Source organism: Chromobacterium sp. Panama, from assembly GCF_003052555.1.
In the GTDB taxonomy this organism is placed as follows: domain Bacteria; phylum Pseudomonadota; class Gammaproteobacteria; order Burkholderiales; family Chromobacteriaceae; genus Chromobacterium.
In genome coordinates this window covers 2,544,319-2,656,223 of the sequence record NZ_QARX01000001.1, presented here as the reverse complement: position 1 = coordinate 2,656,223, position 111,905 = coordinate 2,544,319, and the positions used below count along the sequence as shown (strand labels likewise).

The 111,905-nt window shown below is 64.5% G+C and carries 107 protein-coding genes (1 of these 107 running past the window's edge); 80 read left to right on the top strand and 27 right to left on the bottom strand.

Annotated elements, in window-relative coordinates:
* Nucleotides 1–568: 568 nt before the first annotated feature.
* The 6 genes from DB032_RS11890 to DB032_RS11865 all read left to right on the top strand — a co-directional run bounded on the left by DB032_RS11890 (nt 569) and on the right by DB032_RS11865 (nt 6,924).
* Nucleotides 569–919, top strand: coding sequence for a hypothetical protein (locus tag DB032_RS11890; protein ID WP_146176655.1), 351 nt, complete (start codon nt 569–571; stop codon nt 917–919).
* A 356-nt stretch (nt 920–1,275) separates the two neighbouring features.
* Nucleotides 1,276–1,803 carry a fimbrial protein gene (locus tag DB032_RS11885; protein ID WP_107799677.1) on the top strand — a complete coding sequence of 176 codons (528 nt, stop codon included), beginning with the start codon at nt 1,276–1,278 and terminating at the stop codon, nt 1,801–1,803.
* 311 nt (nt 1,804–2,114) lie between these two features.
* On the top strand, nt 2,115–4,538 hold the full coding sequence (locus tag DB032_RS11880) for a fimbria/pilus outer membrane usher protein (RefSeq protein ID WP_107799676.1): 2,424 nt from the start codon (nt 2,115–2,117) through the stop codon (nt 4,536–4,538).
* Nucleotides 4,539–4,554: 16 nt separating this feature from the next.
* A complete protein-coding gene (locus DB032_RS11875; RefSeq protein WP_107799675.1) occupies nt 4,555–5,289 on the top strand; it encodes a molecular chaperone in 735 nt (244 codons plus the stop codon).
* A 30-nt stretch (nt 5,290–5,319) separates the two neighbouring features.
* Nucleotides 5,320–6,333: a fimbrial protein gene (locus tag DB032_RS11870; protein ID WP_082158901.1), complete on the top strand. Its 1,014-nt coding sequence runs from the start codon at nt 5,320–5,322 to the stop codon at nt 6,331–6,333.
* Between the two features lie 63 nt (nt 6,334–6,396).
* The gene (locus DB032_RS11865; protein WP_081550751.1) at nt 6,397–6,924 is read left to right on the top strand and encodes a fimbrial protein; all 528 of its coding nucleotides are present in this window, start codon (nt 6,397–6,399) and stop codon (nt 6,922–6,924) included.
* 67 nt (nt 6,925–6,991) lie between these two features.
* Here the strand turns inward: DB032_RS11865 and DB032_RS11860 are convergent, their stop codons facing one another.
* Nucleotides 6,992–7,861 carry a serine hydrolase gene (locus DB032_RS11860; protein ID WP_107799674.1) on the bottom strand — a complete coding sequence of 290 codons (870 nt, stop codon included), beginning with the start codon at nt 7,859–7,861 and terminating at the stop codon, nt 6,992–6,994.
* Nucleotides 7,862–8,084: 223 nt separating this feature from the next.
* Between DB032_RS11860 and uvrB the strand changes: the two genes are divergently transcribed.
* Nucleotides 8,085–10,097, top strand: a complete 2,013-nt coding sequence (uvrB, locus tag DB032_RS11855) for an excinuclease ABC subunit UvrB (protein WP_107799673.1) — start codon at nt 8,085–8,087, stop codon at nt 10,095–10,097.
* A 133-nt stretch (nt 10,098–10,230) separates the two neighbouring features.
* On the opposite strand, the gene DB032_RS11850 is transcribed toward uvrB, so the two are convergent.
* Nucleotides 10,231–11,199: a bile acid:sodium symporter family protein gene (locus DB032_RS11850; RefSeq protein ID WP_107799672.1), complete on the bottom strand. Its 969-nt coding sequence runs from the start codon at nt 11,197–11,199 to the stop codon at nt 10,231–10,233.
* A gap of 95 nt (nt 11,200–11,294) precedes the next feature.
* Between DB032_RS11850 and DB032_RS11845 the strand changes: the two genes are divergently transcribed.
* The 30 genes from DB032_RS11845 (at nt 11,295) to gltX (ending at nt 39,138) form a co-directional block, all read left to right on the top strand.
* Nucleotides 11,295–12,218, top strand: a complete 924-nt coding sequence (locus DB032_RS11845; protein ID WP_107799671.1) for a LysR family transcriptional regulator — start codon at nt 11,295–11,297, stop codon at nt 12,216–12,218.
* Nucleotides 12,219–12,402: 184 nt separating this feature from the next.
* On the top strand, nt 12,403–13,620 hold the full coding sequence (locus tag DB032_RS11840; RefSeq protein ID WP_158274295.1) for an EAL domain-containing protein: 1,218 nt from the start codon (nt 12,403–12,405) through the stop codon (nt 13,618–13,620).
* Between the two features lie 11 nt (nt 13,621–13,631).
* The gene (locus DB032_RS11835) at nt 13,632–14,141 is read left to right on the top strand and encodes a molybdopterin-dependent oxidoreductase (protein ID WP_107799669.1); all 510 of its coding nucleotides are present in this window, start codon (nt 13,632–13,634) and stop codon (nt 14,139–14,141) included.
* Nucleotides 14,142–14,146: 5 nt separating this feature from the next.
* Nucleotides 14,147–16,372: an ATP-binding protein gene (locus DB032_RS11830; RefSeq protein WP_107799668.1), complete on the top strand. Its 2,226-nt coding sequence runs from the start codon at nt 14,147–14,149 to the stop codon at nt 16,370–16,372.
* Between the two features lie 129 nt (nt 16,373–16,501).
* On the top strand, nt 16,502–16,999 hold the full coding sequence (locus tag DB032_RS11825) for a low molecular weight protein-tyrosine-phosphatase (RefSeq protein ID WP_255411647.1): 498 nt from the start codon (nt 16,502–16,504) through the stop codon (nt 16,997–16,999).
* A 70-nt stretch (nt 17,000–17,069) separates the two neighbouring features.
* The gene (locus DB032_RS11820; RefSeq protein WP_107799667.1) at nt 17,070–17,777 is read left to right on the top strand and encodes a chemotaxis protein CheB; all 708 of its coding nucleotides are present in this window, start codon (nt 17,070–17,072) and stop codon (nt 17,775–17,777) included.
* 22 nt (nt 17,778–17,799) lie between these two features.
* On the top strand, nt 17,800–19,176 hold the full coding sequence (locus tag DB032_RS11815) for a sigma-54 dependent transcriptional regulator (RefSeq protein ID WP_107799666.1): 1,377 nt from the start codon (nt 17,800–17,802) through the stop codon (nt 19,174–19,176).
* A gap of 2 nt (nt 19,177–19,178) precedes the next feature.
* Nucleotides 19,179–19,499 carry a flagellar hook-basal body complex protein FliE gene (gene fliE / locus DB032_RS11810; protein ID WP_019099998.1) on the top strand — a complete coding sequence of 107 codons (321 nt, stop codon included), beginning with the start codon at nt 19,179–19,181 and terminating at the stop codon, nt 19,497–19,499.
* A gap of 101 nt (nt 19,500–19,600) precedes the next feature.
* Nucleotides 19,601–21,295, top strand: a complete 1,695-nt coding sequence (gene fliF / locus DB032_RS11805; RefSeq protein WP_227107856.1) for a flagellar basal-body MS-ring/collar protein FliF — start codon at nt 19,601–19,603, stop codon at nt 21,293–21,295.
* Entirely contained in the window at nt 21,288–22,286 is a 999-nt protein-coding gene (gene fliG, locus DB032_RS11800; RefSeq protein ID WP_048413990.1) for a flagellar motor switch protein FliG, read from the top strand. Before fliF ends, fliG begins: the two co-directional genes overlap by 8 nt.
* Nucleotides 22,267–23,094 (top strand): flagellar assembly protein FliH, encoded by an 828-nt coding sequence (locus DB032_RS11795; RefSeq protein WP_107799664.1) that lies wholly within the window; start codon nt 22,267–22,269, stop codon nt 23,092–23,094. Before fliG ends, DB032_RS11795 begins: the two co-directional genes overlap by 20 nt.
* Nucleotides 23,075–24,469 carry a flagellar protein export ATPase FliI gene (fliI, locus tag DB032_RS11790; RefSeq protein WP_107799663.1) on the top strand — a complete coding sequence of 465 codons (1,395 nt, stop codon included), beginning with the start codon at nt 23,075–23,077 and terminating at the stop codon, nt 24,467–24,469. Before DB032_RS11795 ends, fliI begins: the two co-directional genes overlap by 20 nt.
* A gap of 30 nt (nt 24,470–24,499) precedes the next feature.
* Complete coding sequence (fliJ, locus tag DB032_RS11785; RefSeq protein ID WP_227107862.1) at nt 24,500–24,928, top strand: flagellar export protein FliJ; 429 nt, start codon at nt 24,500–24,502, stop codon at nt 24,926–24,928.
* 73 nt (nt 24,929–25,001) lie between these two features.
* A complete protein-coding gene (locus DB032_RS11780) occupies nt 25,002–25,943 on the top strand; it encodes a flagellar hook-length control protein FliK (RefSeq protein WP_146176653.1) in 942 nt (313 codons plus the stop codon).
* 166 nt (nt 25,944–26,109) lie between these two features.
* The gene (locus DB032_RS11775; RefSeq protein WP_227107866.1) at nt 26,110–26,571 is read left to right on the top strand and encodes a flagellar basal body-associated FliL family protein; all 462 of its coding nucleotides are present in this window, start codon (nt 26,110–26,112) and stop codon (nt 26,569–26,571) included.
* 5 nt (nt 26,572–26,576) lie between these two features.
* Nucleotides 26,577–27,578, top strand: coding sequence for a flagellar motor switch protein FliM (gene fliM, locus DB032_RS11770; protein WP_048413985.1), 1,002 nt, complete (start codon nt 26,577–26,579; stop codon nt 27,576–27,578).
* A gap of 29 nt (nt 27,579–27,607) precedes the next feature.
* Entirely contained in the window at nt 27,608–28,057 is a 450-nt protein-coding gene (fliN, locus tag DB032_RS11765; protein ID WP_048414031.1) for a flagellar motor switch protein FliN, read from the top strand.
* A gap of 11 nt (nt 28,058–28,068) precedes the next feature.
* Nucleotides 28,069–28,518 (top strand): flagellar biosynthetic protein FliO, encoded by a 450-nt coding sequence (gene fliO / locus DB032_RS11760; RefSeq protein ID WP_233246691.1) that lies wholly within the window; start codon nt 28,069–28,071, stop codon nt 28,516–28,518.
* Complete coding sequence (gene fliP / locus DB032_RS11755; RefSeq protein ID WP_107799658.1) at nt 28,515–29,261, top strand: flagellar type III secretion system pore protein FliP; 747 nt, start codon at nt 28,515–28,517, stop codon at nt 29,259–29,261. Before fliO ends, fliP begins: the two co-directional genes overlap by 4 nt.
* Before the next feature lie 71 nt (nt 29,262–29,332).
* Complete coding sequence (gene fliQ, locus DB032_RS11750) at nt 29,333–29,602, top strand: flagellar biosynthesis protein FliQ (protein WP_019099986.1); 270 nt, start codon at nt 29,333–29,335, stop codon at nt 29,600–29,602.
* Nucleotides 29,602–30,378 carry a flagellar biosynthetic protein FliR gene (gene fliR / locus DB032_RS11745; RefSeq protein ID WP_107799657.1) on the top strand — a complete coding sequence of 259 codons (777 nt, stop codon included), beginning with the start codon at nt 29,602–29,604 and terminating at the stop codon, nt 30,376–30,378. Before fliQ ends, fliR begins: the two co-directional genes overlap by 1 nt.
* 97 nt (nt 30,379–30,475) lie before the next feature.
* Entirely contained in the window at nt 30,476–31,201 is a 726-nt protein-coding gene (locus DB032_RS11740; RefSeq protein WP_107799656.1) for a YebC/PmpR family DNA-binding transcriptional regulator, read from the top strand.
* 297 nt (nt 31,202–31,498) lie between these two features.
* The gene (locus DB032_RS11735; RefSeq protein WP_107799655.1) at nt 31,499–32,386 is read left to right on the top strand and encodes a ribokinase; all 888 of its coding nucleotides are present in this window, start codon (nt 31,499–31,501) and stop codon (nt 32,384–32,386) included.
* Nucleotides 32,383–32,781, top strand: coding sequence for a D-ribose pyranase (rbsD, locus tag DB032_RS11730; RefSeq protein WP_107799654.1), 399 nt, complete (start codon nt 32,383–32,385; stop codon nt 32,779–32,781). Before DB032_RS11735 ends, rbsD begins: the two co-directional genes overlap by 4 nt.
* An 11-nt stretch (nt 32,782–32,792) precedes the next feature.
* A complete protein-coding gene (locus DB032_RS11725; RefSeq protein WP_304529381.1) occupies nt 32,793–33,911 on the top strand; it encodes a sugar ABC transporter ATP-binding protein in 1,119 nt (372 codons plus the stop codon).
* Between the two features lie 25 nt (nt 33,912–33,936).
* Complete coding sequence (locus DB032_RS24800) at nt 33,937–34,287, top strand: ATP-binding cassette domain-containing protein (protein WP_304529380.1); 351 nt, start codon at nt 33,937–33,939, stop codon at nt 34,285–34,287.
* 66 nt (nt 34,288–34,353) lie between these two features.
* The gene (locus DB032_RS11720) at nt 34,354–35,292 is read left to right on the top strand and encodes an ABC transporter permease (RefSeq protein ID WP_019099980.1); all 939 of its coding nucleotides are present in this window, start codon (nt 34,354–34,356) and stop codon (nt 35,290–35,292) included.
* 235 nt (nt 35,293–35,527) lie between these two features.
* Complete coding sequence (gene rbsB, locus DB032_RS11715) at nt 35,528–36,466, top strand: ribose ABC transporter substrate-binding protein RbsB (protein WP_107799653.1); 939 nt, start codon at nt 35,528–35,530, stop codon at nt 36,464–36,466.
* Between the two features lie 134 nt (nt 36,467–36,600).
* Complete coding sequence (locus tag DB032_RS11710) at nt 36,601–37,632, top strand: LacI family DNA-binding transcriptional regulator (protein WP_227107874.1); 1,032 nt, start codon at nt 36,601–36,603, stop codon at nt 37,630–37,632.
* Between the two features lie 120 nt (nt 37,633–37,752).
* Nucleotides 37,753–39,138 (top strand): glutamate--tRNA ligase, encoded by a 1,386-nt coding sequence (gene gltX / locus DB032_RS11705; protein WP_107799651.1) that lies wholly within the window; start codon nt 37,753–37,755, stop codon nt 39,136–39,138.
* Nucleotides 39,139–39,255: 117 nt separating this feature from the next.
* Here gltX and DB032_RS11700 read toward each other — a convergent pair whose 3' ends face one another.
* From DB032_RS11700 to DB032_RS11690, 3 genes are all read right to left on the bottom strand, one after another.
* Nucleotides 39,256–40,050, bottom strand: a complete 795-nt coding sequence (locus DB032_RS11700; protein WP_107799650.1) for a TenA family transcriptional regulator — start codon at nt 40,048–40,050, stop codon at nt 39,256–39,258.
* Nucleotides 40,051–40,146: 96 nt separating this feature from the next.
* Nucleotides 40,147–42,570, bottom strand: a complete 2,424-nt coding sequence (locus DB032_RS11695) for a bifunctional diguanylate cyclase/phosphodiesterase (protein WP_107799649.1) — start codon at nt 42,568–42,570, stop codon at nt 40,147–40,149.
* Nucleotides 42,571–43,047: 477 nt separating this feature from the next.
* Nucleotides 43,048–43,557 carry a winged helix DNA-binding protein gene (locus DB032_RS11690; protein WP_081546777.1) on the bottom strand — a complete coding sequence of 170 codons (510 nt, stop codon included), beginning with the start codon at nt 43,555–43,557 and terminating at the stop codon, nt 43,048–43,050.
* Nucleotides 43,558–43,712: 155 nt separating this feature from the next.
* Here DB032_RS11690 and pxpB point away from each other — a divergent pair, with 155 nt between their 5' ends.
* The 7 genes from pxpB to pcp all read left to right on the top strand — a co-directional run bounded on the left by pxpB (nt 43,713) and on the right by pcp (nt 49,443).
* Nucleotides 43,713–44,375 carry a 5-oxoprolinase subunit PxpB gene (gene pxpB, locus DB032_RS11685; protein ID WP_227107880.1) on the top strand — a complete coding sequence of 221 codons (663 nt, stop codon included), beginning with the start codon at nt 43,713–43,715 and terminating at the stop codon, nt 44,373–44,375.
* The gene (locus tag DB032_RS11680) at nt 44,368–45,300 is read left to right on the top strand and encodes a biotin-dependent carboxyltransferase family protein (protein WP_107799647.1); all 933 of its coding nucleotides are present in this window, start codon (nt 44,368–44,370) and stop codon (nt 45,298–45,300) included. Before pxpB ends, DB032_RS11680 begins: the two co-directional genes overlap by 8 nt.
* The gene (pxpA, locus tag DB032_RS11675; protein WP_107799646.1) at nt 45,285–46,022 is read left to right on the top strand and encodes a 5-oxoprolinase subunit PxpA; all 738 of its coding nucleotides are present in this window, start codon (nt 45,285–45,287) and stop codon (nt 46,020–46,022) included. Before DB032_RS11680 ends, pxpA begins: the two co-directional genes overlap by 16 nt.
* 63 nt (nt 46,023–46,085) lie before the next feature.
* Complete coding sequence (locus tag DB032_RS11670; RefSeq protein WP_107799645.1) at nt 46,086–46,799, top strand: DUF969 domain-containing protein; 714 nt, start codon at nt 46,086–46,088, stop codon at nt 46,797–46,799.
* A complete protein-coding gene (locus tag DB032_RS11665) occupies nt 46,796–47,782 on the top strand; it encodes a DUF979 domain-containing protein (protein WP_107799644.1) in 987 nt (328 codons plus the stop codon). Before DB032_RS11670 ends, DB032_RS11665 begins: the two co-directional genes overlap by 4 nt.
* Nucleotides 47,783–47,791: 9 nt before the next feature.
* Nucleotides 47,792–48,802: a DUF2891 domain-containing protein gene (locus DB032_RS11660; protein WP_107799643.1), complete on the top strand. Its 1,011-nt coding sequence runs from the start codon at nt 47,792–47,794 to the stop codon at nt 48,800–48,802.
* Nucleotides 48,799–49,443: a pyroglutamyl-peptidase I gene (gene pcp / locus DB032_RS11655; RefSeq protein WP_107799642.1), complete on the top strand. Its 645-nt coding sequence runs from the start codon at nt 48,799–48,801 to the stop codon at nt 49,441–49,443. The genes DB032_RS11660 and pcp overlap by 4 nt, the downstream gene beginning before the upstream one ends.
* Nucleotides 49,444–49,569: 126 nt before the next feature.
* Here pcp and crcB read toward each other — a convergent pair whose 3' ends face one another.
* The 7 genes from crcB to DB032_RS11620 all read right to left on the bottom strand — a co-directional run bounded on the left by crcB (nt 49,570) and on the right by DB032_RS11620 (nt 55,026).
* On the bottom strand, nt 49,570–49,959 hold the full coding sequence (gene crcB / locus DB032_RS11650) for a fluoride efflux transporter CrcB (RefSeq protein ID WP_107799641.1): 390 nt from the start codon (nt 49,957–49,959) through the stop codon (nt 49,570–49,572).
* A gap of 223 nt (nt 49,960–50,182) precedes the next feature.
* Nucleotides 50,183–50,545: a roadblock/LC7 domain-containing protein gene (locus DB032_RS11645; RefSeq protein WP_048410238.1), complete on the bottom strand. Its 363-nt coding sequence runs from the start codon at nt 50,543–50,545 to the stop codon at nt 50,183–50,185.
* A 48-nt stretch (nt 50,546–50,593) separates the two neighbouring features.
* Nucleotides 50,594–51,226, bottom strand: coding sequence for a hypothetical protein (locus tag DB032_RS11640; RefSeq protein ID WP_107799640.1), 633 nt, complete (start codon nt 51,224–51,226; stop codon nt 50,594–50,596).
* The gene (locus tag DB032_RS11635) at nt 51,223–51,771 is read right to left on the bottom strand and encodes an ATP/GTP-binding protein (protein WP_107799639.1); all 549 of its coding nucleotides are present in this window, start codon (nt 51,769–51,771) and stop codon (nt 51,223–51,225) included. Before DB032_RS11635 ends, DB032_RS11640 begins: the two co-directional genes overlap by 4 nt.
* An 18-nt stretch (nt 51,772–51,789) precedes the next feature.
* Complete coding sequence (locus DB032_RS11630) at nt 51,790–52,842, bottom strand: hypothetical protein (RefSeq protein ID WP_107799638.1); 1,053 nt, start codon at nt 52,840–52,842, stop codon at nt 51,790–51,792.
* 8 nt (nt 52,843–52,850) lie between these two features.
* Nucleotides 52,851–54,242, bottom strand: coding sequence for a FimV family protein (locus tag DB032_RS11625; protein WP_107799637.1), 1,392 nt, complete (start codon nt 54,240–54,242; stop codon nt 52,851–52,853).
* Nucleotides 54,235–55,026 carry an MBL fold metallo-hydrolase gene (locus DB032_RS11620; RefSeq protein ID WP_107799636.1) on the bottom strand — a complete coding sequence of 264 codons (792 nt, stop codon included), beginning with the start codon at nt 55,024–55,026 and terminating at the stop codon, nt 54,235–54,237. Before DB032_RS11620 ends, DB032_RS11625 begins: the two co-directional genes overlap by 8 nt.
* 249 nt (nt 55,027–55,275) lie before the next feature.
* On the opposite strand from DB032_RS11620, the gene hmpA reads away from it, so the two are divergent.
* From hmpA to DB032_RS11605, 3 genes are all read left to right on the top strand, one after another.
* The gene (hmpA, locus tag DB032_RS11615) at nt 55,276–56,493 is read left to right on the top strand and encodes an NO-inducible flavohemoprotein (RefSeq protein ID WP_107799635.1); all 1,218 of its coding nucleotides are present in this window, start codon (nt 55,276–55,278) and stop codon (nt 56,491–56,493) included.
* Between the two features lie 198 nt (nt 56,494–56,691).
* Nucleotides 56,692–57,141: an Rrf2 family transcriptional regulator gene (locus DB032_RS11610; RefSeq protein WP_107799634.1), complete on the top strand. Its 450-nt coding sequence runs from the start codon at nt 56,692–56,694 to the stop codon at nt 57,139–57,141.
* A gap of 96 nt (nt 57,142–57,237) precedes the next feature.
* Entirely contained in the window at nt 57,238–58,095 is an 858-nt protein-coding gene (locus tag DB032_RS11605; protein WP_107799633.1) for an endonuclease, read from the top strand.
* Between the two features lie 19 nt (nt 58,096–58,114).
* On the opposite strand, the gene DB032_RS11600 is transcribed toward DB032_RS11605, so the two are convergent.
* Genes DB032_RS11600 through DB032_RS11585 form a run of 4 tightly spaced genes read right to left on the bottom strand, consistent with a single transcriptional unit; the run spans nt 58,115 to nt 62,004 of the window.
* On the bottom strand, nt 58,115–58,972 hold the full coding sequence (locus tag DB032_RS11600; protein ID WP_107799632.1) for a carbohydrate ABC transporter permease: 858 nt from the start codon (nt 58,970–58,972) through the stop codon (nt 58,115–58,117).
* Nucleotides 58,973–58,988: 16 nt separating this feature from the next.
* On the bottom strand, nt 58,989–59,855 hold the full coding sequence (locus DB032_RS11595) for a carbohydrate ABC transporter permease (RefSeq protein ID WP_107799631.1): 867 nt from the start codon (nt 59,853–59,855) through the stop codon (nt 58,989–58,991).
* A gap of 10 nt (nt 59,856–59,865) precedes the next feature.
* Nucleotides 59,866–61,110: an ABC transporter substrate-binding protein gene (locus DB032_RS11590; RefSeq protein ID WP_107799630.1), complete on the bottom strand. Its 1,245-nt coding sequence runs from the start codon at nt 61,108–61,110 to the stop codon at nt 59,866–59,868.
* A gap of 27 nt (nt 61,111–61,137) precedes the next feature.
* Nucleotides 61,138–62,004: a BadF/BadG/BcrA/BcrD ATPase family protein gene (locus DB032_RS11585; RefSeq protein ID WP_233246690.1), complete on the bottom strand. Its 867-nt coding sequence runs from the start codon at nt 62,002–62,004 to the stop codon at nt 61,138–61,140.
* A 232-nt stretch (nt 62,005–62,236) separates the two neighbouring features.
* Here DB032_RS11585 and DB032_RS11580 point away from each other — a divergent pair, with 232 nt between their 5' ends.
* Nucleotides 62,237–63,448, top strand: a complete 1,212-nt coding sequence (locus DB032_RS11580; RefSeq protein ID WP_107799628.1) for an ROK family transcriptional regulator — start codon at nt 62,237–62,239, stop codon at nt 63,446–63,448.
* Between the two features lie 137 nt (nt 63,449–63,585).
* Nucleotides 63,586–65,268, top strand: coding sequence for a glycoside hydrolase family 9 protein (locus DB032_RS11575; protein WP_107799627.1), 1,683 nt, complete (start codon nt 63,586–63,588; stop codon nt 65,266–65,268).
* Between the two features lie 71 nt (nt 65,269–65,339).
* Here the strand turns inward: DB032_RS11575 and DB032_RS11570 are convergent, their stop codons facing one another.
* On the bottom strand, nt 65,340–66,659 hold the full coding sequence (locus DB032_RS11570) for a DEAD/DEAH box helicase (RefSeq protein WP_107799626.1): 1,320 nt from the start codon (nt 66,657–66,659) through the stop codon (nt 65,340–65,342).
* Between the two features lie 519 nt (nt 66,660–67,178).
* On the opposite strand from DB032_RS11570, the gene DB032_RS24415 reads away from it, so the two are divergent.
* Together DB032_RS24415 and DB032_RS11560 are read left to right on the top strand one after the other, a co-directional pair.
* Nucleotides 67,179–68,708, top strand: coding sequence for an EAL domain-containing protein (locus tag DB032_RS24415; RefSeq protein WP_107799625.1), 1,530 nt, complete (start codon nt 67,179–67,181; stop codon nt 68,706–68,708).
* 76 nt (nt 68,709–68,784) lie between these two features.
* Nucleotides 68,785–69,612 carry a hypothetical protein gene (locus DB032_RS11560; RefSeq protein ID WP_107799624.1) on the top strand — a complete coding sequence of 276 codons (828 nt, stop codon included), beginning with the start codon at nt 68,785–68,787 and terminating at the stop codon, nt 69,610–69,612.
* A gap of 23 nt (nt 69,613–69,635) precedes the next feature.
* On the opposite strand, the gene DB032_RS11555 is transcribed toward DB032_RS11560, so the two are convergent.
* Complete coding sequence (locus DB032_RS11555) at nt 69,636–70,433, bottom strand: response regulator (protein ID WP_107799623.1); 798 nt, start codon at nt 70,431–70,433, stop codon at nt 69,636–69,638.
* A gap of 301 nt (nt 70,434–70,734) precedes the next feature.
* On the opposite strand from DB032_RS11555, the gene flgB reads away from it, so the two are divergent.
* The 11 genes from flgB to flgL all read left to right on the top strand — a co-directional run bounded on the left by flgB (nt 70,735) and on the right by flgL (nt 80,951).
* A complete protein-coding gene (flgB, locus tag DB032_RS11550; RefSeq protein WP_019102825.1) occupies nt 70,735–71,148 on the top strand; it encodes a flagellar basal body rod protein FlgB in 414 nt (137 codons plus the stop codon).
* Nucleotides 71,148–71,558: a flagellar basal body rod protein FlgC gene (flgC, locus tag DB032_RS11545; protein WP_019102824.1), complete on the top strand. Its 411-nt coding sequence runs from the start codon at nt 71,148–71,150 to the stop codon at nt 71,556–71,558. Before flgB ends, flgC begins: the two co-directional genes overlap by 1 nt.
* 11 nt (nt 71,559–71,569) lie before the next feature.
* Nucleotides 71,570–72,280, top strand: coding sequence for a flagellar hook assembly protein FlgD (locus tag DB032_RS11540; RefSeq protein ID WP_107799622.1), 711 nt, complete (start codon nt 71,570–71,572; stop codon nt 72,278–72,280).
* Nucleotides 72,281–72,316: 36 nt separating this feature from the next.
* Nucleotides 72,317–73,561 (top strand): flagellar hook protein FlgE, encoded by a 1,245-nt coding sequence (gene flgE, locus DB032_RS11535; RefSeq protein WP_081546719.1) that lies wholly within the window; start codon nt 72,317–72,319, stop codon nt 73,559–73,561.
* 17 nt (nt 73,562–73,578) lie between these two features.
* Entirely contained in the window at nt 73,579–74,322 is a 744-nt protein-coding gene (locus DB032_RS11530) for a flagellar basal body rod protein FlgF (protein ID WP_107799621.1), read from the top strand.
* Nucleotides 74,323–74,394: 72 nt separating this feature from the next.
* A complete protein-coding gene (gene flgG / locus DB032_RS11525) occupies nt 74,395–75,177 on the top strand; it encodes a flagellar basal-body rod protein FlgG (RefSeq protein WP_107799620.1) in 783 nt (260 codons plus the stop codon).
* Nucleotides 75,178–75,235: 58 nt separating this feature from the next.
* Nucleotides 75,236–75,916: a flagellar basal body L-ring protein FlgH gene (locus DB032_RS11520; protein ID WP_107799619.1), complete on the top strand. Its 681-nt coding sequence runs from the start codon at nt 75,236–75,238 to the stop codon at nt 75,914–75,916.
* An 80-nt stretch (nt 75,917–75,996) separates the two neighbouring features.
* Entirely contained in the window at nt 75,997–77,073 is a 1,077-nt protein-coding gene (locus tag DB032_RS11515) for a flagellar basal body P-ring protein FlgI (protein WP_370445216.1), read from the top strand.
* A 94-nt stretch (nt 77,074–77,167) separates the two neighbouring features.
* Nucleotides 77,168–78,154: a flagellar assembly peptidoglycan hydrolase FlgJ gene (flgJ, locus tag DB032_RS11510; RefSeq protein WP_107799617.1), complete on the top strand. Its 987-nt coding sequence runs from the start codon at nt 77,168–77,170 to the stop codon at nt 78,152–78,154.
* Nucleotides 78,155–78,235: 81 nt separating this feature from the next.
* Nucleotides 78,236–80,017: a flagellar hook-associated protein FlgK gene (gene flgK / locus DB032_RS11505; RefSeq protein WP_107799616.1), complete on the top strand. Its 1,782-nt coding sequence runs from the start codon at nt 78,236–78,238 to the stop codon at nt 80,015–80,017.
* A 10-nt stretch (nt 80,018–80,027) separates the two neighbouring features.
* Complete coding sequence (gene flgL / locus DB032_RS11500; RefSeq protein ID WP_107799615.1) at nt 80,028–80,951, top strand: flagellar hook-associated protein FlgL; 924 nt, start codon at nt 80,028–80,030, stop codon at nt 80,949–80,951.
* 64 nt (nt 80,952–81,015) lie between these two features.
* Here the strand turns inward: flgL and DB032_RS11495 are convergent, their stop codons facing one another.
* Together DB032_RS11495 and DB032_RS11490 are read right to left on the bottom strand one after the other, a co-directional pair.
* Nucleotides 81,016–82,041, bottom strand: coding sequence for a hypothetical protein (locus DB032_RS11495; protein WP_146176652.1), 1,026 nt, complete (start codon nt 82,039–82,041; stop codon nt 81,016–81,018).
* A 105-nt stretch (nt 82,042–82,146) separates the two neighbouring features.
* A complete protein-coding gene (locus tag DB032_RS11490) occupies nt 82,147–82,896 on the bottom strand; it encodes an MgtC/SapB family protein (protein WP_107799613.1) in 750 nt (249 codons plus the stop codon).
* A gap of 229 nt (nt 82,897–83,125) precedes the next feature.
* Between DB032_RS11490 and DB032_RS11485 the strand changes: the two genes are divergently transcribed.
* From DB032_RS11485 to DB032_RS11465, 5 genes are all read left to right on the top strand, one after another.
* Nucleotides 83,126–84,157 (top strand): flagellin, encoded by a 1,032-nt coding sequence (locus DB032_RS11485; protein WP_107799612.1) that lies wholly within the window; start codon nt 83,126–83,128, stop codon nt 84,155–84,157.
* A 207-nt stretch (nt 84,158–84,364) separates the two neighbouring features.
* Nucleotides 84,365–85,219, top strand: a complete 855-nt coding sequence (locus tag DB032_RS11480; RefSeq protein WP_107799611.1) for a hypothetical protein — start codon at nt 84,365–84,367, stop codon at nt 85,217–85,219.
* A 25-nt stretch (nt 85,220–85,244) separates the two neighbouring features.
* The gene (locus DB032_RS11475) at nt 85,245–86,327 is read left to right on the top strand and encodes a hypothetical protein (protein ID WP_107799610.1); all 1,083 of its coding nucleotides are present in this window, start codon (nt 85,245–85,247) and stop codon (nt 86,325–86,327) included.
* Nucleotides 86,328–86,380: 53 nt separating this feature from the next.
* The gene (locus tag DB032_RS11470) at nt 86,381–87,145 is read left to right on the top strand and encodes a YdcF family protein (protein WP_107799609.1); all 765 of its coding nucleotides are present in this window, start codon (nt 86,381–86,383) and stop codon (nt 87,143–87,145) included.
* Nucleotides 87,146–87,148: 3 nt separating this feature from the next.
* Entirely contained in the window at nt 87,149–88,012 is an 864-nt protein-coding gene (locus DB032_RS11465; protein WP_107799608.1) for an AraC family transcriptional regulator, read from the top strand.
* Here DB032_RS11465 and DB032_RS11460 read toward each other — a convergent pair.
* Complete coding sequence (locus DB032_RS11460; protein WP_107799607.1) at nt 87,986–88,570, bottom strand: LysE family translocator; 585 nt, start codon at nt 88,568–88,570, stop codon at nt 87,986–87,988. The genes DB032_RS11465 and DB032_RS11460 overlap by 27 nt on opposite strands.
* Nucleotides 88,571–88,792: 222 nt before the next feature.
* Between DB032_RS11460 and DB032_RS11455 the strand changes: the two genes are divergently transcribed.
* Nucleotides 88,793–90,034 carry a chitinase gene (locus DB032_RS11455; protein ID WP_107799606.1) on the top strand — a complete coding sequence of 414 codons (1,242 nt, stop codon included), beginning with the start codon at nt 88,793–88,795 and terminating at the stop codon, nt 90,032–90,034.
* Between the two features lie 60 nt (nt 90,035–90,094).
* Here DB032_RS11455 and DB032_RS11450 read toward each other — a convergent pair whose 3' ends face one another.
* Nucleotides 90,095–90,823 (bottom strand): peptidylprolyl isomerase, encoded by a 729-nt coding sequence (locus DB032_RS11450; protein WP_107799605.1) that lies wholly within the window; start codon nt 90,821–90,823, stop codon nt 90,095–90,097.
* Nucleotides 90,824–91,860: 1,037 nt separating this feature from the next.
* Between DB032_RS11450 and DB032_RS11445 the strand changes: the two genes are divergently transcribed.
* Nucleotides 91,861–92,289: a thioesterase family protein gene (locus DB032_RS11445; RefSeq protein WP_107801826.1), complete on the top strand. Its 429-nt coding sequence runs from the start codon at nt 91,861–91,863 to the stop codon at nt 92,287–92,289.
* A 71-nt stretch (nt 92,290–92,360) separates the two neighbouring features.
* Here DB032_RS11445 and mnmC read toward each other — a convergent pair whose 3' ends face one another.
* Both mnmC and mnmH read right to left on the bottom strand, forming a co-directional pair.
* Nucleotides 92,361–94,346 (bottom strand): bifunctional tRNA (5-methylaminomethyl-2-thiouridine)(34)-methyltransferase MnmD/FAD-dependent 5-carboxymethylaminomethyl-2-thiouridine(34) oxidoreductase MnmC, encoded by a 1,986-nt coding sequence (mnmC, locus tag DB032_RS11440; protein WP_107799604.1) that lies wholly within the window; start codon nt 94,344–94,346, stop codon nt 92,361–92,363.
* Nucleotides 94,347–94,446: 100 nt separating this feature from the next.
* On the bottom strand, nt 94,447–95,484 hold the full coding sequence (gene mnmH, locus DB032_RS11435) for a tRNA 2-selenouridine(34) synthase MnmH (RefSeq protein WP_107799603.1): 1,038 nt from the start codon (nt 95,482–95,484) through the stop codon (nt 94,447–94,449).
* A gap of 20 nt (nt 95,485–95,504) precedes the next feature.
* Here mnmH and selD point away from each other — a divergent pair, with 20 nt between their 5' ends.
* Together selD and DB032_RS11425 are read left to right on the top strand one after the other, a co-directional pair.
* Complete coding sequence (gene selD, locus DB032_RS11430; RefSeq protein ID WP_107799602.1) at nt 95,505–96,545, top strand: selenide, water dikinase SelD; 1,041 nt, start codon at nt 95,505–95,507, stop codon at nt 96,543–96,545.
* A gap of 10 nt (nt 96,546–96,555) precedes the next feature.
* Complete coding sequence (locus DB032_RS11425; RefSeq protein ID WP_233246689.1) at nt 96,556–97,053, top strand: LexA family transcriptional regulator; 498 nt, start codon at nt 96,556–96,558, stop codon at nt 97,051–97,053.
* A gap of 159 nt (nt 97,054–97,212) precedes the next feature.
* On the opposite strand, the gene DB032_RS11420 is transcribed toward DB032_RS11425, so the two are convergent.
* Entirely contained in the window at nt 97,213–97,695 is a 483-nt protein-coding gene (locus tag DB032_RS11420) for a hypothetical protein (RefSeq protein WP_107799600.1), read from the bottom strand.
* A gap of 244 nt (nt 97,696–97,939) precedes the next feature.
* Here DB032_RS11420 and clpB point away from each other — a divergent pair, with 244 nt between their 5' ends.
* A complete protein-coding gene (clpB, locus tag DB032_RS11415) occupies nt 97,940–100,519 on the top strand; it encodes an ATP-dependent chaperone ClpB (RefSeq protein WP_107799599.1) in 2,580 nt (859 codons plus the stop codon).
* 59 nt (nt 100,520–100,578) lie between these two features.
* On the opposite strand, the gene DB032_RS11410 is transcribed toward clpB, so the two are convergent.
* A complete protein-coding gene (locus tag DB032_RS11410) occupies nt 100,579–101,145 on the bottom strand; it encodes a DNA-3-methyladenine glycosylase I (RefSeq protein WP_107799598.1) in 567 nt (188 codons plus the stop codon).
* Complete coding sequence (fliW, locus tag DB032_RS11405; RefSeq protein WP_107799597.1) at nt 101,145–101,579, bottom strand: flagellar assembly protein FliW; 435 nt, start codon at nt 101,577–101,579, stop codon at nt 101,145–101,147. Before fliW ends, DB032_RS11410 begins: the two co-directional genes overlap by 1 nt.
* A gap of 206 nt (nt 101,580–101,785) precedes the next feature.
* On the opposite strand from fliW, the gene DB032_RS11400 reads away from it, so the two are divergent.
* From DB032_RS11400 to DB032_RS11365, 8 genes are all read left to right on the top strand, one after another.
* Nucleotides 101,786–103,000: an EAL domain-containing protein gene (locus DB032_RS11400; protein WP_158274294.1), complete on the top strand. Its 1,215-nt coding sequence runs from the start codon at nt 101,786–101,788 to the stop codon at nt 102,998–103,000.
* Complete coding sequence (locus DB032_RS11395; protein ID WP_107799595.1) at nt 102,997–103,728, top strand: response regulator; 732 nt, start codon at nt 102,997–102,999, stop codon at nt 103,726–103,728. Before DB032_RS11400 ends, DB032_RS11395 begins: the two co-directional genes overlap by 4 nt.
* A gap of 10 nt (nt 103,729–103,738) precedes the next feature.
* A complete protein-coding gene (locus DB032_RS11390) occupies nt 103,739–107,602 on the top strand; it encodes a PAS domain-containing hybrid sensor histidine kinase/response regulator (RefSeq protein WP_107799594.1) in 3,864 nt (1,287 codons plus the stop codon).
* Between the two features lie 157 nt (nt 107,603–107,759).
* Entirely contained in the window at nt 107,760–108,593 is an 834-nt protein-coding gene (locus tag DB032_RS11385) for a ferritin-like domain-containing protein (protein ID WP_107799593.1), read from the top strand.
* A gap of 32 nt (nt 108,594–108,625) precedes the next feature.
* Nucleotides 108,626–108,841: a hypothetical protein gene (locus DB032_RS11380; RefSeq protein ID WP_146176651.1), complete on the top strand. Its 216-nt coding sequence runs from the start codon at nt 108,626–108,628 to the stop codon at nt 108,839–108,841.
* A 166-nt stretch (nt 108,842–109,007) separates the two neighbouring features.
* Nucleotides 109,008–109,427, top strand: a complete 420-nt coding sequence (locus DB032_RS11375) for a hypothetical protein (RefSeq protein WP_107799591.1) — start codon at nt 109,008–109,010, stop codon at nt 109,425–109,427.
* 32 nt (nt 109,428–109,459) lie between these two features.
* Nucleotides 109,460–110,803, top strand: a complete 1,344-nt coding sequence (yegQ, locus tag DB032_RS11370) for a tRNA 5-hydroxyuridine modification protein YegQ (protein WP_107799590.1) — start codon at nt 109,460–109,462, stop codon at nt 110,801–110,803.
* Between the two features lie 732 nt (nt 110,804–111,535).
* Nucleotides 111,536–111,905: the 5' end (the start) of a polyamine ABC transporter substrate-binding protein gene (locus DB032_RS11365; RefSeq protein ID WP_107799589.1), read on the top strand. It continues 725 nt past the right edge of the window; only the first 370 of its 1,095 coding nucleotides appear in the window; the start codon lies at nt 111,536–111,538; its stop codon lies beyond the right edge, outside the window.

Sequence of the window (111,905 nt, the reverse complement as noted above, 5' to 3'; positions counted from 1 at the left end):
TTTCGCCTTGTCTCGCCCTTGCTCGCGAGACATTGAACAGGCTCTTAGAACCTGTTCAATGTCTGCTGCGCTTCGTGAGGCGTGGCGCAGTGAGTACCGCTTCAGCCTGCTCATACGCCACGCCAACATTCCTCTTTCTCAGCCGTTTTCGTCTTGATCTCGCCCTTGTTCGCGGGGCATAGAACAGATGCTTATCAGGTTTCATCCTCGCCGGCGCTCAGGCCGGCGGAGCCAAGGGACGGCTAGCCGTCCCTTTTTTTGTCGCCGTCCGTCGGGCGGCCGGCCATGCCGGCCAAGGAGGGTGGGCGGCCGCGCTTAGTTTGTGCCATAACGATAATCAGACGGCGTCATTTAGAGTTATTAAGCACTTTCTGCATAAACAAGCATTTATTAGTAAGAAACACTTATTTCTAAAACAAAATAATTTGTAATAAAAACTATCAAATAGCCCTTTCAATTTAAATGCCACTTGTACTAGAATGCAATTGAACTGGTTGAGCTTACAAAAAAAGCCGAAACCTAAAAGTTATTGCTTACTAATTGCGGGATTTGGAAAGGAAGGTCGAAAATGAAACGTCTGCACGCACTTGGACTGGCAGCCCTGCTTTCCGCTCTTTCTACCGCAGCAATGGCTCAAGGCGGCCAAGTCCATTTCTACGGCGCCATCGTTGAAGGCGGCTGCAGCGCCCAAACTCACGAAGTGGCCAGCGCCGACGCGGCCCGCGCCAAGCCGGCTCTCGAACTCAATCAATGCGCCAGCCCGGCCAAGCTGACGCTGGATAGCGAAGCCGCGGCCCAGCAAGGCAAGATCGCCAGCCTGAACGTGCGCAAAGGCGAGAACCAGTTCAGCAGCCGTGATTTGCTGCGGAGCGCCACCGCCCGGGCCGGCGCGGTGAATCTGGTGGTCAATTACTTCTGATCGCAGTCCAAATCTGCTCAATAAATCAGCAAAAAACCCATTCAGCATTGACTGAGTGGGTTTTCTTTATTTGAAGTGTTGTTTTATTGCAAATATCGCTCAATCCTTAACAAACCCCTGAAATAAAACAAATATTCAAGATTGATTCATCAAATCGTTTAAAGTCGGCGAGGCGGGTTTTTGCATAGATTTTAAAGAAAAAATTTAATATGAAACAAAAAAATCTACGCAATGGTTCCGCTTGCTACTATGCGTCTGCGTTCCAGTACTGCAGGTCAGCACTGGCGGATGGTCCGCGACGCGGCATGCGAGGCTGCTGTGCGGTTTGAGAATGATTACCCTAGTCGGAGTCAAGAATGAAAAAATTTGTATTTGCTGGTTCCCTGATGGCTGTTGCCGCTTCCTCCATTTTCGCCGCCGCCGGCACCCTGGATGTTAAGGGCGAAATCGTTACCGCAGCTTGCGGCCTGGATTCCAAGAGCGTGAACCTGGAAGTGGGTCTGGGCAAAGTGCCGACCCATGTATTCAAGAAAGTGGGCGACCGTTCGGCTCCGACCCCGTTCCAAATGACCCTGACCGACTGCACCACCACCACGCTGAAGACCGTGGCTGTGATGTTCTCCGGCACCGCTGGCTCCAACAACGAACTGATGGCTCTGAAGAGCGGCGGCGCCAAAGGCGTGGGCGTTCGTCTGGTGAACACCAACAACGGCGACCAGATCAAGCTGAACCAGTACGGCACCGCCCTGAACCTGGTTGACGGCAACAACACCCTGAACTTCAGCGCTGCATACGAAGCCGACGGCGCCAAAGCCGGCGACGCCGTAACCGTGACCCCGGGTCAAGCGGATGCCTTCGCCGTATTCGATCTGCAGTACAAGTAATCCGCAGTTCGATTCAATAACGGAACCAAGCAAGGTTCCGGCTCCTGTTTCCTTGTGCCCTGAAGGTCTCATCGCTTAGGCGATGGTCTGGCCTGGTTTGTCCGCTGTCAGCAATGAGTAGTCTGCAAACCAGGGCATGAGGATAGTCATCTGCAAGCATTCCCCCAAGGCATACCCCTGCGCCTGACAAGCGGCGCGGCTTCGTTATTGCCTGACGGGACAGATTCAAGGCCGGCGCGCTTCGACGCGACGGCGTGTTTTGGGCCAGGCTGCCGCAGGCGGCGCGCACTTAAATCGGGATATCGGCAGGCATGAACAAGCATCGCATTTACATTGTGGCAGTGGCGCTGACGCTGGGCCCTTGCATTGCGCATGCGGTGGAGTTCAACGACGCCTTTTTGCAGCTGGACCCGAGCAGCAGCGTGAGCCTGGAGCAGTTCGAGCAGGCCGGTTATATCGTGCCGGGCCGCTATATCGCCGATGTGTATCTGAACCAGCGCTTTTTGCAGCAGCTGGAACTGGATTTCCGCCCGGAAGGCGCGGATCAGACCGTGCGCCCGTGTTTGCCGCCGGATTTGATCCGCCAGCTGGGCCTGCGCTCCGGCATCGTCTGGCCGCAGAACGAGCAGTGCGTCGATTTGTCGGCGGTCAGCGCCGCAAAAGTACGCTACAGCAAGAGCAGCGCGCGCCTGGACATCTCGGTGCCGCAGGCGGAACTGGCGTATCGCGATGAAGACTACGCGCCGCCGGAGACCTGGAACGACGGCGTGCCGGCCGCGATGCTGGATTACCGCGTATTCTATCAGCGCACCGACAACGGTCTTGGCGCCAGCAGCAGCAAGACCACCAGTTACGGCGTGGCCGGCGCCAACGCCGGCCCCTGGAGGCTGCGCTCCAATTACCAGTACGACGACAGCGCGACTAACCGCAGCCGTCTGAGCTGGAACAATACCCAGGTGTATCGCGATCTGCGCGGCATGCAGGCGCGTCTGACCCTGGGCGAAGTCTTCAAGACTTCCGAGATTTTCGACGCCTTCTCCATGCGCGGCGCCACGCTGAACAGCGACGACCGCATGATCCCGCAAAGCCTGCGCGGCTACGCGCCGCAGGTCAACGGCGTGGCCAAGACCAACGCCAAGGTGACCATCCGCAATCAAGGGCGGGTGCTGTACACCACCAATGTGCCGCCGGGCCCGTTTTCCATCCGCGATCTGAACAGCAGCACGCAAGGGCAGCTGGATGTGACCGTGGAGGAGGCGGACGGCAGCCAGCAGACCTTCACCGTCAATACCGCCTCGGTGCCCTTCCTGACGCGCAACGGCATGTGGCGTTACAAGGCGGCCATCGGCCAGGCGGATCAGAACGGCAGCGCGTCGCACCCGAACGTGGCCAGCGCCGAGGCGTCTTACGGCCTGACGCAGACCTTGTCGCTGTACAGCGGCTTCATCGCGTCCGCCGACTACCGTTCGCTGGCGATGGGCTTCGCCAAGGATCTCGGCAACTGGGGCGCTTTGTCCGCCGACGTGACCCAGGCCAACGCCCAATTGCGCGGCGGCCTGAACATGGCCGGCCGTTCTTACCGTTTCAACTACGCCAAGAAGTTTGAAAGCCTGGACGCGGACATCCGTCTGTTCGGCTACCGCTTCTCGGACCGCAACTTCCGTTCCTTCGGCCAATTCCTCAGCGATCTGGACGGCCAGAACTATATCAGCGACAAACAGCGGGTGGGCATGACCGCCAGCAAGACTTTCGGCCAGACTAATGTGTTTCTGTCGGCTGAAAAGTCCACTTATTGGAACGCCACCGCCACCCAGCGCGTGGATCTGTCGCTGAGCCGCGACGTCAATATCGGTTCCTTGCGCAACGTCAGCCTCAATCTGTCGGTGCAGAACCTGCGCGACCAGACCGGCAGCAGCAACCGCGTCTACCTGGGTTTGAGCATGCCGCTGGAGAACAACCGCCGCATCGGCTATGACGTGCAGGGCAGCGCCGGCAACACCAATCACACCGTCCGTTACTCGGACAGCAGCAACCCCAACCACAGCTACAACGTGGCGATGAGCGCGGACACCCGTTCCGGCAAGCCCTTGGTGTCCGGCGACTATCATTACACCGGCCGCGTCATGCAGGCCGACGTCTCGGCCAGCAAGCAGCAGGGCGGTTACAGCAGCCTGTCCGCGGGCTTGGGCAGCTCGCTGGTGCTGCACGCCGGGGGCCTGACCATGGGCAATAGCTACGGCGGCGAAACCCGCATGCTGGTGGACACCGACGGCGTGGCCGGCGTGCCGGTCTACGGCGTGTCGGCGCAGACCGACCGCAACGGCTACGCGATGCTGAGCAGCGTGGCGCCGTATTACAGCCAGGACGTGCGCCTGGACGACGACAATATGCCGGATTCGGTGGAGGCCAGTTCCGCGGTGCGCCGTGTGGTGTTGACCGAAGGCGCGGTGGGGCGCACCGAGTTCCCGGTCAAGGTCGGACGCAAGGCCTTGCTGACGGTGCGGCTGCCGGATGGCAAAATGCCGCCTTTGGGCGCCACCGTCAGCGACGTGGCCGGCAAGCGCGACGTCGGCATGGTGGGCGACGGCGGTCTGACCTTCGTCACCGGCTTGAGCCCGACGCCCAAGCTGGAAATCTCCTGGGGCAAGACGCGTTGCCGCGTGGACCCGCTGCCGGCCGATTACGAGCTGAGCCAGGGCAGTCGCGACATGGTGTGCGCGCCTCTCGCAGAATAAAGAATAAGGAATCGATATGAAAACGTTTCATCGCGCACTGGGGTTGGCGGGCGTGCTGGCCGCGCTGACCGCGCCGCTGGCGGCGCAGGCCAACATCCTGCTGGACCGCACCCGGATGATTTATCTGGAGCAGGACAAGAACGTCAGCATGGTGCTGAGCAACAAGAACCCGGAGCAACCTTATCTGGTTCAATCCTGGCTCAGCGACGGCGAGGGCAAGCGCCTGGCTTCCCCCTTCCTGGTGTTGCCGCCGCTGCAACGCATCGAGGCCGGCGAGAAGGGCGTGGTGCGCTTGAGCCGCATTCCCGACCCCAGCCTGCCGTCCGATCGGGAGTCGCTGTTTTATCTGAACGTGCAGGAAGTCCCGCCCAAGAGCGATAAGGACAATGTGCTGCAACTGGCGATCAAGTCGCGCATCAAGGTGTTCTACCGTCCCAAGGAAGCGCAATTGCCGCGCGGCGAAAACCCGGCCAACAAGCTGCAGCTGAGCTTCGACGCCGCCGCCGGCAAGCTGGTGTTCAAGAACCCCAGCCCCTATCACCTGACCCTGGTGGGCTTGGAACTGCCGGGCGACAAGAAGCCGCGCGATATGGATGGCCTGATGGTGCCGCCCAAGGGCGAGGCCCGTTTTGCGCTGAAGGCGCTGCCGGTCAGTCTGAAGCTGAGCAATATCAATGATTTCGGCGCTCAGGACACCTTTACCTTCGTTTGCGCGGACGGCCAGTGCCAGTACCGCGAAGACAAGAAATAATTCCGCAGGCGCACAGCGCAGGGAGAGCCCATGTTGAATCGTCGTTTGCCGCGTTTGCTATTGATGGCCGCGCTGGCCATGCTGCCGGCCTTGAGCCACGCTTTGGCGTGCAAGGAAGGGGGGCGCAATGGCAGCGTGATGATTACCGAGGACATAGGCTCCACGGTGGCGGTGCCCATCACCCTGCCAAGCGGCGAGATCATCTGGCACTCCTCGGTGCGCACGGTCAATGTCTCTTGCTACAAAGACCATAATGGCTTGCGGGAGGCGGAGGAGGTGTTCTTCTATCCTAACCCGCGCAAGGACAGTTCTCCGCAGGGGGTGCAGTTTGGCGTGATGTATAACGGGCGCCCCAATTTCGACCCCAATCTGCGGATTGCGACGGGTCAGGTCATTCCGAAGTGCCCGTCCAATATCGCATTGAATCAGTGCCCGACAACGGATTTTTCCTTGAGCTTCCAGGTGGTGATCGCCACCAAGACGCCGTATCCCGGCAATGGGAGCGTCGGCAAGTCGCAGTTTGAAGTCTTGCAGTTCGACGGGGTCGGCGGGATCAACGACATCAAGGGCAGCAATCTGGTTTACAAGGTGACCGGGCTGGACAAGATCCGTTTCATCCAGTGCGCGGTGAAGGTCAGCCTGAATCCGGCCAGCAATGCTTTGGACTTCGGCAAAATCGCCAAAACCGTCAAGGGGCTCAACCCGGCGGTGCCGCGCAGGGACTTTGCCCTGAAGCTTGAGAAAACCTGCGACGATCCGGTCAAGGTCAACGGCTATTTCCGCGGCATCAACGGCAAGGCGGATACCTATACCGCCACTTTGGTGAAAAAGAAGGACAACTCGGATAGCGGGCTTGGCTTGCAACTGTTTTACGGCGACGGACGCCAGCTGCGGCTGGAGCAGTCGGAGTTCCTGGCGGAGTTTTTCAAGGGCGACCGTCAGAAAACCGTGCCGATGTTCGCCACCATCGTCCCCACCAATATGGGCAAGGTGGAAGAAGGCCCGTTCCAGGGCACGGTCAATATCGATCTGGATTATATCTGAGCGGCTCGAGCCCTCTGGTAGGGTGGCGAGACGGCGAACTGAATTGGCGTAAGGAGTGGAGCAATGAAATTCAAGGCGATGGTGCTGGCTTTGGCGCTGGCGGCGCCGTTGGCGCAGGCGGCGGACGGCACCTTGAACGTTTTCGGCGAACTGGTGTTGAGCGCCTGCGGTCTGGATCCCAACTCGCAGAGCCTGGAAGTGGGCATGGGTCTGGTGTCCTCGCAGATGTTCCGCAAGATCGGCGACCGTTCCCGCCCGGTGTCCTTCGATATCCGGCTGACCGAGTGCTCCATCGACACCATGACCACGGTGGCGGTGCGTTTCAACGGAGAGGCCGACCGCGACAACGGCGAACTGATGGCGATCAACGGCAGCGCCGCCGGTGTGGGCATCCGCCTGATGGGACCGGGCGGCGGCGACATCGTGCTGGGTCAGTATTCGCCGCTGGTGGGCTTGACCAACGGCAGCAACACCCTGCGTTTCAACGCGATGTACGAATCCACCCGCGCGCCGGTGCCGCAAGGGCAGGAGGGCGGCATCAAGCCGGGTTCGGCCAACGGCCTGGCTCAGTTCGACTTGCGCTATATGTAAGCGTATGCATGAAAACGGCCCTTCCGCCATATGACGGAAGGGCCGTTTTCGTTTGGAGGCGGCGGACTCAGCCGGCCAGCCAGCTGCCGGGATGCGCCTCCAGCCAGGTTTTGATGCTCCTGGCGTCGTTGACGCGGGCGGCGCTGCCGCCGGCGGCCAGCAACACGATGATCAAGGGCTGGGAGCCCACGGTGGCCTGCAACACCATGCAGCGGCCGGCCTCCTGGATGTAGCCGGTTTTTTGCAGGGAAATCTCCCAGTCGCCTTCGCGCACCAGCGCGTTGCTGTTCTTGTATTGCAGCACGCGGCGGCTCACCGATTGAATCTGGTGCTTCTCCGTGGTGGTGAAGGCGCGGATCAGCGGATAGCCGTGCGCGGCGCGGACCATGCGGGCCAGGTCGGCGGCGGTGGAGGTGTTGCGCATGTCCAGACCGGTGGCGTCGTAAAAGATGGTCTCGCTCATGCCCAGGCTGCGGGCCTTGCGGTTCATGCGTTCCACGAAGGTGGCGCTGCCGCCCGGCAAAGCGGTGCGGGCCAGCGTGGCGGCGGCGCGGTTTTCCGACGACATCAGCGCCAGCAGCAGCATTTCCTTGCGGCTGAGGGTGGTGCCCACCGCCAGGCGCGAGGAGGTGTTTTTCACCCGGTCTATCTCGGCGTCGGATACCGTCACCTCCTGATCCAGCGAGGCGCCGGAATCCAGCAGCACCATGGCCGTCATCAATTTGGTGATGGAGGCGATGGGCATGCGTTGGTGGATGTTCTTTTGGTACAAGGGTTCGCCGGTGATGCCGTTGAGCACCAATACCGAATGCGAATTCAGCCGCGGAACGGATAGGTCGGCCATCTGCGAGGCCACCATCACGCTGGACGGCGCACCTGCCAGCACCGGCATGGCTAACGCCGCGGATACCAGCAGGCTTGCAATTTTCTTGATCATGCTTCACTCCAGGGAGAGCGGATATTAACGAATCTCGGACCGAAAAATAGGCTCGCGGCGTTTGCGCCGCAAGCCGTGTTTTATGCTCGGTCTAACTGTATTTTAAACAATGTTTTGACTGTGTATAGCCTGAATCGCAGCTTTTTTATATGCAGGCGCATCGGGGGTGTGAAGCGGGGGCGAACCGCGTAGAATCAGGCTATCTCCTCCGATGTCTCGACCCATGCTGCGCACCTATCCCAACAGTCCGTTCAAACTGCATCAACCATTCGAACCGGCCGGCGATCAGCCCGGCGCCATTGTCCAATTGCTGGAAGGGCTGGGCGACGGCCTGTCCTACCAGACCTTGCTGGGGGTCACGGGTTCCGGCAAAACCTACACCATGGCCAACGTCATCGCCCAAAGCGGACGCCCGGCCATCATCATGGCGCACAACAAAACGCTGGCGGCGCAGCTCTACAGCGAGATGCGCGAGTTCTTTCCGGAAAACGCCGTCGAGTATTTCGTGTCCTACTACGACTACTATCAGCCGGAAGCCTATGTGCCCAGCCGCGATCTTTTCATCGAGAAAGATTCCAGCATCAACGAGCACATCGAGCAGATGCGCTTGTCGGCGACCAAGTCCATTCTGGAACGGCCGGACTGCATCATCGTCGCCACCGTCTCCGCCATTTACGGCATTGGCGACCCCTCCGACTACCATCAGATGATTCTGCATCTGAAGGAAGGGGAGACGCTGGCGCAGCGCGACATCATCAGCCGGCTGGCCACCATGCAGTACGATCGCAACGATATGGATTTCGGCCGCGGCACCTTCCGCGTGCGCGGCGATGTGATCGACATCTATCCGGCGGAAAGCAGCGACACCGCGCTGCGCGTCAGCATGTTCGACGACGAAGTGGAAACGCTGACCCTGTTCGATCCCCTGACCGGCACGACCAAGCAGCGGGTGGGGCGCTTCACGGTGTTTCCCTCCAGCCACTACGTGACGCCGCGCGACACCGTGCTGCGCGCCTGCGAGCACATCAAGGAAGAACTGCGCACGCGCCTGGAGTGGTATCAGAAAGAGGGCAAGCTGGTGGAGGCCCAGCGCCTGGAGCAGCGCACCCGCTTTGACCTGGAAATGCTGTACGAGATGGGCTTTTGCAAAGGCATCGAAAACTATTCCCGGCACTTCTCCGGCCGGGGCCCCGGCGATCCGCCGCCGACGCTGATCGATTACTTGCCCAAGAACGCCTTGATGTTCATCGACGAATCCCATGTCACCGTGCCCCAGGTGGGCGCCATGTACAAGGGCGACGCCGCGCGCAAGGCCAATCTGGTGGAGTACGGCTTCCGCCTGCCGTCGGCCACCGACAACCGGCCGTTGAAATTCCACGAATTCGAATTGCTGATGCCGCAAACCGTGTTCGTGTCCGCCACCCCGGCCAACTACGAGAAAGAACACGCCGGCCAGGTGGTGGAGCAGGTGGTGCGTCCCACCGGCCTGGTGGACCCGGAGATGGAGGTGCGGCCGGTAGCCACCCAGGTGGACGATCTCTTGTCCGAAATCCGTCTGCGCATGGAACGCGGCGAACGGGTGCTGGTGACCACACTGACCAAGCGCATGGCCGAGCAACTGGCCGACTACTATACCGAGCACGGCATCAAGGTGCGCTATCTGCACAGCGACATCGATACCGTGGAGCGGGTGGAAATCCTCCGAGATCTGCGCTTGGGCGTGTTCGACGTGCTGATCGGCATCAATCTGCTGCGCGAAGGCCTGGATATTCCGGAAGTCAGCCTGGTGGCCATCCTGGACGCGGACAAGGAAGGCTTCCTGCGTTCGGACCGTTCGCTGATCCAGACCATAGGCCGCGCCGCGCGCAACCTCAACGGCAGGGCCTTGCTCTACGCGGACCGCATCACCGATTCCATGAAGCGGGCGATGGATGAAACCGAGCGCCGCCGCGCCAAGCAGATGGCTTTCAACGCCGAGCACGGCATCGTGCCCAAGGGCGTGCAGAAGAAGATCAAGGACATCATCGACGGCGTTTACAGCGTGGAGGACGAACGCAAGAAGCTGGTGGACAAGGCCCGCGTGGCGATGTTGGACGAAAAGTCCCTGGCCAAGGAAATCAAGCGTCTGGAGAAGGAAATGATGGAGGCCGCGCGCAATCTGGAGTTCGAAAAGGCGGCCGGCCTGCGCGACCAGCTCAAGCATCTAAAAGAACAGGCCTGGATCAACGAGCTGTAAGAGCCTGTTCATAATCTGCTGCGCTGTGTGAAGCCTTGCACGACGAGTCGCGGGGCTTCCAGCTGACAGGCCCTGCCTTGTCCGGTCTTGTCCGCGAGACGCCCCGCTCGATGCCGAGCGGGGCGTCGTCTTTTCAGCGCGCGTCCTCCGCGTGCCGGCGGCGGTAGCGCTGCGCCAAGGCCGCGCAGGCCATTAGTTGGATCTGATGGAACAGCATCAGCGGCAGCACGATGGAACCCAGCGCCGGCGCGGCGAACAGCACCTTGGCCATGGGCACGCCGCTGGCCAGGCTTTTCTTGGAGCCGCAGAACACGATGGTGATCTGGTCCGCGCGAGAGAAGCCCAGCTTGCGGCTCAGCAAGAGGGTGATGGCCAGCAGCAGGCCCAGCAAGACCAGATTGACCAGCAGCAGCGCGGCCAGCGCCTGCGGCGGCGTTTGTCGCCACAGACCGCTGATCACCGCGGCGCTGAAGGCGGTATAGACCACCAGCAGAATGGAGCCCTGATCGACATAGCGCAGCAAGCCCTTGTTGCGGTCCACCCAACCGCCTATCCAGCGACGGGCGATCTGGCCGGCGATGAAGGGCAGCAGCAACTGCATCACGATGTCCAGCACCGGCCCCCAGCCCTGGTCGGCGCCGTGGTGCTTGACCACCAGCAGGCTGACCAGGAGCGGCGTGATGAAGATGCCCAGGATGTTGGAAGCGGTGGCGCTGCAAATGGCGGCCGGCACATTGCCTTGCGCCATGGAGGTGAAGGCGATGGACGATTGCACGGTGGAAGGCAGCATGCACAGATAGAGGACGCCGAGATAGAGTTCCGGCGTCAGCAGGGGCTGCAAGACGGGCCGCAAGGCCAGGCCGAGCGCGGGGAAGAGCAGGAAGGTGCAGCTCAGCACCACCAGGTGCAGCCGCCAATGCGCGGCGCCGGCCAGCACCGCCTCGCGTGACAGTTTGGCGCCGTGCAGAAAGAACAACAGCGCAATCGCCAGATTGGTGACGAGGTTGAAGGCGGCGGCGACATCGCCGGAGCAGGGCAGCGCGGTGGCCAGCGCGACGGTGGCGAGCAGGGACAGCGTGAAGGCGTCGAGTAGTTTGGGCATGGGGCGATGCGGCGATGGCAAGGGATGCCGCTATTGAACCGCAGCTCAATTGAGAATACAAATGCATTTATCTGATCAATTGATGAGTAATTGATATGAATGTGACTTTGCGCCAACTGCGAGTGTTCCAGGCCGTGATCGAGCTGGGCGGCTTCAGCCGCGCCGGCGACGCGCTGGGTCTGACCCAGCCGGCGGTCAGCCGCGCGGTGCGGGAGCTGGAACAGGCACTGGATCTACGCTTGTTCGACCGCACCACGCGCGAGGTGGAGCCCACCGCCGCGGCTCGTCGTTTGCAGGGAAAGCTGACGCGGGTGCTGGAGGCGCTGCAGGACGCGCTGGGCGAAGCCCGGATGGAGGGCGCGCAGGCGCACGGCGTGGTGCGGGTGGCCAGCAGCCCCACCTTGTCGGCCAGCCTGATGCCTTTGTTGATCGCGCGGTGCCGGCAGCGCTATCCGCAGCTGAAGCTGGTGTTGCACGACCAGGTGCAGCGCCTGAACATAGACGCGGTCACGGGCGGACAGGTGGATTTCGGCCTGGTGGTGGAGCCCGACGCGGCCGCGGCGCTGGACAGCGAGCCCCTGCTGGAAGACGACTTCTGGCTGGTGTGCCGCAGCGACCACGCCTTGGCCGGCCAGGACGCGGCGCATTGGTCGCAACTGGACGGCCAGCCGCTGGTCTTGCTGGACCACAGCTCGGGCAGCCGCCGGCTGATAGACGACTTGCTGGCCCGGCACGGCCTGGCCTGCGAAGTGGCGCAGCAATTGGGGCACTCGCAGTCGGTGTTCCGCATGGTGGCGGCCGGCCTGGGCCTCAGCGTCGCGCCGGGACTGGCCATGCCGCCGCCCGCCGGCGGCGGCTTGAGCGTATTGCCCTTGCTGCCGGTGGAGAGGCGCCGCATCGTCTTGATCAAACGGCCCAACCGTTCCTTGTCGCCGCTGGCGCGGAAAGTGTGGCAGCTGGCGCTGGAAATGCGCGAGGAACTGGCCGCCGCGGCACGGCCGGCCGCCTGGGGCGGCTGAGCTCGCCGAGCCGCGCCGGCTGGAAAAGACGAAGGCGGCGGGCTATTTAGATACTACAGGGGCAAAAACGAGATCCGGACCGCCGCGCGGCCAAGCACAGCGCGGCGGGGCGCGGTCGCGGAAGCTCGCAGCCGGCGTCGATAGTGAAAACAGCCAGCACGAGATGGGCTAGATGGGGGAGACGATGCCGCAAATCTTGGTGGTTGACGACGAAGCCGTGTCGCGGCAATTCCTGACCGCGGTATTGCGGCAGCTGGGCATGGGCAAGATTTCCGAGGCGGTCGACGGCCTGGACGCGCTGATGCAGCTGGATGCCGGCGACCGGGCCTTTGATCTGATTTTTTGCGATCTGGACATGCCGCGCATGGACGGCGTCGAGTTCGTGCGTCATTTGGGCGAGAGGGCTTATTGCGGCAAATTGCTGATCACCAGCGGTTTCGACGAAAGAGTGCTGGACAGCGTGGCGGATCTGGCGCGAATGTACGCGCTGCGTTTGTGCGGCGTCTTGCCCAAGCCGGTGGATCCGGAGCAATTGCTGGCGATGCTGGCCGCGCCCGTCGCGCCCGGGGAAGCGGTGTGCCTGCCTTTGGAACGGATCAACAGCGAGGAACTGCGCCTGGGCATAGAGCGCGGCGAGGTGGTGCCGTTTTTTCAGCCGCAGGTGGATGTGGCCAGCGGCCGGGTGTTGAGCGTGGAAGTGCTGGCGCGCTGGCTGCATCCGCAGCTAGGCTTGCTCGGGCCGTTGCAGTTCATCGAACTGGCGGAACAAAGCGGCCTGATCACGCAGATGACCAAGCGTTTGTTCGCGGACGCGTCGCAAGCGCTCAAACGCCTGGACGCGCGGCAGCGTCTGGACATGTCGGTCAATCTTTCCATGCAATCCCTGAAGGACTCCAGTCTGGTGGCTGCTTTGGTCGCGATTGCGAACGAAGCCGATCTTGAGATGTCCCGGGTGACGTTCGAGGTCACGGAAAGCGGCGTGATGGCGGACCCGGCCTCGGCGCTGGAAATCATGACGCGCTTGCGTCTGAAAGGCGCCGGCCTGGCAATTGACGATTTCGGCACCGGCTTCGCCAGCATGGACCGGCTGGCGCGCATCCCGTTCACCGAATTGAAAATCGACAAGGGCTTCGTCATCGACGCCGCGAGCAACGCCACCAACCGCTCCATTTTCCTGGCCAGCGTGGAATTGGGCCGTCGGTTGGGCTTGAAAGTGGTGGCCGAGGGCGTGGCTTCCGAGGCCGAGTGGGGCTTGTGCCAGGCATTCGGCGTATCGGCGGCCCAAGGTTCCCTGATCTCCCCGCCGGTGGACGAGGCCTCCTTCGCCGAGTGGCTGGCGAATTGCGGCGGAGGCGTGCCGCAGTCGGCGCGGGATTGGGTATTCATTGCAGCGCATACCTAAGCGAGAAAACCATGAAACGACTTGGAATCCTGTTGTTGCTGCTCGGCCTGGCCGCCGCGGCGCCCTTGGCCGCGGCGGTCGACGCTTTGGCCAAGCCCGCCGGCAAGGCGGTGCTGGTGATCAGCGGCAACGTCGGCCAAAAAAACCAGGGCGACGTCGCCGCCTTCGACATGGCCATGCTGGCCAAACTGCCTCAGCGCAGTTTCAGCACCCACACGCCGTGGTATCCGGGCTTGACCCGCTTTTCGGGGCCCTTGCTGCGCGACGTGCTGGCCGCCGCCGGCGCCCACGGCAAACTGTTGAAAGCGGTGGCGCTGAACGACTACAAGACCGATATCCCCTTTGACGACGCCAGCCGCTTCGACGTGATCCTGGCGACCCAGATGAACGGCAAACCGATGCCGGTGCGGGAAAAAGGGCCCTTGTTCATCGTCTACCCCTACGATTCGCAAGAAGAGCTGCGTTCGGAGCTGTATTACAACCGTTCCGCCTGGCAACTCAAATCCCTGCAGGTGCATTGAGCGCGATGAAGACGCCGCAGCGAAGCTATTCCGCCTGGCGCAGCCTGATCTTGATCGGGGCGACGCTGGCCTGCGTGTTCGCCGGAGTGGCCTATATCCAGGTGCGGCAGGCGGACATGCTGAACACCGCGGCGCGCTACGAAGGCGACAATATCGTATGGGCCTACTTTCAGCTCGAAACCGAATCGATGCGGCTGCAGACGACGATAGAACATGTGCTGAACCATGAGCAGGACCGGGCCGAACTGCAGGAGCGCTACGACATCTTCGTCAGCCGCGTGGGCGTGGTCGACCACGGCCTGTATTCCAGCCTGCTGGACGGCACCCAGGAATACCAGCAGGCCCGGCCCAAACTGGACGCCTTCATCCGCAAGGCCGACGCCTATTTCGGCCGCCAATCCGGCGCGGAGCTGGAACTGGACGGCCTGCGGCGGCTGGACACCGAACTGGATTTGCTGAGCGGTCCGCTGCACGACCTGTCGCTGGTGGCCAACCAGCGCATGGCGGAACAGGTGGACGCGCGCAATAAAAGCATGCAGCAGCACATCGTGGTCAGCAATTGGCTGATGGCCTTCGAATGGGCGCTGATCCTGGGCTTCGCCACCATCGTGGTGCGGCAGCTGCGGCAACTGGAACGCCGACGCCACGAACTGGAGGAACTGACCGACGTGCTGGAGCAGGCCCGGGTCCAGGCCGAGGCCGGCAGCATGGCGAAAAGCGTGTTTCTCGCCAATATGAGCCATGAAATCCGCACCCCGCTCAACGGCGTGCTGGGCATGCTCTCCTTGCTGGGGGATTGCAATCCCACGCCGGTGCAGGCCGATTACATCAAGACCGCCGAAGAATCCGCCCGCCACCTGATGGCCCTGTTGAACGACGTGCTGGACGCCAGCAAGCTGGAATCGGGCAAGCTCGATCTGCTGCCCACGGTGTGCAATCTGCGGCAACTGCTGCTGCAATGCGAAAGCCTGATGCGCGGACAAGCGGTGTCCAAAGGGCTGGCCATGCGCATGGCGCTGGATTTGAACGTGCCCGAATGGGTGTTGTGCGATCCCACCCGCTTGCGGCAGATCCTGCTCAATCTGCTCAGCAACGCGATCAAGTTCACCGAGATCGGCGCGGTAACCATACAGGCGGAGGCCGCGGAATCGGGCTCGGAAGCCGGCGCCGTGCTGCGGATCACGGTTCGGGACACCGGCATCGGCATGGACGACGCCACGCTGGCGCGCTTGTTCAAGCGTTTCTCCCAGGGCGACAGCTCCACCGTGCGTCAGTACGGCGGCAGCGGCCTGGGGCTGGAGATTTCCCAGAACCTGGCGCAGCTGATGGGCGGCGACATCACCGTGCACAGCGCGCTGGGCGCCGGCAGCGTCTTCGTGCTGTCGCTGCCTTTGCAGGCGATGAACGCGCCGGAGGGCCGGGCCAAGACGGGCTCGGAAGCGGACCCGGCGGGGCTGGAGCGTCAGCTGCGCGTCCTGGTGGTGGACGACAATCCGATCAATCGCAAATACATGCAGGCGATGCTGCAAAAGCAAGGGCATCTGGTCACCGTGATCCAGGACGGCGCGGAAGCCGTGGAGGCGGCCGCCCGGCAGCCCTTCGACTTGGTCTTGATGGACTTGCACATGCCGGCGATGGACGGCATCGAGGCGACCGGGCATTTGCGCGAGCGCGCGATGACGCCGGGGATGAAGATCGTCGCGCTGACGGCGGACGTCCTCGCGGAAACGCGGGACAAGGCTCTGGCCGGCGGCCTGGACGATTTCCTGGCCAAACCGCTGCATGTGACGGAGTTTCACGCCATGCTGGAGCGTCAGTTCGGCAATGGGCCGGCGCGGGAGCCGAACGCCGAGCCCACCTTGCTGCCGGCCTTGCTGGACGTGGCGATGATCGAAAAAATGACCGAAATGCTGACCCTGGAAAAATACCGGGAGCTGGTGGCGCAATTCTTCGCCGGCAAGGTGGGCCGGGTCGACGAGCTGCTGGCCGCCGCGCTGGCCGGTCAGCGAGATCAGGTGCGGCGCCATTCGCACAATCTGAAGGGGGCCGCGCTGACCCTGGGCTTCAGCGCGCTGGGCGGATCCTGCGCCGGGCTGGAGCGCTTGGCGCTGGCGGCGGAGGAGGGCTTGGCCGACGAGGCGGAAAGAGTGGGCCTGCTGTTCGACTCGACGCGCAGCGCCTGCATCGCGGCCGGCTATCTGGCCGGCATGGATTTGCCGGCGCTGCGTTAGCCGCGGGGGCGGAGGGAAAATAGCCGGCGCCTTTCTCGCGGACGCGTAGCCGGCGGCGGAAGTGATAAGATCGGGGCGAGTGGGTGCCTGAATCCCATACTGAATAAAAATAGAGAGCCGAAGCCGTCCATGAGCCAGAACGATTGCTTGTCCATTTTATTTGTTTGCATGGGAAACATCTGCCGGTCGCCAACGGCGGAAGGGGTGATGCGCGCCAAGCTGAAGCGCGCGGGCCTGGAGGCGCGGATTGATGTGGAGTCGGCGGGCACGCACGGCTACCATGTCGGCGAAGCGCCGGACCGGCGCACCTGTCAGGCGGCGCTGCGTCGCGGCTACGACCTGTCCGATTTGCGGGCAAGACAGGTGGAGGCGCGCGATTTCGAGCGTTTCGACTGGATTTTGGCCGCCGACCGGCAAAATTTGGCTTTGTTAAATACCCAATGTCCGCCATCCTATCGGGGCAAGCTGCATTTGCTGCTGGAGCCGCTGTCCGGCGCCGCCCGCGACGTGCCCGATCCCTATTACGGCGGCGCAGGCGGTTTCGACACCGTGCTGGATCTGGTGGAGGCGGCTTGCGACGCCTGGCTGGCCCGCATCGCGGACGCCGAAACGGAGCCGGCGCCATGAAGCCGTTTGACGCGGCGGCGCCGCGCGCGCGGGCTGTTTTTACAATAACCAGAGAAAGCCAAGGACGCGTATGGGGCAGCTGACGAGGGGAAACGCGGCCAAGAAGCCGCTGGACGTAGTGCCCAGCCACAACGCCGACATTATCTTGCCCAAGCAGGCCGGCAAAGTGCCCTTGGCCAGCCAGGCGGTGATCGTCATCGGCTCTTCCACCGGCGGTACGGAGGCGCTGCGCACCTTGCTGACCGCGCTGCCGGTCTCGATGCCGCCCATCCTGATCACCCAGCATATGCCGGAGATGTTCACCCATTCCTTCGCCACGCGTCTGAACACCTTGTGCAAGCTGACGGTGAAGGAAGCCGAGGACAATGAACGGCTGCAAAACGGCACCGTCTACATTGCGCCCGGCCATTCCCATCTGCTGATCAAGCCGGCGCCCACCATAGGCTACGCCATCGGCCTGCACGCCGGGCCGCCGGTCAACCGGCATCGCCCGTCCGTGGACGTGCTGTTCCGCTCCGCTGCCAATCTGGTGGGCAAGAACTGTATCGGCGTGATCCTGACCGGCATGGGGCGGGACGGCGCCAGCGGCATGCTGGAGCTCAAGCAGGCCGGCGCCTGGAACATCGCCCAGGACGAAGCCAGCTGTGTGGTGTTCGGCATGCCCAAGGAGGCCATTGCCATGGGCGGCGCGCACGAAGTGCTGGCCTTGGAAAGCATCGCCACGCGTTTGTCGGTGCTGGCCACGCAAAAGCAACAACAAGCCGGCGGCTCGGCTTAACCCTCTGATAGAACAAGAAGACATGAAGTATCTCCCTATTCTGGTGGTGGAAGACGACGCGGACCTGCGCGAAGCCATCGTCGACACCCTAAGCCTGGCCGGTTATCCCACCTTGGAGGCCGGCGACGGCGCCGCGGCCCTGGCCAAATTGAAAGAAGCCCCGGTGGGGCTGATCGTATCCGACGCCCAGATGGCGCCGATGGACGGCTACGCGTTGTTCGAGGAAGCGAAAAAACGCTATCCCGGCGTGCCCTTCATCCTGATGACCGCCTACGGCGTCATCGAAAGGGCGATTGAACTGCTGCGCGCGGGCGCCGCGCATTACCTGCTCAAGCCTTTCGAGCCGGCCAGCCTGATCGCCGAAGTGGAAAAGCATTTACTGCGCATGCCCAGCGAGACGAGCGGCGAGGTGGTGGCCGAGTCCGCCGCGATGCGGCAGCTGTTCGCGCTGGCCGGCCGCGTGGCCGGCAGCGACGTCAGCGTGATGATCTCCGGCCCCAGCGGCGTGGGCAAGGAAGTGCTGGCGCGTTACATCCATCGGCACTCCAAGCGCTGCGAAGGGCCTTTCGTCGCGGTCAACTGCGCGGCCATCCCGGAAAACCTGCTGGAGTCCACCTTGTTCGGCCATGAGCGCGGCGCGTTCACCGGCGCGGCCCAGGCCTTGCCGGGCAAGTTCGAACAGGCGCAGGGCGGCACCATCCTGCTGGACGAAGTCACCGAGATGCCGTTGTCGCTGCAGGCCAAGCTGCTGCGCGTGCTGCAGGAGCGGGAAGTGGAGCGCGTCGGCGGCACGCGCACCCTGAAGCTGGACATCCGCGTGCTGGCCACGTCCAACCGCGATTTGCAGGCCGCGGTGGACGCGGGGCAATTTCGCGAGGACCTGTATTTCCGTTTGAACGTGTTCCCGATGCGCATCCCCGCGCTGGCCGAGCGACGCGACGATATTCTGCCGCTGGCACGAATCATGCTTAAAAAGTACGCAGAGGCCGCCGGAAGAGGCAATCTGATCCTGTCCGAGGATGCGGAACGTCATTTGACGGCCTATAGTTGGGAGGGTAACATCCGCGAACTGGAGAATGTGGTGCAGCGGGCGGTGATTCTTGCCGCCGGGGCGGAAATTTTTGCCGCCGACCTGCTGCTGGATCACGACTCCGGCGCGGCTCAGGTTACCCGGACAGCGTCTGAAAAAGACTATTCCGTGTCGGATGAAACCGACATGAAAACGCTAGAGAAACGCCATATTCTGGAAACCTTGACCGCAGTGGGCGGCGTCAAGAAGCTGGCCGCGGAAAAACTGGGCATCAGCGAGCGCACCTTGCGCTATAAATTGCAGCGTTACCGTGATGAAGACGCAGCCGACGGATGTCAGGAGGTTCCAGATGGAAATGGCTTGGAGTAACCATGTCAGTGCCAAATATCGATCAACTGTTGGGCGAGCTGCGCACCGCCTCGGCCCTGGCCGCGGGCAAGCCCGCCGCTACGGCCCCGGAAGCGTCCCAGGTGGACTTCTCCGCTGTGCTAAAGTCCACCTTGGAGCAGGTGAATTCGGCGCAGCAGACTTCGCAGGAGATGCAGAAGCAATTTGAATTGGGTGACGAGGGGGTCAACCTGCAGGACGTGATGGTGTCGCTGCAGAAAGCCAGCCTGTCGTTCCAGACCATGGTTCAGGCGCGCAACAAGCTGGTCACCGCCTATCAGGAAATCATGAATACCCAAGTCTAGCGCTGCCGGACCCGACCAGCCGGCGGCGGTGGGCTCGAACCTAAAACCACTGTATGGCTGACCTGGCAGAAGAAAACGCTACGCCCGTTTGGCGAAGCCGCATGAATGAAGCGTCCGATCGCTTCAAAGCGCTTCCCAACAATAAAAAAGTCCTGTTCCTCGCGGCGGTAGCCGCCATTTTCGCTGTTATCGTGGGCGCGGTGGTGTTGAACCGCACGCCCAGCTATAAAGTCCTGTTCTCCAATATCTCCGACCGCGACGGCGGGCAGGTGGCCGCTTCGCTGCAGCAGATGAACGTGCCGTATCAGTTGGGCGAGGGCGGCACCATCTCCGTGCCCTCGGACAAGGTCTACGACGCGCGCCTGAAGCTGGCGGCGCAAGGCCTGCCCAAGGCCGGCGGCGTCGGTTTCGAACTGATGGACAATCAGAAGTTCGGCATCAGCCAGTTCGCCGAGCAAGTCAATTACCAGCGCGCCATCGAGGGCGAGCTGGCGCGCACCATTGAAGCGGTGGGCTCGGTGGAGACCGCCCGCGTCCATATCGCCATTCCCAAGCAAAGCGTCTTCGTGCGCGAACAGCAGCAGCCCACCGCCTCGGTGATGCTGAGCCTGTTCCGCGGCCGCATGCTGGACGCCGGGCAGATCGCCGGTATTTTGCACCTGGTGTCCAGCTCGGTGCCCAATCTGCCGGTCAAGAACGTCACCATCGTCGATCAGGACGGCAATCTGCTGTCCAAACAGAACGGGCCGGACGAGAACTCGGGCCTGGATCAGCGTCAGCTGGGCTATGTGCGCCAGGTGGAAGAGGGCTACGTCAAGCGCATCGAAGATATCCTGGAGCCGATCTTCGGCAAGGGCAATTCTCGCGCCCAGGTCACCGCCAGCGTCGATTTCGCCGAGGTGGAGCAGACCTCGGAAACCTTCAAGCCCAATTCCAGCCCCAATCCGTCCTCCACCCGCAGCCAGCAGATCAGCGAAAAGCTGAACAACGGCGCGGCGTTGCCTTCCGGCGTGCCGGGGGCCTTGTCCAATCAGCCGCCGTCGGCCGCCTCCGCTCCGATCACCTTGCCGCCGGGCGCCGCGCCGGGCACCGCCACGCTGTCCGGCCAGACCATGGGCGCGTCCGGTACGCTGCAACGCGACATCACCACCAATTACGAAGTCGACAAGACCATCCAGCACACCAAGATGCCACAGGGCGGCGTCAAGCGCCTATCGGCCGCCGTGGTGGTCAATTACCGGCGCATGCCGGACAAGAACGGCGAAATGAAGCCGACGCCGCTGACCCCGCAGGAGGTCCAGCAGATCAATAATCTGGTCAAGGAGGCGATGGGCTTCAACACCCAGCGCGGCGACACCCTGAACGTGGTCAACGCCGCCTTCGCCGACGCCGAAGTGCCGGCGACGCTGCAGGAAAAAGTCACCGACTACGTGGCCAGCAACGGCTCCAGCCTGATCAAGTACGGCCTGCTGACCATCGCGGTGCTCTACCTGCTGTTCGGCGTGGTGCGGCCCATCATGCGCGATCTGGTCAAGCCGCCGGCGCCGGCCAAGGGCAGCGAAGAAGAGGCCGCGGCGCAGGCCGCCGCCGCGGGCGGCCGCCTGCTGGGCGTGGCCGGAGAAGAAGGCGAGGAGGGCGCGGCCGGTCACGCCGGCGGCGCCGCGGGCGGCGGCGATCCGCGCGAAGCGCAGATGCGGCAATACACCACCAATCTGGAAGCGGTGCGTGAAATGGTGAAATCCGATCCGCGCATGGCGGCCCAGATCATCAAGGAATGGATAAGCGCCGATGAGTGAGAACGGAGTGCGCAAAAGCGCGGTGTTGCTGTTCAGCCTGGGGCAGGCCGAGGCGGTGGAGGTGTTCAAATACCTCGGTCCCAAGGAAGTGCAGAAAATTTCGCTGGCGATGGCGGCGATCAATAATCTGAGCTACGAACAGATCGACGAGGTGGTCAGCGAATTCAAGGGCGAGTGCGCGGCGCGCGCCAGCATCGGCGCGTCCGACGAATACCTGCGCAATGTGCTGATCGAGGCGCTGGGCCCGGACAAGGCGGCCAACCTGCTGGACAAGATCATGCAGGGCAACGACCACAGCGGCATCGAAAGCCTGAAGTGGATGGACCCTTCTTCCGCCGCGGACCTGATCCGCAACGAGCACCCGCAGATCATCGCCACCATCCTGGTGCATCTGGAGCCGGATCTGTCCAGCTCCATTCTGTCCTTCTTCCCGGAGCGGATGCGCAACGAAGTGCTGATCCGGACCGCCACGCTGGAGGGCGTGCAGCCGCAGGCGCTGCGCGAACTGAACGACGTGCTGACCCAGCTCTTGTCCGGTTCCGACCGCATCAAGAAGAGCGCGGCCGGTGGCATTGGCCTGACCGCGGAAATCCTCAACTTCATGGGCTCCAACGTCGAGGCCGCCGCGCTCAACTACATCCGCGAGTACGACCCGGAACTGGCTCAGCGCATTCAGGACAAGATGTTCGTGTTCGAGAACATCCTGGAAATCGACGACCGTTCGATCCAGACGATTCTGCGCGAAGTGCAGTCCGATTCTCTGGTCATCGCGCTCAAAGGCACCAGCGCCGAGCTCAAGGACAAAATCTTCCGCAATATGTCGCAGCGGGCCGCGGAAATGCTGCGCGACGACCTGGAGTCCAAGGGCCCGGTCAAGCTGTCCGAAGTGGAGGCCGAGCAGAAGGAAATCCTCAAGGTGGTGCGCAAGCTCGCCGACGACGGCCAGATCGTGCTAGGCAGCAAGGGCGGTGATGAAGGTCTCGTCGAGTAATCCCATCATCCCCGGCGAGGAGCTGGAGGGCTGGAGCAGTTGGAGTCCCAACGCGCTGGACGGCCTGACCCAGAGACTGACGCCGGTGCAACTGATGGAGCTGGCGCAGCAGCGCCGCCGCCAGCAGGAGCAGGCGCAGGCGGAGTCCGCCGCCGAGCCGGCCCCGGCCGAGCCCGAAGCGGAAACCGGCGGGGCCGAAAACGAGCGCGCGGTCAGCGGTTATCCCACCGCGGCGGAGCTGGAAGCCATCCATCAGGAAGCCTGGCAGTCCGGTCATGAGGCCGGGGAGGAAGCCGGCCGCGCCGCCGGTTATCAAGAAGGTTTGACCGCCGGGCGCGAGCAGGGTCTGGCCGAGGTGCGCGCCGAGCAGGAGGCCCGCTTCGCCGCGGCCTGGCAGCCGCTGCAAGCGCTGGCGGCAGGGCTGGCGCAAGATATTTCCCGTTTTGAAACCGAATTGTCGGCGGACTGGCTGGCGCTGGCGCTGGAACTCGCCGGCCAGTTGAGCCATGGGCTGGCGCGGCAGAATCCTTTGTTGATTCAGGAGTTGCTGCGCGAGGCGCTGGAGGACTTGCCGGCCACGCTGGCTCAGGCGCGGCTGCGCTTGAACCCGGCGGATCTGGCCGTGGCGCGGGAGTTTCTGGCCCAGGAGACGCCGGAAACCCAGTGGCAATGGATAGAGGATCCGGAAGTGGAGCGCGGCGGCTGCGTGATAGACACCGCGGCGTTGCGGCTGGATCTGACCATGAACACCCGCATCGCCGCCATGCGCAAAGCCTTGGGAATGGACGATGAGCCCGCTGCTGATTGAGCGCCAGCGCGCCTGGCTGCGCGATTGCGCGGACAGCGCGCGCGCCGCCAAGCTGTGGCAGCCCTGTGGCAAGCTGGTGCGCGTCACCGGCATGGTAATGGAAGCGGTGGGCCTCAAGCTGCCGGTGGGCAGCGCCTGCCAGGTGGCCCTGGCGGATAAGCGCCTGGTGGAAGCCGAGGTGGTGGGCTTCTCCGGCGACAAAGTCTTTCTGATGCCGCTGAGCAATGTGCATGGCTTGCTGCCGGGCACGCCGGTGATGCCGCTGACGCCGCAGCACCCGCCGCAATTCGGCAAGACCCGGGCCCAGGCCGCCGGCGACGGCGCGTCCGGCCGCATGGTGCCGGTGGGGCTCAGCCTGTTGGGCCGGGTGCTGGACTCGCTGGGCCGGCCGCTGGACGGCAAGGGCGACATTCATCCCGACGCTTGGTTTCCCTTGCACAGCCAGCCGATGAACCCGCTGGACCGATCGCCGGTGCGCGATGTGCTGGATGTCGGCGTGCGCGCCATCAACGGCCTGTTGACGGTGGGGCGCGGTCAGCGTCTGGGCCTGTTCGCCGGCTCCGGCGTGGGCAAATCGGTGTTGCTGGGCATGATGGCGCGCTTCACCAAGGCCGACGTGGTGGTGGTGGGCCTGATCGGCGAGCGCGGCCGCGAGGTCAAGGACTTCATCGAAAACATTCTCGGCGACGAGGGCATCGCCCGCTCGGTGGTGGTGGCCGCGCCGGCGGACATGCCGCCGCTGATGCGGCTGCACGGCGCCGCCTACGCCACCGCGCTGGCCGAGTATTTCCGCGCCCAGGGCCTGGACGTATTGCTGCTGATGGACTCGGTGACCCGTTACGCGATGGCGCAACGCGAGATCGCGCTGGCCATCGGCGAGCCGCCGGTGACCAAGGGCTATCCGCCGTCGGTGTTCGCGCGTCTGCCGCAATTGATCGAGCGCGCCGGCAACGCCGCCGAGGGCGGCGGCTCCATCACCGGCTTCTACACGGTGCTGTCCGAGGGCGACGATCAGCAGGATCCGATCGCGGACTCGGCGCGCGCCATTCTGGACGGCCACTTCGTGCTGTCGCGCGAACTGGCCGAATCCGGCCACTATCCGTCCATCGACATCGAACAGTCCATCAGCCGGGTGATGGTGGACGTGGTGCCGCAGTCGCAGATGGCTTTGGCCCGGCAATTCAAGCAGCTGTATTCGCGCTATCAGCGCAACCGCGATCTGATCAGCGTCGGCGCCTATGTGCCGGGCTCGGATCCGGTATTGGACGAGGCGATGCGGCGTCAGCTGCCCATGGTCGGTTTTCTGACCCAGCCTATGCATGAGTCGCAGGATTTTCCGTCCAGCTGCGAACAATTGCAGGGCGTGTTGTCCTGAGGCTGAGCCGTGGCGGAGAGCAAATACCTGTTGTTGATTCGCTTGGCCGAGGACAAGCAGAAGGCCGCCGCCGAACGCATGCGGCTGGCGCAAGGCCGTCTGGCGGACGCCCGTTCGCGTCAGGAGCAGCTGGACGCGTTTCGCGGCGAGTACCGGCAACGGCTGACCAGCCGCGGCGCTCAGGGCATCAGCGCTTTGCAGTATCAGGATTTTCAGCGTTTTCTCGCCCGTCTGGACGAGGCCATGGTGCAACAGCAGGGCGAGGTGGAGCGCTGCACCCAGCGTTTCTTGCTGGAGCGTCAGGCCTGGCAGCATGAATACAAAAAGCTCAAGGCCTATGAAAAACTGCTGCAGCGGGAGCAGGAGCGCGCCGCCGTGCGCGAGGCGCGGCTGCAGCAAAAGGCCAGCGACGAATTCGCCACTCGGCGTTTCTGGGACAGCACCCACGGCGAGGAATAAGGTCTTGCTCAAAGGCCGGCGCTTGGCACGCTAGTTGCTTTATTGTCTGCGTCTTACTTGTAGAGAGTCGGCCATGACGACACCTGTGAACGCAGCCGCGGCCAATCCGGTCGGCGGCAAAGCCAATATGCCGGGCGGCAATCTGGCCACTGCCGGCGATACCGGCGCCGGCGACCTGTTCGCCAGCCTGCTGGGGCTGCAGATGAGCGCCTTGGGCAGCTCCTTCCTGCCGGGCGCCAACGCCGATCCGCTGGCGGACGCAGGCCTGGACAAGGATAAGCCGGCCAAGGGCGAGGACGGCCAGGCGCAGGCGACGCCCTTGACGGGCATGCCGCTGATGGCCGCCGCGCAGCAGCCCGTCCAGCAGCAGGCGATGGCCGCGCCGCGGGCCAGCGGCGATTTGCCGACCGGCGCCAAGCCGGTGGATCTCAAGCCGGACGTCGCCGCGACCCTGCCCGCCGCTCTTGGCAAGACCCGCAACCTGCCCCTGCAGGCGCAGCAAAATTTGCCGGAAGACGGCAAGGTCCTGCCGCAGTTTTTGCCGCTCCAGGGGCATGAACAGCTGGCGGTCAAGCAAACGGCGCCCACGCCGGTGTTCACCGTGCAGCAGCCGGTGACCGATCCCAATTGGGCCAAGGCGATGAGCGAGCAGGTGATGGGCATGGTCAGCCTCAAGGCCGACAAGGCGCAGATCCAGTTGAATCCGCCGCAATTGGGGCCGATCGAGGTGACGCTGAAGATGAACGGCAACGACCAGGCCCAGGTATTGTTCGCCGCGGCGGTGCCGGCCACGCGCGAAGCGCTGGAAAACAATATGCACCGTCTGTCTTCCATGCTGGCCGCCGGCGGCATTCAGCTGACCGACGCGCAAGTGTCCAGCGGACAATCCGGACAGCAACAGCAGGCGTTTCAGCGCGGACAATCGCAGCGCGAGAACGAGAGCGCCGAGCCCGAGCCGATGGATGCATTGAGCAGCATCAAGGCCGCTCGAGGCATTCTCAGCATTTTCGCCTGATCATTTGTGATAATCTCCCCTGTTCAATTGGCATCTAAAATTAGAAAATATAGTGAAGAAATCGTTTAAGATTTCACTATGAACACCCAGTGAACAGGGCAGGTATATGGCAGAATATAAAAAAGCGGAAAAAGCAGAGAAAAAAGCAGGGGGCGGCGGCAAATTGATGCTGATCGTCATTGTGTTGCTGGTTCTGGTGTTGGCCGCGGTGGGGGGCTTGGCCGCTTACATGTTCACTAATATGAATAAACCGGCGGCGGCCGGCGAACATGCCGAGCAGACCAAGGAAAAACCCAAGAAGAAAAAAGAAGGTCCGCCGATCTTTGAAAAGCTGGACACTTTCGTGGTGAATCTGGCCGGTAACGACGGCTCCTTGCTGCAAGTGGACATGCAGGCGGAGCTGGCCGACGAGGAAGCCAAAAAGAAATTCACCGATTACGCGCCCAAGATTCGCAGCGCGCTGATCCTGCTGCTGTCGTCCAAGTCCGCGGTCGAGCTGGCGACGCCGGATGGCAAGGTGCGGCTGAAAGCCCAGGTCAAGCAGATCATCAATGAGTCGATGGACGCCGGCGAGGAGCAGCCGGTGGAAAGCGTGCTCTTCACTTCCTTCATCATCCAGAAGCAGTAAGCGGCATGGGCGACGATATTCTTTCCCAGGAAGAGGTAGATGCCCTACTCAGGGGCGTCTCCGGGGAGGATGAGGATGACAGCGGCGGCGGGGACGCGCAGGGCGTCCGCGGCTATGATATCGGCCGGCAAGAGCGCATTGTGCGCGGCCGGATGCCGACGCTGGAAATCATCAACGAGCGTTTCGCGCGCAATCTGCGCATCGGCCTGTTCAACTTCATCCGCCGCAACGCGGAAATCTCGGTTGGGCCGGTGCGGGTGCAGAAGTACAGCGAGTTCATCCGCAACCTGGTGGTGCCCACCAACCTCAACCTGGTGCACGTCAAGCCTTTGCGCGGCACCGGCTTGCTGATTTTCGACCCGGATCTGGTCTTTCTGATCGTCGATAATCTGTTCGGCAGCGACGGGCGCTACCATGTGCGGGTGGAAGGCCGCGACTTCACCCCCACCGAGCAGCGCATCATCCGCCGTTTGCTGGACGTGGTGTTCGTCGAATGCCAGAAGGCCTGGGAGCCGGTGCACCCGATCGAGTTCGTCTACCTGCGCTCCGAAATGAACACCCAGTTCGCCAACATCGCCACGCCCACCGAGGTGGTGGTGGCGATGACCTTCCATATCGAACTGGGCGCCGGAGGCGGCGATTTCCATATCTGTCTGCCGTATTCGATGGTGGAGCCCATCCGCGACATGCTGTCCAGCACCATGCAGGCGGACCGCACCGAGGTGGACAACCGCTGGGTCAACCTGATGACGCATCAGGTGCAGGCGGCGGAAGTGGAGCTGGTGGCGACCTTGGGCCAGACCAAGGTGACCTTGGGTCAGATTCTGAATTTGAAGAACGGCGACGTGGTGATGTTGGAGATTCCGGAACGGGTGGAGGCCGATGTGTCGGGCATTCCGGTGTTCGAGGCCAGCTACGGCACCGTGCAGGGGCGCTATGCGCTGAAGGTGGAGCAAGTGTTGGCCGGCGCGAATGATTTTCACGAGCCTCTGGGGGATAAAGAGTAATGAGCGAAGAAGAATTGCAAGCCGCGCAGATGGAGGCCGAAGCGGCCGCCGCCGCGGCAGCCGCCGCCGGCGGGGCCGGCGGCGAGGAAGAGATATCGATGGACGACTGGGCGGCCGCGATGGCCGAGCAGGAAGTGGTGGACGCGGCTCCCGAGGCGGTGCCGGCGCAGAACCTGTTCCAGGAACTGGGCGCGAGCACGTCCGGCGCCGGCGTGCCGCAGAACCTGGACATGATTCTGGACATCCCGGTGCAATTGACCGTGGAACTGGGCCGCACCAAGATCGCCATCCGCAACCTGCTGCAATTGGCGCAGGGCTCGGTGGTGGAACTGGACGGCATGGCGGGCGAGCCGATGGACGTGCTGGTCAACGGCTGCCTGATCGCCCAGGGCGAGGTGGTGGTGGTCAACGACAAGTTCGGCATCCGGCTGACCGATATCATCACGCCCGCGGAGCGCATTCGCCGCCTGCAAAAATGACGAGGTCAGCCATGTTTGCGATGACGCGCCGTGCAGTGCAGGGCGCTTTTTATTTGGCGGCGTCCAGTCTGGCCGCCGCGGCCACCGTCGCGCCGCCGGCGGCCGCGCCGTCGCCGTTCATGAGTTTGTTGCAGGTCTTGTTTGGCCTGGCAGTGGTGCTGGGCGCCATCGTCGGCATGGCCTGGCTGTTCAAACGGCTGTCCGGCGGCATGCTGGGCGCGTCCAACCGCCTGAAGGTGGTGAGCGGCACCATGGTGGGGCCCAAGGAGCGCGTGGTGATCGTGGAGCTGGAGGGCGAGTGGCTGGTGCTGGGCGTGACGCCGCAGCAAGTCAATCTGCTGAGCAAGCTGCCGCGGCCGGAAGGCGCGGAAACCGAGGTCGCGCCGGCGGCGGAGCCGTTTGCGCGCTGGTTGAAGGCGGCGATGGACAAGAACCGCAAGGACAAGGCGGGGCCGCGATGAAGCGCTGTCTCCGATACGGCGCCTTGGCCTTGCTGGCGACGCCCTTGATCGCGGACGCGGCCGGCGGCCTGCCGATGATGAGCAGCACGCCGGCGGCCGGCGGCGGGCAGAATTACTCCCTCAGCCTGCAGATGTTGCTGTTCATGACCGGGCTGACCTTCATCCCGGCGATGATGCTGATGATGACGGCCTTTACCCGCATCATCATCGTGATGTCCTTGCTGCGCCAGGCGATGGGCACCATGCAGTCGCCGCCCAACCAGGTGATCGTCGGCTTGTCGCTGTTTCTGACCCTGTTCGTGATGGGGCCGACCTTCGATCAGGTCTACGCCAAGGCCTGGGTGCCGTTCTCCGACGACAAGATCACGCTGCAACAGGCGGTGGACGAGGCCAGCAAGCCGATGAAGGCCTTTATGCTGCGCCAGACCCGGGAGAAGGATCTGGCCTTCTTCATCGAGATTTCCCAATCGGAAAAGCCGCAAACCAAGGCCGACGTGTCGATGAAGACCCTGGTGCCGGCCTATGTGATCAGCGAGCTGAAAACCGCGTTTCAGATCGGCTTCATGGTGTTCATTCCCTTCCTGATAATCGATCTGGTGGTGGCCAGCATCCTGATGGCCATGGGCATGATGATGGTGTCGCCGGTGACCATCTCGCTGCCGTTCAAGCTGATGCTGTTCGTGCTGGTGGACGGCTGGACCTTGCTGATGGGCTCGCTGGTGCAGAGCTTCTATACTGGCTGAGGCGGCATGATGGCTTGTGACTGGAAACGTCGCCGGGTGGTGCCCGGCGTTTTAGGCGAGGAGCGGGCGGCATGAGTCCGGAGCTGATTATCAATATCGTGCAGAACGCGCTGTACATCCTGATCATCGTCGCGGCGCCGGTGTTGCTGGTGTCGCTGCTGGTGGGCCTGCTGGTCAGCGTGCTGCAGGCGGCGACTCAGATCAACGAGATGACGCTGACCTTCATTCCCAAGCTGCTGGCGATGTTCCTGGTGCTGGTGCTGGCCGGGCCGTGGATGTTGAACACGCTGATCGAGTACACCACGCGGCTGTTCCAGAGCATTCCGCACGTGATCGGCTGATGCTGAGCATTTCCGACGCGCAGATCAACGCGCTGGTGGCCATGTTCGTCTGGCCGTTCGCGCGCATCGTCGGCCTGCTGCTGGTGGAGCCGGTGTTCGCCTATCGCGGCGTGCCGCGCCGTTTCAAGGCCGGCTTCGCGCTGATCCTCACCGTGATGCTGGCGCCCTTGCTGCCGCCGCTGCCCGCGGTGCCGCTGGTGTCGGCTGAGGGCATCGCCATCCTGTTGCAGCAGTTGTTGATCGGCCTGGCGATGGGCTTCGTCATGCGCATCGTGATTTCCGCGGTGGAAGTGGCCGGCTTCATCATGGGTTCGCAAACCGGCCTGGGTTTCGCCATGTTCTTCGACCCGATGCACTCGGCCCAGGTGCCGGTGGTGTCGCAGCTGCTGACCCTGTTCACCTTTCTATTGTTTCTGGCCTTCGACGGCCACCAGGTGGTGCTGTCCACCCTGGTGGAAAGCTATCGGGTGCTGCCGATAGGCATGAGCATGCCGGACCAGGGCATCAAGGCGCTGGCCCTGTGGGGCGGCCATCTGATCGAGTGGGGCGTCTGGCTGGCCATGCCGGTGATCGCGGCGCTGCTGATCACCAACCTGGCGATCGGGGTGATGACCCGCGCCGCGCCGCAGTTCAACATCTTCACTTTCGGTTTTCCGCTGACCCTGATGATAGGTTTCATCAGCATCTATCTGACTTTGCCGATGATGGTGCCGGTGCTGGAGCAGATGTACCAGGCCGGTTTCGAGATGATGCTGGCCATGCTCAAGGCCAAGTAGGCGGCCGCCATTCCTGTCCAGATTCAAGTTCTGCTAAAATAAGCGCCAATTTTGACTGAAAGGTCCGCAGTGGACCGGACAACAGACAGAGGCAACTATGGCAGGTCACAGTAAATGGGCTAACATCCAGCACCGCAAAGGTCGTCAGGATGCCAAACGTGGCAAGATCTTTACCCGCTTGATCAAGGAAATCACCGTTGCGGCCAAGATGGGCGGCGGGGACACCAATATGAACCCGCGCCTGCGCCTGGCGGTGGACAAGGCCAAGGCCGAGTCCATGCCCAAGGACAATATCGAGAACGCGATCAAGCGCGGCACCGGCCAGCTGGACGGCGTCGATTACGTGGAATGCCGCTACGAGGGCTACGGCATCGGCGGCGCGGCGGTGATGGTGGACTGTCTGACCGACAATAAGACCCGCACCGTGGCCGACGTGCGCCACGCTTTCTCCAAGTACGGCGGCAATATGGGCACCGACGGCTGCGTGTCCTTCCAGTTCAGCCATTGCGGCTATCTGGTGTTCGCGCCGGGCGTGGACGAGGACGCCTTGATGGAGGCCGCGCTGGAAAGCGGGGCGGAGGACGTGGTCGCCAATGACGACGGCTCCATCGAAGTGATCACCGGTCCGTACGAGTTCTCCGACGTCAAGGACGCGCTGGAAGCCAAGGGCTTCAAGGCGGAGATGGGCGAAGTGACGATGAAGCCGCAGAACGAGACCGAACTGTCCGGCGACGACGCCGCGCGCATGCAGAAGCTGCTGGACGCGCTGGAAGACCTGGACGATGTCCAGGACGTCTACACCTCCGCGGTGCTGGACGAGTAAGACGCGGACGCGGGGAGGCCACAGGCCCCGCGGCGGCAGGAAAAAGAAAGCTCCCCCAGGGGAGCTTTTTTTGCGTCCGGGCTGCGCGGCCCGTCTGTAGTTTTGCCACTACATTGAAGCTCGCCCGGCGTCAAGCACCGCCGAAGGGCTTGGCGCGGACTGTTGCATTTGCTGAACAGATTGAGTTTATCGCTTCCGGCGCGTGGGCGGCTCTGCTATAAAGCGTCAGCTGATTACGTTTTAGCAATTGACGCCGCCGGGCTGGCCGCGGCGTCGTTTGATCACGATGAGGAAATTATGACCCGGGTCCTGGTGGTGGGCAGTGTCAATATGGATCTGGTGGTGGAAGCGGAGCGCTATCCACGGCTGGGTGAAACCTTGTTTGGCAAGCGCTTTGCGTCCTATCCGGGCGGCAAGGGCGCCAATCAGGCGGTGGCCGCCGCGCGGCTGGGCGCGCAGGTGAGTTTGTTGGGTTGCGTGGGCCGCGATATGTTCGGCTCCCAGCTCAAGGAGACCTTGCGGGCCGAGGGCGTGGACATCGGCCGCTTGCGCGAGGCGGACGTGGCCACCGGGCTGGCGACGATTACCCTGGCCGAGGGCGACAACGCCATCGTGGTGGTGCCCGGCGCCAACCATCAGTTGCTGCCGGAGCATCTGGATCAGGACGAACAAGCCTTCCGCGACGCCGACGTGGTGCTGGCGCAGATGGAGGTGCCGCTGGCCACGGTGGAGCGCGCGGCCGAGCTGGCGCAACGCCACGGCAAGCCCTTTTTGCTGAATCCGGCGCCGGCCCGCCCCTTGCCGTCCAGCCTGCTGGAACGGACCGCCTTGTTGACGCCGAATGAACACGAGCTGGCGCAGGCGCTGGACGAGCAGGGCGATTGGCAAACGCTGATGCGTAAACTGCCGGGACGGGTGGCGATGACGCGCGGCAAGGACGGCGCTTATTTCTGCCGCGCCGACGGCAGCCTGCATCATCAAGCCGGCTTCGTGGTGTCCGCGGTGGACACCACCGGCGCCGGCGACACCTTCAACGGCGCCTTGGCCGCGTTCTGGCCGCAGGGCCTGGAGGCGGCGATGGCCTTGGCCTGCGCCGCGGCCGCGCTGTCGGTGACGCGATCCGGCGCGCAGAGCGGCATGCCGACGCTGGCCGCGCTGCAACAGATGCTGAAGGAACAGGCATGAAGCGGCTGGGACATCTGAACCGCGACATCGCGCGGGTATTGGCCGGCATGGGCCACACCGATAGTCTGGTGATCGCCGATTGCGGCCTGCCGATTCCGCCCGGCGTCGAATGCATAGACCTGAGCCTGCGCCTGGGCGTGCCGGAGTTTCCCAGCGTGCTGGACTCCATCCTGGCGGACTTCAAGGCGGAGCGGGCCTTGTTCGCCTCCGAATGCCTGCAGCACAGCCCGGCGGTGGAAGTGCTGGCCAACGATATGGCCGCGCACGGCGTGGCGGTGGAGTACGCGCCGCACGAGGAGTTCAAGCGCCGCTGCCGCGAGGCCAAGGCGGTGATCCGCACCGGCGAATGCACGCCGTACGCCAATGTGATCCTGTATTCCGGCGTGATCTTTTGAAGGGACGGGCGATGAAGGTAAGCATGCGCGGCATCAGCAAGGCCTTTGGTCCGGTCAAGGTGCTGGAGGCGGTGGATTTCACCGTGACGGGCGGCGAAGTGCATGCCTTGATGGGCGAGAACGGCGCCGGCAAATCCACCTTGATGAAGATTCTGTCCGGCGTCCATCAGGCCGACGCCGGAGAGATCCTGCTCAACGACCGGCCGGCGACGATACGCTCCACCACCGAGGCCGAAGCCCAGGGCATCGCCATCATCCATCAGGAACTGAATTTGATTCCGCAGCTGTCGGTGATGGAAAACCTGTTTCTGGGACGCGAACGCGAGCATAGCCGCTTCGGCGTGATCCGGCGCGCCGGCATGCGGCGCGAGGCTCGCCAGATTTTGCAGCAGCTGGGCGCCGGCCAGATCGACCCGGAGGCGGAGGCCGGCAAGCTGTCCATCGGCCAGCAGCAGATGGTGGAAATCGCCAAGGCCATGTCCTTGAACGCCAAGGTGCTGATCATGGACGAGCCGACCGCGGCTTTGACCGAGCGCGAGATCGAAGCCTTGTTCGTCTTCATGGAGCAGCTCAAGCGGCGCGGCGTGGCGATTGTCTACGTGTCGCATCGGATGGAGGAAATCTTCCGCGTCTGCGACAAGATCAGCGTGTTGCGCGACGGCTGCTTCGTCGGCGAGCGTCAGATCGCCGCCACTGATTTCGACGAAGTGGTGAGGCTGATGGTGGGCCGCGAGATCGGCGACCGTTTCCCCAAGCGCGCGTCCGCGCCCGGCGCGGTGCGTCTGGAAGTGGAAGGGCTGGCCGACGACGGCCGCATCCGGGACATCGGCTTCGAGGTCCGCGCCGGCGAGGTGCTGGGCGTGGCCGGTTTGATGGGGGCGGGCCGCAGCGAGATTCTCAATGTCTTGTTCGGCGTCCGGCCGCGTCGGCAGGGGCGGGTGAGGCTGGACGGCGCGGAGCTGGACATCCGCCGGCCCGGCGACGCCATCGCCGCCGGCATCGCCTACGTGACCGAAGACCGCAAGAGCCAGGGCCTGGTGCTGGGCATGTCGGTGCGGGAGAACGCCACCCTGGTGCATCTGCGCCGCCACGCGCGGCTGGGGGTGGTGAACCGCCGTTCCGAGAACTGAGGAGGCGCGACGGCTGATCGAGCAATTGCGCATCCGCACCCGCGACGCGGAACTGGACGTCAAATCCTTGTCCGGCGGCAATCAGCAAAAAGTGGTGTTCGCCAAGTGGCTGGCGGAGCCGCCCAAGCTGCTGTTGCTGGACGAGCCGACGCGCGGCGTCGACGTGGGCGGCAAGGCCGAGATTTACCACATCATCAATCAACTGGCCGCCGCCGGCGCGGCCATCGTCATGGTGTCGTCCGAATTGCCGGAGGTGATGGCGATGAGCGACCGCATCCTGGTGATACACGAGGGGCGCCGGGCCGGGCTGTTCGAGGCCGGCGCGGCGACGCAGGAAGACATCATGGCCGCGGCGGCCGGCGCGACGGCGGACTGAGCGTCGCCGCGCATTGAATATTCAGGTCGCGCCCATTGGGCGCAAGCAAGGGAAACGGTAAGCAAGATGACCCCGCAACAAAAAGCAACGCTGCAAAAACTCGGGCCTTTCATCGCCCTGCTGGCGATCTGCGCCGGCTTGTCGGTGATGAGCGCCGACTTCCTGACCATGGGCAATCTGCTCAATGTGATGCGCCAGGTCTCCATCAACGCCTTGATCGCCTTCGGCATGACCCTGGTCATCCTGCTGGGCGGCATCGATCTGTCCGTGGGTTCCATCCTGGCCTTGTCGTCGGTGCTGACCGCGATGCTGCTGCAAGCCGGCGTCGATCCGCTGCTGGCCACGCTGTTGGGCATTCTGTCCGGCGCGCTGATGGGCTGCTGCAACGGTCTGGTGATCAGCAAGGGCAAGGTGGCGCCCTTCATCGCCACGCTGGCGTCGATGACCATTCTGCGCGGCCTGTCGCTGGTGGCGTCCAACGGCAGCCCGATCACCGGCTTCGGCAGCGATATGTTCTCCATGCTGGGCGGCGGCTATGTGGCCGGCGTGGTGCCGGTGCCGGTGGTGTGGATGTTGCTGATGTTCGCCGGCTTCTGGTTCATGTTGAAGAAAACCGTTTTCGGCCGCCATGTCTACGCCACCGGCGGCAACGAGGAGTCCGCGCGGCTGTCCGGCGTCAAGGTGGACCGGGTCAAGATCTGGGTCTACACCTTGTCCGGCGCGCTGTCGGCGATGGCCGGCGCGGTGCTGACCTCGCGGCTGAATTCGGCGCAGCCCACCGCCGGCGCCGGCTACGAGCTGGACGCCATCGCCGCGGTGGTGCTGGGCGGCACCAGCCTGACCGGCGGCCGCGGCTGGATCGTGGGCACGCTGATCGGCGCCTTGCTGATCGGGGTATTGAACAACGGCCTTAATCTGCTGGGCGTATCGTCCTTCTATCAGCAGGTGATCAAGGGCGTGGTGATTCTGCTGGCGGTGCTGTTGGACCGCAGCGGCAAGAAGTAAGCACGTTTTCACGATCTCGCGAGCGAGACGAGACGAAAAAGGCTGAGGACGCGGCGCGCGAATCATGTCGCACCAGCATTCTGAAGCCGTTTTCAAGGCCGTGTCGTCGATGCGTGACAGATCGTGAACAGGTTCAGAGCGCGGCCCGCCAGCGGCGGGACAACAGCGCAAGCGACCATAACACTAGGGGAGTTTCAATATGCAGCGCTTTCATCACACTAGGGGGAGTTCCGATATGCAACGCTTAATCAAGCCTTTGGTTTTCAGTGTCATCGCGGCCAGTCTGATCGCCTGCACCAAGCAGGGTCCGGCCGACGGCGCCTCGTCCGGCGCCAGCGCGCCGGCCGCGGCCGCCGGCCAGCCGGTGGTGGGCCTGGCGGTGTCCACGCTGAACAATCCGTTCTTCGTCTCGCTGCGCAAGGGCGCGGAAGACGAGGCGGCCAAGGAGGGCGTGCGCCTGATCACCGTGGACGCGCAGGACGATTCCGCCAAGCAGCAGGCCAGCGTGGAGGATCTGATCCAGAAGAAGGTGAGCGTGATCCTGATCAATCCCACCGACTCCTCCGCCGTCGCCAATGTGGTGAAGGAAGCGGTGAGCAAGGGCATCAAGGTGGTGTCGCTGGATCGCAGCGTCAACGGCGCCGAAGTCAGCGCCCACATCGCCTCCGACAATGTGGCCGGCGGCAAGATGGCGGCCGACTTCCTGCTGCAGAAGCTGGGCGGCAAGGGCCGGCTGGTGGAACTGGAAGGCATCCCCGGCTCCTCCGCCGCCCGCGAGCGCGGTCAGGGCTTCCACGCGGTGGCGGACGGCAAGGCCGACGTCAAGATCGTGGCCAAGCAGCCGGCCGATTTCGACCGCGCCAAGGGCTTGTCGGTGATGGAAAACATCCTGCAGGGCAATAAGGACGTGCAGGGCGTGTTCGCCCACAACGATGAAATGGCGCTGGGCGCCTTGAAGGCGATCCAGGCCGCCGGCCTGAAGAACGTCGCGGTGGTGGGCTTCGACGCCACCGCCGACGCGGTGGCCTCGGTCAAGGCCGGCGGCCTGGCCGCCACCGTGCAGCAACAGCCGGAACTGATCGGCCAGTACGGCGTGCAGACCGCCAAGAAGCTGATCGACGGCCAGCAGGTGGAGAAATTCATCCCGGTGCCCTTGAACCTGGTCAAGCAGTAAGCCTGAAGACCGGTCTCGCTCTGGCGATGAGGGCCGGCTTGAGGTAAGGTGGCCGGCAATCGGCGGCCCCGTCCCGCGCTTGCGCAGGCCGGGGCTGTTTTGCAATCGAGTCCGCGGCGGCATGGCGCCGCCGCATGAGGAATAGGCTGTCGATGAGCGGCTACAAGCGTTTGACCATAGACGACATCGCCGAACTGGCCGGCGTGTCGCGCACCACCGCCAGCATGGTGCTCAACGGCCATGCCGAGCGCTACCGCATTTCCCGGGCCACGGTGGAGCGGGTGGAGAAGGTGGCGCGCGAGCAGCATTTCAACCCGTCGCAGTCGGCGCGCTCCTTGCGCTCGCGGCGCAGCAACTCGGTGGGGCTGGTGATTCCCGACCTGACCAACTCCGCCCACGCGGCCTTGGCCCAGGCGATGGAGGAACTGTGCCGCCAGCGCGATTACCAGATGCTGCTGGTGACCAGCGACGAAGATCCGCGACGCGAGGCCGAGGTGATGGCGCATCTGGCGGCGCGGCAGGTGGACGCGATGATCGTGGTGCCGTGCACGCACGAGGCCAAGTCCTACCAGAAATGGGTGCGGCGGCTGCCGCTGGTCTTCGTCGACCGCCGGGTGGACGGCAGCGGCATCCCGTCGGTGGTGACCGACGGCTGCGCCAGCGTGGAGCGCCTGGTGGGCGACGCGCTGGAGCAGGGCGTGTCCGAAGTGGTGTTCTTCGGCGGCCAGCCCGAGCTGTCGCCCAGCCGCGACCGTCTGCAAGGGTATCGTCAGGCCTTGGCGCTTCACGGCGTTGAGGAAGGGCCGGGCTGGGTGTGCCATCGCGATTACCTGCGCCGTTCCGGTTTCGAACTGATGCAGCAATGGCGGCAACAGCATCAACGCCTGCCTCAGGCTTTGTTCACCGCCTCGGTGTCGCTGCTGGAGGGCGCGCTGGCCTTTCTCAATCAGCATTGCGGCCTGGCCAACGCGCCGTTGCGCCTGCTGACCTTCGACGATCACTCCTTGCTGGACTGCCTGCCGCTGCGCGTCGACGCCATCGTACAGGACAGCCGCGAAATGGCGGCGCGCAGCCTGGACCTGGCCCTGGCTCTGCTGGAAGGGCAGACGCTGACCGAGCCGGAGGCCCTGGTGCCGGCCAGCCTGCACCGGCGCTGGCCGGATTAGGGTCTGTTGAACTATGTTTTTCCCCGGCGGAAAAACAAAGCTCAACAGACCCTGGGGTTTGCTGCCGCTTCGCCAGCCGGCGTACAATAGCCGTTTCACGATTTTCGAGCCTGAGTCACCATGATCCGTACCCGTTTCGCTCCCAGTCCCACCGGTTATCTGCATATCGGCGGCGTGCGCACCGCGCTGTTTTCCTGGGCCTACGCCCGCAAGAACGACGGCGTGTTCGTGCTGCGCATCGAGGACACCGATCTGGAGCGCTCGACGCCGGAGTCGGTGAAGGCGATTCTGGACGGCATGCACTGGGTGGGCCTGGATTACGACGAAGGCCCGTTCTACCAGACCCATCGTTTCGACCGTTACAAGGACGTGATCCGGCAATTGCTGGACTCCGGCCACGCCTACCTGTGCTATTGCAGCAAGGAAGAACTGGAAGCGATGCGGACGGAGCAGGAAGCGCGCGGCGAGAAGCCGCGTTACGACCGCCGCTGGCGTCCGGAAGCCGGCAAAACCTTGCCGGCCGTCCCCGCGGACGTGACCCCGGTAGTGCGCTTCAAGACCCCGCTGGATGGCGTGGTGGCCTGGGACGACGCGGTCAAGGGCCGCATCGAGATCGCCAACCAGGAACTGGACGATCTGATCATCGCCCGTCCGGACGGCAGCCCGACCTATAACTTCTGCGTGGTGGTGGACGATTGGGACATGCAGATCACCCATGTGATCCGCGGCGACGACCACGTCAACAACACCCCGCGCCAGATCAATATCCTGAAGGCCTTGAACGCGCCGCTGCCGGTGTACGGCCATCTGCCGATGATCCTCAACGAGGACGGCCAGAAAATGTCCAAGCGCCGCGACGCGGTCAGCGTGGTGGACTACGCCGACAAGGGCATTCTGCCGGAAGCGCTGCTCAACTATCTGGCGCGCCTGGGCTGGGGCCACGGCGACGACGAGTTCTTCTCCATGGAGCAGTTCGTCGAGTGGTTCAGCCTGGAAGCGGTGAGCGCGTCCGCCAGCCGTTTCAACCATGAAAAATTCATGTGGCTGAACGCCCAGCACATCAAGAGCGCGGACAACGGCCGCCTGGCCGGACTGATCGCGCCGCGCCTGGCCGCCGCCGGCGTCGAGCTGGCCGGCGGGCCCGCCATCGAGGAGGTGATCGCCCTGGTCAAGGAGCGGGTGCAGGACCTGAACGCGCTGGCGCTGGAAGTGGATTATTTCTACCGCAAGCGCGAGGCCGCCGCGGCCGACGTGGACAAGCATCTGTCCGGCGACAGCGTGGCGCGCATGGGCCGTTTCGCCGACAAGCTGGCGGCGCTGGACGCCTGGTCCGCGGAAGGCATCCACGAGCTGTTCAAGCCTTTCTGCGCGGAAGAGGGCATCAAGATGGGCCAGTTGGGCATGCCGCTGCGCGTGCTGGTGTGCGGCACCACGCAGACGCCGTCGGTGGACGCGGTGCTGGCCTTGATCGGCAAGGACGAAGTGCTGCGTCGCCTGCGCGGCTGAGCCGGCCGTCGCCGCTAAAAAACCGCCCCGCAAGCTTTGGCTTGCGGGGCGGTTTGTTTTAGGCGGCACGCCCATGCGGCGCAGGCGCGCGCCTCTTGCCAGGCCTTGAACAGATCCTCAGGCCAGCGCCGGCTCGGCGCAGACGCGCGCGCAAGTCTCAGGCGCGGGCTGGCTCATATAATGATCCAGCAACAGGCGCATGTAGCGGTGGCTTTGGCAGATGGCGTGGCGCAACTCGGCCACTTGCTGCGCGTTTGGATTTTCGCCCACCAGGGTGACGATGATTTCCAGCGCCTCCCAGGGGTGTTCGTCGTCGTAATGCGCGTGCAGCGCCAGCCATTTCATCGCCTTGGCGCGCTTTTCCTTGGGGAACTGCCGAGCGTAGTCCTCCTTGGAGCAGACGGCGGCGCACCATTCTCCGGTGGCGCCTTCGATGGCGTAATTGGTGGCCGCCATCGCCACCTCCAGCGATTCGCGCTCGCAGACCTGATGGCACCAGTGGCTGAGGCTCAGCGTTTCCAGCGCCTGGGGGTTGCGCAGCAGGCTGTCCGTGTCCACGCCGGACGCCGCGGCCCATTGCACCCAGTGGTCGGCGTGGTTCTGCTCCACCCGGATGTTGCGGATCAGGTAGCGGCGCGCCATATCATGGCCGCGATGCTGGCCGTAGCGCACTTTCAGCAGGTTTTTGGCCATGTATTGCGGAAACTGTTCGATTACCGGCCAGCCGCCGCGCAGAAAGGCCTGGTGGATGGCGGCGGGCAGCACGCCGTCGCGCATTTGCCGGAACAACTCGTGTTCCACCACCTGGCGTTTGAAGGCGTCGCAATGGCGCACCAGCTCCCGCGTCCATTCCGGATAGCTGTGGAGGTCCATCAGCGGGCCGCTCCTGACAAAACCGATCTCTTTACTCATGGTGTCCCCTTTCCTTAGAAGCAAAGCCGGGCCAAGCCGGCCAGACGCGGCGGCCTCCCGGCCGCCCAGATCCGGCCTGACAACCAGGCCGGTAGCCTATTGCTGTCGCATTCGGCGGTCTCCATGCGCGTGGCGGAAGCCGAAGGGCTCCGGCCGGCTCAGGTGGAAGCCCTGGGCGTAGTCCACGCCCAGCTTGCGCAGTTCGGCCACGATCTCGGGCGTGTCGACGAATTCGGCGATGGTGCGCTTGCCGGTGACGTGGCCGATGTGGTTGATCATTTCCACCATGGCGTGGTCTATCGGGTCCGTCGCCATCTCGCGGACAAAGCTGCCGTCGATTTTCAGGAAGTCCACCGGCAAGTGCTTCAGGTAGGCGAAGGAGGACATGCCGGTGCCGAAATCGTCCAAGGAGAACAGACAGCCGATCCGGCGCAGCTCGTGGATCAGCCGTTGCGCGGCTTCCAGATTGGCGATGGCGTTGGTTTCGGTGATCTCGAAACAGATCAGCTCCGGCGGCACGCCGCTGCGCTGGAACTGCTGCTGCACGAAGGCGAGGAAGCCGTCGTCGCACAAGGTGGAGCCGGACAGATTGATCGCGCAATGCCGGATGTCCTGATTGCCGGCGCGGCGCAGCAAGGCCAGCTCCTGAAACACTTTTTCCACCACGATGCGGTCGATTTCGGTCATCAGGCCGTAGCGCTCCGCGATCGGCACGAACAAGCCGGGGGGCACCTGGCTGCCGTCGTCGGCGTTGAGGCGCAGCAGCACTTCGACATAGCGGCCGCGTTCCGGATGGGCGGCCAGCGGGACGATGTCCTGGGCGTAGAGGGTGAAGCTGTCGTCGCGCAGCGCCTGGCGCAGCCTTTGCACCCAGTCCATTTCGTGAAAGCGCGCCGACACTTCGGAATTGTGCGGGATGTGGAGCTGGATGCGGTTGCGGCCTTTTTCCTTGGCCATATAGCAGGCGATGTCGGCCGACCGCATCACCTCGGCCAGCGAGGTGTCGGCGTCGGACACGCAGACCAGGCCGATGCTGGCGCTGATGGAAAATTGGTTGCCTTCCCACTGGAAGCTGCATTCCATGATGGCCTGGCGCAGATTATTGGCCTTGGCGATGGCGGATTCCACCGAGCTGTTGCCGAGCAAGACGCCGAACTCGTCGCCGCCCAGCCGCGCCAGCGTGTCCGAGGCGCGCAGCCGCCGCGCCACCGAGCGGCTGATCTGGCACAGCAGTTCATCGCCGGCGGCGTGGCCGTAGGTGTCGTTGATCAGCTTGAACTGGTCCAGATCGATGAACATCAGCGCCAGCGACGCCTCGGCCTGGCCCAGCTGCTTGATCGCCTTGATGGCGCGGGTTTCGAACTCCCGGCGGTTGAGCAGGCCGGTCAGCGCGTCGTGGCTGGCCTGCCAGGACAACTCGTTGATGTATTGCTGTTCCGCGGTATTGTCGTGCAGCACCAGCACGATGCCGTATTGCTCGCCGCGGCGGTCGCGTATCGGCGCGGCCACCAGGCTGACCTGCAGCGGAATCGCGTTGTGGCGCAGCATGTTCAGCTTGGGATAGGTGCGGCTGCTTTCGTCCAGCCGGCAGAGCTCGGCGAAGCTCAGCGTGCTGTCCTTGTCCTGCCCCTGTTTGATCAGGCTGAGCAATTCGTCGAAATGCAGGCCCAGGCTTTCCGTCTCCAGGTGGCTGAGCATGCGCTTGGCGCTGTGGTTCAGATAGATCACCGCGCCTTGCATATTGAGGGTGATCACCGCGTCGCCTATCGATTGCAGGGTGATCTCGGCGCGTTGCTGCTCCGCCTGCAAGGCGGCCTTGTAATTGTCCGAGGCCTGGATCAGCCGGCGGATCTGCAAAATGGTCAGCAGCACCAGCAGCAGGCCCACCAGCAGATTGACGCGCCAGACCGCCTGGCTCACCTCGCGCGAGGCGTTGCCCAGCACGCGGGAAAAGCCCTGGGCCGGCGCCTTGACCGCTTCGTTGATCTCGGCGATCTGCGAGGTGAGGGCGGCCTTGTCGTCCTGGCTCAAGGAGCCGTCGGCGTAACCTTGGCGCAATTGCTCGCCTATGGTCTGAATTTCCTGCAGGTAGTAATCGCCGATTTTCCAATAGCGGATGGCTTCGGCCAGATAGCTGACGTGGTGAAACCACAGATAGGCGCGGATGATGTTTTCGATGTCGTCGGGGTGGTTGCCGCCGTCCAGAAAGCCTTGGCGCGCGGTGTCCAGATCCGGCGGCTTGCGGTCCAGCGCCAGCCGCGCCCGGTGGTCGCCCAATTGGATGGAGATGGCCAGCCGATAGCGTTGGAAGTCGTGGTCGGAGCCGGTTTGAGCGTAGCGGGTCAGGTGGTAGATGGAGTCCTTCTGCGCTTTAGACCACAGGCCTTCCCCCGCCACGTAGGCGCGGGCGGTGGACACCACGTAGAGGCTGAACGCGCTTAGCGCCACCTGCATGACGACAATGAGCAGGAAGGGCAGCACGACAAAGAGCAACTGTCGGTTGGCGGTATTCGACCTCATGGCGGTTCCGGCTGATGAATATGGTAACTATGCGGCTAATGGTCCCCATCAAGCGCCGCCGCCGACATCTCCGGCCCGAGCGGCGAGCCGGCGCCGCGCTTGAGTCCGGAGCCTGCCCGTCGCGGCGCGCCCGCCGACGGGCGGAAGTTCACCGGTCTATGTGCCGGTGTATGGCGTTTTTATCATCCCATTCGAAATTATTCAATGTTTTTGACAACTATATCGAATGTTTATTTTAGATGAGAAAGTTTGATAATAAATGAATAGCCTAATTTCCATGGGCTTGCTATTGGCTTGACCATGGCGGCGGCCGGCGCGCGCAAGGCGGGGCGGGGAGCGGTCGGCGCGCGTGCGCACCGATGGGAAGCGGCGGCGCGAGAGGAGGAAGAGGGCTGGTCCGCGGCCGCCGCGCCGGCTCTCTTATGAACGGGTTTTCAACGCCGTATCGCTGAAGCGCCGCGGACTTTGAAGCGCTTCTTACATGGAGGCGGCGTCGCGAGAGGCCTGGTCGTACAAGCTGGCCAGCATGCGCAGCAACTGGGCGTTGTCGCCGATATCGGCCTGTTGGCCGCCGTTGTCTATCAGCGCGTTGATCAGGCATTGCTCGCGGACGTCGCGGTAGCGCTGGCACAGTTCCACGCCGGCCTGGGTGGTGGCGAACAAAGCCTCCTTGCCCACCTTTTCGCTGCCGACATAGCCCATCTTCACCAGCTTCTTCAGCGCATAGGACACCACGTGCGTGTCTTCGATGTTCAGCACGAAGCAGATGTCCGCCAGTTTCTTGCTGCGGCCGCGGTGGTTGACGTGATGCAGCAGCGACACCTCCATCGCGGTCATATCGGTTTCTCCCGCGGCCGCCATGCAGCGGATCATCCAGCGGTTGAAGGCGTTGTTGGCCACGATCAGCCCGAATTCGAACTCGGACAGTTCGGCGCAACGCTCCGAAACCAGATGCGATGAGGAGACGATATTGCGTTGAGCGTTCATGGACGGGCCTGGCGACGAGGTGGCTGGCCGGCCAGTATAGCAAAACGTCATTTGTGCTGGACATCGCCAATAAATACAAATAATTTATAGATGTTTTGTCTGCAAAATAATAAATTCGAGCGCCGCGAGGCGGACGGTTGCATATGGAGAATGGTTTGGCATCGAACCCAATGCGCTATTACTTGCTGGGCGAACGCGCCGCCGTGCTGGAGAGCGCGAAGCCGGCCGATCTGGCGTGTCAGCGCCGCATCTGGTGGCTGGCGCAGACGCTGACGGGCGCGGCCGGGCTGATCGACGTGGTGCCCGGCATGAATAATCTCACTTTGATTTTTGATCCGGACGCCGACGACGGCGAGGCCTGGCTGGAGCGCTTGCGCCGCGGCTGGGCGGCGGCGCAAGAGGCCGAGCCGCGCTTGCGGCGGGTGGACGTGCCGGTGCGCTACGGCGGCCGCCACGGTCCGGATCTGGCCGCGGTGGCGGCGCATGCGGGCTTGAGCGAGGAGGATGTCGCCGCCGCTCATGCCGCGGCCGACTACGTGGTGTACTTCCTCGGCTTTCAGCCCGGCTTCGCCTATATGGGCGGCTTGCCCGAGCGCCTGGCCACGCCGCGGCGCGCCGAGCCCCGGCTGGCGGTGCCGGCCGGCTCGGTGGGCATAGGCGGCGGCCAGACCGGCATCTATCCGGCGACCAGCCCCGGCGGCTGGCAGATCATCGGCCGCACTTCATTGAAATTATTCGATCCGCGGCGCGCGGAACCGTCCCTGCTGCTGCCGGGCGACAGCGTGCGCTTTGTGCCGCAGGAGGGCGGAGATGATTGAAATCACGCAGGCCGGCATTCAAAGCACGGTGCAGGACCTGGGCCGGCGCGGCTTGCGCCACCTCGGCGTGGCGCAAAGCGGCGCGCTGGACGCGCCGGCCTTGATCATGGCCAACCGCCTGCTGGGCAATGCCGCGGACGCGGCCGGCATCGAAGTGGCCCTGGGGCCGTTTGGCGTCCGCTTTCTGCGCGACGGCTGGTTCGCCTTGATGGGCGCGGATTTTGACGCGGAACTGGACGGCGAGCCGGTGTGGAGCGGCTGGCGTTATCCGGCGCGCGCGGGCCAGCGCCTGCTGCTGCGCGGCTGCCGCCACGGCATGCGCGCCTATCTCGCCCTGGCCGGCGGCATCGACGCGCCCCTGGCTCTGGGCGCGCGCGCCACCGATCTGCAGGCCGGTCTGGGCGGCTGGATGGGGCGGGCGCTGGAGGCGGGCGACCGCTTGCCGCTGGGGCCGGCGGCGGCGCTGTCCGGCCGGCTGGGACGGCGCAATCTTGCTTGGTCGCCGACGCTGCGCGCGCTGCCGGGCCCGGAGTGGCGGCAATTCGCCCGGGAGGCGCGGCAGGCCTTCAGCGAAGGCGAGTGGACGGTGAGCTCGCAGAGCAATCGCATGGGCTACCGCCTGCAGGGCGACGCGCTGGCGCGCGAGGCCGGCGGGGACTTGCCGTCCCACGGCGTGCTGCCCGGCGTGGTGCAGGCGCCGCCGGGCGGCCAGCCCATCGTGTTGCTGGCGGACGCGCAGGCGACGGGCGGCTATCCGCGCATCGCCTGCGTGATCGAGGCGGATTTGTGGAAGCTGGCGCAGGCGCGGCCGGGCGCCAGGCTGCGTTTCGAGATGGTGGACGCGCAGCAGGCGGCGACGGCGCGCGCGCGTCTGCGCGGGTACTTGCAGGGACAGGACTGGAGTCAGGCATGCAGATCGATTTGAACGCCGATATCGGCGAGGGCTGCGGCGACGACGCGGCGATCATGGATCAGGTCAGTTCGGTGAACATCGCCTGCGGCTGGCACGCGGGCGACGCCGAACAGATGTGGCTGGCGGTGCAGGCGGCGGCGCGGCGAGGCGTGGCGCTGGGCGCCCATCCCGGCTTTCCCGACCGGGAACATTTCGGCCGCCGGACTATGCAGCGCGCGCCGGAGCGGGTGTACCAGGACGTGTTGTACCAGGTGGGCGCGCTGGCGGCCATGGCCAAGGCCGCCGGAACGCGGCTGCGTCACGTCAAGCCGCACGGCGCGCTGTACAACCAGGCGGCGCGCGATCCGGCGCTGGCCGACGCCGTCGCCCGCGCGGTGAGGGATTGGGATCCTGAGCTGAGGCTGGTCGGCCTGGCCGGCGGCGAGTCCGGCCGCGCGGCGCGGCGCCACGGTTTGCAGGCGGTGGAAGAAGTGTTCGCCGACCGCGCCTATCTGGCCGACGGCAGCCTGGCGCCGCGCGGAACGCCGGGCGCGGTGATCGAAGACGCGGAGCAGGCTTTGCGTCAGACGCTGGATCTGGTGCTGCGCGGTCGCGTGGCCTGCCTGGACGGCGGCGAGCTGGCGCTTCGCGCCGACAGCGTTTGCCTGCACGGAGACGGCGCGCACGCGCTGCACTTCGCGTGGCTGCTGCGTCAACGCTTGGAACAGGAGGGGGTAAACATCGTCGCCTTGTGAGCGTTAGTCGGAAACTAGAGCCGTCCGCAGGCGGCCATTTCCATCATACAAAGGAGAAACTGCATGGATCTTGCATCCTATCTGCCCCTGGTGGGCATTCCCGTCGTGGTGGCGGGCTTCGCTTTGCGCTTCAATCCGCTGCTGGTGGTCACCGCCGCCGGTCTGAGCACCGGCCTGGCGGTCGGCATGGACCTGGGGACGCTGCTGGAAACCTTCGGTGAGAAATTCCTCAATAGCCGTCAATTGGCCACCTTCATCCTGATCCTGCCGGTGATCGGCCTGCTGGAGCGCTACGGTTTGAAAGAGCGCGCGCAGCAATGGATAGCCGGCATCAAGAGCGCCACCACCGCGCGCATCCTGATGCTGTATTTCGTGGTGCGTGAGCTGACCGCGGCGCTGGGTCTGATCAATCTGGGCGGCCACGCCCAAACCGTGCGCCCCCTGCTGGCGCCGATGGCGGAAGGCGCCGCGGCCAATCAACTGGGGGAGCTGCCTCAGGCGCTGCGCGACCGCATCCGCGCCCATGCCGCCGCCTGCGACAATATCGCCGTATTTTTCGGCGAGGACATCTTCATCGCTTTTGGCGCGGTCTTGCTGATGGACGCCTTTCTCAAGGAAAACGGCATCGCCAATATCGAGCCGCTGCACATCGGCCTGTGGGCGATTCCCACCGCCATCAGCGCGCTGATCATCCATATGGCGCGCTTGGCGCGGCTTGACGCCAGTCTGCAAGGCGATATCGCCGCCTGGCGCGCGAAACAGGAGGCCGCGGCATGAATGCATGGTTCAGCATCAATGACGTTTATTATCTGATCGGCATCGTGGTGATGCTCCTGGTGGGCATGACGCTGCGCGACCGCGGCAACCCCAAGCGTTACACCACCGCGCTGTTCTGGTTCTTGTTCGGCGCCACCTTTTTGTTCGGGGACTTGATGACGGCCGTTTTGGGCAAGGCGATGACCTACCGCCTGGTGGGACTCGTTGTTGTCGCGCTGGCCCTATTGGCCGGCGCCGGCCTGCTGGCTCCGGGCAGTTATAGCCAAAGAAGCGATCGGCAGCGGCAGGACGCCGCCCAGCGCCTGGGCAACAAGATCTTCCTGCCCGCCTTGCTGATTCCCCTGCTGACCGTGGCCTGCACCTTGGCGCTGAAGGGCGTGGGGATAGGCGGTCTCGCCTTGCTGGATCAGAAGCATCTGACCCTGGCCGCCTTGGCGGTGGCCTGCGTTTGCGCGGTGCTGCTGGGCTGGAGGCTGACCGGCGGAACGCCGCTGCAGGCGGTGCGGGAATCGCGCCGTCTGGTGGACGCCATCGGCTGGGCCGCCATCCTGCCGCAGATGCTGGCGATGCTGGGCGGGGTGTTCGTCGCCGCCAAGACCGGCCAGGCGGTGCAGGAAGCGGTGAGCTTGTTCGTGGATCCGGGCAATCGTTTTCTGCTGGTGGCGATCTACTGTATCGGCATGGCCCTGTTCACCATGATCATGGGCAACGCCTTCGCGGCTTTCCCGGTGATGACCGCCGGCATCGCACTGCCTTTTCTGATCGTCGGCCATCACGCCGACGCGGCGCCGCTGGTGGCGATAGGCATGTATTCCGGCTATTGCGGCACGCTGATGACGCCGATGGCGGCCAATTTCAATATCGTGCCGGCGGCCTTGCTGGAGCTGAAGGACCGATATCTGGTGATCAAGACCCAGATTCCCACCGCGCTGGCTTTGCTAGGCGTGAATATCCTATTGATGTATTTCATCGTGTTCCGTTGAGGAGACCGCATGAATCCGCAACAAGCATCCAGGCTGGCGGCGCTGCCGCTGGCCGGCCTGGTTCGGGAATATCCGAATCTGCTGAGCCATCTGCTGAACGGGCCGGAGGACGCGCGCGCGCCGCGCGATTTGCACCCGGTGTTCTACGGCTGCTACGACTGGCACTCCGCCGTGCACGGCTTCTGGCTGCTGGCGCGGCTGGCTCGCCGTTTCCCGGCCTTGCCGGAGCAGGCCGAGATCGCCGCCCTGTTCGCCGGCCATTTTACGCCGCAGACTTTCCAGGCGGAGGCGGACTATTTCGCCGCGCCGGGCCGCGCCAGCTTCGAGCGGCCCTATGGCTGGGCCTGGCTGCTGGCCCTGGCGCAGGAGCTCGAGGCCTGGGATCTGCCGCAAGCCGGGTCATGGCGGGCGGCGATGCAGCCGTTATTGGCCTTGATCCGCCAGCGCTGGCTGAGGTTTCTGCCTTTGCAGGATTACCCGATCCGCGGCGGCGGGCACGCCAACACCGCCTTCGCCTTGCTGCTGAGCCTGGACTACGCCCGCGCCGCCGCCGATGCCGAGCTGGCGCAGGCGTTGGAGGCGGCCGCCCGGCGTTACTTCCTGGCCGATGCGGACTATCCGACGCGGCTGGAACCGAGCGGCGACGACTTTCTGTCGCCCAGCCTGTGTCAGGCCTTGCTGCTTGGCCGGCTATTGCCGGCCGAGGCGTTCCGCGACTGGCTGCGCGCCTTCTCGCCGGATTTGCCGCGCAGCGCTGCCTTGCTGAGCCCGGTCCGGGTCAGCGACGGCTCGGACCCCAAGATCGGTCACCTCATCGGCCTGAATTTGAGCCGCGCCTGGTGTTTGCGCCAGTTGACGGCCGCCTTGCCGCCGGATGACGCTTGGAGGCCTCTGCTGAATCAAAGCGCGCGGGCGCATCTGGACGCCGGCCTGCCGCATGTGGTCAGCGGCCATTACACCGGCGAGCATTGGCTGGGGACTTTCGCCCTGCTGGCCTTGGAAGAGGGAGAGTGCGAATGAGCAAGACCATTTTGTTGACGGGCTTCGAACCGTTTGGCGGCGAGAGCGTGAACCCGTCGTGGGAGGCCGTGCGCCGGCTGGACGGCGAGACGCTGGCGGGCGCGGCGGTGGCGGCGCGGCGGCTGCCCTGCGTGTTCGGCGAGGCCTTGGCCGTGTTGCGCGAGGAGATGGCCGCGCTGCGGCCGGCGCTGATCGTGGCGGTGGGGCAGGCGGGCGGGAGGCCCGAGCTTTCGCTTGAGCGGGTGGCGATCAATGTCGACGACGCCCGCATCGCGGACAACGCCGGGCGGCGGCCGATAGATAGGCCGGTGGTACCGGGCGGGCCGGCCGCCTATTTCAGCACCTTGCCGATCAAGGCCCAGGCGGCGGCGCTGCGCGCGGCGGGCATTCCGGCGGCGGTGTCGCAGAGCGCCGGCACCTTTGTCTGCAACCATGTGTTCTACGGCCTGATGCACGCCTTGGCCGGAACGCCCGCGCGCGGCGGCTTCATTCACATCCCGTATCTGCCGGAGCAGGCCGCCGCGCATCCCGGCGCGGCCAGCATGAGCTTGGAGACGATAGTCGCCGGCCTGAGGCTGGCCCTGAAAACGGCGTTGACGGCGACGACGGACATCGTGGAAACCGGCGGGGCGACGCATTAGCGCGGTGTAGAATCCACGGCGCGGCACGGCGGGTACGGTCTGCAAGCGTTCCCGCGCCGCCGCATGCCGCGCTCCCCGCCGCGAAGCCTGGCGGTGTGAACGGCTAAGCGCGTTCTTGGACGGCGTTCAGCTCTTGAGCGCGCGCAGCCACTGCCAGCTGGCGATGCCGGCGAGGGTGGCCAGCAGCGAACCGCAGACATGGACGGCGACGGCGGTCAGCGCCGGCAGCAGCCGCTGTTGCTGCAGCAGGGAGACGACTTCGGCGGAGAAGGTGGAGAAGGTGGTCAGGCCGCCGCAGAAGCCGGTGATCACCAGCAGCCGCCATAGCGGCGACACGCCCGGCGCGCTGGCGAAGAAGGCGACGGCGAGGCCGATGATGTAGCCGCCGACTAGATTGGCGGCCAGGGTGCCCGGCGGCAGGCTGGGCCACAGGCTGTTCAGCTTGACGCCCAGCGCCCAGCGCAGCAGCGCCCCCAGCGCGGCGCCGACGGAGATGGCGAGTATGGTTTTCCACATGGAGCGGGTCTGGCATAAAAGCAAAACCCTATTGTGCCGGCCAGACGCCGCCAAGTATAGGCCGGTTTGCCGGAGCGAGTTCAAAGCCTCGCGCGCCGGGGCGAGACAAGGCGAAACCGCCGAGAAGGCGGAACGCGCAAGGGGGAATGGGCATTTCCTAAGCGGCTTTCAAGGCCTTTGCCCGGCTAGCCCGCCTACGCGCAGCAGACATTGAGCCGTTGATTTAGAGGATTTCGGCAATGCTGCGCGCCGCGCGCTTGGCGTCCAGAAAAATCAGGCCCAGCTTGGCCTCGCGCCGCGCGATCACGGTCAGCACCGCGTCAGGGCTGGCGTGGCTCATCAGGATGTAGCCGTGTTCTCCCTTGACCATCACCTGTTCCAGGCCGCCGCGCGCCAGTTCGCGCGCGGTGCGCTCGCCCAGGGACAGCATCGCCGCCGCCATCGCGCCGACCCGGTCCTCGTCCACCTCTTGCGGCAGCAGCGCCGCCATGGTCAGACCGTCGGCGGAAATGATGGCGGACGCTTCGATGTCGGCGGACGCGCCGTTGAGGTCGCTCAGAATGGATTTGAGCATTTGTTCACGCATGGGTTTCTCCTGGATTGTTCAATGCGCCGGCCGCCGAGCGGCCGGGGTTCAGGCGTAGCGGCGTACCAGCAGCTCCACCAGGCCGACGAAGGCTTCGCTTTGCAGCCGCGGTTCGCCGCCTATGATCAGCGCGAAGGCCTGCTGCGCCACGTGCAAGGGGTAAAAGGCCAGCTGGCTGCGGCCGGCCGGATCCACCGAGGCCCAGGCGGCGCTGCCCAGGTTGAGGTGGTTCTTGAGCAGCAGGTGATGCCGGCGGCTCAAGGACATGAGGTCGCCGGCCAGCGCGGCGATTTCCTCGGCGGTTTCGTGGAGGAAGCCCGCGGTGGCGTAATAGAGGCCGTTGTCGTCGGCCAGCAGCGCCTGGCCGCTGCCGGACAGCGCCGCCAGCAGCTCCGGCAACTGGCTTTCCAGGTTGCCGGCGGCGGCCGGCCGCGGCTCGGCGGTGCCGTGGACGAATTCCAGCCGTTGCAAGCGGTAAAGGGTGGCCAGCGCTTGTTCCAGTTCGTCGTCGCACCATTCGCTGAGCAAGGGTTCGCTAAGCGGCACCGCATGGCCCAGCCGCAGGATGTTGAGCAGCAGACGGCGGGTCAGGTCGGCCTCCGCGCCGGCGACGGCGTAAAAGGCGCCGGCCGGCGTGGCCATTGGATAAAGCGGCCCGCTCAGACGCAGTTCTTCGTTCATTGCGGTTCTCCCAGGCCAGGGTCTATCGAGTACAGCAGCGCCAGCAGCAGCTGTTTGATGTCTTCGCGGCGACGGCAGTCCACTTCGAACACCGGCGCGCTCAGCCCGCGGGCGGCCAGGGCGTCGGCGTAGACGGCGGTGGCGGACAGCGGCGCGAGGTCGGTCTTGCTGACGCCCAGCGCCAGCGGCGCGCGACGCAGCAGCGGCTCGAAGGCGCGCAGGAAGAAGCCGAGATCTTGCAGCGGATTGGCGCGGCTGTGGTCCAGCAGCAGGATCAGGCCGATGCTGCCGCGGCTGACGATGTCCCACATGAAGTCGAAACGCTCCTGGCCGGGGGTGCCGTAGAGGTGGATCTTGGTGTCGGCGTCCAGGCGCAACATGCCGTAGTCCAGCGCCACCGTGGTGTGGTCCTTGCGATGCAAGGTCATGTCGCTGGCCTTGGCGTCGGTGCGGATCGGGGCGATGTCGCTGATGGCGGCGATGGCGGTGGTTTTGCCCGCGCCCACCGGGCCCGCGAAGAGGATTTTGTTATCTGGGCTGCGCATGATGGAAGGTCGTGAGGCTCACAAACGGGTCACTTTTTGCAAGAGTCGGGACAGGAGGCCGGCGCGTTCGGGCGCGACGGCGTCGGGGCGCACCGGCGCGCTGGAGATCACTTTCAGGGGCGGCGCGTCGCTGTTCCAGTCCAGCAGGCCCAGCGCGTGGGCCGCGGAGAGGAAGGTGCAGGCGTGTTCGGGATCGACGCGCAGCAGCCGAATGATGATGCGCAGCGTGGCCGGCGTCTTGGTCAGCAGCGCGCTCAGTCGCGTCGCGTCCGGCAGCGCCGCCAGCCGGGTCAGGTTGGGCCACTGCCTCAGCCGCAGCGGAGTGTCCGCGCCGATGCCGGCCGGCAGCCGGCCCTGGCTGCTCCAGATCGCCAACTGCCACAGCAGCGCCGGCAGCGGCTGGGTGATGACGCCGGCGCTGGCGCCGGCGGCTTGAGCGTGCAGCGCGGGCGCGTCTTGCCGGCACAGCTCGCGCAATTGCTCCGCCGGCTGCAGGCATTGCGCTTGCGCGCGGTCCGGCCGCAGCCACAGCAGCGGCCGGCCCTCGGCCAGCAAGAGCGCCGGCCGAGGCTGGCGCGCCAGCCGCGTCGTCGCGCCGAGCAGGCCGCGTCGGGGGTCGAAGCGGGCGATGGAGATCGACGGCATGGACGGCGGCGGAGCCGGAGCGGCGACCGGTTCGGGCCGGGGCGCGGGCGCCGGGAGCGCTTCCGCTGCCCTTGCCGCGTCGGGCGCGCGCCGCAGCGCCGCTTGCAGTTGAGGAAACAGGGTCTCCACCCGCAGTGGCTTGGCCAGCGTCGGGACGGGCGCGCGCTCCGGCGGCGTCGCGGCGACGATCAGGGCCGGCAGCGCCGGATGACGCTGGCGGAATGTTTCCCAGGCCTGCCAGCCGACGGGGCTGTCGACATCGACGATGGCCAGGTCCGGCGCGCGTTCGTCGGACGGGGATTCGAGCAAGCGGTAGCGCAAGCTGTGGTGCAGGCGGAAGGCCATGCGAAGCAGGGCCAGCTTGCGATCGTCCATGCCGACGGCGAGCACGGCGATATCGGGGGCGGGAGGGGCGGCGCGCGGCATGGGCGTGCTCAGGCGGCCAGCATGCGCCGGCGGGCGGGGCCGGCGTCGGCGTCGGCGTCGAAACCGGCCAGCTGCGCGCTGACTTCCAGCGGCAGTTGGGCCACATGGCCGCGCAGTTGCCGCAATAGCCACTGGAAGCGCGCCCGGTCGTCCTGGCGGCGGTATAGCTGCAACAGGGGAGGATAGTTGGCAGCGTCCTCCGGCCGGCTTAGCACCGCTTGCTCCAAGGTCTGGATCGCCATGTCGACCTGGCCTTCGTTGAGGTAGGCGTCGGCCTCGCCGCGCGCGTCCAGATTCTCGGCCGCCTCCGTCTCGGTCCGCCGCGTCACCAGCGGCCGGCGCTGAGGCGCGACGGCCGGAGGCGCGCCGCTGAAGCCGAAGCTGCGGCCGATGCGTTCCAGTTCCGGCCTGCCCGGGCGTCGCGCCAGCAGGTCCAGCACCGGATGGGCGCCCAGCAGCCAGCCGGCGTGGATCAATTGTTCCTTGAGGCCGGCGCCGTGTTCGCCCAGCGCCAGATGGAAGCGCCATAGCGTCCGCGCATAGCGCGGCAGCTGGCGTTGCCGGTAATGCACGTGCAGCAGGTCCAGCAAATGCGTCAGCGAGTGGGGGCGCAAGGTCAGCGTCTGTTCCAGCGCCGCCGTCGCCGCCGCGTATTCTTGCCAGCGCAGCCAGACTTTGGCCTGACGCTCGGCCGGCAGCAGCGCGGCGATGGCGTCCTTCTCCCGCTCATTCAGCGGAAACAGCGGGGCGCAGCCGTGCAGCAGGACTTGCGGCCGTCCGGCTACGGGAGGCGAGGGTTGAGACGGATGGGCGGTGAGGACGGCTGCCGTGGTTTCCTCGGCATCTTCCGCCGCCAGTTCCGGCGCGTCGTCGCCCAGGCGCAGGCCGATGGCCTCCGGCCCCCAGCCCAGCCGTTGTTCCGCCAGCACGCGCAGGGCCAGCTGATTGCGCTCGACGCGCAGGCCGGCTTCCACCGCTTGTTCCAGCGCTTCCCGTCCGATCAGCGCCAGATCGTGCTGTCGTTCCAGCATCGCGGCGTAGTCGTCCAGCGCGCCGGTCTTGAGGTAGAGGCCGGCCAGCCGCAGCAACTGCTTGGAGGAGTGCGGCGCCTGTCGGTCCACATAGTGGCGCAGGGTCTGCGCCGCCTGTTCCAGATAGCCGAACTCGATGAAGATGTCGACTTCGGCGAGTGAATCCAGCTCGTCCACCTGATAGGGCTGCTCGGCGTCGCCGGCGTCCGTTGGGTCCGGCTCGGCCAAGGAGATGTCCTCGTCCCGCGCTTGGGCGGCGCGGTCGCGGCGAGCCTGCCAGCGCAGCGCGGCCAGCAAGGCGAGCAGGCCCATGGCCAGCGCCAGGCCGACGACCAGATCGACGGGGTTCTGCGGCAGCCAGTCAGTCATGGCGCGGCGCCTCGCGCGGCGGCGGCGTGAAATCGGCGGGGCCGATCAGATCGGTGCCGCATTCCAGGGTTTCGAACCAATCCAGAAAACGCTTCACCATGGGCTTGCCCTGGAAGGAGCCGCCGTGTTGCGGCACGATCCATTCGATGTCCAGCCGGCGGACCATGTCCACCCACAGCCGGCAGGCTTTGTTGTTGGACATATAGCGGCGATGGAAGGCGAGCATGTGGCTGTCGTGCAGGTGGGCGTCGAAGTCGCTGACCGGCAGGCCGGCCGCGTGGCCGTCCATCAAGGAGGCGCCGATGTCGCCGGAGAACAGGATCTTGCTGATCGGGTCGTAGATCTGAAAAAAGCCGACCGTGTGCAAGTAATGGGCCGGCACGATTTGCAGGTCCGCGCCGCCCAGCCGCATCCACATGCCGCGCGGCGGAATCGCCACCAGCCGCCCGGCGGTGGCGCCGCGCATGCAGAAGTGGGGCAGGAAGCGGGTCCATTCTTCGGCGATGATCACCTGGGCGTCGGTGATCAGCAGCCAGCCGCCCACCGAGGCGATGATGTCCGGATCCTGATGCGAGGCGAAGATGTAGCGGGTGTGGGAGGGCAGGAAGTAATCGGCCAGTTCCGCGATCAGATGCTTGTAAGTGAGGTTGCCGCCGGGGTCCAGCAGAATGCCCTCGCCTTGGTCGATGATGGCGAACTGATTGGATTGTATGCCTTCGCCCTGCACCAGTTCGGTGAAGGCGACGCATTTGTGATTGCCGTCGTCGTAAAGCACCAATGCCATGAACCGCCTCGTTTGCTTGACCCGCCCGCGAATGGACGTGTTATGCCGTAAGAATGCGCAGATATTATGCAAGCGGTATGGTTGGGGTCTTGACCTGGGTCAAGCTCACCCGGAAGGAATATTTTTGCGCGGCGGTGACAGCATCGCCATAAAGATGTATTATTTTTACATCTTTAAGCCGGCCGGCGCCGAGTCGGCGTTTTTTACCCACAATAAAATGTATTAAGCACACATCTTTAGGAGCCCGCCATGTTGAGTCCCGAAACCCGCGCCCTGGTCAAAGCCACCGTTCCTGTGTTGCAGCAACACGGCCTGAGCCTGACCAGTCATTTTTATCGCCGCATGTTCAGCCATAACCCGGAGCTGAAAAACATCTTCAACCAGGGGCATCAGCACTCCGGCCAGCAGCAACAGGCGCTGGCCATGGCGGTGCTGGCCTACGCCCAGCACATAGACGACCCGTCGCCGTTGGCGCCGGTGCTGACCCGGGTGGCGCACAAGCATGTCAGCCTGGGCATCCGCGCCGAGCATTACCCCATCGTCGGCAAGCATTTGCTGGCGTCCATCCAGGAAGTGCTGGGCGAGGCGGCGACGCCGGCGCTGATAGCGGCCTGGGCCGCCGCCTACGGCCAATTGGCGGACATCTTGATCGCGGAGGAACGAGAACTGTATCGCGCCAGCGCCAACGCCGAAGGCGGCTGGGCCGGCTGGCGGCCGTTTCGCATCGCGCGCAAGGTGGCGGAGAGCGAGGAAATCACTTCCTTCTATCTGGCGCCGGCCGACGGCGGCGCGGTGCCTGGCTTCCGGCCCGGCCAGTATGTGTCGGTCAAATGTTTCGTCGAGGAATGGGGGCTGGCCCAGCCGCGTCAGTACAGCCTGTCCGACGCGCCCAACGACGAATATCTGCGCATTTCGGTCAAGCGCGAGGACGGCGGCGAGGGCAAGCCGGCGGGGCGAGTATCCAATCTGCTGCACGCGGAAAAACGGGAGGGCGACATTCTGGAGCTGAGCGCGCCGCAGGGCGATTTCTTCCTGCATGAAGAGCGCGACGGCCCGGTGGTGCTGATCAGCGCCGGCGTCGGTCAGACGCCGATGCTGTCCATGCTGCGGCATTTGCTGAGAACCGGCAGCCGCCGCGAAATCCGCTACCTGCACGCGGCTCGCCACGGCGGCGCGCACGCGATGCGCGATGGTTTGCGACAGATGCAGGAACGCCACGCGCAGCTGCGCGCCCATGTCTGCTACGAGGCGCCGCGCGCGGAGGACGTGTTGGACCGGGACTATCAGCAGCAGGGACGCCTGCAACTGAGCCAGCTGCGCGAGATGACGCTGCTGCCGGATGCCGACTATTATCTGTGCGGCCCGGTGGGCTTCATGCTGGCGCAGCGCGCCAGCCTGCTGGACTTGGGCGTGGTGGCGGAACGAGTGCATTTCGAGGTGTTCGGCTCCAACGCCGTCGGCGGCTGAGCCGCGGCAAGGCCCGCGCTCTATTGAGCGGCGGGCTTTAGAACCTGTTCAATGTCCGCCGCGCGTCCGCGATAGGGTCGGAAAGGGCCTTGAAAACAGTTTTAGAATGCTGGTGTACCATGTGTACACTTCGCTTCTTCAGCCATTTTTGCCTTGTCTCGCGCTGGCTCGCGAGGCTTTGAACAGGTTTTTAAGATCATGCAATTGACCCGTTTTACCGATCTCGGCCTGCGCGTGCTGATGTATCTGACCTGGCAGGAAGAGGGGCAGTTGGCCACCATTCCCGAAATCGCCGCCCGTTTCGAAGTGTCGCGCAACCATCTGGTCAAGGTCGTCCACTTCATGGCGCAGCAGGGCTGGCTGCAGACCAGCCGCGGCAAGGGCGGCGGCTTGGCGCTGGCGCGGGCGCCGGAGCGCTATCGCGTCGGCGAGGTGGTGCGCACGCTGGAAGGACTGTCGCAGTTGATAGATTGCGCGGACCCGCCGTGCGCGCTGCGGCCGGGCTGTAGGCTCAAGGGCGCGCTGGACGAGGCGCTGGCGGCGTTTTTCCGTACGTTGGACCAATACACCTTGCGCGATATGATGGCCGCGCCCACCGGCGAGGCCATCGTCCGGCTGCATCGGCAGCCCTTGTCTGTCTCAAAATGATGTTGGCGTATTTTGTTTGGATTCACATGGATTATCATTTGTAATATTTTTTGTATCTTATTGTCGTGAACGCGGCGGGTACTTACACTGCCCGCCATGCGTTATCCCATCCTCCTCCCCGTCGTTTTATTGTTGGCCGGCTGCGACGCGGCCGAATTTTCAAAAATCAGCCAATCCGCGGAAGTCAAAACCCTGGCCAAGGCCGGAGCGGCCGTGGTGCGCCAACTGGAGCAGGCGACGCGGCCCGCGGCCGAGGCCGGCGCGCCGGGCCGGGTCCAGGCGGCACAGCTGGTCAGCGGCGTCAAGCAAGTGGGGCACCGCGATTTTTCCAACGCCAAGAAAGTGCTGCCGCGGGTGTTCTCCGGCATGGAGCAGGACTTTTATTGCGGCTGCGATTACCGCGGCAAGGCGGTGGATTGGGCGTCCTGCGGCTATGTGCCGCGCAAGTCCGAAACCCGCGCCAGCCGCATCGAGTGGGAACACGTGGTGCCGGCCTGGAATCTGGGCCATCAGCGCCAATGCTGGCAGCAGGGCGGCCGCAAGAACTGCGCGTCCAGCGATCCGGTGTTCCGCATGGCGGAAGGCGATCTGAACAATCTGGTGCCGGCGGTGGGCGAGGTCAACGGCGACCGCGCCAACTTCGCCTACGGCGCGTGGAGCCGCAAGCCGGCGACCATGTACGGCCAATGCCAATCGGTGACGGATTTCGGCAACAAGCGTTTCCAGCCGCGCGAGGAAGTACGCGGCGCGGCGGCGCGCATCACCTTGTACATGCACGCGCGCTACCAGCTGCGCATGAGCCGTCAGGATCAGCAACTGATGTGCGCCTGGGCGCGCCAGTATCCGGTTAACGCCTGGGAGCGCCGCCGCGACGCGCGCATCGTTCAACTGCAGGGCGAGGGCAATTTCCTGGTGGCGGAGCCGCAGCGGCTGGCCGAGCTGTGCGGCGCTTGAGCGCGGCGGCCGGACGGTCTTATTTGACCGCGCCGTCCATGCCGCGCATGAAATAGCGCTGGCAAAACAGGAAGACCAGCAGCACCGGCGCGATGGTCAGCACCGCGCCGGCGGCCACCATGCGCGTGGAGGTGGCGAAAGCGCCCTTCAGATATTGCACCCCGACGGACAGTGGGTAGAGGTCCGGGTTCTTCAGCACCACGCTGGGCCAGACATAGCTGTTCCACGACCAGACCAGGGTGAAGATGGCCAGGGTGGCCAGATAAGGCCGGCTCAGCGGCAGGCAGACGCGCCAGAACAGCTGCCAGTCGTCGGCGCCGTCCATGCGCGCGGCGGCGACGATTTCTTCGGGAATCTCCTCGAAGGCGTGCTTCATCAGAAAAATGCCGAAGGCCCCGGCCAAGGCCGGCAGCGCCACGCCGACGCGGCTGTCGTCCAGGCCCAGCCAGGACAGCGTCACGTAATTGCTGAGCACATTGGTTTCGCTGGGCAGCAGCAGGGTGGCGATGATGGCGTAAAACACCCACTGCCGGCCGCGGAAGCGCAGCTGCGCCAGCGCGAAGCCGGCGCAGCTGGAAACCAGCAGGGTGCCGGCGGTGGTCAAGGCGGAAATCAGCGCCGAGTTCCATAAAAACCGCCCCATCGGAATCTGGGTCCAGACTTCGCGAAAGTGAGCCAGCGACAAGGGCTCGGGCAAGCGCGGCGGGAAGTCGAACACCTGCTCGCCGTCGCCCAGCGCGATCATCAAGGTCCACCAAAACGGATAACAGGCGGCGCAGGCCAGCGCCAACAACAGCAGATAGTCCGGCAGGCGCCGCAGCGCGCGCGAACGGGTTTGCCGGGCGGGGCGGGCAAGCGGGCTTGAGACGGCGGTCATGGCGGGCGTCCTGAAACTAGCGGTGGGCCGGGCGCAGCAGGCGGAAGTTGAGGCCGGCCAGCAATAGGCAGATCACGGTCAAGAGCAGGCCGGCGGCGGCGCCGCGGCCGAAGTCCAGCTGATCGAAGCCTTGGTGGAACATGTAATACAGCACGGTATAGGTGGAGTTCAGCGGGCCGCCGCGGGTCATCACCAACACCTCCTCAAAGGCCTTCAGCGCGTCCAGAGTGGAAATCAGGCTGCAAAACAGAATGGTGGGCTTCAGCATGGGCAGGGTGATGCGCCAGAAACGCTGCCAGGCGTTGGCGCCGTCCAGCAAGGCCGCTTCCTGCATTTCCGCCGGGATCGCCTGCAGGCCGGCGAGGTAGAGCACCATGTAATAGCCGACGCCGCGCCAGAAGGTGACGAACATCACGGAAAACAGCGCGATGTCCTCGTCGCTGAGAAAGCCGATTTCCTGTTCCGCCGCCAGCAGGCGCAGCCAGCGCAGCGCGCTGTTGAGCACGCCGTAATCGGCGTACATCCAGTTCCACATGATGCCGACCACGGCGACGGTGGTGATCACCGGCAGATAGACGGCGGCGCGAAACAGCTTGACGCCGCGCAGCGGCCGGTTGGCCAGTAGCGCCAGCGCGATGGCGGCCAATTGGATGACCGGCACCACCAGCAGATAGAGCAGGGAATTGCGCAGCGCGCGCCAGAACACCTCGTCCTGCAGCAAATAGTCGAAGTTCTCCAACCCCGCCCACTGCGGCGGCGACAGCAGATCGTAGCGAGTGAAGGCCAGATAGCTGCCGAACAGCAGCGGCCAAAAGGTGAACGCCGCCATCAGCAGCAGGGCCGGGGCCAGGAACAGCCAGGCGTTGCGGGCGCTGGATTTCATCGCGGCGCGCTTATTTCAGCTGCCGGTTCCAGAAGGCGGCCGCCTCGTCCAGCGCCAGCTGGGCGTCCTTGCGGCCGGTGACCGCCGCTTCCACGCTGTCCACCAGTTTTTTCTTCAGGTCCGCCAGCCGCGGCACGCCGCCCAGGCTGAAAGTGCGGATGTCCGGCGCGGCCTTGGCGCCCTGGGCGCGGGCGACGTCGACCAGGCTGCCGCCGGCCTGGGTGAAGTAAGGATCGCGCAGCGCGGCGCGGGTGGAGGGGAAGGTGGCGCCGGTGACTTTGGAAAACGCCAGTTGCTGCGCGTCGCTGGTCAGGAAGCGGGCGAACTTGATCGCTTCGGCCTGGGTGGGCGCCGGCAAGCCCTTGGACACCGCCCAGCCGAACTGATAGCCGCCCTGAACCACGCCGGTGGGCCCCAGCGGCGCCGGCTGCACCCGGCTGACCGCGAAAATGGCGCGGGCGTCGGTCTGAGTGCGCCGCACCGCGGTGGGCGCGGTCTCCATCATCGCCAGCCGGCCGCTGTTGTAGAGCTTGACGCTGGCCTGGTAGTTGTCGTCGGCGAACAGGTTCTCCTTGGCCAGCGCGCCGGCTTTGTAGGCGTCGGCGTACTGGCGCAGCAAGGCCGCGTGCGCCGGGCTGTTGAAGACCGCCTTGCCGTTTTGCAGCAAGGGCAGGCCGCGGCCCAGCATGATGCCGTCGATCTGGCCCAGTTGCGGCAGCAGGCCGGGCACGCCGGTCTTGGCGCGGATGGCCTTGGCCGCGGCCAGCTGCTGTTCCAGGCTGAGCAGCTGGCGCGCCGGGTCCAGGCCGGCTTTGCGGAACAATTCGCCGTTGAGCACCAGCACGTTGACGTTGTTGTACCAGGGATAGGCGTAGAGCTTGCCGGCCACGCTGAGGTCGGCCAGCGCATTGGGCAGATAGCCGGCCTTGTCCGCGGCCAGCGCGCCGTCCAGCGGCAAGAGCGCACCTTTCTGCGCGTATTTGTACAGCCGCGGCACGTCGTGGTTGATCAGCGCCGGCGGCTTGCCGGCGGCGATGGCGGCGTTGAGCTTGGTTTCGAAGCCCTCGTTGAACACATCCACCCAGCGCAATTCGACATTGGGGTGCTGCGCCTCGTACTGCTTCTTCGCCGCGGCGAAGTAGGCGTCGAACTGAGGCTTGAGCGAGTCGGTCCAGTACTCGACCACGATCTTGTCGGCGCGGGCCGGGCCGGCCAGGGCCAGCAGGCCGGCGAGCAGCAGCGGGGAGAGGCGCATGGGATGTCCTTATGGAGTGAGGAGGGGTCAGTCGGCCAGCAGGAGCAGCGCGCCGGCGCAGGCGTCGCCTTGCGGCGAACTGAGGCGGCCGGCGAATTCCGGCGGCAGCCAATCGCGCAGCGCCTGGCCCAGGCCGCCGCACAAGGCCGTCGGCAAACTCTCGTCCGGATCCAGCGCCTTGGCGATGGACCAGGCGTCGCGGCCGGCCTGGCGCAGCAATTCGGCGGCCAGAGAGTCGCGGCGGCCATTGGCCACCACCAGCGGCGCCAACTGCGCGAACAGCGTGGGCGTGGCGCGGCCGTTCCAGGCCATCATCGCCTGCCAGTCGCCGCCGACATGTTTCAGCACCGCCCGGGTCAGCGGCGTGGCGGCCAGGCGGCCGTCCAGCGCCATCTGCGCGTATTGCGCCGCGCGTTGGCCCAGCCAGGCGCCGCTGGCTTCATCGCCGCTGGGATAACCCCAGCCGCCCGCCTCGCGATGACTGCCGTCCGGATACAGCGCTTCGCCTATGCTGCCGGTGCCCAGCGCCACGATCACGCCGGGCCGGCCGCCGTGGGCGCCCAGCAAGGTGGTGTAGCCGTCGGTGGCCAGGCGCAGACGGGCGTAGCCGGGATCGGCGGCGCGGAAGGCGGCCGCCCAATCGGCGTTGTGCACGCCGGACAGGCCCAGGCCGATCGCGCATCGCGCCGGCGGCGCCGGCGGCAGGCCGGCTTGGGCGAAGGCGTGGGCGACGACTTCGTTCACGGCGTCCCAGGCTTGCGGCACGCCGCGCGACAGCGCGGAGGGGCCGCCTTCGGCGCGGGCGAGCAGGCGGCCGGCGGCGTCGCTCAGGCAGACGCGGGTGCCGCTGCCGCCGCCGTCAACGCCCAGGCGGTATTCAAAAGCTTCAGTCACGGTGCTGTCCTTGGTCAAATGCGGGCGTCCGGCACAAATCCCCGCAACATCATGGGTTTGCATGGCCGGCGTCCGATGCCATTAGAATTTTTGAAAATTCAATCATTACGATGGCATTTCGTCAAGTTGATTTATTTAATTGCGGCGACTGGGCCGCCTGGCTGTCGCCGCCGCCGCAACAAGGCCGGCGGACGCGCTTGTCCGCCCGGGGCCGGCTCGCCATACTGCCGGCATGAAATCCATTCCTGCAGGCCAGGACCCGCGCACGGTGGCGGGGACCAATCTGGAGCACGCCCGCGCGCACAACCGTCGCGCGGTGATCGAGACCATACGCCTGAACGGGCAGCTGACCCGCGCCGAAATCGCCCGCCTGACCGCCTTGACGCCGCAGACGGTGTCCAATATCGCGGCGGAATTGCTGGACGGCGGCATGCTGTTGGCCGGAGAGCCGATGCGGGAGGGCGCGCGCGGCCAGCCGGCGATACCCTTGAGCATCAACCCGGACGGGGCCTACTCGCTGGGCATTCAGCTGGACACCCAGTCGCTGATCGCGGTGGCGGTGGACTTGGCCGGTCAATGCCGCGCGCGAGTGGAGGCGCCGGTGAGGCGGCCGGATCCGCAACTGGCCTTGCCCTTGATCGAAGAGGTGGTGGGCCGGCTGCGCGCCGAGTCGGGCATAGACTGGGGGCGGGTGCTGGGCCTGGGTCTGGTGATGCCGGGCCCTTTCGGCGTCGAGGGCATGAGTTCGGTCGGCCCCACCACCTTGCCGGGCTGGGAGGGGGTGGACGCGGCGGCGCAGCTGGAGCGCAGGCTGGATCTGCCTGTCCTGCTGGAAAAAGACGCCACCGCGGCCGCCATCGGCGAGCGGTTGTACGGCCGCGCCGCCGCGCTGCGCAACTTCGTTTATCTGTTCATCGGCGCCGGGCTGGGGGCAGGCTTGTTCCTGGACGGGCGCTTGTACGCGGGCGTTCGCCACAACGCCGGCGAGATCGGCCACATGATCGTGATGCCGGACGGACGGCCCTGCGATTGCGGCAACCATGGCTGCCTGGAGCGCTATGTGTCGCTGCGCGCGCTGTACGAAACGCTGGGCCTGGCCGACGACGCGGAGCTGGCGGCCCGCAGCCTGCAGCGGCCGACGCCGGAGATCTGCTACGGCATCGAGCGCTGGCTGGCCACCGCCGCGCCGCCGCTGCGCCAAGCGATCAATATCCTGGAAAGCCTGCTGGACATCGAGGCGGTGGTGATCGGCGGTTTTCTGCCGCCGGCCTTGCTGGAGCAGCTGGAGCAGCGGCTGCATCCGCTGCCGGTGTCTATCCGGCAAAGCTGCGGCCCGCGGGTGCTGCTGGGCGGAGCCGGCCGCGACACGGTGGCGCTGGGCGCGGCGGCCCTGCCGATCTTCGACGAGTTCAATCCGCAGTACGAGGTCTTGCTCAAAGCTTGAGAAGCGGTTGGCGATCCAGCGCGCCGGCGTCACGGCGAGATCTTTTTATGTCATTGGCTTGACCTGGCCATCGCGGCGCGTAAATATTGCCCATCATTAAAGCAAAACGCTTTATTTAATTGAACGGGGGCCGCGCCATGAAGATTCTGCTGAACCACATCGGTTTCGAACCGCAAGCGTCCAAGCTGGCCTTGTTGCAGGCGCCGGCCCAGGCCGCGCCGACGGCGCTGGTCTTGCTGGATGCCGAGGGGCGCGCCGCGACCGAAATTCCTTTGCAGCCGCAGGGCATGGCGGAGGGATGGCCGGAGTGGCATTACTGGCAGGCGGATTTCAGCGGCTGGACGCGGCCGGGCCGTTATCGGCTGTGGCTGCGGGACAGCGCGCCGCCGGTGATCAGCCATGAGTTCGAGGTGGGGCCGGGCTGCTTGGGCGGGCAGATGTTGTCCGACCTATTGCATTATTTCAAGTCGCAGCGCTGCAGCGGCCTTTACGACCAGGCGGATCGCGCGGCGCCGGAGTGGGGCGGCGAAGCGCGGCGGGACGTGCGCGGCGGCTGGTTCGACGCCTCCGGCGACTGTTCCAAATACCTGTCACACCTGTCTTACGCCAACTTCATGAATCCGCAGCAGACGCCCTTGCTGGCCTGGGCGCTGATGGCCGGCCGCGAGGCGCTGCCGCCGCAGCCGCGCTGGTTCGACGAGCGCATGGTGGACGAGGCGCTGCACGGCGCGGACTTTCTGTTGCGGATGCAGCATTCGTCGGGGTTTTTCTATATGACGGTGTTCGACGGCTGGAGCAAGGCGCCGGAACAGCGCGAACTGTGCGCCTATTCCACTCAGCGCGGGCTCAAGTCGGGGCGTTTTCAAGCCGGCTTCCGCCAGGGCGGCGGCCTGGCGATCGCCGCGCTGGCGCGCGCGGCGGAGTTGCCGCGCGACGGCGAGTTCGGCCGAGGCGATTATCTGGCCGCGGCGCGGCGCAGCTTCGCCCATCTGCAGCAATACAATGCGCGCTATCTGGACGACGGCTGCGAAAACCTCATCGACGACTATTGCGCCCTGCTGGCCGCTTGCGAGTTGTACGCGGCCAGCGGCGAGCCGGTGTTCGCCGACGCCGCCGACCGCCGCGCGCGGCGGATGTTGGCGCGGCAGGACGAGGCGGGCCGCTTCTGGATGGACGCGGAGCGTCGGCGCAGTTTTTTCCATGGCGCCGACGCCGGCTTGCCCTATCTCGCCTTGTTGCGCTTCGCCGCGGTGTTGCCGGCTTCGCCGTTGGCGAGCGCCGCGCGGCAGGCGGTCCGGCGGGGGCTGGAGGCCGAAATGGCGCTGACGGCGGCGGCGGGCAATCCTTTCGCCTATCCGCGGCAATGGGTGGCCCGCGACGGCGAGGAGGGCGCGGCGCGCTTTTTCATGCCGCAAACCAATGAAAGCGCTTATTGGTGGCAGGGAGAGAACGCGCGGCTGGCGTCGCTGGCCGCCGCGAGCTGCGCCTTGGCGGAGAGGGAGGAGGGGGACGCTCGCGCGGCGATGCTGAAGTACGCGCAGGGCGCGCTGGACTGGATTCTGGGGCGCAATCCCTTCGACGTTTGCATGCTGCAGGGCTGGGGTCGTAATAATCCGCGCTATGAGCCGGGCTATTACAACGCCTGCGGCGGGGTGTGCAATGGGATCACCGCCGCGCCGGGCGCGGACGAGGGCATCGCCTTCCTGAGCCCGGAACAGACCGATATCAGCCAGTCCTGGCGCTGGACCGAGCAATGGCTGCCGCACGGCGCCTGGCTGTTTCTGGCCCTGGCTTTGCGTGGAAGGGCGGACGGCGCTTGAAATGCGAAACGCCATCGGCAAGCCGATGGCGTTCTGTTTCAGCGGCCCCCGCTGCCGGGGGCGTCTGAGATTTACTGCTGCTGGGTGCTGCGCGGACCGCGATTGCCCTGATAGCCGCCTTCGCGGCGTTGGCCTTGGTAGCCGCCTTCGCGACGATTGCCGTAGCCGCCGCGACCGCCGCCGCTGCCCGGACGGCGATCACCGTAGCCGCCTTTGCCGCTGGTGTTGCGACGCGGGCCTTTCGGCGGGCGACGGGTGGGTTCCATGCCTTCGATCACGCCTTCGGTGATCTGACGCTTCAGGTACTGCTCGATGCGGCGCACTTTGTGGAATTCCTTGGACTCCGCCAGAGTGATGGCGGTGCCGTCGCGACCGGCGCGGCCGGTGCGGCCGATGCGGTGCACGTAGTCTTCAGCCTGTTTCGGCAGGTCGAAGTTCACCACGTGGGTGATGGTGGGCACGTCGATGCCGCGTGCCGCCACGTCAGTGGCCACCAGGATCTTGATGCGGCCGCGACGCAGATCGTTCAGCGTACGGTTACGCCAGCTTTGCGGCATGTCGCCGTGCAGGCAGGCGGCGGAATAGCCCTGGTCGGACAGCTTGTCGGCCAGTTCTTCGGAGTAGGCTTTGGTGGCGGAGAAAATCACGCACTGGTCGAAGCCGGACTCTTTCAGGATGTGATCCAGCAGACGGTGTTTGTGGTTCAGGTCGTCCGCGTACAGCAGGTGCTCTTCGATGGTGCCGCCCGAGGTCTCGGTGCGGGCGATCTCGATGCGTTGCGGATCGCGGGTCATCTTCTCGGCCATGCGGCCCACGGTGCCGTCCAGCGTGGCGGAGAACAGCACGGTCTGGCGGGTTTCCGGAGTGGCTTTGACGATGGTCTCGATGTCTTCGATGAAGCCCATGTCCAGCATGCGGTCGGCTTCGTCCAGCACCAGCATTTCCAGGCGGGAGAAGTCGATGCGGCCGGAGCGCATGTGGTCCATCAGACGGCCGGGAGTGGCCACGATCAGGTCAACCGGACGCGACAGCGCGCGGGTCTGATAGCCGAAGGAGGAGCCGCCCACCAGACAGACGGTTTTCATCCAGCGCAGGTCCTTGCCGTATTCCAGCGCGTTCTTTTCCACTTGCTGGGCCAGTTCGCGGGTCGGGCACAACACCAGTACGCGCGGGCCCTGGCCTTTGCCGGTGGAGCGCTCGGACAGCTTGGTCAGCGCCGGCAGCAGGAAGGCTGCGGTCTTGCCGCTACCGGTTTGGGCGGAAACCAGCAGGTCGCGGCCGGCGATGGCTGCGGGCACGGCTTGAGCCTGTACTTCGGTAGGGGAAGAGTAACCAGCGGCTTCCAGCGCGCGCAGGATGGTCGGGGCAATGCCCAGGTCGGAAAAATGCATGATGTCCTTTCAAGCCGGAAACTGCCGGCGTCACTTGTAGCCAGGTTGGTGGCGGTCGGTTATACGGCGCCTTTAAGCCGTAAATCATCGGCACTAACCTGACAAGCGGCGAACAGCGGTCCAGTCTGATGCGACATTATAAGCGTGGACGAAGCCTGGAAATGGTCAGGGACGATGAAGCAATCTCACTCGGGCTGAGGCGTGGTTTGGAATGCCCGGTGGAAACACAAGAGGCCGGACTATACGGTAAATCAGGCGGGTTTACAACTGTTTTTTCAAAACATGCCGGCTAAGTATTTGATTGTTTGCCGCTTGCCGCGGCGATTTTGCAAAAAAACTGTTGGAATCCGCAAAGACGACCGACAGCCAGGCTTGGACCAAGCGACGTCCGCTTATGGAGATTTGCTGGCTTCTAACTACACTTCAACGATGACGGGCCACGCGTGAAACCTTCGTTGAGGGCTGGCAATGAGTGGAAAAAACAGATTCGCAAGCACGGACCGGGCTCACTCCTGGTTGATGTCCTGCTCCCCTGGCGCGGCCTATGCCGTTTGCGTCGCCTTGGCCCTGGCCTTGACTCTGGGCCTGGCGCTGGCGCTGACGGCGTGGCGCTTGCAGTCGCTGGCCGGGGAAAAGGCCGAACTGGTCGCCGGCCAGCTCACTTGGCAATTGTCGCCGGCGTTCGCCGCCTTGACGCGATTGGACACGCTGCCGCCGCCGGAGCCGGATTGCCGCGCCCAGACCCAGGCCTTGGCGGAATTGGTCCAGCGCACTTCGCTGGTGCGCTTCGCCCAGGCGCGCGGCGCCGGAGGCCTGCTATGCGCATCGCGGCGCGGCGCGGTTGTGGAGGCGGACGGCGTGGAAGGCGGGGCGAGCCTGTTGCCGGCCGGCAGCGGACAGTTGTTGCCTGGTTTGCGGCTGGCGCATACGGCCGGAGTGCTGGAGCTGGACGCCGGTCCGCTGGTCGCGCAATTGGCCCTGGCCGAGCGCGAAGGCGTGAAAGTGAGCCTGCTGGCCGGAGGGAGGGCCTTGGCCGCCAACGGCGAGGTCAGAGAGCAGGGCCCGGACGCGGGCGGCGAGGTGGCCTGGGTGCCGTCCGCGCCGGCGCGCATCGGCGTGTTGGTGGCGCCGCAATGGGGAGCGGCGCCCTTGCTGGTGCTGAAAACCCAGTGGCTGGCCTTGTTGCTGGCCGCGGCGCTGGGCTGCGGCATCGCCTGGGGCGCGCGCCGCGGTTCGGGCGGGCGCAGGGCGACGGGGTGGGAAATCTCCGAGGGCATTCGGCAAAAAGAGTTCTTCGCCCATTACCAGCCCATCGTCACCGCGGCCAGCGGCGAATGCGTCGGCGTGGAAGTGCTGGCGCGCTGGCGGCACCCGGTGCAGGGCAATGTGCGCTCCGAGCTATTCATCCAGACGGCGATCGAGGCCGGCTTGATCGTGTCGCTGACGCGCTACATGTTGCGGCGGGTGGCCGAGGAGTTGAAGCAGATCGTGCTGCCGCCCGGCTTTATGGTGGGGCTCAATATTTCCACCGAGCATCTGGCCTTGCCCGAATTGCTGGAGGATTGCCGGCCGCTGGTCAATCTATTGCGGGAGAAGCAGGCGCAACTGGTGCTGGAGGTGTCGGAGCGGGCGCCGCTGCAAGAGGCGTCCGGCGCGCAGAAGGTGATCAATGGTTTGCGGCAGATGGGGGTGAGGCTGGCGCTGGATGACTTTGGCGCCGGCTACGCCGACAAGACATATTTGAGCCGCTGGGGCTTTGATTATCTAAAGGTTGAAAAAGGCTATGTGTCCGCCTTGGGGCAGGATAGCCTGAAGGGCAATATTCTGGACGGCCTGCTCTTGTCCTCCAATGAAATGGGGGTGCAGGTGATCGTGAAAGGGGTGGAGACCCAGGGGCAGCAAAGCTATTTGAATGTGAAGGGCTTCGAGTATTTGCAGGGCTTTTACTTCGGCAAGCCGATGACCTTGAATCATTTCCGGCAGTGGCTGTATTCCGGCATCGCCGAAAGCCGTACCCGCCCCTCGGGCAAAAGGGAGGGCGGCGGCTGAAACCGGATCGCGGCTTGGGGCGACGGGGGCGCTTTGTTACAATGCGCCCTTTTTTGTTTCAGGAAAGGGGTAGGGAATGATGTATGCCGTGCAGCGTTATGCGGCCTCCCGTCCTTGGGCCAAGCGCGTCAGCCAGCTGTATGTTCAGGCTTTGCAGCCGTCCGCGGCGCGCAAGGACATGAAGGAAGTGATCAAGCGCGAACTGGAGCGCGCCGCCCAGGTGTTTGAAGTGGGGCAGCAGACCATTGTCGCTGAACTGGCTTTGGCGGAGTCCTGGGGCTGCTTCGCCCGCCATGGCCGCGTGATTTCCCATCTGGACGACGGCCTGGTGCAGGCCTTGGCCCACACCCGGCTGCCCTCGCAATTGCCGGATACGCTGAGCTTGCCGGCCGACGCCTTCTTTTTACATGTGCCGGGCGGCGGCGGGGCTTTCGTCTCGCATCAAGCGGAGCGCAGGGCCTTGCTGCTGACGCTGGTGGGCGAGGGCTTTTCTCGCGACGCCGCGCAATGGCTGCACGAGTCCGACGGGGTGGAGGCCCTGTTGGTCAGCTATCCGGGCGAACTGGCGCCGCAGATCGCGGCGGTGGCCGAGCGTTGGCAGGCCTTGTTGGCCGCGGTGCTCAACGGCCTGGCGATGATGACCCAGCCTAAACTGGAGCGGGAGCAGGCCTGGCAGCCGGGCGCGCCGCAGCCATGGGTGGAGCAGGCCGGCGCGCCGGCTTGCGTCAAGACCCGGCAGCGCGGCCGCAGCCAATTGCTGAAAGCGGGTTTCAGCGAGGTGAGTTTCTGCCGTATTCCCGAGCTGGACGCCGCGCAGGCTTACGCGACCCAGGGTTACTGGCGGCGGCAGGCGTTTGGCGAAGCCAAGGCGAATTCGCGCCTGGTGTGGGTGGCGCCGAAATAAGAGCGGCGGCTTGGAGTCGGCTCTCAGTATTCCTGCAGCAGTTCGCGTATGGTGTCTCTGAGCTTGTTGGTGGAGAAGGGCTTGTCGCAGCAGGCCGAGACGCCGGCCGCCTCCACCTCGGCCAGCCGGTCGTGGTCGGTCTCGCTGGTGATCATCAGGATGGGCGTTCGCCCCTGAGCGCTGTTCTGACGGATGTGGCGCGCCAGCTCGCAGCCGTCCATGCCGGGCATGTGGTAGTCGACGATGATCAGCTGGAAGCTTTCGTTTTCCAGCAAGGGCAGCGCGTCGGCGCCGCTGGCGGCTTCGGTGAAGTGTTCGAAGCCCAGGCGCTCCAGCACGGCGCGCACATGGCGGCGCGAGGTCTGGCTGTCGTCGACGATCAACACCTGGACGTTGGCCAGATCCGTGTCCACCTCCATGGCCAGGCTCTCGGTATTGATGAAGTCCAGCGCGTTGGCCAGCACCTCGTCCAGTTGGCCGCTGGTGAAGGGCTTGGGCAGAATGCCCAGGCTGCCGGCCTGGCGGATGGGCTCCAGCCGTTCCGGATTGGTTTCGCTTGAGACCAGAATGAAGGGCATGCCGCTGAGATCGGCGCTTTCGCGCATCTGCTGCAGCAACTGCTGGCCGGTCATGTCGGGCAGATAGTAGGCGCTGATCACCAAGTCGGGGCGCGACTCGCGCGCGCGGTTGAGCAGCGCTTCGCCGTTGGGATGGATCTCCACTTTGGAGATGCCCATCTCGCCCAGCGCCTTGCTGATGATCTGCGCTTGCACATGCGACGGTTCCGCCAGCGAGATGATTAAATGTTGTACTTCCAGCATGCCTCTTCCCCCGCCTGTCTTCTCTATTTTCTCAAAGCCGCCCGCCAGCGCCGGCCAATGTCTGAGTGTCGGCGATTCCGGACGCGTCTTCAATGGTTCTTATGTTGGTTTGGCACGAATTGCGCGGTGCGGCAAGCAAAATCTGTCGCTTGGGCCGGAGGCGGCAAATCTTGCCGCTCATTGTTGCCGTTTGGGCCGTTGCGGCCGAGGGTTTGACGGATTGCCTAGAAAAATCAATGCGCTGGCGTGTCTGCATGGCTTGGCACGCTTCCTGCTTTAAGGTCGCCTCAAGGAGGCTGACATGCTAGACAAAATCGCCAAACATTTCGACTTTCAGCAGCGAGCGCTGAATTTGCGGGCCTATCGCACCGAGGTGCTGGCCAGCAATATCGCCAACGACGAAACCCCCAACTACAAAGCGGTGGATTTCGACTTCGGCAAGGCCTTGCAGGCGCAGACCGATGCGCAGGGTCGCTTGGCGATGAATCTGACCGATGCCCGCCACCTTGCCGGGGCCGGCGGCGCGGGCAACGGCGCCGCGCTGCAATACCGCGCGGCGGTGCAGCCCAGCGTGGACGGCAACACCGTGGACATGGATGTGGAGCGGGCGGCTTTCGCCGACAACGCGGTCCGCTTCCAGTCGACGCTGACTTTTCTGAACAAGCGGATCAGCGGCCTGAGTTCGGCGATCCAGGGCCAGGGAGGCAATAGCTGATGTCTTTGTCCAATGTGTTTTCCATTTCCGGTTCGGCGATGTCGGCGCAATCGATGCGCCTCAGCCTGGTGGCCAGCAATATCGCCAACGCGGAAAGCTCGACCAGCTCCACCGGCGAGCCCTACAAAGGGCGTCACGCGGTGTTCACCGCGATTCCGGTGACGGCGGCGCAGCCGCAGGTGGCCGGCGTGCGCGTGACCGCGGTGGTCGAAGACCAGACCCCGCCGCGGCTCAAGTACGATCCGGGCAATCCGCTGGCCGATCAGCGCGGCTATGTGACGATGCCGAACGTGAATCCGGTGGAGGAGATGGCCGACATGATCGCCGCCTCCCGCGCCTATCAGAACAATGTCGAAATCATGAATACCGCCAAGACGCTGCAGCAAAAAGTGCTGCAGCTTGGCCAGTGAGGAGTTAGGCGATGGCTAGCGCAAATCCTTATGACGTGTTGAACAGTCAGACTCAGACCAATCCGAACAGCAGCGTCAACGGCAGCAAGAGCAATTCCGGCGTGGTGGGCTCCAGCGCCAGCGACATTCAGAACACCTTTCTGAAGCTGTTCGTGGCCCAGATGCGTTCCCAGGACCCGATGAATCCGATGGACAACAGCCAGATGACGGCCCAGATGGCGCAGATCAGCCAGGTGGGCGGCATTCAGCAGCTGAACCAGTCCATGCAGGCCTTGATCGGCGCGCAGGCGGCCTCCCAGTCGCTGATGGCGTCCAGCATGATAGGCAAAAAAGTGTTGGTGGCCGGCAGCAGCCTGCCCAAGCCGCCGGATGGCGGCACCACCCCGGCCGGCGTCTTGCTGAACGGGCCGGCGCAAACGGTGAAAGTCAACGTCAAGGACGCCAACGGCAATGTGGTTCGCACCATGACCATCGACAAGCCGGTGGCCGGCGTCAATGCCTTCAGCTGGGACGGCAAGAACGACAAGGGCGAAGTGGTTCCGGCCGGCAAGTACAGCTTCAGCGCCGACGTGACCCAGGCCAGCGCCAACGGCAGCACCACGGCCGTGGCCTACAACACGCAAACGGTGACCGCGGTGGCGTGGGATAAAGGCGTTCCCGAACTGGTGCTGCCGGACGGCAGCCGCGCCCAATTGGGCGATGTGGCGCAGATGACCGCCTGATTCCACTGACCTCATTCGACTTCAAGGACTGACATCATGGGCTTTCAACAAGGTTTGAGCGGCTTGAACGCCGCCTCCACCCAGCTGGACACCATCGGCAACAACGTGGCCAACGCCAACACCGTGGGTTTCAAGAGTTCGCGCACCGAGTTCGCCGACATGTACGGCAACACCTTGTACGGCATCGCCACCACCACGCCGGGCATCGGCGTCAAGGTGGCCGCGGTGACGCAGAACATGAGCAACGGCAACGTGACCACCACGGGCCGCAGCCTGGACCTGGCGATCAACAACGGCGGCTTCTTCACCGTGGCCCAGCCGGACGGCACCTTGTCCTACACCCGCAACGGCCAGTTCCAGATCAACAATCAGGGTTACGTGGTCAACAACGGCAATTTCCTGCAGGGCTGGCAGGCGGACGCGGCAGGCAACATCACCCAGGGACCGGTCAGCAAAATACAGCTGAACTCCAACCTGGTGTCGCCGCAGGCCACCACCAAGGCCACTCTCGGCATCAATCTGGATTCTCGCAGCACGGTGCCGACCGTTACGCCGCTGGATCCGACCAATTCGGCCTCCTACAACTGGTCCAACACCAATACGGTTTACGACTCGCTGGGCAACCCGCACCAGGTGACCATGTACTATGTCGCTGGCGCGCCCACCGCCGCCGGCCGGACCTGGACCGCAACCGCCTATGTGGACGGCAACCCGGCCAATAACACGCCGCCCAACAGCAATAATTTTTCGTTGACCTTCAACACCTCCGGCGTGTTGACCACGCCCGGACCGTTCAACATCAACTTCACCCCCAGCCCGCTCAACGGTTCGGCGGTGCCGCAGACCGTGGCCTTCAGCTTCACCGGCTCCACCCAGGTGGGGCAGAACTTCGGCGTGACCACGCCGCCGACCATAGACGGCTCCGCGCCCGGCAATCTGAAGGGCATCAATATTTCGTCCTCCGGCATCATCCAGGCGACGTTCACCAACGGCCAGACCAAGACCATAGGCCAGGTCGCCTTGGCCAACTTCATCAACCCGCAAGGCTTGCAGTCCAAGGGCAACAATCTGTGGGCGCAGACCTACGATTCCGGCATCGCCTCCTACAATGCGCCCGGCACCGGCAATACCGGCACCATCCAGGCCGGCGCGGTGGAGGATTCCAACGTCGACCTGACCGCGGAACTGGTCAATATGATCACCGCGCAGCGCTATTACCAGGCCAATGCGCAGACCATCAAGACCCAGGACACCCTGGTGCAGACCTTGCTGAACATCTGATGAGTTGAGCGCGCGCGATGGATAGAATGCTTTACCTGGCGATGAACGGCGCCAAGCACGTGATGTGGCAGCAGGCCACCACCGCCAACAATCTGGCCAATGTGCACACCAACGGCTTCAAGGCCGACGTGGTGGCCTTCCGCGCCTTGCCGGTGGTGGGCGAGGGCGCGCCGACGCGGACCTATGTGGTGGACAACACCGTGGGCCACGATCTGAGCCAGGGCAGCTTGATGCACACCGGCAACGTCAGCGACTTCGCCATCGGCTCCAAGGGTTTCTTCGCGGTGCAGGCGCCGGACGGCGCCGAGGCCTATACCCGCGACGGCGGCTATGTGCTGGACGCCACCGGCATGATGCGCACCCGCTCCGGCCTGCCCATCATGGGCGACGGCGGTCCCATCGTGGTGCCGACCGGCTCCCGCGTGCAATTGGGTCAGGATGGCTCCGTGGTGGCGATTCCGCTGTCCGGCGCGGTGCGTACGCCGCAACTGGTCGGGCAGATCAAGATGGTCAACCCGGGCCCCAAAGAAGTGTACAAGGGCGAGGACGGCCTGTTCCGCATTAACGGCGGCGGCAACGCGGCCGCCGACGCCAACGTCAAGCTGGTGCCGGAAATGCTGGAGGCCAGCAATGTCAACTCGGTGGAAAGCCTGGTGCAGATGATTTCCCACGCCCGCCAGTACGACCTCAACGTCCGCCTGATGCAAACCGCGCAACAAGGCGATCAGCAGGCGGCTCAACTGTTGTCCACCAACGGTTAAACCATAATATGAGATTGCGAGCCGCGGCGGCCCTGTAAGGGAACGCGGCTCTGGAGACGAGGTAAACAAGCCATGATGCGCGCACTGTATATCGCCAAGACCGGCATGGATTCCAGCCAGTTCCAACTGGACGTGGTGTCCAACAACCTGGCCAACGTCAATACCGTCGGCTTCAAGCGCAGCCGGGGCATTTTCGAGGACTTGTATTACCAGACCCTGCGCCAGCCCGGCGCGCAGCTGGCCAACGGCAACACCACGCCCACCGGCTTGCAGGTGGGCACCGGCTCGGCGGCGGTGGCCACCGCCCGCATCCACTCCCAGGGCAATACGACCCAGACCGGGCAGCCGCTGGACATGGCGATCTCCGGCGAGGGCTTCTTCCGCATTCAATTGCCGGACGGGACCACCTCCTATACCCGCAACGGCGAGTTCAAGCGCAACGCCAACGGCGACGTGGTGAATCCGGACGGTTATCCGCTGAACCCCAATATCAATATTCCCGGCACCGCCAACCAGATCACGGTGTCCTCCGCCGGCGTGGTGCAGTACTTCTTGCCCAATAATCCAGCGGCGCAAACCGCGGGCACCATACAGCTGACCACCTTCATCAACCCGCAGGGTCTGGAGAGCGTGGGCAATAACCTGTATCTGCAATCCGCGTCCTCCGGCGATCCGCAGGACGGCGATCCGCAGACCGATACCCGCGGCGCGGTGCGTTCCGGCTTCGTGGAAGCGTCCAACGTCAACGTCACCGAGGAACTGGTCAATATGATCACCGCGCAGCGCGCTTTCGAGATGAACTCGCGCGCGATCACCACCGCGGACCAGATGCTGCAGAAACTGAGCCAGCTGTAAGCAAGAACGGGCCGCCGGCTGAGGCGGCCGATCCGGATTTGAATTGACGAGGTGTTTGATGAAGGCGATGGCGATGGCGGCGATGTTGGCCGCACTATTGAGCGCTTGCGTGACCCAGGAGCCGCCGCTGGTGCAGCAGCCGACCAGCGCGCGTCCGCAACCGCAGCCGGTCAGCATGCCCAGCAACGGCTCGATTTTCCAGGCGGCCAGCTACCGGCCGCTGTTTCAGGACCGGATGCCCGCTTATGTCGGCGACACCCTGACCGTGAACATCCAGGAAAACTCGTCGACCTCGGCTTCCGAGCAGACCACCAATACCCGCACCTCGGGCCTGAACAGCAGCATCAACGCCGGCATCAAGATTCCCTTCCTGCCCAGCGGCGCCGCCGGCGGTTTGGCCGGCGCCAATTTCGGCGGCTCGGGTTCGGCCAACAATACCGGCAAGGGCGACAACAAGGTGGCCACCTCCTTCGTCAGCTCCATCACCGTCACGGTGCTGGAGGTGTTGCCCAACGGCAATCTGTCGGTCAGCGGCGAGAAAGTCGTGAGGGTGAACAGCGACACCGAATCGATCCGCCTGTCCGGCGTGATCAATCCGCGCGATATCGGCGCGGACCGCAGCGTGTCTTCGCTCAAGGTGGCGGACGCCCGCATCGAGCAGCAGACCAAGGGGACGCACCGGCTGTACAATGAGCCGGGTTGGCTGGCCAAGTTTTTCATGAGTATATTGCCGATTTAACGGATTACCGGCCCGGGCGCGGCCATCTGGCGGGCGCGGCGGGCTGAAAGCGGGCGAAAATGAAGCGATTGATGTTAGCGATGCTGCTGGCGCTGGCCGTGTTTCCGGCCATGGCGGCGCAGCGTTTGAAGGATCTGACCAATGTCGGCGGGGTACGTCCCAACCAGTTGATAGGCTATGGTCTGGTGGTGGGCCTGGACGGCAGCGGCGACAAGGTTACCTCCTCGCCCTTCACCGGCCAGGCGATGTCCAATATGCTGAATCAGCTGGGCGTGCAAGTGCCTCCGGGCACCAAGCTCGACCCCAAGAACATCGCCGCGGTCACGCTGACCGCGACCTTGCCGCCGTTCGCGCGGCAGGGGCAGGCGATAGACGTGACGGCCTCGTCTATCGGCGACGCCAAAAGCCTGCGCGGCGGCACCTTGCTGCTGTCTCCGCTGAAGGGCGCGGACGGGCAGATTTACGCGATGGCGCAGGGCAATGTGGTCGTCGGCGGCGCCGGCGCCTCCGCGGGCGGCAGCTCCGCCCAGATCAATCAGCTCAGCGTGGGCCGCATTCCGGCCGGCGCCACGGTGGAGCGCGAAGTGCCCACCGCGCTGGGGTCCGGCGAATTCGTCAATCTGGAACTGCGCGAGTCCGATTTCACCACCGCCAACCGCGTTGTGCAGGCGATCAACAAATCGTTCGGCCAGGGCACCGCGCGCGCGGTGGACGGCAGGCTGATCGAAGTGCGCGCGCCGTTCGATCCGGACCAGCGCGTGCAGTTTCTGTCCAAGATGGAAAATATTGCCGTCGACCCGGCAGATGTTTCCCCCACCGTCATCATCAACGCCCGCACCGGCTCCATCGTGATGAATCAGGCGGTGACCCTGGCGCCGTGCGCGGTGTCGCACGGCAACTTGACGGTGACCGTCAGCAACACGCCGCAAGTGAGCCAGCCCAACCCGCTGTCCGGCGGCAAGACCACGGTGACCAACCAGGCCGACATCAGCATCAACACCCCGGGCAGCAAGCTGATCAGCCTGCCCAACGGCGCCAATCTGTCGCGGGTGGTGGCGGCGTTGAACGCGCTGGGCGCCAACGCTCAGGATCTGATTTCCATCTTGCAGGCGATGAAATCCGCCGGCGCGTTGAAAGCGGATCTGCAGATTATCTGAGCGCCGCCAGGGCGGCGAACAAAAAGACGGCCGCGCGGCCGTCTTTTTATTCCTGGCCCGAATCTTGCTATTAGCTGGATTCCAGGAGCGAGAAATGACGATTCAGTCCATCAATGCCGGCGCCGTGAGCGCCAACGATTTGCTAAACCGGCAGCTGGCCGTGGATCCGAACCAGCTGAACGAGCTGCGGGCGCAGGCGATCAAGGACCCCAAGGGCGCGGCGAGACAGGCGGCGTCGCAGTTCGAGGCCTTGTTGATGAGCACCTTGCTCAAGAGCATGCGCGAGACCAAGTTCGACCCGGAAGGCGAATCCAACGATTTGAGCACCTACCAAGGCCTGTACGATCAGCAACTGACCCAGGCTTTGAGCTCCAACGGCGGCCTGGGGCTGGGCGATATGTTGTATCGCCAGATCGCCAAGCAGTCGAACTTCGATCCGGACGACAAGAGCGCGCGCACGATTTACGCCGCTCCCGGCCCGCAATTGGCCGCGCGTCCGGCCGGCGGCGCCAAGGCCCTGCAGGCCTACCAGGAAGCGCAGCAGACCGCCGGCGCGGTGTTGAGCTTGACGGCTCCGGCGGCTCAGACCAAGGCCGAGGCGGCCGGCAAGGGCGGCAGCCGCGACTTCGCCGCCGAAATGCTGCCGCATGCCCGCACGGCCGCGGCCCAGCTGGGCGTGGCGCCGGAAGCCGTGGTCGCGCACGCGGCGCTGGAAAGCGGCTGGGGCAAGCGGGCGATCCGCCATCCGGACGGCAGCAACAGCCATAATCTGTTCGGCATCAAGGCCAGCGGCGATTGGCAGGGACGCACGGTCAGCGTGATGACCACCGAATACGAGGGCGGCGTCGCGCAGAAGCGGGTGGAGAAATTCCGCGCCTACGGTTCTTATTCCGAGGCCTTCAGCGACTACGCCCGTTTGTTGAAGGATTCGCCGCGCTACAAGAGCGCGCTGAACCAGGGGCAGAATATGTACGGCTTCGCGCATGCGCTGCAATCCGGCGGCTACGCCACCGATCCGCGCTACGCGCGCAAGCTGGTGGACGTGGCGGCGACTTTGGCGCAGCAAACCACGCGCAGTTAAGGACAAGGCAGCGGCGGCCGAGCTTGCACTTCAGGGTCAAGTTTTGGCGCGCCGGGCCGATAAGGCAAAGAGAGGTAAATCATGAGCTCCAATATTTTCTCGATCGGCGTGAGCGGACTGAATGCGGCTCAAACGGCTTTGTCGGTAACCGGCAACAACATCGCCAACGTCTCCACGCCGGGGTACAACGTTCAATACATCACCCAGGCCGGCCGCACGCCGCAATATCAGGGCTTCGGCTTCCTGGGGCAGGGCGTGGACGTCACCAATGTGCTGCGCACCTATGACAAATTCCTGTCCGGCCAGGTGCAGACCGCGCAGACCAACAGCAGCTATTACAGCACCCAGGTCAAGCAGCTGAATCAGATCAACAATCTGATGGCGTCGACCGACGTGTCCATTCTGCCCGCCTTGCAGGATTTCTTCGGCGCGATGCAGACGCTGTCGCAGCAGCCTGACGCCATTCCCAGCCGGCAGACCGTGCTCAATATGGCCCAGGCGCTGAGCACCAAGTTCGCTACCGTCGACGGCCAACTGCAGCAACTGCAGTCCGGCGCCAACGGCCAGATCAAGAGCACGGTGGACAGCATCAACTCGCTGGCCTCGCAGATCGCCAGCCTCAACACCGAAATCGCCGCCTTGACCGGCGGCAATCAGCTGAGCGCGCAGCCCAATACGCTGATGGACCAGCGCGATCAGGCCATGCTGGAATTGAACAAGCTGGTCAGCGCCAAGGCCGTGCCGCAGGCGGACGGCACTTACTCGGTATACGTCGGCAACGGCCAGACCCTGGTGACCGGCGGTCAGACCAATACCCTGGCCACCCAGCCGCTGCCCAGCGATCCCACCACCTTGCAATTGGTGTTCAACAATCCCAACGGCACGGTGACGGCGATTCCGAACAATCTGATGTCCGGCGGCCAACTGGGCGGTTTGCTGAACTTCCGCGACGGCCCTTTGTTGCAGGCCCGGCAACAGCTGGGCACGATGGCGATCAACTTTTCCGCTTCGATCAATTATCAGAACCAACTGGGCGTGGACAATACCGGCGCCGCCGGCCTGCCCATCTTCAACGATCTGAGCAGCTACGCCTCCAATCCGCAGAATGCGGCCAGCAATCTGCAAGTGCTGATGGGCGATCCCAATAAACTGGCCACCGCGTCCAATATGGTGTCCACCGGCGGCGCCGGCGGCAACGGCGTCACCATGAGCGGCGTGTGGGCCACCTTGCCGGGCGGTTACGCGGGCAGCATCAACAGTGTGCCGCCGGTCTTTCCCGGCACCGGCACGCATCCGTCCATCGGCATGACCGGGATGACCATCACCGCCGCGGGCACCCCGGCGACGATGACGGCCACCATCGCCGGCCCCAACGGCGGCGGACCTTACAATGTGGTGCCGGTGGGCGGCGGCGCCAGCAATAGTTTCAAACTGCAGACCACGGCGGTGCCGCCGGTGGACGTGGGCGTCAGCTTTCAGCTGTCCGGCGCGCCGATCAACGGCCAGACCTTTACCGTGGGGCCGGCCCCGGCAGGGACCAAGCCGCCGCCGGGCGACAACACCAATTTGCGCGAGCTGCTGGCGCAGCAGAACCTCAAGCTGATGGGCAATCAATCTTACGGTTCGTATTATTCGACGTTGGTGGCCTCGGTGGGCAACCAGACCAATACCGCGCAATTGCAGTCCGCGGCCATGCAGAATACTTTGAAGCAGACCACGGAAAGCCTGTCCAATGTTTCCGGGGTGAGCCTGGATCAGGAGGCGGCCAATCTGATCAAGTACCAACAGTCCTATCAGGCGTGCAGCAAGGTGATACAGGTGGCGCAAACCACCTTCTCCAGCATTCTGAACCTGATGGGCTAAGGAGAGACCGATGCGTATCAGCTCCAACAACATCTATCAGTCCGGCCTGAACAATATGCAGAGCTTGCAGGCCAGCATCTACAAGCTCACCATGCAGATCGACAATCAGCAAAGGGTGGTGACGCCGGCCGACGATCCGGTGGCCGCGGCGCGCATTCTGCTGATCAGCCAGTCGCAGGGCCAGAACAGCCAGTACATCAACAACACTCAGGCAGTCAGTTCCTGGCTGTCGCTGTCGGAAACCGCGATCAAGAGTTCGTCGGACCTGATGGCCAGCATGAAGGGTTTGGCCATTTCCGCCGGCAGCGGCGCGCTGAGCCCAACCGAGCTGCAGGCGATCCAGAAGCAGTTGCAGGAAGGCATCACCGAGTTGACGACTTACGCCAACTCCACCGACGGCCGCGGCAATTATCTGTTCAGCGGCAACAAGACCGATACGCTGCCCTTCGCGGTCAGCTTGTCGGCGGTGCCGCCGGCTTCGTATCTGGGCGATACCGGCCAGCGCAGCGTGCAGATCAGCGCTTCGCAGCAGATGACGATTTCCGATCCGGGCAGCACGGTGTTCGGCACGCCCGGCGGCAGCGCCACCGCGGCCTTCGACGCTCTGATCCAACTGAATACTCTGCTGGGCCAGAATCCCAAGCCCGCCAACTTCGGTACCCAGCTGAACAGTGCGATCAATGCCATTGATGGGGCTCAGCAGCAGATGTCGCTGTCTTTGGCGTCCATCGGCGCCCGCGGCCAGCAGAACGATAATATGCAGAATGTCGGGGGCAGCCTGAAACTGCAATACGCCAGCAGTATCGGCGATTTGCAGGATCTGGACATGCCGCAGGCGATATCGGATTTCACCTTGGCGCAGACTTCGTTGAAGTACAGCCAGCTGACCTATAACAAGGTGACTCAGCTTTCGCTGTTCAACTATATCTCCTAATCCGGCGTGCGCCGGACAAGACAAAGGCCGCGTAAGCGGCCTTTGTCGTTGGCGCGGGCCGGGTTCAGCTGTAGACGTCCACCTGGCTGATGCGGCCGGCGCGGCCGTCTTCGGTCAGGTAGACGCCGGAGCGACGAATATCGGCCTGGGACTGGTTGTCGGCGTTCTTGATGCTGAACGGGCTATCCACGCTGGGCAGCAGGATGGCGCCGATGCCCAATTCCTTCAAGCCCATCAACTGGTCCTTGTCGCCGTCGCGGCCGGACCAGAGCTTCAATTGCGCGAACGCGGCGTCGCCGTCGTCCAGCACGCCGTCGCCGTTGCCGTCCAGCTTGGCCAGATCGGCGAAGCCGTTGCCCGATTGGGTGCCGAACAATTCCTTGCCGTCGTTGATCTTGCCGTCGCCGTTGCGGTCCAGGGCCAGCCAGCCGCCGTTGTTGATGAAGGGCAGCTGGCTTTGCTGGCCCTTGCTCTGCAGATCGAAGCTGACGCTGGCGCCGCTGAAGCTGCCGGCGTCGTTGCCCAGGCTGAGCATCAGCGGGTCGGTGGCCTTGCCGTTGCCAAACTGTATCGTGCTGCTGCTGTGGTATTCGAAGCTGCGGCTCATTTGCACGTCCAGCGCGAAATTGAACTCGCGTCCGTCCTGGGTCTTGATCGAACCCTTGGCCGAAAACGCCAGGCTTTCGCTTTCCTGGTAGTCGACGGTCTGTTTGAACTCGCCGCCGGCGCGCGCTTGCTGCGACTGCGGGGCAGAGGACTGGCCGGATCGCGCGGGGCGCGAGTCGGCGGATGGCTCATCTTGGCCGTCGTCTCTTTGCAAAGTGCCGTCAACAACCTTGAACTTGACGCCCAGCACCTTTTCCAGAATGTCCTTGATCAGCCCCAGCATCGGCGTCATGCCATCGGCGAAGGCCTTGTCCTTGGCGCTGGCGTTGACGCCGTCGGAGCTTAGGCTGACGTCGGAGGAGGGTTTGGCCGGAGGGGAGGACGGGGGCAGCTGCACCCAGGTGCGGCTTTGTTGTTGAACGCTGAGACTTTGGCTGAAACTGTATTGGCTGCTCATCGACAGCGCCATGGACGCGACTCGCATTGCAGACTCCGGAACAGGAAGTGTAGGTGAACTGATATCGTCAATCCGGAGGGAAACTTGATGGCGTGGAAACACCTAGCCGGCGGGCCGGCCGGGCGATAGGCCTTAATTGCGCGCGGGCTGGATGCTGAGGGTTTCGATATGGTCGATCTGCATGATTTCGCGCGACAGATCCACGACATTGATCAGGTCGCGCCGGTTTTGCGCGGAGACCAGAAAGCTCCACTCAGTGGCGTCCGGGCCGGCGTTCAGCGCGATGCTGTCCTCGTGCAGGCGCACGCCGAAGCGGAGCAGGCCGGCGCTGAGCGTCTGCACCGTCCATTGGTATTCCGGCTTGAAGCGGATGACGATGAACAGGCTGAAGCGGCGCGGCAAGCATTTCTCCATCTGATTGATGGAGAGCATGCACAGCACGCACAGCAAGGTGATGGCGATGGCCGCGGCGTAGAAGCCTACGCCGACGAGGATGCCGATCACCGAGGACATCCAGATCGAGGCGGCCGAGGTCAGACCGCTGATGCTCAGCCCTTCCTTCATGATCATGCCGGCGCCGAGGAAACCGACGCCGGTCAGCACGCCCTGGGCCACACGGGTCATGTCGCCGTGGGTCATGTCGGGATAGAGGCCGCCGTACCAGTAGCCGGAGTAACCGACGATGCTGATGGCCGCGGCGGAGGCCATGGACACCAGGCCGTAGGTGCGCATGCCGGCGGCGCGGCCGTTGAACCAGCGCTCGTAACCCACCAGACAACCCAGCAACAGGCCGCCCAATAGGTTCAGCGTGATCAGCAGATTCACTTCCCACTTGGGGGTGGACCAGTACTGGCCGATCAGTTCGGAAAAGGATAGTGCCATGCGGGCTCCTGCGGCGCTTTGAAACGGCGAACGGACCGACGATAGCAAGTTGCGAGGCCGGCGGCTACTGGCTTGAGGGCGCGGCATGCTCAGGGGCGAGGAGGCGAGGCAAGGCGGCGATGTGATTTTTCACGTTCCGAGCGGACTTAAGTTTGTCAGTAGACGGCCGCCTTGTGATGGTGACGGCAGCAATGCCGGACCAACCAACCTGACTTCTGGAGCAAAAGCTATGCTGAGCCTGCACACCAATATCGCCGCACTGAACACCAAGTCCAACCTGACCGGCACCCAAACCGCGCTGTCCACCTCGATGACCCGTCTGGGCACCGGCTTCCGCATCAACTCCGCAATGGACGACGCCGCCGGCCTGCAGATCGCTACCCGTCTGGACGCGCAAAGCCGCGGTATGCAAGTGGCGATGAAAAACGCGCAGAACGGCATCTCCATGCTGCAAACCGCCGAAGGCGCGCTGAACGAAGTGTCCAACATCCTGCAGCGCATGAAGGACCTGTCCACCGAAGGCGCCAACGCCACCTCCACCAAAGCCGACAAGAGCGCGATGCAGTCCGAATTCGCCGAACTGGGCAAGGAACTGACCAACATCATGAAGAACACCTCCTTCGGCGGCGAGAAACTGCTGCAAGGCGGCAAGCTGACCGATGAGATGAAGTTCCAGATCGGCGCGTCGGCTGACGAATCCATGACGGTGAACATGAAGGATGGCATGACCGCGCTGAACAATGCGCTGGGCAGCGTTTCCAAGACCTTCTTCAAAGATGACACCGCTAGCACTGACTACGCCACCGCCGTCAAGACCGCTACCGATGCGATGCCGGCTCTGGTGACCGCGACCGACGCCGCCAAAGCCGCTTACGACGCCGCTCCGACCGATGGCACCAAGAAAACCGCTTACGAAACCGCGCTGAAGGCTCAGCAAGACGGCCAAGCCGCGCTGGACAAAGCCGCCAAGGGCGACGAAATCGGCAAAACCGACACCATCAACACCATCCAGGCCGCTCTGGATTCGGTAGGTTCGGTTCGCTCCTCCCTGGGCGCCAACGCCAACCGTCTGGACCACGTGAACAACAACCTGGCCAACGTGAACAACAACACCCTGGCCGCCAAAGGCCGCATCATGGACACCGACTACGCCAACGAAAGCGCCAGCATGACTTCCAAGCAAATGCTGATGCAAGCCGGCACTTCCATGCTGAAGCAAAGCGGCAGCATGAGCAGCCTGGCGATGTCCCTGCTGCAGTAATCGCGATTCAGCGTCGATCCGGCGCGAATCTGGAGCCAGCTGCGTACGCGGCTGGCTTTTTTGCGTCATGCGAGCGGGCTTTTGTGAAGGGGCAAGGCGATTTCAATCAGAGCGATCACGGCGGCGACCCCGGTTACGCCGAGCGCGCCGATCTCGAACGGCGCGCAGCCGGGCGCGGAACTGACGCCGGGCCGGCAGTGGGAGGCGGTGCTGAGCCGCACCGCGGACGGCCGTCCGTTGTTGAGCGGCGACGGCGTCCAGCTGGCCCTGCCGACATGGCCGCAAGGCCTGGCGGAGCTGACGCCGGGAACGGTGTTGAAAGTACTGGTGCTGGCCACGCAGCCGCGGCTGGAACTGTCGCTGTTGATGGAAAAGCCGGATGGCGACAGCGGCGGCGAAGCGCCGGCGCGGGCCTGGCAGCTGGAGCAGGCCGCGATGCCGAAGTTGGCGAGGCCTCAGCCGGCCGCCGCCGAATTGGCGCAGTCCTGGCGGCAGGCTTTGCTGGGACGCTTGACCCAGGCCGCGACCCAGTTCCTGCAGGCGGGCGGCAGCCATCTGCCGGGCGCCTTGTTGCAGCAGTTGCCGGAGCTGGCTCTGGCCGGCCTCAGGCAGGCCGCCGGCGAGCCGCCCTTGCCGCTGACTCTGCCGTTCTGGCTGTGGGGCGGTCCGGCGCTGACCTTGAGCGTAGAGGACGCGCTGGAGCGCGAGTCCGAGCCGGAACGGGACGAACTGGACCTGCTGCTGTGGCTGACGGCGCCGGGAATCGGCGCATTCTGCCTGCGCATCCGCCGCGTGGCGGCCGGGGTGGCGCTGGCCTTTGTGGCCGAGGCCGAGGTGTGCCGGGCTCTGCGTCGGCGCCTGCCGGAGATTGAGGCCGCGGCGGAGCGAGGCGGCGGCAGGCTCACCGCTTGCTTGATCGGCGAGCGCATGCCGTGGAGCGGCTTGGCGATCAGCCGGCACGGCGCAACGGGTTTGCAGGCGCAGCGTCTGTCGCCGCTGCTGTTTGCGGTGGCGGCGGAAGTGGCCGGCCAGTTGCTGGCGGGAGATGGCGCGCCGCTTTGAGCCGGCCGTGGTCTATAGTGGGTCCATGTTGCGCCTTCTCATACTGCTTCTGTGTCTGCTGAGCGTGGAGCCGGTCGCCGCCGATCCGGCGGCCAAGGGCGCCGGCGCGCCGCCAGCCCGGGATAATCCGGCGCGAGAGTGGACCGAGTGGGACGGCCCCGTCAGCGGGCCCGCGGCGCAGCCTGGCCGCAGCGTCTGGTTTTTGGCGTCGGACTTGCGCAACGGCGGCGTGGTCGGGGTTTACCGGGGCCTGGCCGAGGCGGGGCGTTTGCTGGGCTGGCGCGTGACGCTGCTGGATGGGCAGGGGCAGCGGAATTCCTTGCTCCAGTTTCTGGAGCGCGCGCAGCGGGAGCGGCCGGCCGCCGTGGCTTTGGGCGGTTTCGACGCCCAGGAATTCCTGCCGCAGATTCAAGGCCTGCACGCGCTGGGCGTGCCCGTGCTCGGCTGGCATGCCGGAGACAAGCCCGGCCCGGTGCCCGGACTGCTGTTCACCAATATCTCCACCAGCCCCTTGGCCGCGGCGCAAGCCGCCGCCGATTACATCGCGGCCAGCAGCCGCGGCCCGGTTGGCGTGGTGCTGTTCACCGACAGCCGTTTCGCCATCGCCACCGCCAAAACCCGGCAGGCGGTGCGGCAGCTGCAGACGTGCCGGCGCTGCAAGGTGCTGGCGGTGGAAGACATCTCGCTGGCTCAGGTCCAGCAGCTGTTGCCGGCGCGGGTGGCGGAACTGTATCGGCGCCACGGCAAGGCCTGGACCCACAGCATAGGCATCAACGATCTGTATTACGATTCCATCGGTTATCCGCTGGGCAAGCTGAACGCCTCCGTCGTCAATATTTCGCTGGGCGACGGCTCGCTGAGCGCGATGAGGCGGATTCGGGCGGGCCTGATGCAGGAGGCGACCATCGCCGAGCCTTTGCACTTGCATGGCTGGCAGATGGCCGATGAGCTGAACCGCGCCTTTGCCCGCCAGCCGCCCAGCCTGTACGTCACCCAGCCGCATCTCTTGGTCAAACAGACGATACGCGACAGTTATCTGAGCATCGGCTACGATCCGGCCAACGGCTACCGCCGCGCCTACGCGGCCATTTGGTTCCCGCGGCATTGATTTGCCGCGCGACGCGTGCTTAACTGGCGCTCAATCCACGCATCGTCATCCCCATGATCTCCACGATTTCCACGCAGGCGCTGGTCCATTTGGTGTTGGGCGCCTTCTTGCTGCCGCCGCTGAACATGTTGTTGCTGATCTTGCTGGGACTGGGGCTGCGCCGCCGCTGGCGGCGCCTGGGCGCCGGCCTGCTGACCTTGGGCATGGCGGGCCTGTACGCCTTGAGCACGCCGATGATGGCGATGTGGCTGAACCGGGGCCTGGAACGCTATCCGGTGATAGGCGCGGAGCCGTTGAGCCGGGCGGAGGCCATCGTGGTCTTGTCCGGCGGCAAGAAGCCCGCGCCGGAATACGGCGGCATGGAACCGGGCGCGGATTCGCTGGCGCGGCTGCGTTACGCCGCGCGGCTGGCGCATCAAAGCGGCAAGCCGATACTGCTGACCGGCGGCGCGCCGATGGGCGGGGAAGCCGAAGGCGCGGTGATGGCGCGGGTTCTGCGCGAGGAATACGGCATCGTCCCCCGTTGGGTGGAGACGCGTTCCAACACCACGCTGGAAAACGCCCGCTACTCCGCCGAATTGCTGCGCGCGGCCGGGATCAAGCGGATTGCGCTGGTCAGCCAGGGCTGGCATTTGCGTCGAGCCTTGCCGTTTTTCCAGCGTCAGGGTTTGGAAGTCACCGCCGCGCCAACCGCTTTTATCCGCTACGACGGCGGCGGCGTCGCCTGGTATCTGCCTAGCGGCCGAGCGATGCAGGAGTGCCACGCCGCGTTGAGGGAATGGCTGGGCATGCTGTTTTACCGGATGAAGGGAGAGTAGCCCATGCCGACGCAATCCGCCGCGTCCGCGCGGCCAAGAGTCGATCATCGCTTCTGGCGCGACGCGGCCTTGCCGCAGTTCGAGGCGCGCTCAGTGGCGGACGGACGCCGCGTCTGTTACGCCAGGCACGCGCATGAGACGTTTTCCCTGGGCGTCATCACCGCCGGCGCCTGCGACTACTTCAACGGCAAGGTGCGCCGCAGCGAGCGGGGCGCCTTGGTGTTGATGAATCCGGGCGACATCCATGCCTGCAATCCGGTGGCGGGGCAGGCCTGGTCCTATCGCATGCTGTATGTGGATGTGGGCTGGCTGGGCGGCTTGCAGCAAAGGCTGGGTCAGGGCCAGGCCGGCGGCTTTCGTCCCTTTGGCGAGGCGGCGAGCCGGGACCCGCGGCTGTTCTCCGGCTTCAACGCCTTGTTCGATGTGCTGTGCGCGGAGGGGCGGGAGCTCTTGGAGAAAGACGCGGCGGCCACCGCCTTCTTCGACGGCGCGCACCGGGTATTGGGCTTGGCCGTCGAGCCGGCGGCGGAATCGAATCAGCGTTTGGCGCGCGCGGCGGAATATATCGCCGCGCATTGCGATCAAGCCTTGCGCTTGGAGGAGATCTGCGCGGCGGCGGACTTGTCGGCCTCCTATCTGATCCGCGCGTTCAAGCGGCGTTACGGCGTCACGCCCCATGGCTTTCTGCTGAATCAGCGGGTGCAACTGGCGCGGCGGCTGATGCGCGGCGGCCTGCCCTTGGCGGAGGTGGCGCAGGCCGTCGGCTTCTCCGATCAAGCTCATCTGCATAAAATCTTCAAGCAGTACGTGGCCGCCACGCCGGGACAGTACCGCGCGGGCTCAGGTCAACAAGCCCAGCGCGCTTAGTCCCAGCAAGACCGCCATCGCTTGGTTGAAGCGGCGCAGCCGCCCAGGCGAAGCCAGTTTCTGTCCGAGCCAGGCGCCGGCCAGGACCCAGCAGGCTACCGAGGCGTAGCAAATCAGAAAGTAAAGCGCGGCGAAGCGCCATAAGGCCATTGCGTCTTGGCCCGAGGTGAACGCGGCGCAGCCCGCCAGCGCCGCGACCCAGGCCTTGGGGTTCAGCCATTGAATCGCCGCGCCCCGCCACCAGCCGGGTTGGACGCCGCTTTTGTCCCAGTCCAGCGCGCCGTCGCTGCGAGCCAATTGATACGCCATATAGAGCAAGAACGCCACGCCGGCCCATTGCAGCGCCTGCGTCAGCGCCGGCCATTGCCGAAGGGTCTGTTCCAGGCCCAGGCCGGTCAGCAACAGAAGCAGGGTGAAGCCGACGGTGGCGCCGCCGACATGGCGCATGCCGGCGCGCGCGCCATGCTGAGCGCCGCAACTGAGCGCGACGATATTGACCGGGCCGGGCGTGATGGAGGCGGCCAGCGCGAAGCCGGCCATGGCGAGAGTCTGATTCATGATGTGTCCTGGAGGGTGGGCGATGCGGACAAAGTAGCCGGGCGAGGGCGGGGCGTATTGTAGAAAATTGACCTGTCGGAGAGGTTTATCAAAAAATGCCTTTGACATGAATGGTTTAATGTAATACCAATTAAATACCAGCAAGGTCTGGGCTGACGTCCCGTTTGGCTCCCGTCTCCTGCGCGCGCCGACGCGGACGCTGCAATCCAAGGAGGAAGACGCATGTCGTTGAACTGGATAACCGTGATGCGGGCGTCCGCGTGCGCGCTGGCGGCGGGGCAGGCGTGGGCGATCTGCCCGGCATGGCAGGAGGGCGCCAGCTATCGGGCCGGCGACACGGTTGCGTACGCCGCGGCCAACTACACCGCGCGGGTGGCGCATACCGCCCATGTCGGCGCCAACTGGAATCCTCCGGCGTCGCCGACCCTGTGGCTGGCGGGAGGTAGTTGCGCGGGGGCGCCGGAGCCAACGCCGGAGCCGACGCCGTCTCCCACTCCTGGGCCGTCCGCGCCGTTCGCCAAACATGCTTTGGTGGGCTATTGGCACAATTTCGCCAACCCCAGCGGCGACGCTTATCCGCTGAGCCAGGTCAGCGACGATTGGGACGTGATCGCGGTGGCCTTCGCCGACGACGCGGGCAACGGCAAGCTCAGCTTCGCGCTGGATCCCAAGGCAGGCCCCGAAGCTCAGTTCATCCAGGATGTTCGCGCCAAGCAGGCCAAGGGCAAGAAGGTGGTGCTGTCGCTGGGCGGGCAGAATGGCTCGGTCACGCTGAACACTCCGGCGCAAGCCCAGAATTTCGTCAATAGCCTCTACGCCATCATCGTCAAATTCGGTTTCGACGGCATCGATCTGGATCTGGAAAGCGGGGTGTCGCAAGGCGCGCCCATCATCGGCAATCTGATTGGCGCGGTGAAGCAGTTGAAGGCCAAGGTGGGGGCGGGTTTCTACCTGTCCATGGCGCCGGAGCACCCCTATGTCCAGGGCGGCTATGTCGCCTACGGCAGCATCTGGGGCGCTTATCTGCCCATCATCGACGCATTGCGCGACGATTTGAGCGTGATCCATGTCCAGTACTACAACAACGGCGGGCTGAACACGCCTTATTCCAACGCCGCATTGGCTGAGGGCAGCGTGGACATGTTGGTGGGCGGCAGCAAGATGTTGATCGAGGGTTTCCCGCTGGCTTACGGCGCTTCGGGCAGTTTCAAGGGTTTGCGGCCGGATCAGGTGGCTTTCGGCGTGCCTTCCGGCCGCAGTTCCGCCAACTCCGGCTTTGTCAGCGCGGATACCGTGATCAAGTCGCTGGATTGCCTGATGGCCTTGAAAAATTGCGGCAGCGTCAAGCCGAGTCAGGCCTACCCGTCGTTTCGCGGCGTCATGAGCTGGTCGATCAACTGGGATCGCAAGGACGGCTTCCCGTTCTCGCGGCCGGTGGGGGCCTCGCTGCGCGGCCGCAACTGATGGACGTAAAAAAACCGGGGCGCGATTGCGCCTCGGTTTTGTACGGGTTCGAGCCGTGGCTTACAGCGCCGGCATCGCATAGCCTTCGATCTGAGCGGCGGCGACCAGCTGGCCCAGATAGGCCTGCATCGCCTTGTTGCCGGCCATGTCGTTCAGGTATTGCTGCAGGCGGTCCTTGATTTCCTCAAAGCTCACCTTGCCGCCCTCGTGGCGCTCTTGAACCTGGATGATGTGGTAGCCGAACTGGGTCTGCACCAGATCCGGCGCGAGCTGGCCGGCGGCGGTGTTGAATACCGCTTGTTCGAATTCCGGCACCATCTGGCCGCGGCCGAACTGGCCCAGGCTGCCGCCTTGCTGGCCGGACGGGCAGGTGGAGTGTTCGCGGGCCAGGTCGGCGAAGCGGGCCGGATTGGCCTTGATTTCTTCCAGCACGCCTTCCGCCTTGGCTTTGGCCAGGCTGCCGGCCAGGCCTTCGCCCAGCGGGAACAGAATGTGGCTGGCCACGGCGGACTCGCCGCTGCTGAAGCGCTCGGGGTATTGATTGTAGAAGGCCAGGCATGCGGCCTCGTCCACGGCGTCAACGTGCAGTTCCTGTTCCAGCAAGGCGCCGATGGCGGCGCCTTGGTCGGCGGTGTCGATGCCGAGGGACTTGGCTTTCTGCAACAGCAGTTCGCGCAGGACCAACTCCTGAACGGCGGCGTCGCGCGGGTTCGGCGCGTCAGCGTAGTGGGCTTGTTCCGCTTGCACCGTGTCTTCGGTGATTTCGATGCCGTTGACTCGAATGGTCATGGAGATTTCCTGTGATGGTAGATGAGGGATGCGCCCAAGGGCGGGAAATGTGCGATTTAAAAAGCGTTCGCCGCGCTTGTCAAGAAAGGCGGCGAGTCTTATCGAGGGGCGTTGGAATAAAGCGCGAAAATTTTAAGAATAATCTTATATTTGCCCGGTCGCTTAATCGCTAGTATACGAGCCATGCAGCTTCAGGGCTTGCATGAAAACCCGGTTGGCTGCTCATGCTTGTACGCCGCTTGCCGAGTCTTGATGTTCATGTGTACGTAGACGTCGTCCGTCTGTACTTCGTTCTGGTGCGCCAAGCTTTGGCTTGGACACTTGGTGAATTGAGATCCCCGTTTGGGCCGCCTCCGTGCGGCCTCTTTTTTTGCCCAGCCCTCTGAGCATAACACGAAAGCATGCCGGCTTGGCTTGCGCCGCCGGGGACGGAGCATAAAAAAAGAGCCCCGATCAGGGGGCTCTGAATTGCACCTTCGCTCAGGTGATCGTCGCGGTTGCCGGTGGGCGTGTATCCACAGCCGGCAGCGCTTCGATCGTATCGAACCGCCCTCGGGGGAGAGCCGATTCGATGGACGCAGTATGCGCCTGCCGGCACGGGCCAAATAGAGTGATTATTGGGGGCTTGTGTGACGGGCTGTGATGAAATCGGGGCGGGCTTAACATTTGCGCAATGAATTGGCGCGCAGGTCTGGCTGAGGGGGCGCGAAGCATAAAAAAAGAGCCCCAGATGGGGCCCCAATTTGCACCTTCGCTCAGGAGACCAACGCGCCGGCCAGAAGGGGTAGGTAATTTCCAACAGAACCCGCGCGCTGATCATGCCAGATCAGGACTCTTGCGAGCCCTGGCTGCTGACGGAAACCAGTATGCCGATTTGTTTCGAGGCCGGATATTTGGATTTGTTGTGTTTTATGTGACGCTATGTGACCCGGGCGGGATTGGCCGCTATCATGACGCAGTGCAAACAATCATGGCGCGCCGGCCGTGAACGGCGCGCCTATGGACGCCGCGCCGGCTCGTCTTACAAGGGGAACAGCGTGGACAAGCATTACCCGGTTATCGATACCCGCAGCATCGTGATGCGTTGGGGCGATATGGACGCCGTCGGGCATCTGAACAATACGTACTATTTCCGTTATCTGGAGCAGATCCGCCTGGATTGGCTGGAAAGCCTGGGGCACGGCATCGACCCCTCAGGCTGCGGTCCGGTGCTGGCGGGCACCGCCTGCGTGTTCCGCAAGGAGATCACCTATCCGGCCACGCTAGACATTAGCATCGAACTGGAAAAACTGGGACGCAGCAGCTTGAAGCTGCGCCATCATTTTTATCGGCGCGACGATCCCGGCGTGGTGTACGCCAGCGGCGAGGTGACGCTGGTGTGGGTGGATTATCAGGCGGGCAAGTCGGTCGCCATCCCGGAGGACATTCGCGCGGCGGTGGAGACGGCGGCCAAGTCCGCCGCCTGAGACAACCAGGTTTTCCCGGCCCCCGTCGCCTTGGCGCGGCGGGGGCTTTTTCGCGCCTGGCTGCCGCCGGGTCAGCTTTGCCGCGGCACTTTGTTGCGCATCAGATCGCGCATCAGGAAACGGCTGGGGTGGGTGGCCTGCATCAGGCTGCGGGCCACCGGGGCCGGTTCGTCCTCCAGCAGGGCGGCGAGTATTTCGCCCGACAGCGGCGCGGTGATCATGCCGCGCGAACCATGGGCGGTGTTGACGTAGAGGCCGTCTATCCAGGGTGCGGCGGCGGTCAGTTTCAAGGAAGCGTCCTTGCTCAGCGGCAGATAGGCGTCGATCAGGCCTTGCGCGTGGGCGACCGGTCCGACGATGGGCAGATAGTCCGGGCTGGTGCAACGCAGCGCGGCGCGTCCGGCCAGGGCTTTGTCCAGCAGGCTTTCGCCGCCCAGGGCCTGGTACAGGCTGGGCGCGAGTCCCGCCAGCATCTGCAGGTTTTCCTGATGCTCGAACAGGTTGACGCCGAGATCTTCGGTGTTGAATTTGAAGGTGGCGCCCAGGCAGTGTTCGCCGAAACGGGCCGGGGAGATATAGCCTTCGCCGCACAGCACGGTGCGCAGCGCCTCGCTGTGTTCGGTGGCGCGCGTCACGGTGACCTGGCCGCGAATCTTTTTCAAGGGCAGGTGCTGGGTGGCGTCGAAGGCGCCGGTTTCCGCCGCGCCGGCCAGAATGACCACGGAACCGATGGCCACCGAGCCTTCATCGCCGATGGCGACCCAGCTCTTGTCCAGCGGGTTGTAGTCCAGCTCCACGATGGTGCGGCTGGTGCGGACCTGGATATTGGGATGCTCCACCAGCTTGCGCACCAGGGCGGGCGGATTGACCCAGCCGCCCTGCGGAAAGAACAGGCCGCCGTGCTGCAGCTCGACGCCGGCCAGCTCGCTGGCTTCCCGCGCGTCGACCGGGCGCAGGAAGTCTTCGCCGAAGCCGGCCGCGGCCAGCCCTTGCTGGCGTTCCGACTCGGCCGCGTCGTAGGCCAGTTGCAAGACGCCGCAGCCGCGCCAGTGCGCGTCGTCCTCCGGCAGCTGGGTTTTCAGCGTGCGCAGGCTATAGCCGTAGCCGGACAGGATCAGGCGGGTCAGCGGGGTGAAGTGCGGGGACAGCTTGGTGTACAGCACGCCTTGCGGGTTGCCGGAGGCGCCGCGCGCGAGTTCGGGCAGGCGTTCCACCACGGTGACCTGCCAGCCGCGGCAGGCCAGGCTGTAGGCGCTGGCGGCGCCGGCGATGCCGCCGCCGATGACGATGGCGCTGCGTTCCCCGTGGCGCCGCATCGGGCGGGCGAACCACGGAGGCGACCATTCGCCGTCGGGCAGGATTTGCAGATGGCCGTGGCTCATTTCCCGCTTATGGCCGAAGCCGGCGGTCTTGCTGACGGCGAAGCCGGCCTCGCTCAAGCCGCGACGCACGAAACCGGCGCTGGTGAAGGTGGCGAAGGTGGCGCCGGGCGCGGAGAGCCGCGCCATGGTCTGGAACAGCTCCGCTTGCCACATGTCCGGGTTCTTGGACGGGGCGAAGCCGTCGAGGAACCAGGCGTCCACGCGAGCGTCCACCTCCGGCAGCACTTCCAGGACATCGCCGATCAGCAAGGTCAGCGTGACGCGCCCCTGGCTGAGCAGCAGGCGGTGCCAGCCCGGAGGCAGGGACTGGTATTGGGCCAGCAGCTGCTGCGCCAGGCCGGCGAGCTGGGGCCAGAGCGCCAGCGCCCGGGCCAGATCGCGCGGGGTCAGCGGAAACTTCTCCGCGCTGATGAAGTGCAGGCGCGTGTCGGCCGGCGCGTATTGCAAAAAGCATTCCCACGCGCATAAAAAGTTCAGGCCGGTGCCGAAGCCGGTTTCGGCAATGGCGAAGTGGCCGCCGGCGGGCAGTTCGGCGAAGCGCTCGGCCAAGCGGTTGTGCCGCAGGAAGACATGGCGGGTCTCGTCCAGGCCGGAAGCGCGGGAGAAGTAGACGTCGCCGAAGGCGAGGGAAACCGGTTGACCGTCGTGCCAGTCAAGTTGAGCGTGTGGGGTCATGCGCGCGGAGTCGGGGCGCGGCGCGGCGCCGCGGGTGAATTAGGATGTTCTGATGATACCGCAGTTTTGCGCCGCTGATGAGCGGCGCCGCGGCCCCTGTTCAGACTATCCGCGCCGCGGCCAGGTCCAGTTGCTCCGGAGCCAGGCTGTCCAGCCGCAAAGGCGAGGTCTTGGCCAGCTGCGGGTAATGCTTGCCCAGCGAGCGGTAGTAGAGCGGGTCGTAGTGCTTGGCCAGCAGTTCCGCCACCAGGGCGTCGAAGCGCCCGGCCCGGATCAACTGGTTCCAGGCGTCCAGCTGTTCGCCCGAGTGCAGCCCTTTCAAGAAGCCCAGTTGGCGGATCAAGGTTTCGGGGTCTCGCAGGTAGAAGTCGTAATCCTCCAGCAAAAAGCGCACGCGCTCCGCCAAAGGCACGTCGATCAGCAGGCAGTCGCCTTGGTGCATCTGGCGGTACAGCGCGTCGGGCAGGGTGACGAAGCCGACCTTTTTGCTTTCCGATTCGATGAAGACGGGTCGGTCGGAATCCAGGCCGCGGATCTGTTGCAGCAGCAAGGTGTCGAACCATTTTTGCGGCGGCTGGGGCAGGTCCGGCAGACGGCCCAGCACCGAGCCGCGGTGATTGGCCAGCAGCTCCAGATCCAGCACCTGATGGCCGGCGCGCGCCAGCGCCTGCAGCAAGCGGCTTTTGCCGGAGCCGGTGGGGCCGCAGATCACGCGCAGCTTGAGCTGGCCGGGCAGTTCCTCCAGCCATTGCAGCGCCTGGCGGCGATAGGCTTTGTAGCCGCCCTCCAGCTGATGCGCGGGCCAGCCTATCTGGGCGAAGATCAGGGCCATGGAGCCGGAACGCTGGCCGCCGCGCCAGCAGCAGATCAGCGGGCGCCAGGATTTGGGGCGATCGGCGAAGCGCTCTTCGATATGGCGGGCGATATTCTTGGCCGCCAGCGCGGCGCCGACCTTGCGCGCTTCGAATGGGGAAACCTGTTTATACAGCGTGCCGACGCGAATCCGCTCGTCGTTGTCCAGAACCGGGCAGTTAATGGCGCCGGGGATATGATCTTCGGCAAATTCCGCCGGAGATCGGACGTCGATGATCTCGTCAAACTGCCCAAGCTGTGATACGTTCGCGACCTTGAAAAGCATAAATATGGCGGAGTCCGCAAATGGCTGAAATCAAATTGACGCAATTGTCTCACGGCGGCGGCTGCGGCTGCAAAATTGCCCCGGCGGTGCTGGAGTCCATTTTGTCGACGGCCAAGGAAAAAATGGTTTTCCCCAATCTATTGGTGGGGGCGGAAACCAGCGACGACGCCGCGGTGTATCAGTTGAACGCCTCGCAAGCCATTGTGGCGACCACCGATTTTTTCATGCCCATCGTCGACGACGCCCGTGACTTTGGCCGCATCGCCGCCACCAACGCGCTGTCCGACATTTACGCGATGGGCGCGACCCCCATCATGGCCTTGGCCATTGTCGGCATGCCGGTGAAGGTGTTGCCGGTGGAAACCATCCGCGACATTCTTGCCGGCGGAGAGTCGGTATGCCACGCCGCGGGCATCCCGCTCGCCGGCGGCCATTCCATCGATTCCCCCGAGCCGATCTACGGTCTGGTGGCCTTGGGCGTGGTGCATCCGGACCAGCTCAAGCGCAATAGCGAGGCGCGCGACGGCGATGTGCTGATCCTGGGCAAGGGCCTGGGCGTGGGCGTGCTGGCGCAGGCGATGAAGAAAGGGGAGCTGGACGATAAGGGCTATCAGGCCTTGATCGCTTCCACCACCAAATTGAATACCGTCGGAGCGGAACTGGCGGCCATGGACGGCGTGCACGCGCTGACTGACGTCACCGGTTTCGGCCTGCTGGGCCATGCGTTGGAGGTGTGCAAGGGCGCCAAGCTGGCGGCGCACATCGATATGGCCGCGGTGCCGGTGATCGAGGAGGCGCGCGCTTTCGCGGAGCAAGGCTGCGGTCCGGGCGCGATCGAGCGCAATCTGGCCAGTTTCGGCGAGCACGTCGATTTTGGCGCGGGGCTGCCGGAGTGGCAGCTGCGGCTCTTGGCCGACCCGCAGACCAGCGGCGGTTTGCTGGCGGCGGTGGCGCCGGAGCAGGCCGACGAGGTGTTGGCGCGTTTCCAGCGCGCCGGTTTCGGCTATGCGGCCAAGATCGGCCGCCTGGCCGCGGGCGAGGCCCGCGTCATCGTCCGCTGAGCGGCGCGACGTGAAAGACGCGCGTCCGGAGCGCCTGCGGCTGGCCGCCCGCGACCGGCCCTTGACGGAGCTGGCGCGGCTGGCGCCCGGCCGGGTGGGCGGCGCGCGGCGCGCCAGCGCCGACGACGCCCAGATTCCTTGGTTCGACGGCAGCGTGGCGGCGGGTTTCCCATCGCCGGCCGACGACTATCTCGAGCGTTCGCTCAACCTCAACGATTTGTTGATCCAGCACCCGGACACCAGTTTCTTCGTGCGCGTCGCCGGCGACGCGATGGCCGGGGCCGGCATTTTCGACGGCGACTTGCTGATTGTCGATCGCATGCTGCCGCCGCGTCACAACGATGTGGTGGTGGCGGTGGCGGGCGAGGAATTCCTGGTGCGCCGGCTGCACCTGAGCCCTGATCGCGCCTGCTTGCGCGCCGTTCAGCCGGGCTACGCCGATTTGCAGGCGGACACCGACGTCGAGATCTGGGGCGTGGTCAGCTCGGTGGTGCGTTCGCTGCGCTGAGTTTGCCGGCGCGGCTTAGCGCCTATTTCAAAGTCTTGCGAGCTAGGGCGATACCAGGCGAAAACGGCTGAGCAAGCGGAATGCACATAGGGTCTATGAGCATTTCGAAGGTGTTCTCAACGTCGTATCGCCGAAGCACGGCAGGCTTTGAACAGGTTCTTAAAAGGTCCAGCGCAGGCTGAAGGTGGTGACGGCAACCCGCGTCTTGTGCGGGGTGTAGTCCATCTTGGGCACATAGCCCACTTCCAGCGCCAGTTTGCGAGTGCCTATGCTGAGCATGGGGAAGGCGACCACCTGCTTGACGCCGGAGCCGTCCAGATAACCGACCAATAAGGTGGTGCCGGCGTAGAGCGGGCTGGATCCCAGCTGCCATTCTTTGCGCCAGCCGCCGGCGACGAACCAGGCCGTTTCGCGGAAGGAGTCGCGATAAGAGCCGACGCGGCCGATCCAGCGGCCGTCCGCGTCGTTGCCCAGCGGCGCCCATTCCAGCCCGAGGCCGGGGTTTTCTCCGTTGAAATCGCAACGCTTGCCGCTGCATTGGCTGTGTATGGACGCGCCGTAGGCCAGCAAGGAAAGATCATTGTCGGCGTGGGCCAGGGAACAGGCGGTCAATAGCAGGCCGGCGGCCAGGAGTGGCTTCATGGTGATACCCCTTTAATGAAGATAAGCGATTACGCAAGTCAGGCGGCTCGGGACTTGGGTGGGCGGCTCTTGTTGGGCCAGTCCGGTTCCGCTCTTGATTTAATGCATAGATTAAATTTTTTGCCAACGCCATAAATAAAATGCGTCTGAGGAAAAATCGGGTTCAAGATCGACGATTGCGAGGCTTGAAAAGCAACTGGCCATGCCCAGATAGTGTTTATCAATCTTCCGAAGGAGCCACTCCATGCGATTCGACAAGCTGACGACCAAGTTCCAGCAGGCGCTGGGGGATGCCCAGAGTCTGGCCCTGTCTCAAGACCATGCTTACATCGAGCCGCAGCATCTGCTGTTGGCCATGCTGGACGACGCCGACGGCGGCATCGCCGGCCTGCTGGCACGCGCCGGCGTCAACGTGCCCGGCCTGAAAGCCGGCTTGAACCAGGCTTTGCAGCGCCTGCCGCGGGTGCAGGGCAATGGCGGCGAGATCACCGTCTCGCGGGATTTGGCCAATCTGCTGAACCTGAGCGACAAGGCGGCGATGAAGCTGGGCGACGAATTCATCGCCAGCGAGCTGTTCCTGTCCGCGCTGAGCCAGGACAAGGGCGAGGCCGCGCGGTTGCTGAAAGAGCACGGCGGCCAGCCGGCGGCGATCCAGGCCGCGATCGACGCGGTGCGCGGCGGCGCAAGCGTGTCCAGCCAGGACGCGGAGAGCCAGCGCGAAGCCTTGAAGAAGTACACCCAGGACCTGACCGAGCGCGCGCGCCTGGGCAAACTGGACCCGGTGATAGGCCGCGATGACGAGATCCGCCGCGCCATCCAGGTATTGCAGCGCCGCACCAAGAACAACCCGGTGTTGATCGGCGAGCCCGGCGTCGGCAAGACCGCCATTGTCGAGGGCCTGGCCCAGCGCATCGTCAACGGCGAAGTGCCGGAAAGCCTGAAGAACAAGCGCCTGCTGGTGTTGGATCTGGCGGCGCTGATCGCCGGCGCCAAGTTTCGCGGCGAATTCGAAGAGCGGCTGAAAGCGGTGTTGAACGATCTGGCCAAGGACGACGGCCAGACCCTGATCTTCATCGACGAGATCCACACCCTGGTGGGCGCGGGCAAGGCGGAGGGCGCGATGGACGCCGGCAATATGCTGAAGCCGGCGCTGGCGCGCGGGGAGCTGCATTGCATCGGCGCCACCACGCTGGACGAGTACCGCCGTTACATCGAGAAGGACGCGGCGCTGGAACGCCGCTTCCAGAAAGTGCTGGTCGGCGAACCCTCGGTGGAGGACACCATCGCCATCCTGCGCGGCTTGCAGGAAAAGTATGAAATCCATCATGGCGTGGACATCACCGACCCGGCCATCGTCGCCGCCGCCGAGCTGTCGCAGCGCTACATCACCGACCGCTTCTTGCCGGACAAGGCCATCGATTTGATCGACGAGGCCGCCAGCCGCATCAAGATGGAGCTGGATTCCAAGCCGGAAGAGATGGACAGGCTGGACCGCCGGCTGATCCAGCTGAAGATCGAGCGCGAGGCGGTGAACAAGGAAAGCGACGAGGCCTCGCAAAAGCGGCTGAAGCTGATCGAGGACGAGATCGCCGAGCTGTCGCGCGCCTATGCGGACCTGGACGAGATCTGGAAGGCGGAAAAAGCCGCGCAACAGGGCTCGCAGAGCATCAAGGAGGAAATCGAGCGCCTCAAGGTGGAGATGGAGGACCTGAAGCGCAAGGGCGATTGGCAGAAGCTGGCGGAACTGCAGTACGGCAAGCTGCCGCAGCTGGAGGCGCGGCTGCAGGACGCCGAGGCGGCCGGCGCCGGCGAGCAGGCCAGGCCCAACCGTTTGCTGCGCACCCAGGTGGGGGCGGAGGAGATCGCGGAAGTGGTCAGCCGCGCCACCGGCATTCCGGTGTCCAAGATGCTGGAAGGCGAGCGCGACAAGCTGTTGCGCATGGAGGAGGTGCTGCATCAGCGCGTGGTGGGGCAGGACGAGGCGGTCAGCGCGGTGGCCGACGCCATCCGTCGCTCCCGTTCCGGTCTGGCCGATCCCAACAAGCCTTACGGCTCCTTCCTGTTCCTGGGGCCGACCGGCGTGGGCAAGACCGAGCTGTGCAAGACCTTGGCCGGCTTTATGTTCGACAGCGAAGATCACCTGATCCGCATCGACATGTCCGAGTATATGGAGAAGCATTCGGTGTCCCGCTTGATCGGCGCGCCGCCGGGCTATGTCGGTTACGAGGAGGGCGGCTATCTGACCGAGCAGGTGCGCCGCAAGCCGTATAGCGTGATCTTGCTGGACGAGGTGGAGAAAGCGCATCCGGACGTGTTCAACATCCTGCTGCAAGTGCTGGACGACGGCCGCCTGACCGACGGCCAGGGCCGCACCGTGGATTTCAAGAACACCGTGGTGGTGATGACGTCCAATATCGGCAGCCAGCAGATCCAGGCGATGGACAGCGACGATTACCAGGTGATCAAGCTGGCGGTGATGGCGGAGGTGAAAACCCAGTTCCGGCCGGAGTTCATCAACCGCATCGACGAGGTGGTGGTGTTCCACGGCCTGGGCGAGCAGCACATCAAGTCCATCGCCCGCATCCAGCTCAAGAGCCTGGAGCGCCGGCTGGCCAAGCTGGATCTGGACTTGCAGATCAGCGAGGAGGCGCTGGCCTTGCTGTCCGAAGCCGGCTTCGATCCGGTCTACGGCGCGCGGCCCTTGAAGCGGGCGATCCAGTCCGAACTGGAAAACCCGTTGGCCAAGGCCATCCTGGCCGGCGAATACCCGCCGAAATCCACCATCCTGGTGGAAGCGCGGGACGGCCATCTGAGCTTTGCCTGAACGCAGGCCCGCTCGTAAAAAAAGCCCGGGAATCCGGGCTTTTTCTTTGGGCGGCGCGCTCAGCCGCGATCAGGGTGGCGGAAGCAGGCTGACATGTGGTCGTTGACCACGCCGCAGGCCTGCAGATAGGCGTAAATCACCGTGCTGCCGACGAAGTTCATGCCGGCTTTTTTCAGCGCCTTGCTGATGCGGTCGGACAGCTCGGTGCTGGCGGGCACCCGCTCGTCGTCGCGGCGGCGCAGTATCGGCCGGCCGTCCACATGCGCCCACAGCCAGTCGGCGAAACTGCCGTGTTGCCGCTGCATCTGCAGAAACACCTTGGCGTTGCGGATGGCGCTCCGGATCTTCAGCCGGTTGCGCACGATGCCGGCGTCCTGCATCAGGCGCTCAACGTCGCCGTCGTCCATCGCCGCCACCTTGACCGGGTCGAAGCCGTGAAAAGCGCGGCGGTAGCCGTCGCGCTTGCGCAGGATGGTGATCCAGGACAGGCCGGCCTGCGCGCCTTCCAGAATCAGCATCTCGAACAGCTTGCGGTCGTCGCGCTCGGGACATCCCCATTCCTCGTCGTGATAGGCGACGTAGAGCGGATCGTCGCCGCACCAGGCGCAGCGGGCCGGGGCCGGCATCAGCGGTTATGCAGCAGGATGTCGCACTGCAGCCCCACTTTTTGCAGGCCGGTGCGGCTTTGCAGATTGATCACCAGAGGATTGCGGATGTTCGCCTTCATCGTGGACAGCGCCGGGTGCTGTTCATCGGCCTGATTGCTCAGCATCAGCAGAATGGCCACATCCTGCGGCCGCTGCAATTGCAGCTCGGCCACTTCGGCGTCGTCCAGCTCTATCTCATAGCGGATGTCCAGCGCTTCCGGAGTGGTGATGCTGAAGATGACGCCGGCGTCGTCCAGCGATTGCAGCCAGAACACCTGCGGCTGGGCCTGGGTGGCGTTGTGGAACAGCTTGAAGCGGGTGCAGTTTTCCAGCGCGGGAATGCCGCGCGGGAAGGTGATGACGGTGCTCTCGTCGATATCGACTTGGCCGAGCTGGCTGGACTGGAACCGCATGGCGTGCCTCCTGGCGTGACAATGCTCTCATTATGCATGGCGACGACGGCAATTGCACAAGCGGAACGCCGCCGCGCGCGAAGATTGCAAGCCGTGGTTGTGGCCGAGGGCTTATCGGCCTATATCAATATTACTCGAATGTCGTATCTAAATTGGGTTGCGGACAGCCGGCAGGGCGCCCGCGCGCGATGCTAAGGGGAGATCCCATGAGCTTGCCCGCCAAGCGGTTTCTGATTCTTGAAGACCAGCTGGTGCTGCGGAAACTGATTTCCCGCCAGGCCAGTTTCTTTAGTCGCTACGAAGTGGCCATCGACGAGTTCAGCGACCCGGCCGAGGCGCTGCGCAGCATCGGGGAGAACCACTACGACCTGATCGTCACCGATATCGGCATGCCGGGCATGAACGGCATCGACTTCATCAAGCACGTGGCCTTGCTCGGCTACCGGGCGGCCTTGCTGATCATTTCCGGCTATGACGGCAAAACCCTGAACACCATCAGCGAGATGGCTTGCAGCCTGGGCATAGGCAGCACCCGCTTCCTGTCCAAGCCGTACTCGGCGGAGTCCTTTCTCACCGCGCTCAACAGCGTGTTCAACGATCTGGAGCGCGCCTACCAGGTGCAGCAGCTGGACGTGGAGGGCTTTTTCGCCGACGTCTGCTCCGGCGAATTCAAGCTGGAGATCGAACCCATCCTGGGCCTGCCCGGCCATCGGCTCGCCGGCTTCGACGTGACGGCCCTGATTCGGCCGCAGGGGCGGGTGGAGTGGGGCGCCGGCCTTTTCAATGTGCTGGCGCGCCGCAAGGGGGTTTCCGCCCTGGTGCTGGAGGAGCTGGTGGCCCGCATCGCCAGCCTGTTGGCCAGCCTGCGCCAGCAAGGCCTGGGCGAGGAGTGCGGCGTCAACGTGCGCATAGACAAAGCCTGTCTGGAGAGCGAGAACCTGTTCGACCACTGCCATGCCCAGTTGCAGCAGCGCGGCGTGCCGCCGCGCTTGCTGGGTTTCGAGTTGGCCGAGGGGCTGGGGCAGCAATCGCCGGCCCAGGCTTTCGAGAACGTCGCCAAGATCAAGTATCTGGGCTTCCGGCTGATCGCCGATCATTTCGGCAGCGGTTCGCTGACCCAGAGCAATATGCTCAAGCTGCCGTTCGACCATGTGAATATCCCCATCGAATCCCTGCAATGGATACGCGCCATGCTGGGCGCGGACCCGCAGGCGCTGCGGTTCTTGCGCATCTACGGCTTGCCGCCGGGAGCCATCACCGCCAGCGGGGTGGACGAGGAGGAGGATGTGACGCTGGCGCAGGAGATGGGCTGCCCCTGCGTGCAAGGCGCTTATATGGCCTTGCCGGTGCGTGAAAACGAATTGAGCGACTATTTGCGGCGGAGTCAGGAAACCGCGGCGGCGGAAGGGGGCGCGGGATGAGTATCGCGGCGGTGGACTTCTCGCGGATGCGGATATTGGTCGTGGACGACCAGACTCTGGTGCGCTCCTTGATCAGTCAGGCTTTGCAGACCATGGGCATGCGCTCGGACGCCATCTTCCAGACCGCGGACGGCACCGCGTCGATGCGCTTGCTGGATATCCGCATGGTGGACCTGGTGCTGTGCGATGTGCAGATGGCGCCGATGAACGGCATGGATCTGCTCAAGGAACTGCGCTGCGGCCACACCATGAATCCTTCCAATCTGCCCTTTGTGTTCCTGTCCGGCCATGCGGATCGCAGCAATGTGGTGCTGGCCAGCCAGTTGCACGCAGACGGCTTCGTGGTCAAGCCGCCGAAGCCGGCCGATGTGGAGAAGGCCATCGTGGCGGCGATGCAGCGCAAGCGGCCGGAGATCGATCCGTTCAGCTACTACGGCGTGTCCACCGGCACCGAATACGACCGCAAGGTTTTCGGCCGGCTGTTCGACGCTCCGGCGCTGCCCGAAGCGCCGCCGGGCATGGCGGTCAGCCTGCTCACGGTGAAGGCGGGCGCGGTGCTGGCTCAGGACCTGCACAGCAAGCACGGCCATTTGCTGCTGCCGCGCGGCGCGGCCATCTCCGCCAACCAGATCACGGTGCTGCGCGATTTCAGCGACCGCTACGGCGTTTTGCGGCTCTTCGTCGAGGAGGTTTCCGAGACGGAGGCCGAGTCGTCACGTGAGCTCTGAGCGGCCATCGATGAAGTTTTCCAGGCCGCGTCAGGAGCACATCAAATCCATCCGCCGCGCGGTGATCCTGATCGTCTTATTGCTGGGCGTGCTGCAGACCGGGGCCATTTTGCGTCTGTTGGACGAGTCCTGGGACTCCTATCGCAGGGCCCGGCACGTGGCCGAGCTCAATCGAGACATCTCGGCCTTGTATCAGGCGGTCAGCGCGGAAAACCTGGAGAGCAGCAAGCTGCGGCTGCTGCTGACGGCAAAATCGCCGCCTACGCCGCAACAACAGGAAGAACTGAAGCAGCTTGCCCGCGACACCGACGCCAAGTTCGTGGTGGCGCTGGCGTCGGTTCCCGTCATGACCGGGGCGGACGCCTCCAGCCAGGGGCGGCTGCGTAATCTGGCCCACGATTTCAAGGTGCTGCGCGATGAAACCACAAAGATATTGCGCCAGCCGGATTTTCAAAACGAATCGCTGAGCAATCTGCTCTACCTGGCCACTGCGCGGATGCGCAACGAGGCCGGCGGCATCCTGGCCGCGGACATGGCGCAGCTGGCCAGTCAGGGCGACCCCACGCTCAACAGCCTGATGATGATCAAGCAGAGCCTGTGGCAGCTGGGCGGGCAATTGCGCGGTAACGCGGTGGCGCTGATCATGCGCGAGCAGCTGGGGCACCGGATGAACCGCGACATCGAGGACGATCTGGCCTTCCGGCTCAGCTCCGCCATGGTCATGGTGGAGCAGCTGCGCCCGGTGATCCTGGGCGTGCACGACGACGCCTTGAAAGCCGCGTTCACTAATCTGACCACCTTGACGCTGAAGCTGCAACTAGTCGTCAAACTGCAATACGAACAGATAGACGGCGTTCAGTCTTTCCGTCAGGTCACGAATTTCCGCGTCAACTTGCTGGAACTGGATGAGGAGCTGCGGCGCACCTTCGGCATGGTGGAGCGGATGACGGCCGAGCGCATTGACGAAAGCCGGCGCACTTATCTGCTGCGCATGGTGCGCGACGGCTTGTTCGGCGTGCTGGCGCTGAGCCTGGTGCTGGTGTTGCTGTACTACATGGTGCGCCGCGTATTGCGGCCGCTGTCCGCGCTGAAGCATATGCTGGACGCCTCCGGCGACGCGGTGTTGATCGTCAATCGCAACGGTCGGATCGAAATCGCCAACGCGGGGGCCGGCAAGATGTTCGGCTATCCGCAAGCGGCCTTGCACGGCATGTCGGCCTATAGCTTGCTGGAGGTGCCGGGCGGCGCCGCGCATCTGACCCAGGCCTTGAACGATCAGGAAACCGTGGCCTTGGCCGGAGAAGGCTTGCCCGCCAACGGCGAACGCTTCTACGTGGCGATCTCGCTCAGCCAGTTCAGCAATAGCCGAGATCACGGCTGGCGCATGCTGACGGTGCGCAACGAGCAGCAAAGACGGCAGGCCGAAACCTCGCTGGAGCGCAGCGTGGAACTGTTGTCGGCAATTTCGGTGGTGGAGGGCATGTTGCTGGCGCGGGAGCCGCGCGACAAGGTGTTCGAGGAGCTGCACCGCGTGTTCTGCCATCACACCGGCGCCCGCGAATGCCTGTTGGTGGCCTGGTCGCCGCTGGACGAATGCGGGCAATCCCTGCGTTTGCAGGCCGGCAGCTGGCCGCCGGAATTGCCGTCGCTGCAGGAAGTCACCCACGCGGCGGCTCCGCTCAGCCAATTGTTCCAGCTGCTGAGCGAGCGCTCCACCTGGATTTCCCTGCCGGTGATGCTGGGCGGCGATGTCGCCGCGGCGGTGTGCATGCAGCAGCCGGACGTGTTTCGCCTGGGCGTGGGCATGCAGCCGCTGATCGGCGCCTACGCCAATATCCTGGGCTTTTACGATGAGGAAGCGCGGCGCAAGGTGTCGGAGGCGCAGTTGCGCACCGTGTTGCAGGAAGAGGAGGCGGTGTTCGCCTCGTCTCCGGTGGGTTTGCTGCGCCTGAACGAGCAATTGCAGATTTCCCGCTCCAACCAGACGGCGGAGATGATTTTCGACGTCGGCGATTACGGCCTGGTGGGCATGCATTTGATGGAGCTGATGGCGTCGGATCAAGGCTGGATAGAGTTGACCGAGCACTTGCAGCAAATGCGTCAGGGCACCCGCATCCACTGCGAACTGGAATGTCTGACCGGCGCGGGCCTTCCGATCTGGGTCCTGTTCGAAGGCCAGATGGTGGCGACGGAAACGGTGGAGGGCGTGATGATCCTGGCCTGCCTGGACATCACGGAACGCAAGATGGCCGAATTCGAACTGCGCATGGCGCGGGACCAGGCCAATGCCGCCAACCGCGCCAAGAGCGCCTTCCTCGCCACCATGAGCCACGAAATCCGCACGCCGATGAACGGGGTGCTGGGCATGTTGGAACTGTTGAACATGACCCGGCTGGACGGCGAGCAGCGGGACGCGGTGGCGACGATACACGATTCCGCGCACACGCTGCTGCGGCTGATCGACGATATTCTGGATTTCTCCAAGATCGAGGCCGACAAGCTGGAGATCGTCACCGCGCCGACGGCGACGCGGCCGTTTCTGGAGAGCATCCGCAGCCTGTACCAGGAAAACGCCTATAAAAAGGGGCTGGATTTCCAGTTGGAAGTGGATGAGCAACTGGCGCCGACGCTGGTGCTGGACCCCTTGCGCGTCCGGCAGATTCTGCAGAACTTCATCAGCAACGCGATCAAGTTCACCGCTCAGGGCGGCGTGACCATACGCGTCAAGGTGCTCAGCACCATGGCCAATTACCAGTCGCTCAGCTTCGAGGTGGAGGACAGCGGCATCGGCATGTCCGAGGACAGCTTGTCCAGGCTGTTCCAGCCCTTCACCCAGGCGGACTCCGACACCACCCGGCGGTTTGGCGGCACCGGCCTGGGCCTGGCCATCTGCCGGCGGCTGGCCGGCTTGATGGGCGGTCATGTGGAACTGGAGAGCGAGCTGGGCCAGGGCAGTTGCGCGCGTTTGCTGCTGGAGGCGGAGTGGTCGGAACAAGTGGTGGCCCCGGTCAGCCTGCCCCAGGTCCACGTGCCGGCGGAGACGCCGCGCGAAGAGGAGGTCGAAACCGCGGCGCCGTCGCCGGAGCGGAGCGCGCTGCCCATCTTGTTCGCCGAGGACAATCCCACCAACCGCAAGCTCACCCTCAAGCAGCTGGAAAAGCTGGGCTATGCGGCGGAATGGGCGGAGGACGGCGAGCAGGCTTTCGCCAAATGGCAGTCCGGCCGCTACTCGATGATTCTGACCGATTGCCATATGCCGGGCATAGACGGTTATCAGCTGGCGCGGCTGGTGCGCGCGCGCGAACAGGAGGAAGCGGAAGGAAGCCGTATTCCCATCGTCGCCTGCACCGCCAACGCCGCCAAGGAGGAGCTGGACAAGACCCGGGAAGCCGGCATGGACGATTTTCTGACCAAGCCGCTGTCGATTGCGGAGCTGTCCGCCGCGCTGCAAAAGTGGACGACGGCGGAGGCCGGGGCAAAAACGGCGGCGCCGCCCGCCGAGGCCGAACCTGAGGGCGGGCCGAAAGACGGGCCGGTGGACCGCTCCGTGCTGCAGGTGTACAGCAACGGCGAGCTGCAAGTGGAGTTGGAAATCCTGCGCGACTTCCAGCAAGGCAACGCCGAGGACGTGGCCGAACTGCGCAGCGCCATCGCGGAAGGCTCCAGCGACCGCGTCAGCTTCGCCGCCCACCGGGTCAAGGGCGCCAGCCGCATGGTGGGCATCAAGGCCTTGGGCGAGGCGGCCGAAGCGGTGGAAAAGGCCGGCAAGGCCCAGGCGATGGAGCAGGTGGCGGCCTTGATGCCGGCTTTCGACGCCGCGCTGGCCGAGTTCGAGGCCTGGCTGGCCAGGCAGAATGAAACCAATCCGGCCTGAGGTACGGTTCAAAGTCCGCTGCGCGCCGACGACGCGGCGGGGGAGTCGGGCATTGAAATGCCCATGCGCCGTATGAGCGAAACCGCTTGCTTTGTCGCAGGCCGCTAGACTTTGAACAGGTTCTGAGGCGAGGCGGGATCGGCTAAAATACCCGGCCATGAGCGAGTCGACATCTCTTTACCCGCAGTTGGAAGCGGCGCTGTTGTGCGACGACGTCGAGCGCAAGATGACGCTGGCGACGGAGGTCTTGCACGGCTGGCGTCTAGACGCGTTGCCGCGCCGCGCGGACGCGCCGCCGGCCTATCCTTTGCCGGAGGCCGGACGGCCGCCGCTGCCGGAACTGGTCCATCCGTCCAAGGTGCCCAAGCGCAGCCTGTCCTCCCGGCAGGGGCACGCCGCGCTGCTCCACGCCATTGCCCATATCGAATTCAACGCGGTCAACCTGGCGCTGGACGCCGCCTGGCGCTTCCGCGAGATGCCGGACGCCTTCGTCAGCGACTGGTTGCAAGTCGCCGCGGAAGAAGCGCGCCACTTCTCCCTCCTGCTGTGGCGTCTGCGGGAGCTGGGCCACGACTACGGCGATTTCCCCGCTCACAACGGCCTGTGGGCGATGAGTTGCAAGACCGATTACGATCCGCTGGCGCGGATGGCCCTGGTGCCCAGGGTGCTGGAGGCGCGCGGCCTGGACGTGACGCCGGGCATTCAGCGGCGGCTGGCCGGCATTGGCGATCACGCGAGCGTGGCGGTGCTGGACATCATCCTGCGCGAGGAAGTGGGGCATGTGCGCATCGGCAACGCCTGGTTCGGCCGGCTGTGCCGGCAGCGGGGGCTGGAGCCGGAGGCCTGTTTTCAGGAACTGCTGCGGCGCCACGATGTCCAGCTTTACCGCGGGGCCTATAATCTGGCCGCCCGCGAGCGGGCGGGGTTTTCAGCCAAGGAGCTGGAAGCGCTGCGCGCCTTGTGCGAAGACGACACAGCTCCAGCCGGCTAGAATGCCGGCGGCCTCACCTGGAACGATGAAACATGCTATTGAATTTGTTTAAGAAGATGCAAAGGCAGCGGCGCTTCGCCATGACGGTGCTGCTGCTCAGCACCTTGGTCTTTGCGCTCAGCTCGGCGCTGTGGCGCGGCCTGGACGGCGGCCCCGGCCCCTTGCTGGCCATTCTGTGTCCGCTGGCGATGCTGCTGGCCCTGATCTGCCAGTTCAGCGCTTTGTTGGCATTGGCGAAAAGACCTTAAACCGGAAAAGGATTTTTAAAACAGCGGCTTAAAGTGTTGCTTGCGGACGGCGCGCGGACTTGACTGCCACCGGCAGGCCGCGCATAATCGCCCCCGTATCGATAAGGGTCAGGGCTCCACATTGGGTGGAGCCTTTGCTTTTTGGAATTTTCGGAGAAACCGAGTCATGGACCATCAGGCATTCCTGCGCCAATTGGAAACCAACGCGCTGCCTGCATCCGACTTCAACCACCGCGCGCACCTGTACGCCGCCTGGGCCTACCGCCGCCAATACCCGGCGCCGGAAGCCGCCGCCCGCTGCGCGCGCGCGCTGTCCCGTTTCGCCATGGTGAACGGCGCGGCGATGAAGTACCACCACACCCTGACCATGGCCATCCTGGTGATTCTGTACAGCCGGATGGCCAGCCAGCCGCAGTTGCTGGACGATTGGGAGGCGTTCGCCAGCCACTGCCCGGACATGCTGGCCGACCCCCGCGCCGTGATTCTGCAACACTATTCTTCAGAGCGCCTGGACGACGATTCGGCGCGCAAAGGCTTTGTCGAGCCGGACCGCGAGCCGCTGCCGATGTCCTGTCTGCTGCACTGAGCCCACCGCTCAACGAACCCACAGAATAAACAATGAAAGCACCAGAACTTCTGTTGCCGGCCGGCACGCTGGACAAGATGCGCGCCGCCTACGACTTCGGCGCCGACGCCGTCTACGCCGGCCAGCCGCGTTACAGCCTGCGCGCCCGCAACAACGACTTCAAGCTGGAAGAGCTGAAGCAGGGCATAGACGAAGCCCACGCGCGCGGCAAACTGTTCTTCGTCGCCAGCAACCTCTTGCCGCACAACAGCAAGATCAAGACCTATATGGCCGATATGGAGCCGGTGATCGCGATGAAGCCGGACGCGCTGATCATGGCCGATCCCGGCCTGATCATGATGGTGCGCGAAAAATGGCCGGAAGTGCCCATTCATTTGTCGGTGCAGGCCAATACCGTCAATTACATGGGCGTCAAGTTCTGGCAGAAGCTGGGCGTGTCGCGCATCATTCTGTCGCGCGAACTGAGCCTGGACGAGATCGCCGAAATCCGCCAGCAATGCCCGGACATCGAGCTGGAAGTCTTCGTGCACGGCGCGCTGTGCATCGCTTACTCCGGCCGCTGCCTGCTGTCCGGCTACTTCAATCACCGCGATCCGAACCAGGGCACCTGTACCAACGCCTGCCGCTGGGATTACAAGGTGCACGACACTCAGGGCGACGACGCCGGCGATGTGCAGACCATCCAGTTCGACTTCAACAAGGCGCTGGAAGAGGCCAATCAGAGTTTCGCCTCCTGCGGCGGCGCCGAGCGCCATCCGCTGGCGGACAAGACCTATCTGATCGAAGAAGGCAGCCGTCCCGGTGAGCTGATGCCCATCATCGAAGACGAGCACGGCACCTACATCATGAACTCCAAGGACCTGCGCGCGGTGGAGCAGGTGGAGAAGCTGGCCAAAATCGGCGTGGATTCGCTGAAGATCGAGGGCCGCACCAAGAGCTTGTACTACGTGGCGCGCGCGGCCCAGGTCTACCGCAAGGCGATCGACGACGCCGTGGCCGGCCGCCCGTTCGACCTCGGCCTGCTGGCCGAGCTGGACGGCCTCGCCAACCGCGGCTACACCCCGGGCTTCCTGGAGCGTCACCAGACCCAGGAATACCAGAACTACCTCACCGGCCATTCCAAGGCCAAGCAGAGCCAGTACGTCGGCGACGTGTTGTCGGTGGACGCCGACGGCTGGGCGCTGATCGAGGTGAAGAACCGCTTCGCGGTGGGCGATCGCATCGAAGTGATCCACCCCAGCGGCAATCAGATCATCGAGCTGGCGCAGATGACGCGCAAGGACCAGCCGGTGGAAGTGGCGGCCGGCAACGGCATGCAGGTCAAGATTCCCGGCATGCATGGCAAGGAAAAGGCCTTGCTGGCGCGGTTGTTCTGACGCGCGTCGACGCGGATTTTCGCTTAAGCGGGCGGCCATTGCGGCCGCCCGTTTTTCATGGCCGCCAGCTTGGGAAACGGGCTGTTGAATGTTGAACATAGTTAACGTGACGAGCACAGTCTGTGGTAATCGTGTTTATTTTTTTGCGCGGCAGCATCGATAAAAGTTGCGCAGCTCTAAAAACATGGTTAAAAAGTAATGGCGTTACAGATAGATGTGTGAATTTTATTAAACACACGCTGGGCGCGGAGAGATGAGAAAGAAGAGGAGACGATGGAGGCCGGCCGCAGCCTGTTGGGGGCGGCGCCAGCCGGTTTTCCGCACAGGTTTCCCTTGTCCGCGCGTCGTCGTTTCGACGGCGCGCGGGCCATAATGACCCTTGGCACCTTGTCGCTTGGAGCTGGCGCGTGGAAGTTGTCCGCGATCTCGGGAGCGCTCGCGAGCCGCGCGCCTCATCCCGATGCGCGGCGGCTTGCGGGCCGGCTCTTACAAATCGTAGCGAACGGACAGCTGGAATCTCGCGCGATGCAGTGTAAGTTGGCAATGCGGCGCGTGTCGTCGGCAACGGCGTTTCGGCGCGCAGGCATCGCCTTGGGCCTTGGGCGGCTTCCGCCGCCAAGGGAGAGGGAGCGGCGTCATGGCCCGGCAACGGGCGAGGAGGGCGGCGCTGAACTTGTCGTCGGTCAGGCCGCGCCTACGCCGGCTGCGGTCGTTCCATTGAGGAAACCTGTCATGAAGAAGCTGGTTCGCAATCTGTGTTGTTCGCTGCTGCTGCTCCCCGCGATGGGCGCGCAGGCGGAAGACAAGGCGCTGAACGTGTACAACTGGTCGGACTACATCGCCAAGTCCACCATCCCCGGGTTTGAAAAACAGAGCGGCATCAAGGTCAAGTACGACGTTTACGATAGCGACGACACCTTGCAGGCCAAGATGCTGACCGGGCGCGCCGGTTACGACGTCGTGGCGCCCACGTCCAACTTCATGGCCAAGCAGATCGAGGCCGGCATCTATCAGAAGCTGGACAAATCCAAGCTGCCCAATCTGGCCAATCTGGACAAGGCTTTGATGGCCAAGATTGTCGACGCGGACCCGGGCAACGCCC

What these genes read in the sequence shown, in the direction of transcription:
- DB032_RS11890 (WP_146176655.1), top strand. Translation starts at nt 569, where the DNA reads ATGAAACGTCTGCACGCACTTGGACTGGCAGCCCTGCTTTCCGCTCTT.
- DB032_RS11885 (WP_107799677.1), top strand. Translation starts at nt 1,276, where the DNA reads ATGAAAAAATTTGTATTTGCTGGTTCCCTGATGGCTGTTGCCGCTTCC.
- DB032_RS11880 (WP_107799676.1), top strand. Translation starts at nt 2,115, where the DNA reads ATGAACAAGCATCGCATTTACATTGTGGCAGTGGCGCTGACGCTGGGC.
- DB032_RS11875 (WP_107799675.1), top strand. Translation starts at nt 4,555, where the DNA reads ATGAAAACGTTTCATCGCGCACTGGGGTTGGCGGGCGTGCTGGCCGCG.
- DB032_RS11870 (WP_082158901.1), top strand. Translation starts at nt 5,320, where the DNA reads ATGTTGAATCGTCGTTTGCCGCGTTTGCTATTGATGGCCGCGCTGGCC.
- DB032_RS11865 (WP_081550751.1), top strand. Translation starts at nt 6,397, where the DNA reads ATGAAATTCAAGGCGATGGTGCTGGCTTTGGCGCTGGCGGCGCCGTTG.
- DB032_RS11860 (WP_107799674.1), bottom strand. Translation starts at nt 7,861, where the DNA reads ATGATCAAGAAAATTGCAAGCCTGCTGGTATCCGCGGCGTTAGCCATG.
- uvrB (WP_107799673.1), top strand. Translation starts at nt 8,085, where the DNA reads ATGCTGCGCACCTATCCCAACAGTCCGTTCAAACTGCATCAACCATTC.
- DB032_RS11850 (WP_107799672.1), bottom strand. Translation starts at nt 11,199, where the DNA reads ATGCCCAAACTACTCGACGCCTTCACGCTGTCCCTGCTCGCCACCGTC.
- DB032_RS11845 (WP_107799671.1), top strand. Translation starts at nt 11,295, where the DNA reads ATGAATGTGACTTTGCGCCAACTGCGAGTGTTCCAGGCCGTGATCGAG.
- DB032_RS11840 (WP_158274295.1), top strand. Translation starts at nt 12,403, where the DNA reads ATGCCGCAAATCTTGGTGGTTGACGACGAAGCCGTGTCGCGGCAATTC.
- DB032_RS11835 (WP_107799669.1), top strand. Translation starts at nt 13,632, where the DNA reads ATGAAACGACTTGGAATCCTGTTGTTGCTGCTCGGCCTGGCCGCCGCG.
- DB032_RS11830 (WP_107799668.1), top strand. Translation starts at nt 14,147, where the DNA reads ATGAAGACGCCGCAGCGAAGCTATTCCGCCTGGCGCAGCCTGATCTTG.
- DB032_RS11825 (WP_255411647.1), top strand. Translation starts at nt 16,502, where the DNA reads ATGAGCCAGAACGATTGCTTGTCCATTTTATTTGTTTGCATGGGAAAC.
- DB032_RS11820 (WP_107799667.1), top strand. Translation starts at nt 17,070, where the DNA reads ATGGGGCAGCTGACGAGGGGAAACGCGGCCAAGAAGCCGCTGGACGTA.
- DB032_RS11815 (WP_107799666.1), top strand. Translation starts at nt 17,800, where the DNA reads ATGAAGTATCTCCCTATTCTGGTGGTGGAAGACGACGCGGACCTGCGC.
- fliE (WP_019099998.1), top strand. Translation starts at nt 19,179, where the DNA reads ATGTCAGTGCCAAATATCGATCAACTGTTGGGCGAGCTGCGCACCGCC.
- fliF (WP_227107856.1), top strand. Translation starts at nt 19,601, where the DNA reads ATGAATGAAGCGTCCGATCGCTTCAAAGCGCTTCCCAACAATAAAAAA.
- fliG (WP_048413990.1), top strand. Translation starts at nt 21,288, where the DNA reads ATGAGTGAGAACGGAGTGCGCAAAAGCGCGGTGTTGCTGTTCAGCCTG.
- DB032_RS11795 (WP_107799664.1), top strand. Translation starts at nt 22,267, where the DNA reads ATGAAGGTCTCGTCGAGTAATCCCATCATCCCCGGCGAGGAGCTGGAG.
- fliI (WP_107799663.1), top strand. Translation starts at nt 23,075, where the DNA reads ATGAGCCCGCTGCTGATTGAGCGCCAGCGCGCCTGGCTGCGCGATTGC.
- DB032_RS11780 (WP_146176653.1), top strand. Translation starts at nt 25,002, where the DNA reads ATGACGACACCTGTGAACGCAGCCGCGGCCAATCCGGTCGGCGGCAAA.
- DB032_RS11775 (WP_227107866.1), top strand. Translation starts at nt 26,110, where the DNA reads ATGCTGATCGTCATTGTGTTGCTGGTTCTGGTGTTGGCCGCGGTGGGG.
- fliM (WP_048413985.1), top strand. Translation starts at nt 26,577, where the DNA reads ATGGGCGACGATATTCTTTCCCAGGAAGAGGTAGATGCCCTACTCAGG.
- fliN (WP_048414031.1), top strand. Translation starts at nt 27,608, where the DNA reads ATGGAGGCCGAAGCGGCCGCCGCCGCGGCAGCCGCCGCCGGCGGGGCC.
- fliO (WP_233246691.1), top strand. Translation starts at nt 28,069, where the DNA reads ATGTTTGCGATGACGCGCCGTGCAGTGCAGGGCGCTTTTTATTTGGCG.
- fliP (WP_107799658.1), top strand. Translation starts at nt 28,515, where the DNA reads ATGAAGCGCTGTCTCCGATACGGCGCCTTGGCCTTGCTGGCGACGCCC.
- fliQ (WP_019099986.1), top strand. Translation starts at nt 29,333, where the DNA reads ATGAGTCCGGAGCTGATTATCAATATCGTGCAGAACGCGCTGTACATC.
- fliR (WP_107799657.1), top strand. Translation starts at nt 29,602, where the DNA reads ATGCTGAGCATTTCCGACGCGCAGATCAACGCGCTGGTGGCCATGTTC.
- DB032_RS11740 (WP_107799656.1), top strand. Translation starts at nt 30,476, where the DNA reads ATGGCAGGTCACAGTAAATGGGCTAACATCCAGCACCGCAAAGGTCGT.
- DB032_RS11735 (WP_107799655.1), top strand. Translation starts at nt 31,499, where the DNA reads ATGACCCGGGTCCTGGTGGTGGGCAGTGTCAATATGGATCTGGTGGTG.
- rbsD (WP_107799654.1), top strand. Translation starts at nt 32,383, where the DNA reads ATGAAGCGGCTGGGACATCTGAACCGCGACATCGCGCGGGTATTGGCC.
- DB032_RS11725 (WP_304529381.1), top strand. Translation starts at nt 32,793, where the DNA reads ATGAAGGTAAGCATGCGCGGCATCAGCAAGGCCTTTGGTCCGGTCAAG.
- DB032_RS11720 (WP_019099980.1), top strand. Translation starts at nt 34,354, where the DNA reads ATGACCCCGCAACAAAAAGCAACGCTGCAAAAACTCGGGCCTTTCATC.
- rbsB (WP_107799653.1), top strand. Translation starts at nt 35,528, where the DNA reads ATGCAACGCTTAATCAAGCCTTTGGTTTTCAGTGTCATCGCGGCCAGT.
- DB032_RS11710 (WP_227107874.1), top strand. Translation starts at nt 36,601, where the DNA reads ATGAGGAATAGGCTGTCGATGAGCGGCTACAAGCGTTTGACCATAGAC.
- gltX (WP_107799651.1), top strand. Translation starts at nt 37,753, where the DNA reads ATGATCCGTACCCGTTTCGCTCCCAGTCCCACCGGTTATCTGCATATC.
- DB032_RS11700 (WP_107799650.1), bottom strand. Translation starts at nt 40,050, where the DNA reads ATGAGTAAAGAGATCGGTTTTGTCAGGAGCGGCCCGCTGATGGACCTC.
- DB032_RS11695 (WP_107799649.1), bottom strand. Translation starts at nt 42,570, where the DNA reads ATGAGGTCGAATACCGCCAACCGACAGTTGCTCTTTGTCGTGCTGCCC.
- DB032_RS11690 (WP_081546777.1), bottom strand. Translation starts at nt 43,557, where the DNA reads ATGAACGCTCAACGCAATATCGTCTCCTCATCGCATCTGGTTTCGGAG.
- DB032_RS11680 (WP_107799647.1), top strand. Translation starts at nt 44,368, where the DNA reads ATGATTGAAATCACGCAGGCCGGCATTCAAAGCACGGTGCAGGACCTG.
- pxpA (WP_107799646.1), top strand. Translation starts at nt 45,285, where the DNA reads ATGCAGATCGATTTGAACGCCGATATCGGCGAGGGCTGCGGCGACGAC.
- DB032_RS11670 (WP_107799645.1), top strand. Translation starts at nt 46,086, where the DNA reads ATGGATCTTGCATCCTATCTGCCCCTGGTGGGCATTCCCGTCGTGGTG.
- DB032_RS11665 (WP_107799644.1), top strand. Translation starts at nt 46,796, where the DNA reads ATGAATGCATGGTTCAGCATCAATGACGTTTATTATCTGATCGGCATC.
- DB032_RS11660 (WP_107799643.1), top strand. Translation starts at nt 47,792, where the DNA reads ATGAATCCGCAACAAGCATCCAGGCTGGCGGCGCTGCCGCTGGCCGGC.
- pcp (WP_107799642.1), top strand. Translation starts at nt 48,799, where the DNA reads ATGAGCAAGACCATTTTGTTGACGGGCTTCGAACCGTTTGGCGGCGAG.
- crcB (WP_107799641.1), bottom strand. Translation starts at nt 49,959, where the DNA reads ATGTGGAAAACCATACTCGCCATCTCCGTCGGCGCCGCGCTGGGGGCG.
- DB032_RS11645 (WP_048410238.1), bottom strand. Translation starts at nt 50,545, where the DNA reads ATGCGTGAACAAATGCTCAAATCCATTCTGAGCGACCTCAACGGCGCG.
- DB032_RS11640 (WP_107799640.1), bottom strand. Translation starts at nt 51,226, where the DNA reads ATGAACGAAGAACTGCGTCTGAGCGGGCCGCTTTATCCAATGGCCACG.
- DB032_RS11635 (WP_107799639.1), bottom strand. Translation starts at nt 51,771, where the DNA reads ATGCGCAGCCCAGATAACAAAATCCTCTTCGCGGGCCCGGTGGGCGCG.
- DB032_RS11630 (WP_107799638.1), bottom strand. Translation starts at nt 52,842, where the DNA reads ATGCCGCGCGCCGCCCCTCCCGCCCCCGATATCGCCGTGCTCGCCGTC.
- DB032_RS11625 (WP_107799637.1), bottom strand. Translation starts at nt 54,242, where the DNA reads ATGACTGACTGGCTGCCGCAGAACCCCGTCGATCTGGTCGTCGGCCTG.
- DB032_RS11620 (WP_107799636.1), bottom strand. Translation starts at nt 55,026, where the DNA reads ATGGCATTGGTGCTTTACGACGACGGCAATCACAAATGCGTCGCCTTC.
- hmpA (WP_107799635.1), top strand. Translation starts at nt 55,276, where the DNA reads ATGTTGAGTCCCGAAACCCGCGCCCTGGTCAAAGCCACCGTTCCTGTG.
- DB032_RS11610 (WP_107799634.1), top strand. Translation starts at nt 56,692, where the DNA reads ATGCAATTGACCCGTTTTACCGATCTCGGCCTGCGCGTGCTGATGTAT.
- DB032_RS11605 (WP_107799633.1), top strand. Translation starts at nt 57,238, where the DNA reads ATGCGTTATCCCATCCTCCTCCCCGTCGTTTTATTGTTGGCCGGCTGC.
- DB032_RS11600 (WP_107799632.1), bottom strand. Translation starts at nt 58,972, where the DNA reads ATGACCGCCGTCTCAAGCCCGCTTGCCCGCCCCGCCCGGCAAACCCGT.
- DB032_RS11595 (WP_107799631.1), bottom strand. Translation starts at nt 59,855, where the DNA reads ATGAAATCCAGCGCCCGCAACGCCTGGCTGTTCCTGGCCCCGGCCCTG.
- DB032_RS11590 (WP_107799630.1), bottom strand. Translation starts at nt 61,110, where the DNA reads ATGCGCCTCTCCCCGCTGCTGCTCGCCGGCCTGCTGGCCCTGGCCGGC.
- DB032_RS11580 (WP_107799628.1), top strand. Translation starts at nt 62,237, where the DNA reads ATGAAATCCATTCCTGCAGGCCAGGACCCGCGCACGGTGGCGGGGACC.
- DB032_RS11575 (WP_107799627.1), top strand. Translation starts at nt 63,586, where the DNA reads ATGAAGATTCTGCTGAACCACATCGGTTTCGAACCGCAAGCGTCCAAG.
- DB032_RS11570 (WP_107799626.1), bottom strand. Translation starts at nt 66,659, where the DNA reads ATGCATTTTTCCGACCTGGGCATTGCCCCGACCATCCTGCGCGCGCTG.
- DB032_RS24415 (WP_107799625.1), top strand. Translation starts at nt 67,179, where the DNA reads ATGTCCTGCTCCCCTGGCGCGGCCTATGCCGTTTGCGTCGCCTTGGCC.
- DB032_RS11560 (WP_107799624.1), top strand. Translation starts at nt 68,785, where the DNA reads ATGATGTATGCCGTGCAGCGTTATGCGGCCTCCCGTCCTTGGGCCAAG.
- DB032_RS11555 (WP_107799623.1), bottom strand. Translation starts at nt 70,433, where the DNA reads ATGCTGGAAGTACAACATTTAATCATCTCGCTGGCGGAACCGTCGCAT.
- flgB (WP_019102825.1), top strand. Translation starts at nt 70,735, where the DNA reads ATGCTAGACAAAATCGCCAAACATTTCGACTTTCAGCAGCGAGCGCTG.
- flgC (WP_019102824.1), top strand. Translation starts at nt 71,148, where the DNA reads ATGTCTTTGTCCAATGTGTTTTCCATTTCCGGTTCGGCGATGTCGGCG.
- DB032_RS11540 (WP_107799622.1), top strand. Translation starts at nt 71,570, where the DNA reads ATGGCTAGCGCAAATCCTTATGACGTGTTGAACAGTCAGACTCAGACC.
- flgE (WP_081546719.1), top strand. Translation starts at nt 72,317, where the DNA reads ATGGGCTTTCAACAAGGTTTGAGCGGCTTGAACGCCGCCTCCACCCAG.
- DB032_RS11530 (WP_107799621.1), top strand. Translation starts at nt 73,579, where the DNA reads ATGGATAGAATGCTTTACCTGGCGATGAACGGCGCCAAGCACGTGATG.
- flgG (WP_107799620.1), top strand. Translation starts at nt 74,395, where the DNA reads ATGATGCGCGCACTGTATATCGCCAAGACCGGCATGGATTCCAGCCAG.
- DB032_RS11520 (WP_107799619.1), top strand. Translation starts at nt 75,236, where the DNA reads ATGAAGGCGATGGCGATGGCGGCGATGTTGGCCGCACTATTGAGCGCT.
- DB032_RS11515 (WP_370445216.1), top strand. Translation starts at nt 75,997, where the DNA reads ATGCTGCTGGCGCTGGCCGTGTTTCCGGCCATGGCGGCGCAGCGTTTG.
- flgJ (WP_107799617.1), top strand. Translation starts at nt 77,168, where the DNA reads ATGACGATTCAGTCCATCAATGCCGGCGCCGTGAGCGCCAACGATTTG.
- flgK (WP_107799616.1), top strand. Translation starts at nt 78,236, where the DNA reads ATGAGCTCCAATATTTTCTCGATCGGCGTGAGCGGACTGAATGCGGCT.
- flgL (WP_107799615.1), top strand. Translation starts at nt 80,028, where the DNA reads ATGCGTATCAGCTCCAACAACATCTATCAGTCCGGCCTGAACAATATG.
- DB032_RS11495 (WP_146176652.1), bottom strand. Translation starts at nt 82,041, where the DNA reads ATGCGAGTCGCGTCCATGGCGCTGTCGATGAGCAGCCAATACAGTTTC.
- DB032_RS11490 (WP_107799613.1), bottom strand. Translation starts at nt 82,896, where the DNA reads ATGGCACTATCCTTTTCCGAACTGATCGGCCAGTACTGGTCCACCCCC.
- DB032_RS11485 (WP_107799612.1), top strand. Translation starts at nt 83,126, where the DNA reads ATGCTGAGCCTGCACACCAATATCGCCGCACTGAACACCAAGTCCAAC.
- DB032_RS11475 (WP_107799610.1), top strand. Translation starts at nt 85,245, where the DNA reads ATGTTGCGCCTTCTCATACTGCTTCTGTGTCTGCTGAGCGTGGAGCCG.
- DB032_RS11470 (WP_107799609.1), top strand. Translation starts at nt 86,381, where the DNA reads ATGATCTCCACGATTTCCACGCAGGCGCTGGTCCATTTGGTGTTGGGC.
- DB032_RS11465 (WP_107799608.1), top strand. Translation starts at nt 87,149, where the DNA reads ATGCCGACGCAATCCGCCGCGTCCGCGCGGCCAAGAGTCGATCATCGC.
- DB032_RS11460 (WP_107799607.1), bottom strand. Translation starts at nt 88,570, where the DNA reads ATGAATCAGACTCTCGCCATGGCCGGCTTCGCGCTGGCCGCCTCCATC.
- DB032_RS11455 (WP_107799606.1), top strand. Translation starts at nt 88,793, where the DNA reads ATGTCGTTGAACTGGATAACCGTGATGCGGGCGTCCGCGTGCGCGCTG.
- DB032_RS11450 (WP_107799605.1), bottom strand. Translation starts at nt 90,823, where the DNA reads ATGACCATTCGAGTCAACGGCATCGAAATCACCGAAGACACGGTGCAA.
- mnmC (WP_107799604.1), bottom strand. Translation starts at nt 94,346, where the DNA reads ATGACCCCACACGCTCAACTTGACTGGCACGACGGTCAACCGGTTTCC.
- mnmH (WP_107799603.1), bottom strand. Translation starts at nt 95,484, where the DNA reads ATGCTTTTCAAGGTCGCGAACGTATCACAGCTTGGGCAGTTTGACGAG.
- selD (WP_107799602.1), top strand. Translation starts at nt 95,505, where the DNA reads ATGGCTGAAATCAAATTGACGCAATTGTCTCACGGCGGCGGCTGCGGC.
- DB032_RS11420 (WP_107799600.1), bottom strand. Translation starts at nt 97,695, where the DNA reads ATGAAGCCACTCCTGGCCGCCGGCCTGCTATTGACCGCCTGTTCCCTG.
- clpB (WP_107799599.1), top strand. Translation starts at nt 97,940, where the DNA reads ATGCGATTCGACAAGCTGACGACCAAGTTCCAGCAGGCGCTGGGGGAT.
- DB032_RS11410 (WP_107799598.1), bottom strand. Translation starts at nt 101,145, where the DNA reads ATGCCGGCCCCGGCCCGCTGCGCCTGGTGCGGCGACGATCCGCTCTAC.
- fliW (WP_107799597.1), bottom strand. Translation starts at nt 101,579, where the DNA reads ATGCGGTTCCAGTCCAGCCAGCTCGGCCAAGTCGATATCGACGAGAGC.
- DB032_RS11400 (WP_158274294.1), top strand. Translation starts at nt 101,786, where the DNA reads ATGAGCTTGCCCGCCAAGCGGTTTCTGATTCTTGAAGACCAGCTGGTG.
- DB032_RS11395 (WP_107799595.1), top strand. Translation starts at nt 102,997, where the DNA reads ATGAGTATCGCGGCGGTGGACTTCTCGCGGATGCGGATATTGGTCGTG.
- DB032_RS11390 (WP_107799594.1), top strand. Translation starts at nt 103,739, where the DNA reads ATGAAGTTTTCCAGGCCGCGTCAGGAGCACATCAAATCCATCCGCCGC.
- DB032_RS11385 (WP_107799593.1), top strand. Translation starts at nt 107,760, where the DNA reads ATGAGCGAGTCGACATCTCTTTACCCGCAGTTGGAAGCGGCGCTGTTG.
- DB032_RS11380 (WP_146176651.1), top strand. Translation starts at nt 108,626, where the DNA reads ATGCTATTGAATTTGTTTAAGAAGATGCAAAGGCAGCGGCGCTTCGCC.
- DB032_RS11375 (WP_107799591.1), top strand. Translation starts at nt 109,008, where the DNA reads ATGGACCATCAGGCATTCCTGCGCCAATTGGAAACCAACGCGCTGCCT.
- yegQ (WP_107799590.1), top strand. Translation starts at nt 109,460, where the DNA reads ATGAAAGCACCAGAACTTCTGTTGCCGGCCGGCACGCTGGACAAGATG.